Source organism: Pseudomonas sp. FSL W5-0203 (assembly GCF_001896155.1).
GTDB classification, from domain to species: domain Bacteria; phylum Pseudomonadota; class Gammaproteobacteria; order Pseudomonadales; family Pseudomonadaceae; genus Aquipseudomonas; species Aquipseudomonas paracarnis.
The window spans coordinates 55,617-170,959 of record NZ_MPOR01000008.1 but is presented as its reverse complement, the minus strand read 5'-3'; the positions used below and the strand labels follow the sequence as shown (position 1 = coordinate 170,959).

The following is a 115,343-nucleotide window of genomic DNA, read 5'->3' as shown; positions in this document are numbered from 1 at the left end:
TGCCGCCGACGTTGAACACGACCCTGCCGCCCTTAAGAATGCTCGCTGTTCTGAGCTCGGCCTTGAGTGCTTGCGGTGTTGGATAATTGGCCTTTTCCATGTGCCGATACCACTCGACCAGCGGTGTTCTGGCGTCGCTATAAGCTGAATGGCTTTCCCAGAATATTCGTAGGGTAGAGAGAGCGATTATCCGCATCGCTTCAACCTCCCGTTTTGGGAGATCATAGGTGCGATTGCGCGGTTAGGCAATCTCGGAAATATTTCCAGACGAGGAGGCAGTCGCTTCATGTGATCCTTCACAGGTGGCGGTGGACGGTCGATCCGGACGCTATCTGCAAGCGTCTATTCCGTCCACAGCGGTTCTGATTCAGGCTTTTTCTATCGCATGGCGTTCTACTCGAACGCTAGGCAGGGGCTGTGCCCTACAGGTTTTCCAACGTTTGTAACAACACCCGCACCTTCGTCAGCGACTCCTGATACTCCGCCTGCCACTCTGAATCCGCCACAATCCCGCCGCCACCCCAGCAACACACCTGCCCATCCTTGACCAGCAAGCTGCGAATCGCGATGGAACTGTCCATCTCGCCGCGCACGTCCAGGTACATCAGCGAGCCGCAATAGAACCCGCGACGGTTGGGTTCAAGCTCGTCGATGATCTGCATGGCGCGAATCTTCGGCGCGCCGGTGATGGAGCCGCCGGGGAAGCTGCCGGCGATCAGGTCGAGGGCGTCTTTGTCGTCGGCCAATATGCCAGTGACGCTGCTTACCAGGTGGTGCACGTTGGGGTAGCTTTCCAGGCTGAACAATTCCGGCACGTTCACCGAGCCGATGCGGCAGCTGCGGCCAAGGTCGTTGCGCAGCAGGTCGACGATCATCAGGTTTTCTGCGCGGTCCTTGGGGCTGGCCAGCAGTTCGGCGGCGTTGGCGGCATCCTCTTCTGGCGTCAGGCCGCGAGGGCGGGTGCCCTTGATCGGGCGAGTCTCGACCTGGCGTTCGCTGATGCGCACAAAGCGTTCCGGCGACAGGCTCAGCACCGCGCCGTCATCCGGCAGGCTCTGGAACCCGGAAAACGGTGTCGGGCAGGCCTCGCGCAGGGCGCAGTAGGCCGCCCACGGGTCGCCGCTACAAGGTGCGCGAAAGCGTTGGGTAAAGTTGACCTGGTAGCAGTCGCCGGCCTGAATGTAATCCTGAATACGCAGGATGGCCTGCTGATATGCCTCCAGGCTGAGGTCCGGCGCCATGGGGCCCTGAAGCTTGAAGGCGGTGGGCGCGCTGCCCGTTGCATGACTGAACAGAGCGACGAGCCGTTGCCGCTCGCTATCGGCCAGCACCGGGTGAAACACCAGCTGGCTGGTGCGCGCCTGGTGATCGCTGACCAGCGCCCAGGCATACAACCCCAGGCGCGCATCCGGCAGGTGCAGGTCGTCCACGGCCAGGCGTGCAACCTGTTCCAGGTGCCGGCCGAAGTCATAGCTCAAGTAACCGATCAAACCGCCGGCAAAGGGCAATTCAACCCCAGCAGGCAGGGCGGCCTCACCCAACTGCGCCAGGTTTTCTCGCAAGCGTTGCAGGAAATCGCCGCCGCTTTCATCCGGCCCAACCGTCAAGGTTGCTTCAGGCCAGGCGCTGAGCAGGTCATAGCGCCCCCGCTCGGCAGCCGGGCGGCCGCTGTCGAGCAGCACCGCGCCAGGCGCATGGCGAATAGCCGCAAAGTACTCGGCGGGGTTGGCCCGGTAGGGTAAGGGGTAAACGGAACAGGTCGACATGCGAGGGTGAATCAGCCAGTGGCGTGGGGGAGGGGATTGTAGTCCTCTGTAGGACTTGCTCCTAGGGGGGATGTCGGTGATAGCTCGATAGAGGGCATAGCCTGGGGGATGGATGGCTTGTCAGAAAGCTATCGCAGGCAAGCCAGCTCCCACCTAGCGAGCCCGGGCTTGCCTGCGATGCGCTGCTAACCTTCAACCGGCGGAATATGCCCGAACATCTCCTGCACGAACTTCACCCGTTCTTCTGGGGTTTCTGTCACCCCGGCCGCCTTGAGTTCTTCCAGCCGCGCCTCCACCGCATGGGTGCGCAAGGTCAAGCCGCAGTCGTTGGCAATCTGGATGTTCAGCCCTGGCCTTGCGTTCAGCTCAAGGATCAGCGGGCCTTTTTCCTGGTCCAGCACCATGTCCACGCCGATATAACCCAGCCCGCACAGCTCATAGCAGCCGGCTGCGAGTTTCATGAAACCGTCCCAGTTGGGCAGTTGCACGCCATCCACCGCGTTGGTGGTGTCGGGGTGCTTGGTGATGATGTTGTTCAGCCAGGTGCCGCGCAGGGTCAGGCCGGTGGCCAGGTCTACACCCACGCCGATCGCGCCCTGGTGCAGGTTGGCCTTGCCGCCGGACTGGCGGGTGGGCAAGCGCAGCATCGCCATCACCGGGTAGCCCATCAGCACGATGATGCGGATGTCCGGCACGCCTTCATAGCTGATGCTCTTGAAGATCTGGTCGGGCACCACGCGGTACTCGATCAACGCGCGGTCGCGGTGGCCGCCGAGGGAGTACAGGCCGGTGAGGATGCTGGAAATCTGGTGCTCGATCTCTTCATGGCTGATGATCTTGCCGGACACCGTGCGATAGCGCCCTTCAAAACGGTCTGCAACCACCAGGATGCCGTCGCCACCGGCGCCCTGGGCGGGCTTGATCACGAAGTCGCTGCGCCCACCGATAATCTCGTCGAGCTTGTCGATTTCCTTTTCGGTGGAGATCACCCCGTACATTTCCGGTACATGGATACCGGCGGCCAGCGCCCGTTCCTTGGTAATGATCTTGTCATCCACTATCGGGTACAGGCTGCGCTTGTTGTACTTGAGCACGTAGTCGGCATTACGCCGGTTAATGCCCATGATCCCCCGCGCTTCCAGGGCCTTCCAGGTCTTCCAGAAGCCGAACATCAAGAGTCAGCCTTCAGGAACGCCTTGAAACGCACCAGCTCGGTGAGGCGATAGCCGCGGTAGCGACCCATGGCCAGCATGAAGCCCACCAGGATCAACAGGATCGCCGGGAAGGTGAACACGAAGTAGACCAACTCCGGCACGCTCATGATCAGGTGCGCCAGGGACGCAGCGAACAGCGTGCCAATCGCCACTTTCAGCGCATGGTTGGCGCCACGCTCCTCCCAGGTGATCGACAGGCGTTCGATGGTCATGGTCAGGATCACCATCGGGAACAGCGCCACCGACAAGCCGCGTTCCAGCCCCAGCTTGTGGCTGAACAGGCTGATGGCGGCAATCAGCACCACCACGAAGGTCAGCACCACCGACAGCCTCGGCAGCATCTGCAGTTTAAGGTGTTCAAGGTACGACCGGAGCGACAGGCCCAGTGCCGTGATGATCGTGAACAGCACAATCCCGAAGCCCAACTGGGTCTCGCGGAATGCCAGGGCGATCAGTACGGGGGTGAAGGTGCCCAGGGTCTGCAGGCCGATGAGGTTGCGCAGGATCAAGATCACCAGCACGCCTATCGGGATCATCACCATGATCATGAAGGTCTGCTGGGTTTGCAGCGGCAGGCCGTACAGCGAGTATTCGAGGAAGTTGGCGTCGGTGTTTTCGTCCGTCAGCTTGGCCAGGCGGATGGCGTTCATCTCGCTGTTGTTCAGGCTGAAGGTCACCATGGCTTTCTTGCCGCCATCGACGGTGATCAGGTTTTCATCGCCGGTCCACCACAGCAGGCGGTCGGCGGGCAGGCCCTGTTCGCCAGTCTCCGGGTTGAAGTACAGCCAGTCGTTGCCGTTGAAACTGCGCAGCCACAGTTCCGGGGTTTGCGGCTGGTCGGCCACCAGGCGGATGGTGTGGACTTTTTCTACCGGCACGTGGGCGATGGACAGCAGCAGTTCGACGATCTTGGCTTTGTGCGGCGTCGAGGGGTCGCCGGCCAGCAGCAACTTCACATTGTCGTCGTTGAGGTTGTTGGTGCGCTTGATGGCTTCACTGATAAAGGTTTCGACGTCGGCCGAGTGCTGGCGGATCGGGGCCAGCAAGGCTTCGGCGGCGATCTTCTCGGGGCCTTCCACGGCGATGCTGTCGCGGAAGGTCGGGCCTTTGATCTTGATCTTTTCGCCGCTGTAGCGCTTGGTCAGCACCAGGCGGTAATAGAGGGTCTGGTTGCCCTTGGCCCGGCGCGCCGACCAGGTGACCTTGCGGTTGCCGTCGATGCGGTTGACGCTCACCCCGTAGTTGTTCGAGATAAAGCTCTCATTGAGGCTGACGAAGTCGCGGCTCAAGGGCGGCACGAACATCTGGATCTTGACCGGGTCTTTCGGGTTGGCGACGAACTCGACCTTGGCGTCGATGTTCCACAAGTCGTCGGTGGCATCTTCGGTGACGGGAATTCCCAGCACGAAGATCTGATAGGCGGTGACCGAAATGCCCAGCACCACCAGCAAGGTGATCAGGATTTTCAGGTGCAGGGTCAGAGAGCGCATTCGGTTTACTCGGCGGTATTAAGCGTCGGCGGCGCAGGCGGGTTTGCCTGCTGCATATTTAAGACTGGGGTCGACCAGCGCATCAAAGCGTTTCAAGGCTTCGGAGCCAATCAGCAGCGGGTATTGGAATGCGCTGCGGTCAGTCAAGTTCACTTCGATGCTGCGTAAAGCACTGCCCATGCAGATATCCAGCGCAATCACTGGGCGGGCGGTGTAGTTCTTGTCCTCATCGGGGTCGTAGTCGCCGGCGCGGCGCTTGATCTTGCTGACACGCGCCAGGGGCAGTTCGATGGGGTGGGAATGGGCGGTGTCGATGGCCAGGTAGAAGCGTACCCAGGATTCGCCATTGCGCTTGAAGCGCTTGATATCGCGGGCACTCAACGAGGCGGTCTTGGCGCCGGTGTCGAGTTTGGCCGCCACTTCCAGGTCGATACCCGCAAGCTTGGCGTATTCATTCAGGCCGTACACGGTCTTCTCGGCGCCAGCGCCAAGGCTCGGTATGCACAGCAGGCACATCACTAGTAGGTAAGGCTTGAGTCTCATAAATCCTGAGGCAGGGCAGTGCACTGTTCATTTCATGGGGACTGGCATTGCTGCGCAATCTCGGGTGCGCCCTTTCATCATTTGATGTCAGGCAAAAGCGGCGGGCATTCTAACATGATGCTTTTTTGGCGCCAGCGCTGGCAGGCGGCCATGCCTGGGCGGGCGATTGATGGGGTTATTAGACGATTGTCGACAATGTGTATTTATTCTTTGACTATGAGAGGCTTATTGGCTAATTTTTGCGGCATTGATTTTAAAGGTGTCGACAATATGCTGGAGCAACTGGAAAAACCATCGGTGGCACCAGACGATTCCCAGACCATGTCAGAGAACGTCTTCCGGCGTATCCAGGCCGCCATCGTCAAAGGCGAAATCGCCCCCGGTAGCAAGATTTCCGAGCCGGAGCTGGCGCGCACCTACGGCATCAGTCGCGGCCCGCTGCGCGAAGCGATCCATCGCCTGGAAGGCCAGCGCCTGCTGGTGCGGGTGCCTCATGTCGGCGCACGCGTGGTGTCTTTGAGTCACGCCGAGCTGGTCGAACTGTATGAGATTCGCGAGTCCTTAGAGGGCATGGCCTGTCGCCTGGCCGCCGAGCGTATGACTGACGCAGAGATCGAGGAGCTGCGCCAGGTGTTGCACACCCACGAACGGGATGCGGCGTTCCAGGCCGGTGTCGGCTATTACCAGCAGGAAGGCGACTTCGATTTTCACTACCGCATCATTCAAGGTGCCGGTAACCGCACCCTCACCCAAATGCTCTGCGGCGAGCTGTATCAACTGGTGCGCATGTACCGCATCCAGTTCTCCGCCACCCCCAATCGTCCACGCCAGGCCTTTGCCGAGCATCACCGCATTCTGGACGCGATTGCCGATCGCGACGGTGAACTGGCCGAACTGTTGATGCGCCGGCATATCGGCGCCTCCAAACGCAACATTGCCCGTCACTTCCCGGACGGTGCGCCTTCATCACGAGGTGAGTCATGAGTTCCAACAACAACAGCACTCCCGGCCAGCGTTTCCGTGACGCCGTCGCCAGCGAACAGCCCTTGCAAGTGGTGGGCGCCATCAATGCCAACCATGCGCTCTTGGCCAAGCGCGCCGGCTTCAAGGCGATTTATCTGTCAGGTGGCGGTGTAGCCGCCGGCTCTCTCGGCGTGCCGGACCTGGGTATCACCGGCCTGGATGACGTGCTCACCGACGTGCGTCGCATTACCGACGTGTGCGACCTGCCGCTGCTGGTGGACGTGGACACCGGTTTCGGCTCCTCGGCGTTCAACGTGGCACGTACCGTCAAGTCGATGATCAAGTTCGGCGCCGCCGCCATCCATATCGAAGACCAGGTGGGCGCCAAGCGCTGCGGTCATCGCCCCAACAAAGAAATCGTGTCCCAGCAAGAAATGGTCGACCGCATCAAGGCCGCCGTGGATGCGCGCACCGATGACAGCTTCGTGATCATGGCGCGCACCGACGCCCTGGCGGTCGAGGGCCTGGAGTCCGCGCTGGAGCGTGCCGCCGCGTGCATCGAGGCCGGTGCCGACATGGTGTTCCCGGAAGCCATCACTGAACTGGAGATGTACAAGCTGTTCGCCTCCCGCGTGAAGGCGCCGATCCTGGCGAACATCACCGAGTTCGGCGCCACACCGCTGTACACCACCGAACAGTTGAAATCTGCGGATGTTTCCATTGTGCTGTACCCGCTCTCGGCTTTCCGTGCCATGAACAAGGCGGCCGAGAATGTCTACACCGCGATTCGTCGCGACGGTACCCAGCAGAATGTGATCGACACCATGCAAACGCGCATGGAGCTTTACGATCGCATCGACTACCACACCTTCGAGCAGAAGCTCGACGCGCTGTTCGCCGCGAAAAAATAAACCCTGTGGTTCCCTGAACAACTACAAAATTGGAGAACGAACATGGCTGAAGCAAAAGTATTGAGTGGTGCTGGCCTGCGTGGCCAGGTCGCCGGGCAGACTGCACTGTCCACCGTGGGCCAGGCCGGCGCCGGCCTGACCTACCGTGGCTACGACGTACGCGAACTGGCCGCCGACGCCCAGTTTGAAGAAGTCGCCTACCTGCTGCTGTACGGTGAACTGCCAACCCAGGCCGAACTGGCCGCTTACAGCAACAAGCTGAGCAAACTGCGTGACCTGCCCCAGGCCCTGAAAGAAGTGCTCGAACGCATCCCCGCCGACGCCCATCCGATGGACGTGATGCGCACCGGGTGCTCGTTCCTGGGCAATATCGAGCCGGAGAAAGATTTCAGCGTGCAGCGCGATGTCACCGACCGCCTGCTCGCCGCGTTCCCGGCGATCATGTGCTACTGGTATCGCTTCAGCCACGACGGCCAGCGCATCGACTGCGTGACCGACGAGCCGAGCATCGGTGGCCACTTCCTGCACCTGCTGCATGGCAAGAAACCGAGCGAGCTGCACGTCAAAGTGATGAACGTGTCGCTGATCCTCTACGCTGAACACGAATTCAACGCTTCGACCTTCACCGCACGGGTGTGTGCATCGACATTGTCCGACCTGTATTCCTGCGTCACCGCTGCCATCGGCTCCCTGCGCGGCCCGCTGCACGGCGGTGCCAACGAAGCGGCGATGGAAATGATCGAACGTTTCTCCTCGGCCCAGGAAGCGGTTGAAGGCACCCTTGGCATGTTGGCGCGCAAAGACAAGATCATGGGCTTTGGCCACGCGATCTATAAAGACAGCGATCCGCGCAATGAAGTGATCAAGGGCTGGTCGAAAAAGCTCGCTGACGAAGTGGGCGACACCGTGTTGTTCCCGGTCTCCGAAGCCATCGACAAGACCATGTGGGAACAGAAGAAGCTGTTTCCTAACGCCGATTTCTACCATGCCTCGGCGTACCACTTCATGGGCATCCCGACCAAGCTGTTCACGCCGATTTTCGTATGCTCGCGCCTGACTGGCTGGGCTGCGCACGTGTTCGAGCAGCGCGCCAACAACCGCATCATCCGTCCAAGCGCCGAGTACACCGGCGTTGAGCAGCGCAAGTTCGTGCCAATCGAACGTCGCTGAATGGGATGGGCTGTGCCCGCTGGCTCATGTGCTTGTGTGTGGGAGCTGGCTTGCCTGCGATGGCATCACCTCGGTGTACCTGTCACACCACAGTGATGCCATCGCAGGCAAGCCAGCTCCCACAGGAAACAAAGCCAGTGTCGACAGTTCACCTTTCGAACTTACCGTGACCGAGTCCTGACGATGAACACTGAATTTCGCAAACCGCTCCCCGGCAGCCGCCTGGATTTCTTCGACGCCCGTGCGGCTGTCGAGGCAATCACCCCCGGCGCCTACGCCACGCTGCCCTACACTTCGCGCGTGCTCGCCGAGAACCTGGTGCGCCGTTGCGACCCGGCCACCCTCGACGCGTCCCTGAGCCAACTGATCGAGCGCAAGCGCGACCTCGACTTCCCGTGGTTCCCGGCCCGCGTGGTGTGCCATGACATCCTCGGCCAGACCGCTCTTGTCGACCTCGCCGGCCTGCGCGATGCCATCGCCCAGCAAGGCGGCGACCCGGCGCAGGTCAACCCGGTAGTGCCCACCCAATTGATCGTCGACCACTCCCTGGCCGTCGAGGCCGGTGGTTTTGATCCGCAAGCCTTCGAAAAAAACCGCGCCATTGAAGACCGTCGCAACGAAGACCGTTTCCACTTCATCGAGTGGACCAAAAAGGCCTTCAAGAACGTCGATGTGATCCCGCCGGGCAACGGCATCATGCACCAGATCAATCTGGAGAAAATGTCCCCGGTGATTCAAGTGCGTGACGGCGTGGCCTTCCCGGATACCTGTGTCGGCACCGACAGCCATACGCCTCACGTAGACGCCCTGGGTGTGATCGCCATCGGCGTCGGTGGCCTGGAAGCCGAGAGCGTGATGCTCGGCCGCGCGTCGTGGATGCGCCTGCCGGAAAGCGTGGGCGTGGAATTGACCGGCAAGCTGCAACCGGGCATCACCGCCACCGATATGGTGCTGGCGCTCACCGAGTTCCTGCGCCAGCAAAAGGTGGTCGGCGCCTGGCTGGAGTTCTTCGGCGAAGGGGCGTCGGCACTCACTTTGGGTGACCGTGCCACCATCTCCAACATGGCCCCGGAGTACGGCGCCACCGCCGCGATGTTCTACATCGACGCGCAAACCATCGCTTACCTCAAACTCACCGGCCGCGAAGACGAACAAGTCGCCTTGGTCGAGCAATACGCACGTCACACCGGCCTGTGGGCGGACGACTTGAAAGGCGCGCAGTACGAGCGCAGCCTGAGCTTCGACCTCTCCAGCGTCGTGCGCAACATGGCCGGCCCGAGCAACCCCCATGCCCGCCTGGCCACCCGCGACCTGGCGTCAAAAGGCATTGCCGGCCAATGGGATGACGTGCCGGGGCAAATGCCCGACGGCGCGGTGATCATCGCTGCCATCACCAGTTGCACCAACACCAGCAACCCGCGCAACGTGATTGCCGCCGGCCTGTTGGCACGCAACGCCAACAAGCTGGGGCTGACCCGCAAGCCGTGGGTCAAGTCGTCTTTGGCGCCGGGCTCGAAAACCGTGGCCATGTACCTGGAAGAAGCCGGCCTGGGCCATGAGCTGGAAAAACTCGGTTTTGGCGTGGTGGCCTTTGCCTGCACCACCTGCAACGGCATGTCCGGCGCACTCGACCCGGTGATCCAGCAAGAGATCATCGACCGCGACCTGTACGCCACCGCGGTGTTGTCGGGTAACCGCAACTTTGACGGGCGCATTCACCCTTACGCCAAGCAAGCCTTCCTGGCGTCGCCGCCGCTGGTGGTGGCCTATGCGATTGCCGGTACCATCCGTTTCGACATCGAGAAGGACGTGCTCGGCCTGGATGCCGACGGCAACGAAATCCGCCTGCAAGACATCTGGCCGAGCGATGAAGAGATCGACGCGGTGGTCAAGGCTTCGGTAAAACCCGAGCAATTCCGTGCGGTGTATATCCCGATGTTCGCCATCCACGAAGACACCGGGCCCAAGGTCACGCCGCTGTACGACTGGCGTCCACAAAGCACCTATATCCGCCGCCCGCCGTACTGGGAAGGCGCGCTGGCCGGTGCACGACCGCTCAAGGGCATGCGCCCGCTGGCGGTGCTGCCGGACAACATCACCACCGACCACTTGTCGCCGTCCAACGCGATCATGCTGGACAGCGCCGCCGGTGAATACCTGGCGAAAATGGGCTTGCCCGAGGTCGACTTCAACTCCTACGCGACACACAGGGGTGACCATTTGACGGCGCAGCGCGCCACCTTCGCCAACCCGAAACTGTTCAACGAAATGGTGCAGGAAAACGGCAAGGTCAAGCAGGGCTCTCTTGCGCGCATCGAGCCGGAAGGCAAGGTCACGCGGATGTGGGAAGCCATCGAGACTTACATGGAGCGCAAGCAACCGCTGATCATCATCGCCGGCGCCGACTATGGCCAAGGTTCGTCCCGCGACTGGGCGGCCAAGGGCGTACGCCTGGCCGGTGTGGAAGCGATTGCCGCCGAAGGCTTCGAGCGCATCCACCGCACCAACCTGGTGGGCATGGGCGTGTTGCCCCTGGAGTTCCTGCCAGGCACCGACCGCCACACCCTGCAAATCGACGGCAGTGAAACCTATGACGTGGTCGGCGAGCGCACCCCGCGTGCGCAACTGACCCTGGTGATCAACCGCAAGAATGGCGAACGTGTCGAGGTGCCAGTGACCTGCCGCCTGGACACCGCCGAAGAAGTGTCGATCTACGAAGCCGGTGGCGTGTTGCAACGTTTCGCCCAGGACTTCCTGGAATCAAAGGCGACCGCCTGAAGAGGATAACCATGGCACACGTAGCGCAAATCAAAATCCCCGCCACCTACATGCGTGGCGGCACCAGCAAGGGCGTGTTCTTCAGCCTCCAGGACCTGCCCGCCGCGGCGCAGGTGCCGGGCCCTGCACGCGACGCCTTGTTGCTGCGGGTGATTGGCAGCCCCGACCCCTATGACAAGCAGATCGACGGCATGGGGGGTGCCACCTCGAGCACCAGCAAGACCGTGATCCTGGCCAAAAGCAGCCGCGCCGATCACGACGTGGATTACCTGTTCGGCCAGGTCTCCATCGACAAGCCATTTGTCGATTGGAGCGGCAACTGCGGCAACCTGTCGGCGGCGGTGGGTTCGTTCGCCATCAGTGCCGGCCTGGTCGATGCGGCCCGCGTACCCCATAACGGCGTGGCCGTGGTGCGGGTGTGGCAGGCCAATATCGGCAAGACCATCATCGCCCACGTGCCAATCACTGACGGCGCGGTGCAGGAAACCGGCGACTTTGAACTGGACGGCGTGACCTTCCCGGCTGCCGAAGTGCAGTTGGAATTCATGGACCCCGCGGCGGAAGAAGAGGGCGGTGGTGGTTCGATGTTCCCCACTGGCAACCTCGTCGACGACCTGGAGGTACCCGGCGTCGGTACCTTCAAGGCCACGTTGATCAACGCCGGTATCCCGACGATTTTCATCAATGCCCAGGACTTGGGCTACACCGGAACCGAGCTGCAAGGCGCGATCAACAGCGACCCCAAGGCCCTGGCGATGTTCGAGACCGTGCGGGCGTATGGCGCGTTGCGCATGGGCCTGATCAAACACCTGGACGAAGCCGCCCAGCGCCAGCACACGCCCAAGGTGGCGTTCGTCGCCAAACCTGCCGATTACGTGGCCTCCAGCGGCAAGGCGATCCAGGCCGGCGATGTGGACCTGCTGGTGCGCGCCTTGTCGATGGGCAAACTGCACCACGCGATGATGGGCACCGCGGCGGTGGCGATTGGCACCGCCGCGGCGATTTCCGGCACCTTGGTCAACCTGGCGGCGGGCGGCGTAGAGCGCAATGCCGTGCGCTTCGGGCACCCGTCCGGCACTTTGCGCGTAGGCGCCGAGGCCAGCCAGGTGGACGGTGAATGGGTGGTGAAAAAAGCCATTATGAGCCGCAGTGCACGGGTGTTGATGGAAGGCTACGTACGCATCCCCGGCGACGCCTTTTAGCTTGATCGTTCCCACGCTCCGCGTGGGAACGTCGCCTGGGACGCTCTGCGTCCTGCTGTGACGCAGAGCGTCACGGGATGCGTTCCCACGCGGAGCGTGGGAACGATCAACATCAACCTTGAGCTTGAGGAACAACCCCAACTTTTAGGAGAACCGCCATGAGCGCCAACGTCGACCAGAACAACCGTCCCGACTACGACCCGGTGTTGCAGGACATCGCCGACTACGTCCTCAACTACCGCATCGACTCCCAGGACGCCCTGGATACCGCCCGCAACTGCCTGATGGACACCCTCGGCTGTGGCCTGCTGGCCCTGCGCTTCCCCGAGTGCACCAAGCACCTGGGGCCGATGGTAGAGGGTACCGTGGTGCCGTTTGGCGCACGGGTGCCGGGCACTTCGTTTCGCCTGGACCCGGTCAAGGCCGCCTGGGATATCGGTTGCATCGTGCGCTGGCTCGACTACAACGACACCTGGCTCGCCGCTGAATGGGGCCACCCTTCGGACAACCTTGGCGGCATCCTCGCCGTGGCCGATCACCTGTCGCAAAAGCGCCTGGCCAATGGCGACGCGCCGCTGACCGTGCGTGCAGTGTTGGAAGCGATGATCATGGCCCACGAAATCCAAGGGGTGATTGCCTTGGAGAACTCCTTCAACCGGGTAGGTCTCGACCATGTGTTGCTGGTGAAAGTCGCCTCCACGGCGGTCACCGCCAAGCTGATGGGGGCCAACCGCGAGCAACTGCTATCGGCGTTGTCACACGCTTTTGTCGATGGCCAGGCGCTGCGCACCTATCGCCATGCACCGAATGCCGGCTCGCGCAAATCCTGGGCCGCAGGCGATGCATCGAGCCGCGGCGTACGCCTGGCAGACATCGCCTTGCGTGGCGAAATGGGCATCCCCGGTGTATTGAGTGCGCCGCAGTGGGGCTTCTACGACGTGCTGTTCAGCCACACCAACAAGGACTTGGCGCTCAAGCCCGAGGATAAGCGCGCGTTCAGCCTGCCCCAACCCTACGGCACCTACGTGATGGAGAACGTGCTGTTCAAGATCAGCTTCCCGGCCGAGTTTCACGCGCAAACTGCCTGTGAAGCGGCAGTCGCCCTGCACCCGCTGGTCGAGCATCGCCTGCATGAAATCGACCGCATCGTGATCACGACTCACGAGTCGGCGATTCGCGTTATTTCCAAGGTCGGCCCATTGGCCAACGCCGCTGATCGCGACCACTGCCTGCAATACATGACCGCCGTGCCCTTGGCGTTCGGCAACCTGGTGGCCGAGCAGTATGAAGATGATTTCCACGCGGCCCACCCGATCATCGATGAGCTGCGCGACAAGATGGTCGTCATCGAAGACCCGCGCTACAGCCGCGAATACCTGGAGGCCGACAAGCGCTCCATTGCCAATGCGGTGCAGGTGTTTTTCACGGATGGCACCTGCACCGAGCAGGTGGCGGTGGAGTATCCGATTGGCCATCGTCGCCGTCGGGTGGACGGCATTCAATTGCTGGAAGACAAGTTCAAGGCCAACCTGGCCACGCGGTTCACTGCGCAACGCAGCGCCGAAATCTTTGCGTTGTGCAACGATCAGGCACGGCTTGAGGCGACGCCAGTCAACCGTTTCATGGACCTGCTCACGATCTGAAAAACAACGCGGTTAATGTGGGAGCTGGCTTGCCTGCGATAGCGGTGTGTCAGCCCCACATGAATTGACTGGATGTCAGCTATCGCAGGCAAGCCAGCTCCCACAGTTGATTGAAGTTCTGCTTCAGAATCTATTCAAACCGCAGTATCACCCGGCGGTTGTGCTTGCTCTTCTTCTCGATCTTTTCGCAGAACACCCGGCCGATTTCCTCGGTATTGAGCACATGGGTGCCGCCGCAGGGCTGGATATCGATGCCGGGGATTTCAATCACCCGGACCGAACCGGAGACCACCGGCGGCGCAACCGCCTGGGTGCGGGTGATCTGCAGCAGGGTCGCGTACTCGGTGGCGGGCATCGACAGAGTTTGGACCGCGTGGGCTTGTTCGATAAGGGCGTTGAGGTCTTGGGTGAGGCGATCTTTGTCCAAGGTCATTTCTGGCAGGTCGAAATCCAGGCGGCCTTTATCTGCGCTGATGCTGCAACCGGTCACGGGCGCGTCGATGAGCGAACACAGCAAGTGCAGGCAAGTGTGCATCTTCATGTGCTGGTAGCGCCGCTCCCAATCCAGCCCAGCGTCGACCTGGACGCCAGCGGCCAACTGTTCGGGGTAGTGGTCCACCTGGTGCCAGATGATCGAGCGCAACACCGGGTCGCGCACGGTGCCGGTCACTTGCACCCGTGTGCCATCGGCCAGAGTGAGGTGACCGGTATCGCCTGGTTGCCCGCCGCCGGTGGGGTAGAACAGGGTGTGCTCCAGGGCGATACCCTGTTCGCTGATGGCAATCACCCGGGCGCTGAAGGCGTTCTGGTAGGGCGCGCTGTCAAACAGCGCCAGGGTTTCCATGGTATGCACGGACATGTTCAACCTCCGACGATCAATGGGGTGGCTTGCAAGAGGTGGCGCACCAGTGCGCTCAAGCCAGGGGGAGAGAGCAGGGTGATTTCAAATTCCGGCCCGCATACCTTCAGGTTCAGCGGCAGGCGTGGCAGTTGTTCGCCGGTGTCGAGGCGACGCAGACGAAACTGCAGGTGATGCCGCTCTTTCACCGTGGGTTCAAGCATCAGCCCTTGCAGGGGATGAAAGTCGGCGTCCAGCACGGTGACCTTGTGGCCGGCACTCACTTCGCCCACCACGTGCAAGCGCTCATCCAGGGCAAAGGCGCCGAGGTAGTTGCTGTGGTCCGATTCATCGTTTTTTTGCAGTTGGATCTGGTTGACCACCTTGACCTTGGTGCCTGCCGGCACGTCTTGGGTAATCACGCAGGAGGGGCTGATAAACACGTTATCGCCGATCGAAACATAGCCCAGCACCCGGGCGCCGGCGCCGACTTCGACGTTGTTGCCCAGGCGCGGGTGGCGTTTGCCGTCCGGGTTGTTGGCAATACCGCGCGCACCCAGGGTCACGCCGCAGAGGATGTAGCAGTCGTTGCCGATCACGCAGGTTTCGCCGATGACGGTGCCGTAGCCATGGTCCAGCACAAAGCGACGGCCGATGCGCGCTGCCGGGTGAATCTCGGCACCGGAGAGGATCTTGCCCTGGTTACTCAGCTTGAGGGCCATGCGCGAAAAATCGCCGTTGTCTGCGCCCTGGAAATGCCACACCAGGTGCGCAAGGCGGTAGAACAGCACGGCCTTGAACGAGGCGTAGGATTCCAGGATCAACTCACCGCGCCCACGGGACGCGGGGTCGCGATAGGCATAGGCAATCAGGTCCTCGGCCACCGCCTGCGCGGCGTTCTGAATCAACGGCGCCAGGTGCGGCTCCAGCTGCTTCATCTGTCTGGGCGTGAGGGTGGTGATGAGGTGGGTGAGCAACTCATCGTGCAGCTGTTGCATGTCGATAAAGCCCCCCATGGAGACACCCCCGTATGTTGAATGGTTAAAAGCCCGGTTACTCGAAACTGGGCAGGTAGCTGTCGGCATTGTCGTAGACCATGGTCAACACCACCGTTTCAGGCGGCAGTTCGGGGGCGAGTTGGGCGATGGCGACCATGTTGGCGGCCGAAGACAGCCCCAGGCTGATGGCATCGGTGCGCATGATGCGTTTGATCATGTCCAGGCAATCGGCGTGCGACACCTTGAGCATGCCGTCGATCACGTCCAGGTTGAGGATGCTGGGGATCAGGCCGATCGACAGGCCCTGGATCCCGTGCGCCGCGTGCCGGTCTTTGAGCAGGTCGCATTCTTCCGGTTCTACGCCCATCACTCGCAGCGCGGGCCAGGCGGCCTTGAGGGTTTCGCCGATACCGGTGATATGGCCCCCGGTGCCAATGCCGCTGACGAAGTAGTCCACGCGCTGTTCACCGAAGGCGCGAAGGATTTCCGGAGCGGTGGTGTCGCGGTGGGTTTGGGGGTTGGCGCCATTACGTTGCTGGTTGAGCATCACGTAGTTGGGGTTCTCCAACTGCAGCTCCATGCACTTTTCGCCGTGGGAGTTATTGCCCAGGCGACTGTCGGACAGCACTACCCTGGCGCCGTACAGACGCAGCAGCTTCTGTTTTTCCGGGCTGTAGTTGTCAGGGATCACCAGCACCACTTTGTAGCCCAGCACATTGCCGGCCATTACCAAGCCAATGCCGGTGTTGCCGCCACTGGGTTCGATGATGGTCTGCCCGGAATCACGGATCAGCACACCGCGGCGCTCGGCATCCAGAATCATGCCCAGGGCGATGCGCGCCTTGTGGCTGCCACCGGGGTTGAGCGACTCCAGCTTGGCGTAGACCTCGATGCCGAGGTCTTCGGAAAACTGGGCCAGACGCACGATCGGCGTCTGGCCGATCACGTCGAGAATGGAGTTATGCAGCATCAGCACGTCCCCACTCTCAGTACAGCGGCATGTCAGGTTCGACGTCGCGAACCCAATGTTTCATGCCACCCTGCAGGACTTTGGTGTTGGCAAAGCCAGCGGCCAACAGGGTGCTGGCGGCTTGCTCGGCGCGGGTGCCTGCGTAGCAGATCAGGTAGTGGGTGTTGTCGCGGCTCAGACTGGCGAGCTGCCCATCCAGTTCTGCCAGCGGGATATGCACCACGCCCGGTAATTTGCACACTTCCAGTTCGCTGGCGTCGCGCACGTCCAGCAATACATCGGCGCTGCTAGGGTGTTCGAGCACTTGCTTGAGCACCTGGGGCTTGATGTAGCGTTCCGCGGCCAGGGAGGGCTGGCTCGGTAAGGCATCGGCGCAGGTGGCCGGCGCGACGGTTTCGCTGTGGCGCAGGTCCGAGCAGCAGGGGCAGTCAGCGCGGCGCTTGAAGCGGATCTCGCTGAACTTCATCGCCAGCGCGTCGAAGCGCATCAAGCGGCCGGACAAGGGTTCGCCAATGCCGATCAGTAATTTGATCGCCTCGGTGGCCTGGATCATACCGACCACGCCCGGCAACACGCCGATCACACCGCCCGCGCTGCAATTGGGCGCCAGCTCTGCGGGTGGGGCCTTGGGGAACAGGCAGCGATAGCACGGCCCACCTTTATAGTTGAGCACGCTGATCTGCCCGTCGAAACGGTAGATGGCGCCGTACACCAAGGGTTTACCCAGCTGCACACAGGCGTCGTTGACCAGGTAGCGGGTGTCGAAATTGTCGGTGCCGTCGATCACCAGGTCATAGGCGCCCACCAGTGCCAGGGCGTTGTCGCTGTTGAGCGCGGTGTTGTACGCGTTGATCTGGATATGCGGATTGAGGTCCAGCAGGCGCTGCTTGGCGGACTCGACCTTGGGCATGCCCAGGGTGCTGTTGCCATGTACGATCTGGCGTTGCAGGTTGCTGCTTTCCACCACATCAAAGTCCACCAGCCCCAGGGTGCCGATGCCGGCCGCCGCCAGGTACAGGCTGATGGGCGAGCCCAGGCCGCCGGTACCGATGACCAGCACCTTGGCTTTCTTCAGGTTCAATTGGCCTTCGCGGCCGACGCCTGGCAGGGTGATGTGGCGCACATAGCGCTGCACTTCTTCGTTGCTCAGGGCATCGATGTCCATGCCACCTGAAGTGGCGAGCAACACTTCGATCCGGGCTTTTGCTGGCAGGGGTTCATCGGCGTCGATCAACGCCTCCTCGGCGGTAAACAGGAAGTGTTCCTTGAGCTGGTCGTTCTTTTCATGGAACAGGTGCTGACGCAATTGGGGGTGATGGGTGCAGAGATTTTCAATGACTTCGCGCAATGTCGATCCGGCGCCCTCAAGGGTCGATTCCGGCAGCTTGGCCACGCGAACCAGAATGTCGGGGAAAGAGACAGCGTTCATGGACAACTCCGTGTGCAGGTCGTTGAAAGGTTGAAGGGAGAAATGCTTGCCATCCCAGGCAAACAGCTTGGAGCCCAGGGCCTGGCCCTGGCGGACATCCACCACCAAGTAGCTGACGGGGAAGATCGGCTCGCCCAGGAACAGTGCCTTGTCCTGGTCTTCGTCACTGAAATAGGCGCCCACATCCGGGTGTGAGTGGTAAATCACTACCACCGGGTTGTCACTGCGAAACGCCTTGTTCATCAGCAGGGTGTCGGCCACCGAAAAGGTGTAGCCATTGGCCGCGCTGCGTGGGTACATCTCGGGGTTCTTGCGGTGCAGTTCATTCTGGATATTGCTGCCCAGGTACACGCTGCCGTCGGCGAAGACGAAACCACAGCACTCCTCGGGGTAGCTGCGGCTGGCGTGGGCGTAGATCTGTTCCAGGGCGATGGGGCGGAGGACGTCCATGTTTCTCTCGCGTTGGTTGAGGGTCACTTTTTCTTGGCCATGAGTTTTTCAATCGGCAACTTGGTGATCGCAAAGCCGGCCAGCAGGATCGCCGAGTACAGCATCAGGTCGCGGGAAATTTCCACGCCTTCGTACCAGGCACCGATGATGACCGCGAACACCGGGAAGATGATGAACACGAACGACAGGATGATCGGGCTCAGGCGCTTGAGCAGCATGAAATACACAATGAACCCGCCCACCGAGGCCACCAGCCCCAGGTAGAACAGCGCGCTCCAGGAGCGCAGGGTAATGGCGTCGAACGTTGGTGTTTCAAACCACAGGCCGGCCAGGAACAGCATCAGCCCGGCAATGCCGATGGGCAGGGTGTTGTAGGTGATGACGCTGATGGCGCTGCCTTTTTGCTTGGTAATGACATAGCACAAGGCGTGCATGATCGCGGCGCTCAGAATGGCCAGTACCCCGAAGAACTCGGCGTGGTCCAGGTGCAGGCCCTGGCTCTTGATGATCATGTAAAGGCTGCCGAAACCGATGCCTATGCCGACCACCTGGGAAAAATAGATGCGCTCGCGCAGGAACAGCGCCGAGAAGATCAGGATGAATACCGGCATGCAACTGAACAGCAGGGCGGTGAGGCCCGACGACACATGCATTTCGCCGTAGTTGAGCAAATAGTAGGGAACGCTGAAGTAAGACAGGGTCACAAACACGAAGAACCAGCTGCTTTCCCGGGGAAACAGGATCGGCTCACGGCGCACCATGGCAAAACACAGGAACAGCGGAAACGCGATGAGAAAGCGCAGGCCGGCGGATGTCAGCGGCGGCACGCTCTCGACGGCGATCTTGATGCCCAGCCACGTGGTGCCCCAACTCAGGCACACGATCAGGAACATCACGCTGGTCACCAGCCCGGCGAGCCACTGTTTTTGCGTTTTTGTTTTTGCAGTGTTTTCGAGAACGGCGGACATTGGCATCGTTTATTGCTTCCCTGAGCCGGAATTGAACTCTATATTGAACTTGTAATGAGTTATGTTTATCGGCGATTGAACCCGTAAAAGCACACTATTAGGGCGAAAGATGGCTGTCAAAACAAATATTGACATGGTGTCAATTATGCGTGAGGGCTTGTCCAACGGGCAGGGCGTGAAGTACAAGCGCCTGTCCGATGTGATGGAACGGGGCATCCTCGAAGGCTTGATTGAACCGGGACGAAAACTGCCGCCCCATCGGGTGCTTTCCGACAATTTAGGCGTGACCATCGGCACCATCAGCCGGGCTTACGGTGAATTGGAGCGCCTGGGCCTGGTGGTTGCGCGGGTGGGTGACGGCACCTTCGTGCGCAAGCGTGGGATGGAGCGCCAGCGTGATGAGGGCTTTCGTAATTTCAGCGAGGAGCCGCGCCAGTACTTCGACATGAGCCGCAACATGCACATTCCCGGGCAAGAGACGGTGTTTCTCGCCCAAAGCTTTCAAACCCTATCGAATAATGCCAAGTTCCTCCAGGACATCAGCGCCTACACCCCCGACGCCGGCCTGCCGCGTTACCGGGAAGCGGGCGCGCAGTGGCTGGTGCAGCGCGAGTTTCATCCGATTCCCGAGCAGGTCATCTGCGTCAACGGCGGCCAGCACGGCTTGCTGTGCGCCATGATGGCGTTGCTGCGTGCTGGCGATACGGTGGTCACCGAGCAGTTGACTTATCCCGGCCTGATTACCGCTGCGCGTATGCTGGGGGTGCGGCTGATCGGCCTGGAGATGGACGAGGAAGGTGTGCTGCCCACGGCTCTGGATGAGGTCTGTCGCAATCACCGGATTTCGGCGTTGTATTGCACGCCGACTATCCAGAATCCGACCACCGCCGTGTTGTCGGTGGCGCGCCGCGAAGCCTTGGCCAGGGTGTGTCGCGAACATAACCTGCTGATTCTGGAGGACGAAGCCCACGGTGTGCTGGTGGAGGACCGTCCGCCGCCCCTCAGCTATTTCGCGCCTGAGCGTACGATCTTGATCAGCAGCCTGAGCAAGGCGGTGTCGGCTGGTTTGCGGGTGGGCTACGTGCATGCGCCGCCGGCGCTGGTCAGTCGCATTTCTGCGGCGCTGCGTTCGACCTGCTGGATGGCCACACCTGTGACTCTGGAGTTGGCGACCCAGTGGATTGAAAACGGCACGGCGGAATATTTGTTGCGTCAGCAGATCAATGAGATCAGCCGCCGCAAGACGTTAGTCGAAGATTTATTGAACGGCTTGGCCTATCGCACCCACCTCAACAGCCCGCACTTCTGGATCGAAGTACCGGAGCCCTGGCGGGCCTCGGAAATCGAGGCGGAGCTCAAACAGAACAATTACCTGATCGCCACCGCCGAGGCTTTTGCCGTGGGGCAGACGGCGGTGCCGCAGTTTATTCGGGCGAGTATCTGCAACACGTCGGGCGATGATCAGTTATTGCGCGAGGGGTTTGACGCGCTGGCGACGGCGCTGGGGCAGGGGGGCGGGCGGTTTCATCTGTAAATCCGCGTTACCGTTGCTCGTTCCCACGCTCTGCGTGGGAATGCATCTTGCGACGCTCCGCGTCGCTATTGCGGGACGCGGAGCGTCCCAGGCGGCGTTCCCACGCAGAGCGTGGGAACGATCAGATCAGGCGACAGAGATCACTTGAAGCGCCGCTCCACACCCTTCTCCACCAGAATCTTCGCCGAAATCTCTTCCACCGAAAAATGCGTGGAATTGATGTGCGCAATATTTTCGCGACGGAACAGATTTTCTACTTCCCGCACTTCAAATTCGCACTGGGCATAGCTGGAGTAGCGGCTGTTGGGCTTGCGTTCGTTGCGGATGGCGGTCAGCCGGTCCGGGTCGATGGTCAGGCCGAACAGTTTGTGTGAGTGCGCGCGCAAGGCGGCGGGCAGGGTCAGGTGTTCCATGTCATCTTCGGTCAACGGATAGTTGGCCGCACGAATACCGAATTGCATGGCCATGTACAGGCAGGTGGGGGTCTTGCCGCAACGCGACACGCCCACCAGGATCAGGTCGGCCTTGTCGTAGTAGTGGGTGCGGGCGCCGTCGTCGTTGTCGAGGGCGAAGTTCACCGCCTCGATGCGCTCCATATAGTTGGAGTTATGCCCGATGGAATGGGACTTTCCGACGGAATAGGAGGAGTGTTCACTCAGCTCCTGTTCCAACGGCGCCAGGAAGGTAGAGAAAATGTCGATCATGAAACCATTCGACGTTGCGAGAATCTCACGAATGTCTTGATTGACGATGGTGTCGAAAATGATCGGGCGAAAACCGTCTTTTTCAGCCGCCAGATTGATTTGTTGTACCATGGCCCGCGCTTTATCCACGCTGTCTATATAAGGCCGGGTGAATTTGGCGAAGGTAATGTTTTCGAACTGCGCGAGCAGGCTCTGGCCCAATGTTTCGGCTGTGATGCCGGTGCCGTCGGAAATAAAGAAAGCAGATCGTTTCATTTGAGCCCTGGGCCTTAAGCTGATGGCGAATCTTGGATATGATAGGCGCGATTTTGCCGTCCCGCAGTGGGCCGCATTCTCACTTATTTTCCAGGTCCAGGCCACAAGCGCTGGCGTTAGCTCCTACTGAGCAACCCGCGTCCTGAGCTTTTCCAACACAGAAAGTGGAGAGATCACCTTGGTAGAGTACGTAGTTTCCCTCGATAAGCTCGGCGTCCATGATGTAGAGCATGTGGGGGGCAAGAACGCATCCCTCGGCGAGATGATCAGTAATCTTGCAGGCGCTGGTGTCTCGGTGCCCGGTGGTTTCGCCACCACGGCCCAGGCTTACCGCGACTTCCTAGAGCTGAGCGGCCTCAACGCCCAGATCCACGCCGCGCTGGACGCCCTGGACGTCGATGACGTCAACGCCCTGGCCAAGACCGGCGCCCAGATCCGCCAGTGGATCATGGAAGCCGAGTTCCCCGAGAAGCTCAACGAAGAAATTCGCACCGCCTTCGCCACCCTGTCGGCCGGTAACCCGGACATGGCCGTCGCCGTGCGTTCCTCGGCCACCGCCGAAGACTTGCCGGACGCCTCCTTTGCCGGCCAGCAGGAAACCTTCCTCAACATTCGCGGCGTCGAAAACGTGATCCGCGCGGCCAAGGAAGTGTTTGCCTCCCTCTTTAACGACCGTGCGATCTCCTACCGCGTACACCAGGGTTTCGACCACAAGCTGGTGGCCCTGTCTGCCGGCGTGCAGCGCATGGTGCGTTCGGAAACCGGCACTGCCGGTGTGATGTTCACCCTGGATACCGAATCCGGTTTCCGTGACGTGGTGTTTATCACCGGCGCCTACGGCCTGGGCGAAACCGTCGTACAAGGCGCGGTCAACCCGGACGAATTCTACGTACACAAGGGCACCCTCGAAGCGGGCCGCCCGGCCATCCTGCGCCGTAACCTGGGCAGCAAGGCCATCAAGATGATCTACGGCGACGAGGCCAAGGCCGGTCGCTCGGTCAAAACCGTTGAAGTCGACAAGGCCGAGCGTGCGCGTTTCTGCCTGACCGACGCTGAAGTCAGCGAGTTGGCCAAACAAGCGATGATCATCGAAAAGCACTACAAGTGCCCGATGGACATCGAGTGGGCCAAGGACGGTGACGACGGCAAGCTGTACATCGTGCAGGCTCGCCCGGAAACCGTGAAGAGCCGCACTTCGGCCAACGTCATGGAGCGCTACCTGCTCAAGGAAACCGGCACCGTGCTGGTAGAAGGCCGTGCCATTGGCCAGCGCATTGGCGCAGGCAAGGTGCGGATCATCAAGGACGTGTCCGAGATGGACAAGGTCCAGCCGGGTGACGTACTGGTTTCCGACATGACCGACCCGGATTGGGAACCGGTGATGAAGCGCGCCAGTGCCATTGTCACCAACCGTGGCGGGCGTACCTGCCACGCGGCGATCATTGCCCGTGAGCTGGGGATTCCGGCAGTCGTGGGTTGCGGCAACGCCACCCAACTGCTCAAGGATGGCCAGGGTGTGACCGTGTCCTGCGCCGAAGGCGATACCGGCTTTATCTTCGAAGGTGAGCTGGGCTTCGATATCAAGCAAAACTCCATTGACGCCATGCCCGACCTGCCGTTCAAGATCATGATGAACGTCGGCAACCCGGACCGTGCCTTTGATTTCGCCCAGTTGCCGAACGCCGGCGTGGGCCTGGCCCGCCTGGAATTCATCATCAACCGCATGATCGGCGTGCACCCCAAGGCACTCCTGAACTATGACGGCCTGCCGCTGGACATCAAGGAAAGCGTCGACAAGCGCATCGCCGGCTACAACGACCCGGTAGGTTTCTACGTCGAGAAACTGGTCGAAGGCATCAGCACCCTGGCTGCGGCGTTCTACCCGAAAAAGGTCATCGTGCGCCTGTCGGACTTCAAGTCCAATGAATACGCGAACCTGATCGGCGGCAAGCTCTACGAGCCGGAAGAAGAAAACCCGATGCTGGGTTTCCGCGGTGCCTCGCGTTACATCAGCGAAGCCTTCCGTGACTGCTTCGAGCTTGAATGCCGTGCGCTCAAGCGCGTGCGCAACGAGATGGGCCTGACCAACGTCGAGATCATGGTGCCCTTCGTGCGCACCCTGGGCGAAGCGAGCCAGGTGGTGGACCTGCTGGCAGAAAACGGCCTGACCCGTGGCGAGAACGGCCTGCGCGTGATCATGATGTGCGAGTTGCCGTCCAACGCCATCCTGGCTGAAGAGTTCCTGGAGTTCTTCGACGGTTTCTCCATCGGCTCCAACGACCTGACGCAGTTGACCCTGGGCCTGGACCGCGACTCGGGGATCATCGCCCACCTGTTCGACGAGCGTAACCCAGCGGTCAAGAAGCTGCTGGCCAACGCCATCCAGGCCTGTAACAAGGCTGGCAAGTACATCGGTATCTGCGGCCAAGGCCCTTCGGACCACCCGGACCTGGCCAAATGGCTGATGGAGCAGGGGATCGAGAGCGTCTCGCTGAACCCCGATTCCGTGCTGGAAACCTGGTTCTTCCTGGCTGAAGGCCAAGCGTCCGCCTAAGATCGCGTGGTCAAAAGTGCCGGTCACTCGTTGCGGGTGACCGGCATTCTTATCTGTACAGGGCGGGAATCCTTGCGGACGCCGCCCTTTTTTGTGCAAGAGCATTATGCAAAGCAGCAGCCATCTGTTTCCTGTCGCCCTGATCAGCGCTGAACGTCGGGGCGACCTGAGTGAAGACGTCTACCGACTCAAACCCGGTAACAGCCCGGACGGCACCGTCGAGCTGGCGGTTACCCGTTTGGGCCTGGCCGATGTCCCGGAAAACCGGGGCACGCCGATTATTTTGTTGCATGGCAGTTTTTCCAATCGACGTTTCTGGTATTCGCCAAAAGGAATTGGCCTGGGGGCTTACCTCGCACGTCGCGGATTTGATGTGTGGATCCCGGAAATGCGCGGCCATGGTTTGTCCAAGCGCAATCACGACTACGCCAGTAACCGCGTCGCCGATTATGCGCGCTACGATTTGCCGGCCGTGGGGGCGTTTGTGTGTGAGCAAAGCGGGCAGATTCCGCACTGGATCGGGCATTCCCTCGGTGCCACCACCCTGGCTGCGGCCTTGGGTGGGCAGCACTTGGATGCATCAGCGGTGGCGTCGGTGGCGTTGTTCGGCTGCCAGGTCAGTCGCACCCACTGGCCGTTGAAAATTCCACCGGTGGAGTGGGGCGCTCGCTTTATCCTCAAGCGCCTTGCCCATCTGTCGGGCCCGCGCTTCAAGCGTGGGCCCGAGGACGAGCCGGCCGGCGTGATGATCGAAGCGATGCGTTGGAACGGCCTGTTCGGCCGGTTTGGCGATGCCGAGCATGACTGGTGGAAAGGCTTGGCGCAGGTCGATGTGCCGCTGTTGGCGGTGAGCGCAGCGGGCGACCGGCAAGACCCGGACTGGGCCTGCCGCAAGCTCTTCGAGCAAGTGGGCAGCGAGCATCGCCAGTACCTGTGCCTGGGACGTCAGCAAGGTTTCAGCGAGGATTTCGGCCATGTGCAGATGCTGGTCAGTAAAGCGGCCCAGGCCCAAGTGTGGCCTTTGGTCGAGCGCTGGTTGAACGACCCGCTGACACCCTTATTCGGTACGCAATCCGAAGTGTCCGCAGCGGTTTGACGAAACGCTCTACCAAGGGCGTTTCACTCTTGAATGGTTGCGGCTAAGATATGACGCGCCACGCGGTTCTGGTCATATTCAGTCGCGCAACGTGTATTGCGTTACGCTGAACCGGGTTTGATCATGGCCGCCGCCAACGCCCAGGCACTTAAAGAATGCCTGTCGCGGGGCGTTTTCTTGATGTACACCGTGGATGTTCGACCTCTTCTTTGATGACAGGAGTTTCTCGATGAACCATTACGTGACCCCCGACCTGTGTGACGCCTACCCGGAGCTGGTGCAGGTAGTGGAGCCGATGTTCAGCAACTTCGGTGGCCGAGACTCCTTTGGTGGCGAGATTGTCACCCTCAAATGCTTCGAGGATAACTCCCTGGTCAAGGCGCAGGCTGACCTGCCGGGCGTTGGCAAAGTGCTGGTGGTCGATGGTGGTGGTTCCCTGCGCTGCGCGTTGCTGGGTGACATGATTGCCGAGAAAGCCGCGAAAAATGGTTGGGAAGGGCTGGTGATCTACGGGTGTATCCGTGACGTCGACGTCATCGCCCAGACCGACCTGGGTGTACAGGCCCTGGCCTCTCATCCGAAAAAAACCGACAAGCGCGGCCTTGGCGACCTGAACGTCCCGGTGACATTCGCAGGCGTGACGTTCCGCCCCGGTGAGTACATTTATGCCGATAACAACGGGGTGATCGTGTCACCCAGCCCGCTGAAAATGCCTGAATAAACTGCCGCAACCGATCGGGGTGAGGATGTTCGAAGAAGAAAACGCGCAATGGGGGCTGGTGCATGCCCTGGTGCTGGACGGTAAAGGCGGTGCGCGTTCGATTGCCCGGACTGAGCTCGACGATTTGCAGTTGCAGCCCCAGGAAAGCCTGTGGCTGCACTGGGATCGCAGCCATCCTCAAACCCAGACCTGGCTGCGCAAATCCAGCGGCCTGAGCGAGTTTGCCTGTGACCTGCTGCTGGAGGAAAACACCCGTCCACGGCTGTTGCCGCTGCCGGACGCCGAATTGCTGCTGTTTCTGCGCGGAATCAATCTCAACCCAGGCGCGGAGCCGGAAGACATGGTGTCGGTGCGCATTTTCGCCGCCGCCAACCGAGTGATTTCCCTGCGTTTGCGCCCCTTGCGCGCTACCGATGAGTTGCTGGTGCAACTGGCAGACGGCAAAGGCCCCAAGACGGCGTCTGAACTCATCCTTTATATGGCTCAGTACCTGACCAACAAAGTGCAGGATCTGGTCGCCGGCTTGTCTGAAATCGTCGATTCCGAGGAAGAAAAACTCGATGCCGACGAACGGTATACTCCGGAGCACGGCAGCGTTCTGCAGATCCGTCGAAGAGCCGCCGGACTCAAGCGCTTCCTGGCCCCCCAGCGGGATATTTTCGCCCAGCTGACACGAATCAAATTGGCGTGGTTCTGCGACGACGATGCGGACTATTGGAACGAACTGCACAACAGCCTGACCCGTTACCTGGAAGAGCTGGAATTGGCCAGAGAGCGCGTGGGGCTTGTGCTGGAGGCTGAAGACCGGCGCTTGAGCCTGCGCATGAACCGCACCATGTACCGCTTCGGGATCATCACCGGGATCTTCTTGCCGATGAGTTTTCTCACCGGTTTGCTCGGTATCAATGTGGGCGGCATTCCATTCTCTGCCAGCCCTTATGGATTCATGATTGCGTGCCTGTTGATGGTGTCTGTGGCACTGGGGCAATGGTGGTTATTTCGACGATTGCGCTGGGTTTGACCTGAATATGACCTGAACGTAAGAAAGGGCCGATGTGACCCGATGAATTTTACCCTCGTCTTTTAAATCACTTGCGAGAGGTCTCTATGCACGATCCGTTCGAACAGTCTTTGCGTGACATGCTCAATGCTTCGCCATCCAACCGTGATGACGATGCCTGCCTGGGCCGCGTACTGAAAACCGCCAACCGTCAGGTAGGGGCGGGTGACCTGTTCGGTCTGCTCGGGCGTTGGTTGCCGGCGTTGATGATGGCCCTGAACAACGGTTCGGCCCATGTGTCACCGGTTTCCCGTCGTAAACCTCTTGCTAGCACTGCTGATAAGGCTGATTGAATATGGAACTTGATCTCTGGACCCAGAGCCTGGTCACCGCGATGACCGCATTGTGGACCAAGGTGGCGAATTTCATTCCCAACCTGTTTGGTGCCCTGGTCCTGGTATTGCTGGGTTTTGTCGTGGCCAAGCTGCTCGATACCCTGCTGTCCAAATTGCTCGCCAAACTGGGGCTCGATCGCCTGATGGCTGGCACTGGCCTGACCAAACTGCTCGGTCGCGCGGGGTTGCAAGTACCGATTTCGACCCTGATCGGCAAGATCGTCTATTGGTTCGTTCTACTTATTTTTCTGGTTTCTGCAGCGCAGTCCCTTGGACTTGAGCGAGTTTCAGCTACGCTCGACATGCTGGCACTGTATTTGCCGAAAGTTTTCGGCGGCGCGCTGGTGCTGCTGGTGGGGGTTCTACTCGCGCAACTGGCCAACGGGCTGGTGCGCGGGGCCGCCGAAGGCGTGGGGTTGGACTACGCAGCGGGCCTGGGACGAATTGCCCAGGGGCTGGTGATCATCATCAGTATTTCCGTCGCGATCAGCCAGCTGGAGGTCAAAACTGACCTGCTCAACCACGTGATTGTGATTGTTTTGATTACCGTTGGTCTGGCAGTTGCGCTGGCCATGGGGTTGGGAAGCCGGGAAATTGCCGGTCAGATTCTTGCGGGAATCTATGTGCGTGAGCTGTATCAAGTTGGGCAACAGGTGCGTGTGGGCGAGGTCGAAGGGCAAATCGAGGAGATCGGCACAGTCAAGACGACCGTGCTGACCGATGACGGGGAACTGGTGTCGCTGTCCAACCGGATTCTCCTGGAGCAGCAGGTCAGTAGCCGCTAATCCGGCAAATCCTGCTAATGTACGCCGCCGCAAACCCGGGTGACCGGGTTGCAGCGGACATTGACCTGACTGTCGGCACGACTTGTTTTGAATAAAGCCCAAACGCTGTCCACGCGCTATGACCCCCGTGAGCTCTCTGATGAGGAGTTGGTCGCGCGCTCGCACACGGAGCTGTTTCACGTAACACGCGCGTACGAAGAATTGATGCGCAGGTATCAACGCACTCTGTTCAACGTTTGTTCAAGGTATTTGGGGAACGATAGAGACGCGGATGATGTCTGTCAGGAAGTGATGCTCAAGGTGCTATACGGCCTGAAGAACTTCGAGGGCAAATCGAAGTTCAAGACCTGGCTGTACAGCATCACGTACAACGAGTGCATCACGCAGTATCGGAAGGAACGGCGAAAGCGTCGCTTGATGGACGCTTTGAGTCTGGACCCCCTTGAGGAGGCGTCTGAAGAGAAGGCGCCGGCACCCGAGGAAAAGGGCGGACTTGATCGCTGGTTGGTGCATGTGAACCCGATTGACCGCGAAATTCTGGTGCTTCGATTTGTCGCAGAGCTGGAATTTCAGGAAATCGCTGACATCATGCATATGGGTTTGAGTGCTACAAAAATGCGGTACAAGCGTGCTCTTGATAAATTACGTGAGAAATTTGCGGGCGAGACTGAAACTTAGTGCGTAGCAAATATCTCTTACGTGTAGGCAAGTTCTGTTAGACTTGTCGCCGAGTTGTCCCCCGGTTTGTGGGACTGCTTTACAATCACCAGATGGGGATTTAACGGATGAAACTGAAAAACACCTTGGGCTTGGCCATTGGTTCTCTTATTGCCGCTACTTCTTTCGGCGTTCTGGCACAAGGCCAAGGCGCAGTTGAAGGCGAGCTGTTCTACAAGAAGCAGTACAACGATAGCGTTAAGCACATCGAAGACGGCTTCAACCCAGGCGCTCGCATTGGTTACTTCCTGACCGACGATCTGTCGTTGAATCTGTCGTACGACAAGACCAACCACACCCGTTCGAACGACGGCACTGGCAACCAGAAGATCAAAGGTGACACTGGCAGCCTCGTTGCTCAGTACCACTTCGGTCAGGCTGGCGTTGATAGCCTGCGTCCATACGTTGAAGGCGGTTTCGGCCACCAGAGCCGTGGCAACGTGCGCGCTGACGGCCACACCGGTCGCGATCAGACCACTTTCGCTACCATCGGTACCGGCGTGAAGTACTACTTCACCAACAACCTGTACGCTCGTGCTGGTGTTGAAGCTGACTACGGTCTGGACAACGGCAAGTGGGACTACTCCGCACTGGTTGGCCTGGGCGTGAACTTCGGCGGTAACGCTGGCGCAGCTGCTCCAGCTCCTACCCCAGCACCAGCTCCAGAGCCAGTTCCAGAGCCAGAAGCTCCGGTTGCTCAGGTTGTTCGTGTTGAGCTGGACGTTAAGTTCGACTTCGACAAGGCCGTTGTTAAGCCTAACAGCTACGGCGACGTTAAAAACCTGGCCGACTTCATGGCTCAGTACCCAGCTACCAACGTAGAAGTTGCTGGTCACACTGACTCCGTAGGTCCAGACGCTTACAACCAGAAGCTGTCCCAGCGTCGTGCTGACGCTGTTAAGCAAGTCCTGGTTAAAGACGGCGTTGCTCCTAGCCGTGTAACTGCTGTTGGTTACGGCGAATCCCGCCCAGTTGCTGACAACGCAACTGAAGCTGGTCGCGCTGTTAACCGTCGCGTAGAAGCGTCGGTTGAAGCTACCGCTCAGTAATTACTGAGTAGTAAAGAAAAGCCCGGCTCAGGCCGGGCTTTTTTTCGCCTGCGATTTGCCTCAGGCGCTTGCCGCAGCGGCGATGCTAGCCATCTGTGCGGCGCCGGCAACCTGGCCAATCACCAGGATGGCCGGGCTCTTCAGCGCAAAGGTTTTTGCCGCTTCATGCATGGCCGCCAGGGAGCTGCGGCATTCGCGTTGCTGGGGCAATGAAGCGTTTTCGATCATTGCCACCGGCATATCCGCAGCCATGCCGCCGTTGAGCAGCTGTTCGCGGATTTCTTCCAGCTTCGCCACACCCATATACACCACCAGCGTGGTTCCACCCTCCGCCAGCGCACGCCAGTTCAAGCTACTGTCATCCTGGGTATGCGCGGTGACCAAGGTCACTCCGCGGCTCACCCCGCGCAAGGTCAACGGGATATCGCACTGGGTTGCTCCGGCCAGCCCTGAGGTGATGCCATTGACCAATTCCACCTCGACACCACGCTCGCGCAGCCAGGTTGCCTCCTCGCCACCGCGGCCAAAAATACACGGGTCACCGCCTTTAAGGCGTACTACGCACTTGCCCTGGCGTGCATAACGCAACATCAGGCGGTGAATGAAATCCTGCGGGGTAGAACGACATCCCCCGCGCTTGCCGACGGTAATCACCCGGGCGCTGGTGCAGTGTTCCAGTACTGCCGGGTTGACCAGATCATCAATCAGCACGACGTCCGCTGCCTGCAGAGCCCGGACCGCTTTCAGGGTCAGCAACTCCGGGTCACCCGGACCTGCGCCTACCAGCCACACTTTTGCGCTCATGTTGTTCCCCTTACACACTGATGGCGATTGGCTGCGGGTTGCTGGCCAAAAGACGTTTGATTTCCGGCACGCAGGAGCCGCATTGGGTGCCGCAGCCCAAGGCCTGTTTGAGGCCATCCAGGTCCAGGCCGCTGCCGATACCGGCACACACGGCGTTTTCGCTGACGTTCTTGCAGTTGCACACAATCTTGTTGCTGGCCGTGGTACCGCCCGGTGGCGCGCTCAAGGGCGCCAGCAACCAGCGCCGCAGTTGCTCGTCGGCCCGGCCTTCCAGCCACAGGCTTTGCAGCCAGTGACGGGCCAGGGTTTCGCCGGCCAGGCGCAGGGCGGTGATGCGGCCTTTCTCGATCTTCACGCGCTTGCCGATTGAGCGGCGCGGGTCGTCATAGGCCATTACCGGGCCGTCGTTGAGGCCCAGCAGGTGGTCGATACGGGTCAAGAGTTGCAGGTCGGGCGCCTCGGTATGCGCGGCGCGCACCAGCAGCGCGGGGCGTTCACGGCCAGCCAGGCTCAGGCTGACGTAGGCAAAGGTTTCACACAGTGGGCGCAAGGCTTCGAAGTGCTGCTGTACATCGCCTTCGATCAGCGCAAACAGCTGCCACGGCAGTTGCACGGCTTCCAGGCGCACGCCGCTGTGCTTGAGCTCCGGCTGCTTGGACAAAGGGTCGAACGCCGGTTGAGTGAGGGTATTGACGCCGCCCTTGAGAAAGCGGTCGCCCCAGTGCATGGGCAGGAACGCTTGGCCGGGACGCACACTGTCATCGCTGCCGACGGCGACGATCACGCTGCCGCGACGGCTTTTCAGGCTGACCAGGTCACCCTCTTTGAAGCGGTGGCGGCGTAGCTCATCCGGATGCAGGCTCAACAATGCTTCACTGACGTGCCCGAACAACTGCGCTGCCGTGCCGGTGCGGCTCATCCCATGCCATTGATCACGCAGGCGACCGGTGATCAGGGTCAGGGGAAATCGCGCATCGCGCTGTTCCTTGGCGGCGCGATAAGGCTCGGCGACAAACTGCGCCCGCCCAGTGTCAGTGGGGAAAATACCGTCGGTGTACAAGCGCGACGTACCCGCTTGCGCACCCTCGGGAAACGGCCATTGCTGCGGGCCGAGCTGGTCGAGCAGGGCGTGGCTGATGCCGGACATATCCAGGTCACGGCCTTGAGTCAGTGGCTTGAATTCATCAAACAGCTGCGCCGCGTGCTCAAAGGCGAACAGGCTCGGCAACCCCGGCCGCAGACGGCGCTCCAGGCGTTGTGCGAAATCCACGGTGATCGCCCAATCCGCGCGTGCTTCAGCCGGTGGGTTGATGGCGCGGCGCACGTGGGAAATACGTCGCTCGGAGTTGGTCACCGTGCCGTCTTTTTCACCCCAACTGGCGGCGGGCAGTAGCAGGTCGGCATAGGCGGCGGTTTCGGTGGTACGAAAGGCTTCCTGCAACACCACGAACGGGCACGCTGCCAAAGCGGCGCGCACCGCGTTCTGGTCGGGCAGCGATTGGGCCGGGTTGGTACAGGCGATCCACAACGCCTTGATCTTCCCCGCCTGCACCTGTTCAAACAGTTCGATGGCGGTAAGGCCGGTGGTCGCGGGCAGTTGTTCCACGCCCCAATAGGCCGCCACTTCAGCGCGGTGTTCAGGGTTGGCCGCTTCGCGGTGGCCCGGCAGCAAATTGGACAGGCTGCCGGTTTCGCGCCCACCCATGGCGTTCGGTTGGCCGGTCAGGGAAAACGGCCCGCAGCCCGGCCGGCCAATGGTCCCCGTGGCTAAATGCAGGTTGATCAACGCGCTGTTTTTGGCGCTGCCGGTCGTGGATTGGTTAAGCCCCATGCACCACAGCGACAGAAAGCTGCTGGAGGTGCCCACCCACTGCGCGCACAGGCGCAACTGTTCGACGCTGATGCCGCATAGCTGCGTGACCATCTGCGGCGTGTAGTCATGCACCAGGCGCTTGAGTTCGGCCAAGCCGTCGGTGTGGGCCTGGATAAACGCGCGGTCGACCCAGTCTTCCCACAGCAACAGATGCAAAATGCCGTGGAACAACGCCACATCCGTGCCCGGCAAGATCGCTAGGTGCAGGTCGGCCAAGTCGCAGGTGTCGGTACGCCGAGGGTCAATCACCAGCACTTTCATCTGCGGGCGTTGCGCCTTGGCTTGCTCCAGGCGCCGGAACAATACCGGATGGGCGTAGGCCATATTGCTGCCGACGATCATCACGCAGTCGCTGTTTTCCAGGTCTTCATAGCTGCACGGCGGCGCATCGGCGCCCAGGCTGCGCTTGTAGCCGACCACTGCCGAAGACATGCACAGCCGGGAGTTACTGTCGATATTATTAGTGCCCACCAACGCCCGCGCCAACTTGTTGAAGCTGTAGTAGTCCTCGGTCAACAGTTGCCCGGAGATATAGAACGCCACGCTGTCGGGCCCGTGTTCGGCAATCGTCTCGGCAAACACGTTGGCCGCGTGTTCCAGGGCGGTGTCCCAGTCGGTGCGAGTGCGTGCCAGTGCTTTGCCCAAGCGTAATTGCGGGTACAGGGCGCGGGCGCTCACGTCGCCGGTCAAGTGCAGGCTGGCACCTTTGCTGCACAACTTGCCGAAGTTGGCCGGATGGCTGGGGTCGCCTTGCACCCCCAGGATCTGTTCGCCGTCATGCTCGATCAGCACGCCGCAGCCCACCCCGCAATAACAGCAGGTGGACGCGGTGGTCTGGCGGTTCATCAACCCGCGTCCCGCAGGGCCAGCATCACCCGGCCGTTTTCGACCCGGGCCTGATGATGGTGGGCGCAGCCGATATCCGGGGCCTGGGCTTGGCCAGTCGCCAGGTCAATCTGCCAGTTGTGCAGCGGGCAGGCCACGCGCTTGCCGTAGATCAAGCCTTGGGACAGCGGCCCGCCCTTGTGAGGACAGCGGTCGTCGAGGGCAAAGACTTCATCGTCACTGGTGCGAAAAATCGCGATGTCACCTTTGGGCCCGCTGATGATGCGCGAGCCCAGGGCGTTGATTTCATCGAGGGCGCAGATATCCAGCCAGTTCATAGCGAGACCTCCAGTTGTTTGACGGGGATCACGTCGAATTCCTTTTTCAGCAGCGGCTGCTCCAGGCGTTCCTTCCACGGGTCCTGCTCGAATGACAACGAGAACTGCAAACGCTCATTGAGGGCTTGGCGGCGCGCCGGGTCTTCCAATACGGCCTTCTTGATATGCTCCATGCCCACTCGCTGCAGGTAGTGCACGGTGCGCTCCAGGTAGAAGGCTTCTTCGCGGTACAACTGCAGGAACGCGCCGTTGTATTCACGCACTTCCTCGGCGGTTTTCACCTTGACGAAGAACTCCGCGACTTCGGTCTTGATCCCGCCGTTGCCGCCGATGTACATCTCCCAGCCCGAGTCGACACCGATAATGCCTACGTCCTTGATGCCCGCTTCCGAGCAATTGCGTGGGCAACCGGACACCGCCAACTTGACCTTGTGGGGCGACCACATGTTGAACAGGTCATGCTCCAGCTCGATGCCCAGTTGTGTGGAGTTCTGCGTACCAAACCGGCAGAACTCGCTGCCCACACAGGTTTTGACGGTACGGATGGATTTGCCATAGGCATGCCCGGACGGCATATCCAGGTCCTTCCATACCCCAGGCAAGTCCTGCTTCTTGATACCGAGCAAGTCGATACGCTGGCCGCCGGTGACCTTGACCATCGGCACGTTGTACTTGTCGGCCACATCGGCGATGCGGCGCAGCTCCGAAGGGTTGGTCACGCCGCCCCACATCCGTGGCACCACAGAATAGGTGCCGTCTTTTTGAATATTGGCGTGGGCCCGTTCGTTGATCAGCCGCGATTGCGGGTCGTCCTTGGCTTCGCCGGGCCAGGTGGAGATCAGGTAATAGTTGAGCGCCGGGCGGCAGGTGGCGCAGCCATTGGGGGTGCGCCAGTTCAGGTAACGCATGGTGCTGTCGATGGTCAGCAGGTGCTGCTCGCGGATGGCCTGGCGGATCTGCCCGTGGTTGAGGTCGCTGCAGCCACAGATGGCTTTTTCACTTTTGGGTTTGACGTCGGCGGCGCCGCCCACGGTGTTGATCAGGATCTGCTCGACCAGGCCGGCACAGGAGCCGCAGGAGCTGGCGGCCTTGGTGTGTTTTTTCACCTCGTCGACACTGAACAACCCTTGTTCCTGGATCGCCTTGACGATGGTGCCCTTGCACACGCCGTTGCAGCCGCAGACTTCGGCGCTGTCGGCCATGCTCATGGCTTTGTCCTGGCCTTGGTGGCCGACATCGCCGAGTGCATTTTCACCGAACATCAGGTGATCGCGGATTTCACCGATGGCGTGGTTCTCACGGATCTGGCGGAAATACCAGCCGCCATCGGCGGTATCGCCGTACAGGCAGGCGCCGACCAGGATATCGTCCTTGATCACCAGCTTCTTGTACACGCCGCCAATCGGGTCGGAGAGCGTGATGGTCTCGGTGCCTTCGCCGCCCATGAAGTCGCCAGCGGAGAACAGGTCGATGCCGGTGACTTTCAGCTTGGTGGAGGTCACCGAGCCCTTGTAAGTGGCAAAGCCCAATTGGGCCAGGTGGTTGGCGCAGACCTTGGCCTGTTCGAACAAGGGTGCCACCAGGCCATAGGCGATGCCGCGATGGCTGGCGCATTCACCGATCGCATAGATACGCGGGTCGTAGGTTTGCATCGTGTCGTTGACCAGGATCCCACGGTTGCAAGGGATGCCGGACTTTTCCGCGAGTTCGGTATTGGGGCGGATGCCGGCAGCCATCACCACCAGGTCGGCCGGGATGATGTCGCCATTTTTGAACTGCACCGAGCCGACGCGGCCATTGCCGGCATCGTGCAGGGCCTGGGTCTGCTCGCACAGGCGAAACACCAGGCCGCGACTTTCCAGTTCGGTTTGCAGTAGCTGGCCGCTGGTCTTGTCCAGTTGCCGCTCCAGCAGCCATTCACCGATGTGCACCACCGTCACGTGCATGCCGCGCAGCATCAAGCCGTTGGCCGCTTCCAGGCCGAGCAGGCCGCCGCCGATCACCACCGCATGCTTGTGGGTCTTGGCGGTGTCGATCATCGCCTGTGTATCGGCAATGTCACGGTAGCCAATCACACCCTGCAACGTGTTGCCGGGAATCGGCAGGATAAACGGCGTGGACCCGGTGGCGATCAGCAGGCGGTCATATTCGGCCTCGGTGCCGTCTTCGGCGATGACTTTGCGCTTGACCCGGTCGATCTGCACCACTTTGCGGTTGAGCAGCAGTTTGACGTTATTGTTCAGGTACCAATCCAGGTCGTTGAGCACGATCTCTTCGAAGGTTTGCTCACCGGCCAGTACCGGCGACAGCAGGATGCGGTTGTAGTTGGTGTGAGGCTCGGCGCCGAACACGGTGATGTCGTACAGCTCGTTGCTCAGCTTGAGCAGTTCTTCCAGGGTGCGAACCCCGGCCATACCGTTGCCGATCATCACCAGTTTGAGTTTTTTCATGTCGTTCTCCGCAATGGCTCGACAAATCGTGCGCAAACAAAAAAGGCATCCCCGCTAGTCAGCTAGCGAGGACGCCTTTGTCCTGGTCCCGTTCTCTCGGGAAGCTCGGCCCTTCGTCGTTGAAGGAGCGGCTATATGTGGGGTGTTGGCAAAGCTAATGCAGCAGCTGTGCCAAGTCCCTATAGCCCCAGTTTTACTGGGCGTTTACACAGAGAGTCGGCGGATTCTGCCCGTTAGTGGTGCATCAACCAGTACAACAGCACCAGATTGAGCAAAAGCGAGGCCATCGCCAGGGTCTGCCAGACTTTCAAGGGTTCGCGTTCGAGCAAAGGCCGTGGGCGTAGGCTCAATTCGCGGCGGTCGGCCTGCTCCAGCACCAACAGCCATTCTTCGGCGGTTTCATAGCGTTGGCCCGGGACAGCGAACAGCGCTCGTTCCAGACTGTGCGGCAACCACTCCGGCAAGTCGGGGCGATAACGGCTGGCGCTGACGGGTTGGGAAAACCTGGGCCGTTGGAAGGCCTCGATTTCACCGTAGGGGTAATGCCCAGTCAGCAGGTAATACAAGGTCACGCCGACGCTATATAAGTCCTGTTGTGCCGTAGGCTGCTCGCCAGCGAACGCCTCGGGCGCGATGAAACTCGGGGTGCCGGGTAGCAGGTGCGCACGGTCCTCGGAGAGCCCGGGGCAATAGGCCAGGCCGAAGTCCAGCACTCGCAGTTCGCCATCTTCTCCCAGCAGCAGGTTTTCCGGCTTGATGTCGCGGTGCAGGATCTGCCGGCGATGCAGCAGGCCCACGGCGCGCAGCAAGCGTTCTGCAATCGACTGCCATTGTGCCAACGGAAGAGGGCCCTGTTGTTGGAACAGTTGGGCCAGGGTTTGCCCGGCGTATTCGCGCATCACGTAGTACAAATGCTGACGGCCACTGGCGGCATGCACTTCGGGAAAGGCACGGCCGGCGACCCGGCGCAGAAACCATTCCTCCGATAACAAGGCCTGGGCCGCATCGGTATCGTCGCAACGCAACGGCAAGGTCTTGAGCAGCCAGGGGTGCCCCTGGGCGTCGTGCACGCGGTACAGCAACGACTGCCGACTCTGCGCCAGCACGCTTTGCACCTGCCAGCCTTCAAAGGTTTGCCCGACTTTCAGCGGTGGCGGCAGTGGCCATTGCTGCAACTGCACCAGGGCGTCGCCGAGGGTGGCCGCGCCGAGTTGATCGATGCGCACCAGCAAGGCGCTGGCATTGTCTTGGCTACCCGCCAGGTGGGCGGCGCTGACCAGAGTGTTGACGGCCAGGTCGAGGTCGCTTTGCTCGCGCAGGATCGCGCCGATGCTGTGATCGCCCAGCGTGGCCCACACCCCGTCGCTGAGCAGCAGGAAACACTCGCCCTCGCGCAATGGACCATCGAGGAAGTCCAGCACCAGGTGCTGATCCAGGCCGAGGGCGCGCTTGAGCACATGCTGCATCCCCGGTTGTTCCCACACATGGTCTTCGCTGATGCGTTGCAACTCGCCGTCAAGCCAACGATACGCCCGGCAATCACCGACATGGGCCAGGGTGAAGCGTTGGCCGCGAAACACCAGGGCGCTGAGGGTGGTGAGCAACGGTTGGCCGCCGCCGTTGGCTTGCAACCAGCGATTCTGCGCGACCAACAGACGTTCGAGCGACTGGGCCACGCCCCAAGTCTGCGGCGTGGCGTAGTAGTCCACGGCCAGCGCCTGCAAGGTCGAGCGTGCGGCCAGGCCGCCGTCGGCGCACTGGCTGACGCCGTCGGCCAGCGCGCACAGGTAGCCTTTGCTCGCGGCCAGTTCCGCCATGGGCGTGACCACCCGCAGCGCATCCTGGTTCTCGCTACGCGGGCCGATGGCACTGGCCTGGGCGATGCTCAGTTGTAAGCTCATCAGACGCGGGCGGCGGTCACGGCGGCCGAACCCCAGGTGGTTCTCCAGCGCCGTTTCACCCCATGCAGGCCGAACCAGGCCAGCACACCGAGGCTGGCGAACAACCACAGGGCCAGTTGATAGCTGCCAGTACTCTGCTTGATGGCGCCCATGCCCGCCGCAAGGGCGAAGCCACCGATGCCGCCGGCCATGCCGATCAGGCCGGTCATGACGCCGATCTCACTGCGAAAACGCTGTGGCACCAGTTGGAATACCGCCCCATTGCCAGCGCCCAGGCCGAGCATGGTGCAGACGAAAAGTGCCAGCGCGGCGTAGGAACTGGGCAAGTTGAACCCCACTGCCGCAATGCAGATCACCGCCACGCTGTACATGCCGAGCAGGGTCTTGATCCCGCCGAACCGGTCTGCCAGGGCGCCACCCAATGGGCGCATCAGGCTGCCACCGAACACACAGGCGGCGGTGTAATAGCCGGCGGTCACCGGGCTCAGGCCGTACTGGTCGTTGAAGTAGCCGGGCAGGGCGCTGGCCAGGCCGATAAAGCCGCCGAAGGTCACGCTGTAAAAGAACATGAACCACCAGCTGTCGCGGTCGCCCAGGGCCTTGAAGTAGTCGGCCATGGCTTTGGCTTTTGGCCGCTGAGGGGCATTGCGCGCCAGCCAGGCGAACACGATCAGGGTCAGCACCAGTGGGATCAGCGCAAAGCCGAACACGTTGCTCCAACCAAAGGCGGCCGCCAGCACGGGCGCCAGCAGCGCGGCAAACACGGTGCCGGAGTTACCGGCGCCGGCGATGCCCATGGCTTTGCCCTGGTGCTCCGCCGGATACCACTGTGATGCCAAGGGCAGGGCGACCGCGAAGGACGCACCGGCCATGCCCAGGAACATGCCCAGCAGCAGCGCTTGTTCGTAGCTGTGGATCCCCAGTTTCCAGGCGCAGAACAGCGCCACGATCACAATCACCTGGCCAATCAGCCCGGCGGTCTTGGGCGACAGCTTGTCGGCCAGCATCCCCATCAAAAAGCGCAGCACCGCGCCCGCCAGGATCGGGGTGGCCACCACCAGGCCGCGCTGTTGGGTGGTCAGGTGCAAGTCAGCGGCAATCTGCACCGCCAGGGGGCCCAGCAGGTACCAGACCATGAAGCTCAGGTCGAAATACAGGAACGCGGCAAACAGGGTCGGGGTGTGCCCGGATTTCCAGAAGCTTGATTTCATCACGCACCTCAACGGTTGGGGGTCTAGAAACGAAAAAACGCCGCCACCGGGTTCGCAAGGGCAAACCGGGTGGGCGACGTCTTTGTCGTGAGGGGGCAACCGCCGTTGGCTACCTGTGATAATTCTTTAGCAAGAGCTGAGCCAGATCAGCCGAGCAACTCGCTCATGGCAATAATCTGCTCCGCCACCTGGATCAGTTTCTGTTGACGGCTCATGGCCTGGCGGCGCATCAGGGTGTAGGCCTCTTCCTCGTTACAGCTTTTCATTTTCATCAGCAGGCCCTTGGCCAACTCGATGCGCTTGCGTTCGGCCAGTTGCTGGTCGCGGGCATGCAGCTGGGCGCGCAGGGCCTGGTCACTCTCGAAGCGCGCCATGGCCACATCGAGGATCGGTTGCAGGCGCTGGGCCTGGATACCTTCGACGATATAGGCACTGACGCCGGACTTGATGGCCTGGCGCATCACATTCGGGTCGTGTTCATCGGTGAACATCACGATCGGCCTGGGCTGATCGCGGCTGACCAGCACCACTTGCTCCATCACATCGCGCCCGGGTGACTCGGTATCGATCAGGATCACATCCGGACGCACTGTTTCGACGCGTGCGGGCAGGTCGATGGTCAAGCCGGACTCATCGATCACCTCAAAGCCGGCCTCGGTCAATGCGGCCTTGAGGCGCCCTACCTTGCGCGGGGTGTCGTTGATCAACAGGATTCGCAGCATCGTCCGGCTCCTGTCAGCGCAGCGCTTGGCGATTGGCGTCATCGGCCAAGGCGTGAAGGTGGAAGCTGCGGGCATAGCCGGCGGGATCGCTGCCGTCCCAGGTCTTGCCGTCGAGCAACTGGCTGCGGCGCATGTCCGAGTTGCCCGGGGTAATGCCCAGCGTCTCGGCCGCCTGGCGGTACAGCGCCAGTTGCTGCACCTGCCGGGCGACGCCCAGGTAGTCCGGGTCTTCACGCAGCAAGCCCCAGCGCCGAAACTGGGTCATGAACCACATGCCATCGCTGAGGTAGGGCAGGTTCACCTCGCCGTCGGCGAAAAAGCGCAGTGCATGGGGATCTTGCCACTGGTTGCCCAGGCCATCGTCATAGTCCCCCAGCAAGCGTGGTTCGATGCAAGCCACAGGCGCATCGAGGTATTCAGGGGCACTGAGCAACTGGGCGGTAGAGCGGCGGTTTTCACGGCTCTGCTCGATAAACCGGCTGGCCTCCAGGATCGCCATGACCAGCACGCGTGCGGTATTGGGGTAGGCGTCAACGAAGGCTTGGGTGCAGCCTAGGACTTTTTCCGGGTGGTCCGGCCAGATCGCCTGGCTGGTCGCCAGGGTAAAGCCCTGGTTCTGTTGCACTGCGCTGGCGCACCAAGGTTCACCCACGCAAAGGCCGTCGATGCGGCCGGCTTGCAGGTGCGCCACCATTTGTGGCGGCGGCACTACTACGCTGTTCACATCCTGCAAGGGATGAATGCCTTGGCTCGCCAGCCAGTAATACAACCACATGGCGTGGGTGCCGGTGGGAAACGTCTGGGCGAAGGTGAGTTTTGTCCGGCTTTGGTGCACATGGCGCTTCAACGCCTCAGGAGTGATCATCCCTTGCTGTTGCAGGCCATGGGACAGGTTGATGCCCTGGCCATTCTGGTTCAGCCCCATCAGCACCGCCATGGGGCTGGGGGCGACGCCGCCGATGCCCAGGTGTACGGCATAGATCAGCCCGTAGAGACTGTGGGCGGCGTCCAATTCACCGCTGACCAGCTTGTCGCGCAGGTTGGCCCAGGACGCCTGGCGCTTGAGGTTGAGTGTGAGGCCGTAGGGTTGGGCGAAGCCCTGGGTGGCGGCGACCACCAGCGAGGCGCAATCTGTCAGGGCCATGAACCCCAGGTCCAGGCTGCTCTTTTCTGGGGCATCGCTGCCGTTTACCCAAGCCAGCGGATCGTTCATCAATACCTGCCTTTTTCTAAAAAAAAGCGCCGTTTCCCTGGTTGGCGTATAGGCCATTGCAGGGGAACGACGCCTTTGTCCGTAGGCCCGTGCCGCCTTTGGTGCGAGCCTGATACAGAGTGCAAAGCAAGGCACATGCCATGGGTGGGGCGGTTGCAACAGGCCGTCAGCTTTCGATCATGATTGAACCTCGTGCGCCTCGCAGTATGGCCGCTTCTTCAGGCCAGACCGCCAGGCATACCCACGGTGCACGCTGATTACCTCGCAACCCTCAATTGCCGCTGGCTGTACAGCGCGCTGCTGTGCGCCGTGCTGGTACTGGGCAGTGCCACGGCCCGTGGCGAGGAGTTGCCGCTCTACGGCGCCGAAGACGAGAGAAGCTCGGCGGTGGTGCTGCGGCATATTTCCGTCAATAGGCTGCGCGGCATCATGCGGCGTGCGGGGCTGGATGAGCCGCGCTACCCCCTGCGTGAAAACGGCGCGCGTACGTTCTATGTAACCGGGCCTTCCCGTTATGTCGACCAGGTATTGCGCCTCGCTCAACTGATGGACCGCCCCCCACGCAAGGTGCCAGAGCATGCGTCGTTATTCGGCGTGGTGAAAGTGATCAACGTCCTCGTGGACGATCACCTGCAGGGCGCAGGTGCCAACAGGGTCCTTGTACCGGGCATGGCTTCAATGATCAAAGCTCGGTTATCCCAGGCGCAGAAGGACCAACTGGCCGATGGCCGCCTTGTGTTAATGGCTTATCCGGATACCAACAGTCTGTTGATCAAGGGTTCACCTGCCCAAGTGAAGGTTATCGAAAAACGGGTGGCCGAGTTGGATGTCGCCCAGCCGCTGGATGAAGCCTCGCCGGGGCCGGCGCAGGCTGTCGGTGGAGACGTGCAACTGGTCGGCGCACCTCAGTTGACCGCCGCGCAATATGAGTACGTGCGACGTGCGTTCCTGCGAGCGGACCCTGAGTCTTCCCCCTGAAAAAGGCGTTTGTCCATGCACCTGGAAATATTGCTGCAGGAGCAACTGATCAGCCGCAAGCGTTTGGCCGCATTCGCACCGGGGAAGGTGCTGCCCTTGGACCCAGGCGTCACCCGCTGTGTGGAGGTGCGGGTCAATGGGCAACTGATGGCAGTGGGAGAGTTGGTGCAGTTGGAGGATCGGCTAGGAGTTGAATTACAGGAAACCTTTCAGGAGTGGCTGCCGCGATAAGGGTGCGAGCGAATTATCTGACCGGCTTCGGCCCAAAAAAGGCAAATGAATGGGTTTTTTCCTAACGCAGGTACGGGGCGCGGTTTTTATAGTCATGCCAATGGCAGATGAATTGGTTCACACAGTATGGATTTGAATGTCAGTAGTCGACTACAGAGGTGCGTATGGCCGTCGTAATGGATGAAACGACGACGTCCCTGGTCTTCGCTCGTTGGACCTTGCATGGCGATGGCCGGTTGACGGGTGTGGAGGCGGATATTCAGTTGGCTCCCAAGGAGGGGCATGTGCTGCGGTTGCTGCTGGCTTCCGGCGGCGCGCTGATGACCAAGGACCGCTTGCTGGAACTGGCCTGGCCTCGGGGGGAAGTGGCCGATGAGTCACTCACGCGGTGTATCTATTCCCTGCGCAAGCACTTGAGGGCCGACAAAGGCTTTATCAAGACGATTTATGGCAAGGGCTATCGCTTTACCTGCCCGGTGCGCACAGGTGATCAACCCAGGGCAGTGGCACACGTGTGCGCCGTCTGTGGTCAGGCCAGCAATGTCCAGAGTTAAGGCATGGGGCAAAGGCCTGGTGCTCGGGGTATTGATGGGCAGCAGCCAGGCCTGGGCTTTTTGCTGGGAAGAGGCGGCCAGCCGCCACGACCTTGAGCCGGAGTTGCTGCAAGCTATCGCCTCGGTCGAATCGGGTTACCGGGCGCAAGCGATGAACTACACCAACCGCAATGGCACGCGGGATATCGGCTTGATGCAAATCAACAGCATCCATTTGCCGCGCTTGCTCAAGCAGGGCATTACCGAAGAACGGCTGTTGAGCGAGCCCTGCCTGTCGGTAGAAGTAGGCGCCTCGATTCTTGCCGAGTTCATCCAGCGTTTTGGCTATAACTGGACGGCGGTGGGGGCTTACAACGTGGGGCCGGGGCCCGGGCCACAGCGTGAGGCATTACGCCTGCGCTACGCCGAAAGGATCTGGGTGCGTTATGAGGCGTTGACGGCGCAACGTCAATGAGATCAGGTGGCACGCCTCGCATGCAGGCCGCCACCCCGGCTATAATCAGCGTCACCTTTTGCCGCCATCCGAGTCTAGCCCGCCCATGTATACCCTGGCCCGCCAGCTGTTGTTCAAACTCTCCCCGGAAACCTCCCACGATCTGTCCCTGGACCTGATCGGTGCCGGTGGCCGTCTGGGGCTCAATGGCCTGGTATGCAAGGCACCGGCGAAAGTGCCGGTGTCGGTGATGGGGCTCGACTTCCCCAACCCGGTCGGTCTGGCTGCCGGCCTGGACAAGAACGGCGCGGCCATCGACGGGTTTGCGCAACTGGGGTTCGGCTTTGTCGAAATCGGCACCGTGACCCCACGGCCGCAACCGGGCAACCCCAAGCCTCGCATCTTCCGGCTGCCGGAAGCGGAGGCGATCATCAATCGTATGGGCTTCAACAACCTCGGCGTCGACCATCTGCTGTCGCGGGTTCAGGCGGCAAAGTACACCGGCATTCTGGGTATCAACATTGGCAAGAACTTTGACACGCCCGTGGAACGTGCGGTGGATGACTACCTGATATGCCTGGACAAGGTCTACGCCCACGCCAGCTATGTCACCGTCAACGTCAGCTCGCCCAACACCCCGGGGCTGCGCAGCCTGCAATTTGGCGATTCCCTCAAGCAACTGCTCGAAGCCTTGCGCCAGCGCCAGGAAGACCTGGCCGTGCGGCATGGCAAGCGTGTGCCGCTGGCCATCAAGATCGCGCCGGACATGAGCGATGAAGAAACCGTCCTGGTGGCCCAGGCCCTGGTGGATTCTGGGATGGACGCGGTGATTGCGACCAACACCACCCTCAGCCGCGTGGGCGTCGAAGGCCTGGCCCATGGTGACGAGGCCGGCGGCCTGTCGGGCGCGCCGGTGCGGGACAAGAGCACCCATATCGTCAAGGTGCTGGCGGCCGAGTTGGCTGGGCGTTTGCCGATCATCGCGGTGGGCGGTATCACCGAAGGCAAACACGCGGCTGAGAAGATCGCGGCCGGCGCCAGCCTGGTGCAGTTGTACTCCGGCTTCATCTACAAAGGCCCGGCATTGATTCGCCAGTCGGTGGATGCCATCGCTGCCTTGCGCTGATCAGGCAATAAAAAGGGCTCCATAAAGGAGCCCCTGGGCCGAAGCCCGCCGCCCGGATGGGGCGCGCGTGGTTAAGTCGCTACAAGTTCAAAGATGTGTGTGTCGCAATTAAATCCCCTGATTAGCCGACGGCGTGAAGTTCGTTGAGTCTGTGGATGCCCGCAGTGCCAGTCATACCGTCCCAGTTGTCGCCGCGTCCTTCTCGCCAGCCGTTGATCCAGGCTTGGCGTACCGACGGTAGAGTAAATGGGCAAAGCTCACGGGATTTTCCATGAACGCCATATTGATATCCGCGTAAAAATGCTCTTTCCAACGGATCACGCTTAAGTCTTCTCATAGGGTGTTTCCCTCACTTGTTGACTGTCTAGATATCCTTCGGCCTTGTCCAAGGCCGGGCAGAGTTTTTCTGCCGTTGGTGGGCTCGCTGCCGGCGTGGCGAGCCAATGTGTTGGCACCGTTACGGCGCCAACCTGTGTTGAGTTCTAACCAATAGGTCACATGTATTCAATGATCGTTTTGTCATAAGCACGTAACGATAACGATGCTATAGCCATAAGCTGGGCTGGTTATTCGCCCCTTTTATAGGGCAAAGCCAGCTATGATGTGCCCTGTAAAGAGGAAAGGTTTAATTCCTTAGTGAGAATGCCCGCCTATTGCAGTCGGTTATTATTCGACGAAGGGTCGGAATATTTCTTTTTGTTGCGCAACATTCTTCTTCTGCCTCGCCAATAAAGGCTCAAGAGCCCGCCAGACGGGGTGGAACGGCACATTCGTGCCACGCGAGCACTCTTCGAGAAAAGTGCTTGATTGAAAACCGAACCGGCGATGCGTCGCCGGTTCACTTATTGCTGAAAAGCCTGGAATGCCCCATGTCGGACCGTTTTGAACTCTTCCTCACCTGCCCCAAGGGCCTCGAAGGCCTGCTGATCGAGGAAGCCGTCGGGCTTGGCCTTGAGGAAGCCCGCGAGCACACCTCGGCCGTGCGCGGCATGGCCGACATGGAAACCGCCTACCGCTTGTGCCTCTGGTCGCGCTTGGCCAACCGCGTGTTGCTGGTGCTCAAGCGTTTCCCGATGAAAGACGCCGAGGATCTTTACCACGGCGTGCTGGACATCGAGTGGGCTGACCACATGGTCCCCGACGGTACCCTCGCGGTAGAGTTCAGCGGCCACGGCTCGGGGATCGACAACACCCACTTCGGGGCGCTGAAGGTCAAGGATGCGATCGTCGACAAACTGCGCACCCCGACCGGCGAGCGTCCGTCCATCGACAAGATCAACCCTGACCTGCGCATTCACCTGCGCCTGGACCGTGGCGAAGCGATCCTGTCCCTGGACCTTTCCGGCCACAGCCTGCATCAGCGTGGCTACCGCCTGCAGCAGGGCGCGGCACCCCTGAAGGAAAACCTGGCAGCGGCGATCCTGATTCGCGCCGGCTGGCCACGTATTGCCGCCGAAGGCGGCGCGCTGACCGACCCGATGTGCGGTGTCGGCACCTTCCTGGTTGAAGGCGCAATGATCGCCGCCGACATGGCCCCCAACCTTAACCGCGAGCTGTGGGGTTTCACCACGTGGCTGGGTCACGTCCCGGCGTTGTGGAAAAAGCTGCATACCGAGGCGACTGAGCGGGCGGCCATCGGCATGAACAAGCCGCCGCTGTGGGTACGTGGCTACGAAGCCGACCCGCGCCTGATCCAGCCCGCACGCAACAACATCGAACGCGCCGGCCTGAGCCACTGGATCAAGGTGTACCAGGGCGAAGTGGGCACGTTCGAGCCGCGCCCGGATCAGAATCAGAAAGGTTTGGTGATCTGCAACCCACCCTACGGTGAGCGCCTGGGTGACGAAGCCAGCCTGTTGTATCTCTATCAGAACCTCGGCGAACGCTTGCGCCAAGCCTGTATGGGCTGGGAAGCCGCAGTGTTCACCGGCGCGCCGGACCTGGGCAAGCGCATGGGTATCCGCAGCCACAAACAGTATTCGTTCTGGAACGGCGCATTGCCGTGCAAGTTGCTGCTGATCAAGGTCAATCCGGACCAGTTCGTCACCGGCGAGCGCCGCACCCCGGAACAGCGCCAGGCCGAACGTGAGCAGGCGGCTTACGACCAGGCCCCGAGCGAGCCGGCAGAGCGTCAGTACAACAAGAACGGCAACCCGATCAAACCCGCCCCGGCCCCCGTGGTGGAGCAGGCGCGCCTGAGCGAAGGCGGGCAGATGTTTGCCAACCGCCTGCAGAAGAACCTCAAGCTGCTGGGCAAATGGGCCAAGCGCGAAGGGGTGGATTGCTACCGTGTGTATGACGCCGACATGCCTGAGTACTCCATGGCGATCGACCTGTACCACGATTGGGTGCACGTGCAGGAATACGCCGCGCCAAAATCCATCGACCCGGAAAAAGCCTCGGCCCGCATGTTCGATGCCTTGGCGGCAATTCCCCAGGCACTGAACGTCGACAAGAGCCGTGTGGTGGTCAAGCGTCGTGAGCGCCAGAGCGGCACCAAGCAATACGAGCGTCAGAGTGCCCAAGGCAAATTCACCGAGGTCAGTGAAGGCGGCGTTAAGTTGCTGGTCAACCTCACCGATTACCTGGACACCGGCCTGTTCCTCGACCATCGCCCGATGCGCATGCGCATCCAGAAGGAAGCGGCGGGCAAGCGCTTCCTCAATCTGTATTGCTACACCGCCACAGCCAGTGTGCATGCTGCCAAGGGCGGCGCGCGCAGCACCACCAGCGTCGACCTGTCCAAGACCTATCTGGACTGGGCGCGTCGCAATTTCTCCCTCAACGGCTTCTCCGACAAGAACCGCCTGGAACAGGGTGACGTGATGGCGTGGCTGGAAGCGAGCCGCGATGAATTCGACATGATTTTCATCGACCCGCCGACCTTCTCCAACTCCAAGCGCATGGAAGGCATCTTCGACGTGCAGCGTGACCATGTGCAGTTGCTCGACCTGGCCATGGCACGCCTGGCGCCGGGTGGAGTGCTGTACTTCTCCAACAACTTCCGCAAGTTCCAGCTGGAAGACAACCTCAGCGAACGCTATGCGGTCGAGGAAATCAGCGACAAGACCATCGACCCTGATTTTGCGCGCAATGCCAAGATCCACCGCGCCTGGAAAATCACCGCACGCTGATTTTTCTCTGTAGGAGCGAGCTTGCTCGCGAAGATCGTCAACGATAGCGCTGCGTATCCGGTTTAACGCAGCGCTCTCAGGTTCTTCGCGAGCAAGCTCGCTCCTATTGTTTTTGCACTGGTCAAACCCATGACCGATGGCTATAACTTAAGCCCTAGCCAAAGTGACACCCCCGCACACTGGCGCTGTGAGTGTTGCCTATGCCGATGCAAGTCGTTCGCCCGAAAATCCTTGGTTTTATCAGTGAGCAGGCATCGGCTTGGCTGGTGGCATTGGTGGTGTTACTGGTCGGTAGCGCGCTGACGGTGGTCGTCGCGTGGGCGGCTTCGGACCTGTATCAGCAGCAGGTGCGCCAGCGGTTCCAGTTGCTGGTCAACGAACGCTACAGCCGCATCCAGGAACGTTTTGAAGATCAGGAACAACGCCTGGGCAGCCTGCAGCGTTTCTTCGTCAATTCCGCAGAGGTATCCCGCGCCGAGTTCGACGGTTTCGCCAAACCGCTGTTGTTGCATGCCCGTGCCTATGCCTGGGCACCACGGATATTTCGTACGCAGCGCAGCTTGTTTGAGCAGGACATTTCTCGCCAGCGTGGCATTCCCTTCAGTATCCGCGAACTGAATACTGCAGGTGAGTTGGCGCCCGCGGCCGAGCGCGATGAATACGTACCGGTGCTGTACAGCCAGACCCAAAGTTTGCTGGGCTCGCCGCTGGGCTTTGATCTGCTGGCCCAGCCCCTGCGCCGGTCAGCGCTGGCGCGTGCGCAAGAAAGCGGCCAGTTGGCGGTGTCACAGCCCATGCAATTGGTGGGTGTGGAGCCCGCTTATGCGGCAGGCGTGTTGTTGGTGGCGCCCGTGAGCAAAGTCGCAGATGCCGAGCCTTACGGCTTTGTGATGGCGGTGATCAGCATGCGCCAGCTGGTGGCCGAGGGGTTGCCCAGGCCCAACCGGGACAACCTGGTGATGCAGATCGTAGACACCTCCGACACCCAGCAACGGGTGTTGTACGCGTCCAGTAACGCCTTGGGCAGCAGTGGCTTGACGGCTGCACGTCGCCTCACCCTGGGCGATCATGTCTACGCCCTGAGCCTGAGCGCCAGCGAAGTGTTCGACAAGGCCAACCATTCTTCGATGCACGCCATTCTGGCGATGGGCGTGTTGCTCAGCGCCTTGCTCAGTGCGCTGCTTTACATGCTGGTCAGCCAGCGCCAGCGCGCACTGAAACTGGTGGAGCAACGCACCGTTCAATTGCGTGCCCGTGAGCAGGAGTTGCGCGGTGCCCATGGGCAACTGCGCAGCGTGCTGAATGCGGCGACTCAAGTGGCGATCATTGCCACTGACCTGCGCGGTGTGATCAACACCTTCAATGCCGGTGCCGAACAGATGTTGGGCTTTACGGCCGAGGAGGTGCTGGGGCATATGACCTTGGGCCGCCTGCACGTGGCCGCGGAACTCGACGCCCGCGCTGAGCCGTTGAGCAGGGCGCTGGGCAAGCGCATTCCAGCGAGCCAGGCGATGCTGGTGGAGAGCCCGGACAGTCAACATGAAGGGCGTGAGTGGACGCTGGTGCGCAAGGATGGCAGCCAACTGACGGTCAACATGTTGCCGACCGTGCTCTTGGATGACCATGGCCTGTGGGTCGGGCACTTGGCGATTTACCTGGATGTCACCGAGCAAAAGCGCGCCTATGAGGCCCTTGCGGTACGCGACCGCCTGCTGAAAAAACTCAGTGCCCATGTACCGGGTGGAATCTTCCAGTTCACTTTGGAACCACAGGACAATTGGCGTTTCATCTATGCCAGCGAAGGCATGCGCGATATCTATGAAATCGAACTGGGCGTGCTGCAGCAGGATGCGGGCAAGGTGCTGGAGCGCATTCACCCTTTGGACCTGGAGCGAGTGCGTGCCTCGATACGCCTTTCTGCGTTGCAACTGAGCCATTGGCGCGAAGAGTACCGCGTGCAATTACCTCAGCGAGGCCTGCGCTGGATTCGCGGCGAAGCGACGCCGGAAGAATTGCCGGGAGGCGGTACGCTTTGGCACGGTTATGTATCGGATATTTCTGATCTCAAACGGGTCGAGGATGAACTGCGCGCACTGTCCATTACCGACTCCCTGACAGGGATCTATAACCGGCGCTATTTCCAGGATCGTCTCAAGGGCGAAATGCTCCGGCTCAACCGTACCTCTGGCGCGCTGTCGTTGATCATGCTCGATATCGACCACTTCAAGCGCATCAACGATCAGCACGGCCATGCCGTGGGCGACGGCGTGTTGCAGGAGTTGTGCAAGCGTATCGGCCAACGCTTGCGCCGTACCGATGTATTTTGCCGGCTGGGTGGGGAAGAGTTTGTGGTGCTGTGCCCCAACACTGATGGCGCACAGGCTTACAGCCTGGCGATGCAGTTGTGGCAGTCGTTGCGTGATGCGGCGATGGAGCCGGTGGGGGTGGTTACCGCCAGCTTCGGCGTAGCCAGTTGGCGGATCGACGAAGGTATCGATGGCTTGCTGCTGCGCGCTGATTCGGCGGTGTACGTGGCCAAGCAGGCGGGCAGGGATCGCGTCGAGGAAGCCCTGACGCTTGAATGATCGTTCCCACGCTCTGCGTGGGAATGCATCCTAAGACGCTCCGCGTCACGCCTTGAGCGCGGACGCAGAGCGTCCAAAACAGCATTCCCACGCAGAGCGTGGGAACGATCAGACAGGGTGATGTGGTGCTTTAGAGAACCGGTGCGGCTGCAACGGCCTTCGGCTGGCGATACAGGTCCAGCAGCACCTGATCCAACACCGACGAGGCTCCCCAAGGCTTGGAGTCGTTGAGAATCGCCACCACCGCCCAGGTATTGCCATTGTTGTCGCGGCTGTAACCGGCAATGGCGCGCACGGTGTTCAAGGTGCCGGTCTTCACATGGGCTTCGCCGCGCAGGGCGGTGGTTTTCAGGCGTTTACGCATGGTGCCGTCGGTGCCGGCGATCGGCATCGAGCTGATGTACTCCGCCGCATAAGGGCTTTTCCACGCGGCTTGCAGCATGGCCGCCATCTCGCGGGCGCTGACCCGTTCGGCGCGGGACAGGCCGGAGCCGTTTTCCATCACCAGGTGCGGCGCGGTGATGCCTTTCTTGGCCAGCCACTGGCGCACGACGCGTTGCGCGGCCTTGGCATCGTCGCCATCGGCATCGTTGCGAAACTGCGCACCCAGGCTCAGGAATAACTGCTGAGCCATGGTGTTGTTACTGTACTTGTTGATGTCGCGGATGATCTCCGCCAGGTCCGGCGAGAAGGCGCGGGCAAGTACCTTGGCATCCTTGGGCACCGGTGCCTGGATGTCACGGCCCTGGATGGTACCGCCCAATTCCTTCCAGATCGCCCGTACAGCACCTGCGGTGTAGGTGGCGTGGTCGAGCAGCGACAGGTAAGTCTGCGAGCTGCAGCCATCACCCAGTTGGCCGCTGACGGTCACGGTCACGCTGCCGTCGGCAGCGGTCACCGGGCTGTAGCGCACGTCACCGGTGCACTGCTTGGCGTTGGTGACTTTCACCTGGTTGTCGATGCGAATGCTGGCAATCGGCGGCTCGACCGATACGATCACCCGCCCCGAATCATTGCGGGTCACGAAGCGCAGGGCCTTGAGGTTGACCAGCAAGGCGTCGGGCTTGACCAGGAACGGCTTGTTCTCATCGTTGCCGTCGTCGTTGAACTCGGGCAATTGCGGCTGGTTGAAGAAATTGCGGTCTAGCACCAGGTCGCCAGTGACTTGCTGCACGCCATTGGCACGCAGGTCGCGCATCAGCAACCAGAGTTTTTCCATATTCAGTTTGGGATCGCCGCCGCCCTTGAGGTACAGGTTGCCACGCAGCACGCCGCCGCTGAGGGTGCCATCGGTGTAGAACTCGGTCTTCCACTGATGGTTGGGGCCGAGCATTTCCAGGGCCGCATAAGTGGTGACCAGCTTCATGGTGGAAGCCGGGTTCACCGAGACGTCGGCGTTGAAGACCGTAGGGGTACCAGGGCCGTTCAGGGGCAGCATCACCAGGGACAGCGCGGTATTTTGCAGCTTGGCCTTCTGCAAGGCCTGCGCAACGCTGGGTGGCAGGGTGTTATTGACGGGAGCGGCGCAAACGGAAAAGGCCAGGGGCAAGACAACACTGGCAAGTAACACTGAGCGCAAAGATTTGATCATAAGAAATAAAACCCTACTGCTGAGGAGGGTGAAAAAGGCGAGGGGTATGGAAGAAAATCCCTCATTGGTCACGAAAGTGTCGGCATTATGCCCCAAGCTGGCGCCACGTGTAGCTGAACGATAGCTGCTAATCATGGTTTTTTTGCGCGCATTTGCCCGTCGGTCCCAGAGAGTCGGGCAATTGCCGCCTTAAACTGCTAAAGTGCCGCCCGTTAATACTTATGAGGATTGTTCCAATGGCGACTAACCGTTCCCAGCGTCTGCGCAAAAAACTGTGCGTTGATGAATTTCAAGAGCTGGGTTTCGAACTGAACCTGGACTTCAACGAAGGCCTGAGTGAAGAAGCTATCGACGCTTTCCTCGAAGCATTCATCAAAGAAGCCATGGAAGCCAATGGCCTGGGCTATGTCGGCGGCGATGACTACGGTCTGGTTTGCCTGCAAAAGCGTGGCTCGGTCTCCGAAGAGCAGCGTGCTGCCGTGGAAGCCTGGCTGAAAACCCGTTCCGAGCTGACCAAGGCTGAAGTCAGCCCGTTGCTGGACGTGTGGTATCCGGAAAAGCCGATCAACGCGGCTAAGTGATACTGAAAAAAACGGCGACCTGAGGGTCGCCGTTTTTTTATGCCTTGCGCCAATTCAGAATCAGCAGCGTCAACACCCCCGCCACAATCCCCCAGAACGCCGAACCGATGGAAAACAACGTCAAGCCTGACGCCGTGACCATAAAGGTGATCAGCGCCGCTTCCCGTTCCTTCGGCTCATTCATGGCGATGCTCAAGCCATTGATGATCGAGCCAAACAACGCCAACGCCGCAATCGACAGCACCAGTTCCTTGGGCAGGGCTGCGAACAATGCTGCCAGCGTGGCGCCGAATACCCCGGCAATCCCATAGAACACCCCACACCACACCGCAGCGGTGTAGCGCTTGTTGCGGTCTTCATGGGCGTGCGGCCCGGTGCAGATCGCGGCGCTGATCGCCGCCAGGTTGATGCCGTGGGAGCCGAACGGTGCCAGCACCAATGACGCCAGGCCAGTGGTAGTGATCAACGGCGACGCCGGCACGGTGTAGCCGTCGGCTCGCAGCACCGCTACGCCGGGCATGTTCTGCGAGGTCATGGCCACCACGAACAGCGGAATGCCGATGCTGATGGTCGCCGCCAACGAGAAGTGCGGCGTCGTCCAAACAGGCGTCGCCACCTCCAGATGAAAACCGCTGAAATCCAGCAGCCCCATCAGCCCTGACAAGGCGGTACCGATGAGCAAGGCGGCCAGCACGGCATAACGCGGCGACAGGCGCTTGATGATCAGGTAGGTGAAGAACATCCCCAGCACCAGCCCGGTACGATGCTGGGCGGCGACGAAAATCTCGCTGCCGATCTTGAACAGGATCCCCGCCAGCAACGCCGCCGCCAGTGACGCCGGAATCCGCTTGACCAGTTTCTCAAAGCTGCCGGTCAACCCGCAGAGCGTCACCAGTACCGCGCAGGTGATGTAGGCACCGATGGCCTCGCCATAGCTCACGCCGCCCAGGCTGGTGATCAGCAGCGCCGCGCCAGGGGTGGACCAGGCGATGGTGATCGGTGTGCGATAGCGCAGGGACAGGCCGATGCTGCACACCGCCATGCCGATGGAAATCGCCCAGATCCACGAAGAAATCTGCGCCGTGGTCAAGCCGGCGGCCTGGCCGGCCTGGAACATCAGCACCAGGGAGCTGGTGTAGCCGGTCATCATGGCGATAAAGCCGGCGACGACGGCCGACGCAGAAGTGTCGGCCAGTGGGCGCAAGGGCGCTTGGGTGGCGTCGGTCATGGAGAGGTGTTCCTTATTGCCGGGAATTTGCCGCTGGCGGCTCTGATTCAAGCCTAAACTCAAACGTAACGAGTCATTGCAATACAGCCGAGCCCGCAAACAGCCGTACAGTGTGTTGGCGCAGTGGGTTGTGTACAATGTGCGCTGTTTTTAGGTGATACTTGCCAGCGACACGCTGTTGCCGTATTACCGTTAATTCGCCGTTCTCAAACCCGAGTGCCCATGAACGAACAGTTGCAACCTCTCAAGAAACAACCGCGAGCCGGCAAGGCCGGTCGCAGCGGAACCCAGGACGATATCGTCTATGCGCATATCTTCGAGGCGATCCTTGAACAACGCCTGGCGCCCGGAACCAAATTGAGTGAAGAGGCACTGGGCGAGATCTTCGGCGTGAGCCGCACCATCATTCGCCGCGCGCTGTCGCGCCTGGCCCATGAAAGCGTGGTACTGCTGCGGCCCAATCGCGGTGCGGTGGTTGCCAGCCCAAGCGTCGAAGAAGCACGCCAGGTGTTCATGGCCCGGCGCCTAGTGGAGCGGGCGATCACAGAATTGGCGGTGCAGCACGCCACGGCCGAGCAGTTGGCCGAGTTGCGCCAGATGGTCAACGACGAGCGCGACAGCTTCTCGCGCGGTGACCGTGGCGCCGGTATCCGTCTCTCTGGCGAGTTCCACTTGAAGCTGGCCGAAGCCGCGAAGAACGCGCCGCTGATCAGCTTCCAGCGCAGCCTGGTGTCTCAGACGTCATTGATCATCGCTCAGTACGAAAGCGGCAACCGCTCGCACTGTTCCTACGATGAGCACACCCAGTTGATCGACGCGATCGAAGCCCGGGATGCGACGTTGGCGGTGAACTTGATGATGCATCACATGGATCACATCGACAGCAAGCTCAACCTCGATGAAGAGAGTGCGTCGGATGATTTGCATGCGGTGTTTTCGCATCTTTTACAGACTAAAAAACCTGGGCGCTCGTCTGTAAAGTTGTAAACCCAATCAAATGTGGGAGCAGGCTTGTGTGGGAGCTGGCTTGCCTGCGATAGCATCACCGCGGTGTAACTGACATACCGCGGTGCCTGCATCGCGGGCAAGCCCGGCGCCCACATAAGCCCCTCCCACATTGGTTTTGTGGGGGGCTCTGAGATCAGCGCTGGTGAACGAGCTGCCCGGCTGCATAGGTTTGCAGCACCGTCCGGTCATCCCCCAACGTCATCAGTACAAACAACGTCTCGGCAATGTTATTGGCCTGTTTCAGGCGATAGCTCAGCAGCGGCGTGGCGTTGTAATCCAACACCAGGAAGTCTGCATCGGTGCCTGGTTGCAACGTGCCGATCTTGTCTTCCAGGCGCAGCGCTCGAGCGCCGCCCAGGGTGGCCAGGTACAGCGACTTGAACGGGCTCAGCCGCGCACCTTGCAGTTGCATGACCTTGTAGGCTTCGTTCAGGGTTTGCAGCAGCGAGAAGCTGGTGCCGCCGCCCACGTCGGTGCCCAGGCCCACGTTCAAGTTGTGTTTTTCGGCCATCGGCAGGTTGAACAGACCACTGCCGAGGAAGAAGTTCGACGTCGGGCAGAACGCGACTGCCGAGCCGGTCTCTGCCAGCCGTGCGCATTCGTCATCGCACAGGTGTACGCCGTGGGCAAACACCGAGCGCTCGCCGAGCAGCTTGTAGTGGTCGTAGACATCCAGGTAGCCGTTGCGCTCCGGGAACAGCTCATTGACCCACTCGATTTCCTGCTTGTTTTCGCTGATGTGGGTCTGCATGTACAAATCCGGGTATTCGCCCAGCAACTGACCAGCCAGCGTCAATTGCTCCGGCGTACTCGTAGGGGCGAAGCGTGGCGTCACCGCGTAATGCAGGCGCCCCTTGCCGTGCCAGCGTTCGATCAGCGCCTTGCTTTCCTGGTAGCCGGATTCGGCGGTGTCGGTCAGGTAATCAGGCGCGTTGCGGTCCATCATCACCTTGCCGGCAATCATGCGCAGGTCGAGTTTCTCGGCCGCTTCAAAGAATGCATTCACCGATTGCGGGTGCACGCTGCCGAACACCAGCGCTGTGGTGGTGCCGTTGCGCAGCAACTCCTTGATGAAAATATCCGCGACTTCTTCGGCGTGAGCCTTGTCGGCAAACTGGCTTTCACAAGGGAAGGTGTAGGTGTTGAGCCAGTCCAGCAGTTGCTCGCCATAGGCGCCGACCATCCCGGTCTGTGGCAGGTGGATATGGGTGTCGATCAAGCCAGGGGTAATCAGCGCGTCCTGGTAATGGGTGATGTCGATATCGGCGGGCAGGCTCGGCAGCAGGTCGCTGGCGTGACCAAGGGCGCTGATCTGGCCGTTGTCGATCACCAGCAGGCCGTCCTCGAAATATTCATAGGAGGCTTCGATCCCGACCACGGCAGGGTCGGCGATGCTGTGCAGGATGGCGGCACGGTAGGCTTTGCGAGTCAAAGGCATGATCGTCTCGATTTAGATAGCTTGGCTGCGGCGTGAAGCCGGCAGCAGTTTGGCAATAGGTTCGGCGCCGGCAAGGTGCTGGCCGAAATTGGCGTTATAGGTGGCAATGATTTCGCCGGCGATGGAGATGGCGATCTCCACCGGGAGCTTGCCCTTGACCTCGGGGAGGCCCATGGGGCAGCGCATGCGTTGCAATTGCGCGGCGTCAAAGCCGCGATCACGCAGGCGGTGTTCGAATTTGACCCGCTTGGTTTTCGAGCCAATCAGGCCGAAGTAGGCGAAGTCGTTGCGCTTGAGCAGGGCGGCAGTCAGTTCCAGGTCCAGCGCGTGGTTGTGGGTCATGACGATGCAGTAACTGCCTGCTGGCAAGTCGGCAATTTCGTCGGCCGGCTCTTCGCTGACGATTTTACGCACGCCTTGGGGGATGTGCTGCGGGAATTCCTGCTCGCGGGAATCGATCCAGCGCACCCGGCAGGGCAGGCTTGCCAGCAATGGCACCAACGCACGGCCGACATGGCCGGCGCCAAACACGGCGATGTGCGCCTGCGCCTGGCCCATGGGCTCGAACAACAGCACGGTGACGCCACCGCAGCACTGGCCCAGGCTGGCGCCGAGGCTGAAGCGCTCCAGATGAGTGTCCTGCTGGCCGCGCACCAACATGTCTCGGGCGATCTGCATCGCCTTGTATTCCAGGTGCCCGCCGCCGATGGTGTCGAAGGTGTGCGCGGCGCTGATGACCATCTTGGAACCGGCGTTGCGCGGGGTTGAGCCGAGTTCCTCGATGATGGTGACGAGCACGCAGGGTTCGCCCTGGTTGTGCAGGGTGGCGAGGGCGCTGATCCAGTTGTCCATGTCTACCTCAACATTTCTGCTGTTAGTTCGGCCGCTATCGCAGGCAAGCCAGCTCCCACATTTGATCGGGTTAGCACCTCAAAATGTGGGAGCCGGGCTTGCCCGCGATGGCAGCGCCTGGGTCTAGAGCGAAGCCAATTCAGTGTCAGCCTCGACAGCCTTCGCCGCCCGCAACTGCCGCATCTGCTCACACCCCCACAACACCCGCTCGGGCGTGGCCGGCGCATCGATCTTGGGCTGCTGGCGATAGTCAGCCAAACTCGCCACCGCGTCCTTGATCGCACACCACGACGCAATCCCCAGCATGAACGGCGGCTCGCCCACGGCCTTGGAATGGAACACCGTGTCTTCCGGGTTCTTGCGGTTCTCTACCAGCTTCACCCGCAGGTCCAGCGGCATGTCGGCCACTGCCGGGATCTTGTAGCTGGCCGGGCCGTTGGTCATCAGCTTGCCTTTGTTGTTCCACACCAGCTCTTCCATGGTCAGCCAGCCCATGCCCTGGATGAAGCCGCCTTCCACCTGGCCGATGTCGATGGCCGGGTTCAGCGAGGCGCCCACGTCATGCAGGATGTCGGTGCGCAGCATTTTGTATTCGCCGGTCAGGGTGTCGACGATCACTTCGCAGCAGGCCGCGCCGAACGCGTAGTAGTAGAACGGCCGCCCGCGTGACTGGCTGCGGTCGTAGAAGATTTTCGGGGTTTTGTAGAAACCTGTGCTGGAGAGCGATACCTGGGCGAAATACGCCTGCTGGATCAACGCCTCGAAGCTCAGGATCTGCTCGCGCACGCGCACATGGCCGTTGCGAAACTCCACGTCCGCCTCGCTTACGTCGTACTTGCGCGCCGCAAATTCCACCAGGCGCTGCTTGATGGTTTCGGCCGCATTCTGCGCGGCCTTGCCGTTCAGGTCGGCGCCGCTGGAGGCAGCGGTGGGCGAGGTGTTGGGTACCTTGTCGGTGTTGGTGGCGGTGATCTGGACGCGGTCGATTTCTACCTGGAATACCTCGGCCACGACTTGCGCGACCTTGGTATTCAAGCCCTGGCCCATCTCGGTGCCGCCGTGGTTCAGGTGGATGCTGCCATCGGTGTAGATATGGATCAGCGCGCCGGCCTGGTTGAGGAAACTGGCGGTGAACGAAATACCGAATTTCACCGGGGTCAGCGCCAGGCCTTTTTTCAGGATCGGGCTGTGGGCGTTGTACAGGCGGATCGCTTCGCGGCGCTCTGCGTATTGGCTGCTGGCCTCAAGCTCGGCGGTCATTTCTTCGAGCATGTTGTGCTCGACGGTCTGGTAGTAGTGGGTAACGTTGCGCTCGGTCTTGCCGTAGTAGTTGGCCTTGCGCACCGCCAGCGGGTCTTGGCCTAGATGGCGGGCGATGGCGTCCATCACCTCTTCGATGGCGACCATGCCCTGCGGGCCGCCGAAGCCGCGATAGGCCGTGTTGGAGGCGGTATTGGTCTTGCAGCGATGGCCGTTGACCGTGGCGTCGCCCAGGTAATACGAGTTGTCGGCGTGGAACATGGCGCGGTCGACAATCGAGTTGGACAGGTCCGGCGAACAACCGCAGTTACCCGCCAGTTCCAGGTTGATGCCGTGCAGTCGGCCGTTGTCGTCAAACCCTACGTCGTATTCGATATAGAAGGGGTGGCGCTTGCCGGTCATCAGCATGTCTTCGACCCGTGGCAGGCGCATCTTGGTCGGCTGGCCAGTGAGGCGCGCCACCACGGCGCACAGGCACGCCGGGCTGGCGGCCTGGGTTTCCTTGCCGCCAAAACCACCGCCCATGCGGCGCATGTCGACCACGATCTTGTTCATCGACACATCCAGCACTTCGGCCACCAGCTTCTGCACTTCGGTGGGGTTTTGCGTGGAGCAGTAGACGATCATGCCGCCGTCTTCGGTGGGCATCACCGAAGAGATCTGGGTTTCCAGATAAAAGTGTTCCTGGCCGCCGATATGCAAGGTGCCCTGTATGCGATGCTTGGCGCTTGCCAGCGCAGTGGCCGAGTCGCCGCGTTGGTGGGTGTGGCTGTCGAGCACGAAGTGCTTGTTGCGAAACGCCTCGACCACATCCAGCACTGGCTCCAGGTCTTCATATTCGATCACTGCCGCCATTGCCGCCTTGCGTGCGGTCTCCAGGTCGCGGGCGGCCACGGCCAGCACCACCTGGCCGACGAACTGAACGGTGTCGATGGCCAGCAGTGGGTCGCCGGGCGTCAACGGGCCGATGTCTTTCAGGCCCGGTACGTCTTCATGGGTGATCGCAATGCGCACGCCGTCGAAGGCGTAGCAGGGCGCGGTGTCGATGCTGATGATCCGGGCGTGGGCGCGGTCCGACATGCGCGCATACAGGTGCAACTGGTTGGGAAATTCCAGGCGGTCGTCGATGTACTGTGCTTCACCGCTGACGTGTTTGGCGGCGCTGTCATGCTTGACGCTGCGCCCGACTCCGGTGGTGAGGTCCTGGGCAAACAGTGCGGCAAGTTCGGCCTGGGTTTTTACCACGGCGTGATGGTTAGACATAAGCGGTCACCCGAGTCTCGATGTGCGGCGTTTGCAGTTCGATGAAGTATTTGCGCAGCAGGTTCTGCGCGCTGAGCAGGCGGTATTCCTTGCTGGCGCGGAAGTCCGACAGTGGGGTGAAGTCGCCGGCCAGGGCGGTGCAGGCTTTTTCTACCGTGGCCGCATTCCAAGTGGCGCCTACCAGCGCAGCCTCGCAGCGGGTTGCGCGTTTTGGCGTGGCGGCCATGCCGCCGAACGCAACGTGCGCTTCGCTGACCACGCCGTTGTCGATCTTCAGGTTGAACGCTGCGCATACGGCGGAAATATCGTCGTCCAGGCGCTTGGACACCTTGTAGGCCCGGAACAGCGTGTGGCCCTTGGGCACGATGATGGTCTCGATGAACTCGCTGTCCTGGCGCGCGGTGACGCGGTAGTCGATGAAATAGTCTTCCAGCGCCAGGGTGCGGCGGGTGTTGCCCTTGCACAGTACTATCTGCGCGCCCAAGGCAATCAGCAGCGGCGGCGAATCACCAATCGGCGAAGCGTTGCCGATATTGCCGCCCAGGGTGCCTTGGTTGCGAATTTGCAGGGAGGCGAAGCGTTGCAGCAGTTCGCCGAAGTCCGGGTATTCATGGTGCAGCGCGGCGTAGCAGTCGGAGAGGGCGGTGGCCGCGCCGATTTCCAGGCGGTCGTCGAACTGCTCGATGCGCTTCATGGCTTCAATGTTGCCGACGTAGATCATCACCGGCAGGGTGCGGTGGAACTGGGTGACTTCCAGCGCCAGGTCAGTGCCGCCGGCCAGCAGCCGGGCTTGTGGGTAGGCGTCATAGAGGTCGGCCAGGTCGGCAACGGTCAGTGGCACCAGGCAGCGCTTGTCACCACTGTTGAGTTCGCCGGTCTGGGTCGGCGCGATAGCCTTGAGGCGGGCGATGGTTTCAGCCTGGCGGCTGTCGAATTGATCCTGGGGCTTGTTGCAGCAGGCCTGTTCGGCGGCGGCGAGAATCGGGCGATAACCGGTGCAGCGGCACAGGTTGCCGGCCAGGGCTTCATGGGCTTTGTGGCTGTCGGGGGCGTCGCTGTTCTTTTGCAGGGCAAACAGCGACATCACGAAGCCCGGGGTGCAAAAGCCGCACTGTGAGCCATGGCACTCGACCATGGCCTGTTGCACGCTGTGCAGTTGACCCTTGTGCTTGAGGTCTTCAACGCTGATCAGTTGTTTGCCGTGCAGCGACGACACGAACGTCAGGCAGGAATTGAGGCTGCGGTAACGAATCTGCTCGGCGCCTTGCTCGTCGGTGTGCAGCTCGCCGACCACCACGGTGCACGCGCCACAGTCGCCGCTGGCGCAGCCTTCCTTGGTACCGGGTTTGCCCACATGCTCGCGCAGATAGTTGAGCACGGTCAGGTTGGGGTCCAGGGCGTGCTCGCTACGGAGTTCCTGGTTAAGTAAAAACTGGATCACGGAAGGCCTCGCAGACTCATTATTGTTGTTAACCGCTTTGCGCCGAATCTAGTCATGTCTGACTTTTCGGTCAATGGTTTTCTGACCTAAGGGTCAAGAAAATGCGGTCGCAACACTTTCAATTATGGTCCAGTCTTCTGGAACCGGCGTTTTTGGCGGCTTACAGGCTTCAACGTTGCTTATTTCATGCCAAATTCGCCACGGTGGGCGTAGCGCCATCAGCGGGCCAATGCGCTACACTGCCGCGCTTGTACTGATAGAAGATTTTGAAGGGAAAACATGACGTTCAAGGCGCCGGACAGTCTCGCCGAGCAAATTGCTCACCACCTCGCCGAACGTATCATTCGCGGCGATCTCAAGCCTGGGGAGCGGATCCAGGAACAGAAGGTCACGCTGGCGCTCAACGTCAGCCGTGGTTCCGTGCGCGAAGCTTTGCTGATCCTTGAGCGCCGCCATTTGATTGCGATCCTGCCGCGCCGTGGCGCTCACGTCACCGAACTTACCGCGCACAAGGTGCAGAGCCTGTGTACGTTGATGGGCGAGATGTACATCCTGCTCGGCAATGCGGTTGCCGAAGGCTGGCAGACCCAGGCCGACATGGCGCCGTTTCTGCAGATCCAGCAACGCCTTCAATTGAGCCTGGAGCGTGAGGACATCCGCGCTTTCGTCGAAGAAAGCTTCAGCGTGATGCGCGCCGCGTACCCCTTCGCCAACAACCCTTATTTGCAGGAAACCGTCGAAAACCTGCAGCCGGCGATGAACCGCGCTTATTACCTGGCCCTGGATCAGCGCAAGGCGTCCATGAGCGAGTTCCTGGCGCTGTTCGAGCAATTGCTCGCCGCAGTACTGGCCCGTGACCTGGTGCAGATTCGCCTGGTGCTCACAGCCTATTGCCAGCGCAGCAGTTCGCTGGTCATCGCAGCCTTGGCGGACGCCTAAGCGTGCGGCTCAAGTGCATCAAGTTGGCGGGGTTCAAATCCTTCGTCGACCCCACCACCGTCAACTTCCCCAGCAACATGGCGGCGGTGGTGGGGCCCAATGGCTGCGGCAAGTCGAACATCATCGACGCCGTGCGATGGGTGATGGGCGAGAGCTCGGCGAAAAACCTGCGCGGCGAGTCGATGACCGACGTCATTTTCAACGGCTCCACCAGCCGCAAGCCGGTGAGCCAGGCCAGTATCGAACTGGTATTCGATAACTCCGACGGCACCCTGATCGGCGAATACGCCGCCTACGCGGAAATTTCCATCCGTCGTAAAGTCACCCGCGACAGCCAGAACAGCTACTTCCTCAACGGCACCAAGTGTCGCCGTCGCGATATCACCGATATTTTCCTCGGCACCGGCCTGGGCCCGCGCAGCTATTCGATCATCGAGCAGGGCATGATCTCCAAGCTGATCGAAGCCAAGCCCGAAGACCTGCGTAACTTTATCGAAGAAGCGGCCGGCATCTCCAAGTACAAGGAGCGCCGTCGCGAGACTGAAAACCGTATCCGTCGCACCCACGAAAACCTCGCCCGCCTGACCGACCTGCGCGAAGAGCTGGAGCGCCAGCTCGAACGCCTGCACCGCCAGGCGCAGGCCGCCGAGAAGTATCAGGAATACAAGGGCGAAGAGCGCCAGCTCAAGGCGCAACTGTCGGCCCTGCGCTGGCAGGCCTTGAATGACCAGGTGGGCCAGCGCGAAGCGATTATTGGCACCCAGGAAGTCAGCTTTGAAGCGCTGGTGGCCGAGCAGCGCAATGCCGACGCCAGCATCGAGCGCCTGCGTGACGGCCACCATGAGTTGTCCGAACGCTTCAATCTGGTGCAAGGCCGCTTCTATTCGGTGGGCGGTGACATTGCCCGGGTCGAGCAGAGTATCCAGCACGGCCAGCAGCGTTTGCGCCAGTTGCAGGATGACTTGAAGGAAGCCGAACGCGCACGCCTGGAAACCGAATCGCACCTGGGCCATGACCGTACCTTGCTGCTGACCTTGGGCGAAGAGCTGGACATGCTCACCCCCGAGCAGGAAATCACCAGCGCCGCCGCCGAAGAGGCCGCCGCCGCCCTGGAAGAATCCGAAGCCACCATGCACGGCTGGCAGGAGCAGTGGGACGCCTTCAACCTGCGATCCGCCGAGCCACGCCGCCAGGCCGAGGTGCAGCAGTCGCGCATCCAGCAGCTGGAAACCAGCATGGAACGCCTGGCCGAGCGCCAGCGCCGGCTGCAGGAAGAGCGCGTACTGCTCGCCGCCGACCCGGAAGACGCGGCGATCATGGCGCTGAGCGAACAACTGGCCGAAAGCGAAATGACCCTGGAAGAGCTGGAGGCCAGCGAAGAGCAGCAAGTGGAGCGCCTGGAGCAACTGCGTCAGCAATTGCACACCGCGACCCAGGCGCAGCAGCAAGCCCAGGGCGACTTGCAGCGGCTCAATGGTCGGTTGGCTTCGCTGGAGGCCTTGCAGCAAGCCGCGCTCGACCCCGGTACCGGCACCGCCGAATGGCTGCGCGACCAGCATTTGGCCGAACGCCCACGCCTGGCCGAAGGCTTGAAAGTCGAAGCCGGCTGGGAATTGGCGGTGGAAACCGTGCTGGGCGCCGATCTGCAAGCGGTGCTGGTGGATGATTTCGGCGGCTTCGACCTGGCCGGGTTTGCCCAGGGCGATTTGCGCCTGCTCAGCCCGGCGCCCGAGGGTGCGCGGGTGCCGGGTAGTTTGCTGGACAAGGTCGAGGCGGCGATGGATCTGTCGCCTTGGCTGGGCCAGGTCAGGCCGGTGGAGTCTCTGGAGCAAGCCTTGGCCCAACGCGGCCAATTGGCGGCCGGCGAAAGCTTGATCAGCCGCGATGGTTATTGGGTCGGCCGCCACTTCCTGCGCGTGCGCCGCGCCAGTGAGGCGGAAAGTGGCGTATTGGCCCGTGGCCAGGAAATCGTCAACCTGAGCGCTGAGCGTGAAGAACGCGAAGCCACACTGGAAAGCCTGGAAACCGAACTGCAAACCCTGCGTGCTACCCAGCGTCAGCAGGAAACCGGCCGCGAACACCTGCGTCGGCTGTTGCAGGACGAAGCGCGCCAGCAAGGCGAATTGAAAGCCCAGTTGTCTGCGAGCAGGGCCAAGGTGGAGCAATTGACCCTGCGCCGCACCCGTCTTGACGAAGAAGTGGCCGAGATGGGCGAACAGCGCGCCCTGGAACACGAACAGATCGGTGAAGCGCGCCTGCACTTGCAGGAAGCCCTCGACAGCATGGCCCTGGACACCGAACAGCGCGAGTTGCTGCTGGCCCAGCGCGACAGCCTGCGTGAGCGCCTTGACCGCGTGCGCCAGGAAGCCCGGCAGCACAAGGACCACGCCCATCAGTTGGCCGTACGCTTGGGCTCGTTGCGCGCCCAGCATGATTCCACGCGCCAGGCCCTTGAGCGCCTGGAGATGCAGTCCGAACGCCTGACCGAAAAGCGCGAGCAACTGAGCCTCAACCTGGAGGAGGGCGAGGCGCCGCTGGAAGAGCTGCGTCTCAAGCTTGAGGAATTGCTCGATAAGCGCATGACCGTCGACGTCGAACTCAAGACCGCACAGATCGCCCTGGAAGACGCAGACCGCGAACTGCGCGACGCCGAAAAGCGTCGCACCATGGCCGAGCAGCAATCCCAGTTGATCCGCGGCCAGCTCGAACAACAGCGTATGGAATGGCAAGCCCTCACCGTGCGCCGCAAGACCTTGCAAGACCAATTGCTGGAAGACGGCTATGACCTGCACGGCGTGCTCAACACCCTGACCGCCCAGGCCAACGAGAAAGACGCCGAAGAAGAACTTGAACGGATTGCCGCACGTATTCAACGCCTGGGCGCGATCAACCTCGCCGCTATCGATGAGTACCAGCAGCAGTCCGAGCGTAAACGTTATCTGGATGCCCAGGACGCTGATCTGGTTGAAGCCCTGGACACCCTGGAAAACGTGATCCGCAAGATCGACAAGGAAACCCGCAACCGCTTTAAAGATACCTTTGATCAGATTAATGGCGGTTTACAGGCGTTATTCCCAAAAGTTTTCGGTGGTGGCAGCGCCTACTTGGAACTGACGGGCGAAGATCTACTCGATACAGGGGTAACGATCATGGCGCGGCCTCCGGGCAAGAAGAACAGCACCATCCATTTGTTGTCCGGCGGCGAGAAAGCCCTGACCGCATTGGCCCTGGTATTTGCCATCTTCAAGTTGAACCCGGCCCCGTTCTGCATGCTCGACGAGGTTGACGCACCGCTGGATGACGCTAACGTTGGACGCTACGCTCGGTTGGTCAAAGAGATGTCCCAGACGGTGCAGTTCATCTATATCACCCACAACAAGATCGCCATGGAAATGGCCGACCAGTTGATGGGGGTGACGATGCATGAGCCCGGCTGTTCGCGATTGGTAGCGGTGGATGTGGAAGAGGCGATGGCGATGGTGGAATCCTGAGCCACGCCGGGAGAGAGAATTTACAGCACGCTGTAGGGCGATTTACCGGCCTGGGGAAAGTGGCAAATGGACATATTTGTTCAAGGCATTTTGACAGACGGTGTAAAGTTATCTTTGGTCGTGCTAGTTTAATGTCAATTTTTCGTGTGCGTGGGCAAAACGTCAGTCAGAACATAGAGTTGGCGCCACGTTTTAAAGCGGTTTGCACGGTGCTAAACCCCTTATTTTTCAGCATTTTTTATTAGAGGCACGGGATTACATGGAAATCGGTCTGCGCGAGTGGCTGATCGTCATCGGCATCATTGTCATTGCCGGTATTCTTTTCGATGGCTGGCGCCGTATGCGCGGTGGCAAGGGCAAGCTCAAGTTCCGTCTGGACCGAAACCTGTCCAACTTGCCTGACGACGACGGCGCCGCCGAGCTGCTTGGGCCGCCCCGTGTGCTGGATACCCATAAAGAGCCGCAACTGGACGAGCACGACCTGCCGTCGATGAGCGCCCCGCTGCGTGAAGCCCGCGAACCGTCCTCCAAGCGCGGCAAGCGTGGTGGCGCGGCGGTTGCCGAGCCACACCAGGGCGACCTGAACCTCGACGTTGACGACGGCCCGAGCTTCAGCAGCCGTGATGATGATTTCCCGGACGAGACCGCGACCAAAAGCGCGTCGCGCCAATCGGTGAACGATCAGCCGGCTGCCGAAGAAGTGCTGGTCATCAGCGTGATCTGCCGCGACGCCGGCGGTTTCAAAGGCCCGGCACTCTTGCAGAACATCCTCGAAAGCGGCCTGCGTTTTGGCGAGATGGATATCTTCCATCGTCACGAAAGCATGGCCGGTAACGGCGAAGTGCTGTTCTCCATGGCCAACGCGGTCAAGCCGGGCACGTTCGATCTGGACGATATCGACCTGTTCAGCACCCCGGCGGTGAGTTTCTTCCTTGGTCTGCCAGGCCCGCGTCACCCCAAACAAGCGTTCGACGTGATGGTGGCCGCCGCCCGCAAGCTGTCCCAGGAACTCAACGGCGAGCTCAAGGACGACCAACGCAGCGTGCTCACCGCCCAGACCATCGAACACTACCGTCAGCGCATCGTCGAGTTCGAGCGTCGCGCCCTGACACAGAAACGCTGAGGAACGATCTTAAGCGTTGTCTGTAGAATCCGTGCACTAACATATTGAGCAGCTTCGGCTGCTCTTTTGCTTTATGAGAGAACACCCATGACCGCCGCCCATACCCGCATCCTCGAACTGCGCGCTGAACTGGATCAGCATAACTACCGCTACCACGTCCTCGACGAGCCGAGCATCCCGGACGCCGAATACGACCGCCTGTTCCACGAGCTCAAAGCCCTGGAGGCCGAGCACCCGGAACTGGTGACGCGTGATTCGCCGACGCAGCGGGTCGGCAGTGCGGCATTGTCGGCGTTCACCCAGGTCAAGCACGAGATCCCGATGCTCAGCCTGGGCAACGCCTTCGATGAAACCACCATGCTGGAGTTTGATCGCCGGGTCACCGAGGGCCTTGACCTGCCGGTGGGCGATCTGTTTGGCGCTGGCGCGGCGGTGGAATACAGCTGCGAGCCGAAGCTGGATGGCCTGGCGGTCAGCCTGTTGTACCAGGATGGCGAGCTGGTGCGCGGTGCCACCCGGGGCGACGGCACCACGGGCGAGGACATCAGCGTCAACGTGCGCACCGTGCGCAATATCCCTCTGAAACTGCACGGCGCGGGCTGGCCAGCCACCCTGGAAGTGCGCGGTGAAGTGTTCATGTCCAAGGCCGGTTTCGAGCGGTTGAACGCCTCGCAACTGGAAGTGGGCGGCAAGACCTTCGCCAACCCGCGCAACGCTGCGGCGGGCAGCTTGCGCCAACTGGATTCGAAGATCACCGCCAGTCGCCCGCTGGAGTTCTGCTGCTATGGCATCGGCCAGGTGACCGCGGATATCAGCGACACCCATATCGGCAACCTCAAGCAGTTGCAGAAGTGGGGCATGCCGATCAGCCACGAGTTGAAGCTGGCCAAGGGCATCCAGGAATGCCTGGACTACTACCGCGACATCGGCGAGCGCCGCAATGCGCTGGGCTATGAAATCGACGGCGTGGTGTTCAAGGTCAACAGCATTGCCTACCAGCGTGAACTGGGCTTCCGTGCCCGCGAGCCGCGCTGGGCGATCGCGCACAAATTCCCGGCCATGGAAGAACTCACCGAGCTGCTCGACGTGGAATTCCAGGTCGGCCGTACCGGTGCGGTCACGCCGGTGGCGCGCCTCAAGCCGGTCAAGGTGGCCGGTGTGACCGTGTCCAATGCCACCCTGCACAACATGGACGAAGTGGCACGCTTGGGGCTGATGATCGGTGACACCGTGATCATCCGCCGCGCCGGTGATGTGATTCCGCAGGTGGTCTCGGTGGTCACCGAACGCCGCCCGGAAAACGCCCGCGCTGTGCAGATCCCGCAAAATTGCCCGGTGTGCGGTTCCCATGTGGAGCGCACGCAGTTGGTCAAGCGCAGTAAGGGCAAGGAAACCGTCAGCGAAGGCGCGGTGTACCGTTGCGTCGGGCGTCTGGCCTGCGGTGCGCAACTCAAGCAGGCCATCATTCATTTCGTCTCGCGCCGGGCCATGGACATCGACGGCCTGGGCGAGAAGACCATCGAGCAACTGGTGGATGAACAGCTCATCGGCTCGCCGGCCGATCTCTACAAGCTCAAATACGAACAGATCATCGACCTGGAAGGCTTTGCCGATACCTCCAGCAAGAAGCTGATCAGCGCCATCGAAAACAGCAAGACCCCGACCCTGGCACGCTTTATCTACGCCTTGGGCATTCCCGATGTGGGCGAGGAGACGGCCAAGGTGCTGGCGCGCTCGCTGGCGTCCCTGGAGCGTGTTCAAAAGGCGTTGCCAGAGGTGCTGACGTACTTGCCGGATGTAGGGCTGGAAGTGGCCCATGAGATCCATAGCTTCTTTGAAGACGGGCACAACCAGCAGGTGATTGGCGCACTGTTGTCGCCAGACGAATGCGGCCTGCAATTGCAGGAGCAGGGCGAACTCAGCGCGGAATTCGCCGCCAGCACCACCTTGGGCGGTTTGCTCGACAAGCTGCACGTGCCTTCGGTCGGACCGGGCGCGGCGCAGAAGCTCGCGGACAAGTTCGGTTCGCTGGAGGGCATCATCAAGGCTGACTGGCTCGACATGCGCCAGGCGCTGCCCGAGAAGCAAGCCAAGGCTGTACGGGAGTTTTTCGACAATGCCGACAACGCCAACCATGCCCTGGCCATCGAGCAGCAGCTCAAGGACTTCGGCATGCACTGGCAGAGCGAGAAAAAGGTCGTTGAAGGCTTGCCCGAAGCCGGGCACACCTGGGTACTCACCGGCTCCCTGGAGCTGATGAGCCGCGATGTGGCCAAGGACAAGCTTGAAAGCCTGGGGGCCAAGGTGGCCGGTTCCGTTTCGGCGAAAACCCACTGCGTGGTGGCGGGACCGGGCGCCGGCTCGAAATTGGCCAAGGCCAATGAGCTGGGCCTGAAAGTACTGGACGAAGAGGCCTTCGTCGCCTTCCTGGCCAAGCACAACATCACCGTCTGATTGATCGTCCCCACGCTCCGCGTGGGAACGCATCCTGTGACGCTCCGCGTCACGGCCTTCGCGCAGACGCAGAGCGTCCAAGGCGGCATTCCCACGCGGAGCGTGGGAACGTTCTCTCCCGAGAAATGATCTAGTCTCTGTCACCCCAGGGAGAGATCGCCATGTTCCGCTACTTCGAGCAACTCAGCACGCGCATCGCCGCTCCGTTCATGGCCGAAACCTCGCGCAACAGCAAGGTGTGGCGATGCCGGTGTGGCCAGTCGCTGTTCTTTCGCAACAGCCAATGCCTGGCCTGCCAGGCGGCGTTGGGTTACCAGCCGCAGCAAAGCCGCCTGTCGTCCCTGCAACCTGGGCCGGTGGTCGGTACTTGGCTGGCCGACGACAATCTTGATGCTGGCGCTTTTCGGCGCTGCGCCAACCTCGACTCGCCGGCTGCGTGCAACTGGCTGATTCCTGCCCACAGCACCGCGCCGTTGTGCGTGGCCTGTAGCCTGAACCGCACCATTCCTGACCTATCAATTGCGGAAAACCCCGAACGCTGGCGCAAGGTCGAAACCGCCAAGCGCCGCTTGGTCGCGCAACTGATCAGCCTGGGTCTGCAAGTGGTGCCCAAGAGCGTTGACGAAGAGACTGGCCTGGCCTTCGACTTTATCGGTATCGACCTGGAAGGCAACGCGCCCACCACCGGCCACGCCAATGGGCTGATCACCCTGGACATCAAGGAAGCCGATGACGCCCACCGCGAAAAAGTCCGCGTACAGATGCGCGAGCCGTACCGCACCTTGCTCGGCCATTTTCGCCATGAAGTCGGTCATTACTACTGGGACCGCCTGATCGCCAACAGCCACTGGCTCCCTCATTTTCGCAACCTGTTCGGCGACGAACGCGCCAGTTATGCCGAGGCCCTCGACCAGCACTACCAGAACGGCCCGCGCCCCGACTGGCAACTCACCTGCGTGAGCGCCTACGCCACCATGCACCCCTGGGAAGATTGGGCTGAAACCTGGGCCCACTACCTGCACATGATGGACGCCGTGGACACAGCCCTGGGCTTTGGCATGAGCGCCCGCGAGATGGACCTGGATTACCAGCCATTCCCGCTGACCACGCTCTACGACCCGCAACACCCTGGCGGCCCGGCATTCCTTTCCTTCGTCAATGCCTGGATCGAACTGGCCGGCATGCTCAACGAACTGTCCCGCGCCATGGGCCAGCCGGATTTCTATCCCTTCGTGCTGCCGCCCGCGGTGATTGCCAAGCTGCACTTTATTCACCTGGTCATCCAGGAAGAGGGCGGCAGGGCTGATGGGGTTATGGCAAGTGCTTGAGCCTTCTCATTTTTTAATCCGGAACCAACGGTTGTAACTTCCGATGAGATGGGTACAATGGCGCGGCTTGCCGAGAGGCAGCGTCGTTATGGTGACCCCATCGGTCCCCCCGCAACGATTACCCGTGAACCTGGTCAGAGCCGGAAGGCAGCAGCCACAGCGGGAACATTGTGTGCCGGGGTGTGGCTGGTGGGGTTGCCTCCATAACGCTCCCTTCTGCAGTCCCTTCTAAATCTCAAGTTATTTTCAGCCCGTCATCTGTGATGCTTCCTGCACAGTGCATGACGGTCATTTCCCGTCTAGTGGCATACTCCCAAGCGTCTCTTCCCCTGGCTACGAGGCTCTATGCACTCGGAACATTTCAATTTATCCAGCCCTGTTTTCTTGCCGATCACCGAGCACACCTGTGCGGGGTTGTTGGGCAGTGAGGGTTTCGATGCGCTTGTAGCCCTGAGTGAGCCCCAATTGGCGGCGGTGTTGGTGATCCAGAACCTGGCGCAGGTGCCGGAAAGCGACCTTAGCGCCAACGGTGCTGAAAAAGTGTTGGCCAAGCTGATTGACTGGGCAGTCGATGCCCGCCATTCGGCCAGTGTGTCCCTGCTCTCTGAAGCGCAGCGGCTGTTCGATCAGAGGAAGCTGTACTTCGGCCTCAATGTGGTCAAAAGCCTGAAGCTGCGCTTTCTGCTGGAGGAGGAAGTCCAGGCGCAGGACTACCTGTTACCCAGTGGCAAATGGGACGTCGAGTATAAAGTCCGCCATCTCAAGGCCAATGATCCGTTCAGCCAGCAGGTGATCACGCCCAGGCATCGCGAGCGCTGGTTGAGCGCCGAGCAGGACAAGCTGCTCAGAACCTTCCGTGCCAACCTGAACGAAGACCTGCATGTGCAAGGCTACGCAGGCATTGGCAAGAGTCACCTGCTGGTGGCCTTGCTGGAGCACCTGCGCCCGGAAAAGACCTTGCTGCTGGCACGCACCCCGGCAAAACTCGAAACCCTGCGTGCTCGCATAGTGGGAGCGCGGGAGCGTAAGGCCGGGCATACCTTTCAGGACTTCGCCCATGCTCTATTGCATGGCCCCAGGCCAAAGCCGCTGAATGCGCCGGTGAGGGTGCCGACCAAGCAGGCGCTCGCCCAAGAACTGAATATCTTTGGTTTTCGTCGCCTGGAAGGGCAAGCGGTAGTGGAGGTGTGCCTCAAGGTGCTTGAAGCCTACTGCCGCTCTTGGGAGTACAGCTTGTCGGCCCAGCATTTGCCGCATTTCAAGCAACCGCTCGCCGGCGTCGATGCCAGGGTGCTGCTCGAATATGCCAGCCGGTTGTGGGGCTACCTTGAGGCGAACCCGGCCTGGGGCCGGCATACCGGGTTTGAAGCCTTGTTGATGATCAAGCGCGCCAGCCTTGCAGGCTGCGTCGTCCCCGAGCGCTATACCCACGTGCTCATCGATGAGAGCCAGGACATCCCCGCGCCGTTGCTGCAAATCATCGAGCGCGGCCGCCAGGTGCTGATCACTTTGGGGGATGAGTATCAGCAGGCCAGTGGCGGCGTGGTCAAACGCGCCCGTGAGGTTCGCCATACCGACGTGTGCTACTCCGTGCGTTCCGGGCGCAATGTCGAGCGCCTGGTCAACCCGTTGATCAGCTTGCACTCGGAAAAAAGCAAATCGCTTTTCGAGGGCGCACGCGATGCCGATGTCGGCATTGAGTTTTATCCGCAGGGTTTTGTACCCCCGCAAGGTTGCGTGGTGTTGACCGCTTCCCATTGGGACACCATGCAGTGGGCGATCCAACTGAGCCACGCCCGTTGTGCGTTCGGCCTGGCGAGCAAAGAGGCCCAGCAGTCGCTCAAGCATTTCATGGACACGGTCATCGCGTTGTTCAAACCCGATTTCTATAGCAATGAGTTCAATGACCTCGGCCCCCATGCGTTTTTCAGTGACATGGCCGATTGGCAGCAGGTGCGCGAAGCCTGCCAGTTCGATGAGGCGTTTCTGTGGGTCGAGGCCGAACTGGAAAAAGGCTTTAACGTGGCGGATGTCACGCGTTTGAACAGGTTGATCGGCCATCCGGACGAGCGCGTCCTGTTGATGCTGGCGCAGGATGCGGGCGGCATGGAGTTCGACCGGGTATTGCTTACGCCGGAACTGTTGACCAACGTGAAGTTCCAGGACGCCTACGCGTTCGATCAACGACTCTGTGCGGTGTATATCGCGATTTCACGAGCCCGGGTGCAGTTGTACCTGCCCTACGATGTGGTCGAGTGGCTCGACTACCACAAGTATCAAAAGACCCGTGAATCCCACGGTTACTGACGGATTTAATCCGGCTGTTTCACAACTTTCATAAAGCCCTCTGGACAACCCGCAGACCGCCTTGTTAGCTTGCGCCGGCCACTTGTTTCAGAGTATGACAAGGGCATGGATTTGATATTGAAGTGCTATCGCTTCTTTCACTCACAAGGATGTCTGTCATGAAAAGCCTGCAAGGGTTGCCTCGTCTTATCAGTGCTTCGGTAGGGACGCCCGGCAAAGCCCGCAACTTGCCCGCCGATGTTCAGTGCATCCAGTATCTATTCAATTTGATCATTCCCAAGATGGGGTTTGCCTTGCTGGAAAACGGCAAGTGCGACGGCCAGTTGGTGCAGTGCATCAGCCAGTATCAGTTTCGCCATCTCAAGTACGCCCATCCCGATGGCGTGATCGACCCCACCGGGCGAACGTTCAACAGTCTGATCGAAGAGGCGCTGAAGGTGCCGGTGCGGGCTTTTCCTAACACGCGCATTCCGACGTTTCTCAACATTTTCGGCAATAACAACATCGATGCGGTACAGGCCACGGTCAATGTGTACCTGGACCGTGTGCGTGCGGTGATCGAGGCCGAGCGGCGTAACCGGCAGTTGATGATGCAGTCCACCTGCGACGGCGGGACGACCTTGAGCGATACGGATTTCCAGAACGCCGCCAAGCAATTGGGCAACGGTATTTCGGTGAATGTGGTCAAGGCGTTCGCCACGGTGGAGTCGGGCGGGAAGGTGGGGTTCGGGCCTGCCAAGTTGCCGATCATCGCCTTTGAAGGGCACCACTTTCGCAAGTACACCAAGCACATCTACGACCAGTCGCAGCCGCTGCTGTCGTATGTCTACAAGAAAAAAGCCGGCCCGCAATGGCAGACGAACAACAAGGATCAGGTCAAGGCCTGGGAGACCATGGCCACTGCCTTTGCGCTGGACCAGGAAGCGGCCTTGATGTCGGCCTCCTGGGGCATGTTTCAAATCATGGGGTTCAATTTTGCGGCGTGCGGGTTCAAGACGGTGTTTGAGTTCGTGGCGTCATTGAAGGTCAATGCCGGTAATCAACTCAAGGCCTATCTCAGCCTTTGCAGCCACAACTCGGCGTTGTTGAGCGCGATGAAAAACAAGGATTTTACCGCCATGGCCCGAAACTATAATGGCGACGATTACGGCAACTATGACGTCCTGATGAAACAAGCCTACGAAGCCTTTGAAGGGAAGAAATAAGATGATTCGTTATCTGGCGATGGGAGTGTTGTCGTGGTGCGCCGTGGCGCCCGCGTTGGCCGGCTCGGCGGCGTTGCATTCAGGTAAATATGAAGGGCTGATGCTGGCGGTGACGCCTGGGCATCAGGTCGAGGGGTTCTATCAGGAATCGATGGGCGAGGGGGTGGCCCGTGGTTGCACGTTCTACCTGCAAGGCAAGCCCGAAGCGCTCACCACCTGGCGGGACGCTGCCTACCCAGGCAGTGTGGCCGCGGCGCCCGACGGGGTGACCCTGACCGTGGCGCAGGGCCGCCAACACCCTGGCTGCATCAATGTGCTGATGCCGGAAATCGCCACGGGCCTGGAGCTGAGCCAGACCGCCAGCAAACAATGGATCGGCTTGGTGACGGTGTCTGCCGACAAGGCTTACCTGCTTAAAACGCCGGGCGCCAAAGCGGCAAAGCGGCCCTACATCGTCAAGCATGACGTGGTGGGCGTACTGGCGTTCAAGGACGGTTGGGCGCAGGTGGAATTCATCAACGCTGACGACCGCTCGTTCACGGGCTGGATCAGCCAGGGCCAGTACGCACGGTTGGCTGCCCCGAAGCCCTAAATTGTAGGAGCGAGCAAGTCAGCCAAAGGTCTCGCGCAGTAGCCCGGCGAACGCATCTCGCGCCAGGTGCCGCTGGGTGTCCGTATGCCAGAACAACAGGTTGTCCACGGGCGTCAGCGCTTCAAAGCGATAAGACGCCAACTGATTGGCCTGTTCATAGCGCGCCAGGATCCCCTCGGGTGCCAACGCCACGCCAATCCCCGCGCTGACGCAACCGATGATCGTGCCCCAGCTTGCATAGCTGGCAATCGCTGGCTTGACGTTATGGGGCTTGAGCCAGTTTTCCAGGGCGGCGCGATAAGGGCAGCCCGGCGGCCATACCAGCAATGTACGGCCGGCCAAGTCCTCGGCGCTATTGATAGGCGCGCTGCACGCGCTGGCGATCAGCACCAGGCGTTCGCTGTAGACCACGCTCTGTTCCAGCTTCGTGCGTTTGCCGCCGGCGGCCACCAGTGCCACGTCCAGGCGGTGGTGCTGCAGGTCGTCCAGCAGTTGCGCCCAGGCACCGGTGACCAGTTCCAGGCTGACATTGGGATAACGCCGGTGGTATTCCGCCAGCAGCGGCGGCAAGCGCCCGCTGGCACTGGATTCCACCGCACCGATGCGCAAGGTGCCACGGGGAATGGCGCTGGCATCCACCGCGCGTTTGGATTCATCCACCAAGGCCAGGATACGTTCGCAGTAATCCAGGAAGATTTCTCCCGCAGCGCTGATCGCCAACCCTCGGCCAGCACGGATAAACAGCGGCGTGCCCAACTCGCTTTCCAGCTGCTTGATGCGCGTGGTGATGTTGGACGGCACACAGTGCAATTGCAGTGCCGCCTGGGCCACGCTGCCGGTTTGCGCCACGGCTCGCACCATTTTCAGTTGGGCCAGTTCCATTGCTCAGTTCCAATGATTTCAGAAGTCAGAAACGCTTAATTGTTCTATGCCTGGCCTGGGCCAAGACTGGCAGCATTCCTTTTGCGTGGATGCTGTCGATGAATACTCCGTCACCTCTGAAGCTTACGCTAGTCAGTGCCAGCGTCATCCTCTGCTGGGCGTATTCGCCCATCGGCGTACACATGGGGTTGCACAGTTATAGCCCCGGCCAATTGGCGCTGCTGCGGTTTTTGATCGCGTCGGTATTCATGGGCGGCGTGGCCTGGGGGGTGGGAATTGGACGGCCACCATTGCGCGACCTGCCGTGGTTGTTGGTGCTGGGCTTTTTCGGGGTGTTCCTGCACCACACCAGTCTCAATCATGGGCAGCAATGGGTGACGGCGGCAGCGTCGAGTGTGTTGGCACAGTCGGCGCCGTTGTTCAGTGTGTTGATCGCGTTTTTCTGCCTGAAAGAGCAGGTCAGCGCCTGGCGCTGGGGTTGCGTGCTGTTGGGGTTGGCTGGCGTACTGGTGGTGATCTGGGGCGACCAGGGCATGGGCGATCTCAACCCACGGGGTTTGCTGATCTTGTTGGCGGCCTGCTCATGGAGTGTGTACTTCGCCATCCAGCGACATTACGCCCATCGCTACAGCCCGTTGACGATGGCGTGCTACATGGTGTGGTCCGGCACGCTGATGCTGTGCGTGAACCTGCCGGGACTGCCCGCCGCCATCGTGCAGGCACCGATGGGGGAGAATCTCGCCGTGCTGGTGCTGGGTATTTTTCCCAGTGCCTTGGCCTATCTGGCCTGGGGTTACGTGTTGAAGCACGTCGAGGTCAGTCGTGCGTCGGTGGCGATGTACCTGATTCCACCGGTTGCCATGCTGATGGCCGCCACGCTGCTTGGCGAACACGTCACCCTGCAGGTGATGCTGGGCGCAGTGGTCGTGCTGGCCAGCGTCGCCGCTATCAGTCTGGAAGGGCGTTGGCGCTCCAAGGTGCCAGCAAAACGTCCTCAGGTGCCCTCTGGGAGGCCAATCGAACAAGCTTCGTCAGATTAGACGAGCGTGCCGGATGCAATTTCCCCCTTGCTCCGCTAGCATTACCGGCTTCTGCTTCCCAGTTGCGACGGTTTTCGATGAGTTATCAGGTTCTTGCACGTAAATGGCGCCCGCGCTCGTTCCGCGAAATGGTCGGCCAGACCCATGTGCTCAAGGCTCTGATCAATGCCTTGGACAGCCAACGGCTGCACCATGCCTACCTGTTCACCGGTACGCGCGGGGTGGGCAAGACCACGATTGCGCGCATCATCGCCAAATGCCTGAATTGTGAAACCGGTATTACCTCGACGCCTTGTGGCACCTGTTCGGTGTGCCGTGAGATCGACGAAGGGCGTTTCGTCGACCTGATCGAGATCGACGCTGCGAGTCGTACCAAGGTCGAAGACACCCGCGAACTGCTGGACAACGTGCAGTACGCGCCGAGCCGTGGCCGCTTCAAGGTCTACCTGATCGACGAAGTGCACATGCTGTCCAGCCACTCCTTCAACGCCTTGTTGAAAACCCTGGAAGAGCCGCCGCCCTACGTCAAATTCATCCTGGCCACCACCGACCCGCAGAAACTTCCGGCAACGATTTTGTCGCGGTGCCTGCAGTTCTCCCTGAAAAACATGACCCCCGAGCGTGTGGTCGAGCATTTGACCCACGTGCTGGGCGTCGAGAACGTACCGTTCGAAGACGACGCGCTGTGGTTGCTGGGCCGTGCCGCCGATGGTTCGATGCGCGATGCAATGAGCCTCACCGACCAGGCCATCGCGTTTGGTGAAGGCAAGGTCATGGCCGCCGACGTGCGCGCCATGCTCGGTACCCTGGACCACGGCCAGGTGTTCGACGTGCTGCACGCGCTGATCGAGGGTGACGCCAAGGCGTTGCTCGAAGCGGTGCGCCACCTGTCGGAGCAAGGCCCGGATTGGAATGGCGTGCTTTCGGAAATCCTCAACGTATTGCACCGCGTCGCCATCGCCCAGGCCCTGCCGGAAGGCGTGGACAACGGTCATGGCGACCGTGATCGCGTATTGGCCCTGGCCCAGGCCTTGCCGGCCGAAGACGTGCAGTTCTACTACCAGATGGGCCTGATCGGTCGCCGCGACTTGCCCCTGGCACCCGACCCGCGGGGTGGCTTTGAAATGGTGCTGCTGCGCATGCTGGCGTTCCGGCCGGCAGATTCGGCAGACGCACCGAGACAGCCGCTAAAGCCAGTGGGGATCAGCCAGGCCACAGTTGATTCCGCCAAACCCGTGGCTGGGGCGGCCGTTGTCGCGCCAGTAGTTGCAGCGCCTGCGATTGCTGTGCCTGAGCCGGTTGCGCCGGCACCTGAGCCTGAACCTGCGCCGGTTGCCGTCGCACCGGTGGTCCAGCCCGAGCCGGTCATTGAGCCCGAGCCCGAACCCGTGGTCGACTTGCCCTGGAATGACCCGGTCGAAGCGCAAGTAGAGCCCGAGCAACAGCCCGCCGTGGAGCCCGTGCTGGAAACCACCGGCGAGCAACCCGAGCTGACGCCGATGCCTACGCCGACTCCGGACAGCGTGGTGCCGGATGCCCCTGAGTGGGTATCGGCGCCCGTTCCTGAACCGACGGTCGCCCAGGTCGACGCGGCCACGCCGGGCATTGACCTGGATGACGAACCGCCGCTGGACGAAGACTACATCGAGCCGGACATGGATTCGGCCTACAGCTACCTGGACGAACTGGCCAGCGAGCACACCGCGGAACCGGCGCCCGAGCCCGAGGCAGAACCTGCCGCGGCCCCGGCTACCGGTCTGGCCCTGCAATGGCTGGAATTGTTTCCGAAATTGCCGATCTCCGGCATGACCGGCAGTATCGCCGCCAACTGCACCCTGATTTCCATCGAAGGCGACCACTGGCTGCTGCACCTGGACCCGGCCCATAGCGCCTTGTTCAACGCCACCCAGCAGCGCCGGCTCAACGATGCGCTCAACCAGTACCATGGGCGCACGCTGACCATTGCCATCGAGCTGATCAAGCCCGAGCAGGAAACGCCGGCCCAGGCCGCGACCCGTCGGCGCCTTAACCGCCAGCGCGAGGCTGAGGATTCGATCCACGCAGATCCGCTTATCCAACAAATGATGCAACAGTTCGGTGCGGTCGTCCGCCACGATACTATTGAACCTGTCGAAGCCCCGGTGCCCCAAGCGTCATGACACCGGGCTATTCATTGATCCACGTACTTTTGAGGTGATTCCCATGATGAAAGGTGGCATGGCCGGCCTGATGAAGCAGGCGCAGCAGATGCAGGAAAAAATGGCCAAGATGCAGGAAGAGCTGGCCAACGCCGAAGTCACCGGTAAAGCCGGTGGCGATATGGTCAGCGTGGTGATGACCGGTCGTCACGACATCAAGCGTGTCAGCATCGACCCAAGCGTATTGCCGGGCGTGGGTGAAGATGACCTGGAAATGCTCGAAGCGCTGTTCGCCGCAGCCGTCAACGACGCTGTGCGCAAGATCGAAGCCAACAGCCAGGACAAAATGTCCGGCGTGACCGCTGGCATGCAACTGCCACCGGGCATGAAACTGCCGTTCTGATACACGCTTTAGCTAGACTCAAATGCCAGGCATCGTGCCTGGCATTTTTTTCGCCGGTCGAAACATCGAACCCCAAGCCTTCACCGATGGTCTGCACCCTATACCGTTGAAACCACTCACCGATAAAGGAGCCCCGCTGATGCCTCAAGAAATGACGCTCAACCAACGCATCGTTCTGGTCTCACGCCCTCAAGGCGCACCCACGCCGGAAAACTTTCGCCTGGAACGTGTCAGCCTGCCGGACCTGGCAGACGGCCAGGTGCTGCTCAAGACCCTGTACCTGTCTTTGGACCCCTACATGCGTGGACGCATGAGTGACGCGCCGTCCTACGCCGCACCCGTGGAAATCGGTGAAGTGATGACCGGTGGGGCTGTCAGCCGTGTCGAGCAATCGCGCAACCCGAAATTCGAAGTGGGCGACCTGGTGGTCGGCGCCACTGGCTGGCAAAGCCACTGCATTTGCGAAGGCCATAACCTGATCCCGCTGCCCAAGGGTCTGCCGAGTCCGTCGATGGCCCTGGGCGTACTGGGTATGCCGGGCATGACGGCCTATATGGGCCTGATGGATATCGGCCAGCCCAAGGCCGGGGAAACCCTGGTGGTGGCGGCTGCGTCGGGCGCGGTGGGGTCGGTGGTGGGCCAGGTGGCCAAGCTCAAGGGCTTGCGCGTGGTGGGCATCGCCGGTGGCGCGGACAAATGCCGCTATGTGGTGGATGAGTTGGGCTTTGACGCCTGTATCGACCACAAGAGCGAAGACTTTGCCCATGAACTGGCCCTGGCCTGCTTCAAAGGCGTGGACATCTACTTTGAAAACGTCGGCGGTAAAGTCTTCGATGCTGTGCTGCCTTTGCTCAACCCCAAGGCGCGCGTGCCGCTGTGCGGGTTGATCGCCGGCTATAACGCCCATGAAGCGCCCAGCGGCCCTGACCGTTTGCCGGCGCTGCAACGCACCTTGCTGACCAAGCGGGTGCGGATCCAGGGCTTTATTGTGTTCGACGACTATGGCGACCGCCAGCCGGAGTTCCTCAGCGCTATGGCGCCTTGGGTGCGCGAGGGCAAGATCAAGTTCCGCGAGGACGTGGTCGATGGCCTGGAGCAGGCGCCCGAAGCCTTTATCGGCCTGCTCGAAGGGCGCAACTTCGGCAAGTTGGTGGTGCGCGTCGCGCAGGATTGAGTATTTGACGCTAATCCGGGGCGCGGGTATAAACCGCGTCTCGTTGTTTTGTCGGACCCTTCGCCCATGAGCTTCAGCCCCCTGATTCGCCAACTGATCGACGCCTTGCGCACTTTGCCCGGCGTCGGCCAGAAAACTGCCCAGCGCATGGCGCTGCAACTGCTGGAGCGTGATCGCAGCGGCGGCACTCGCCTGGCCCAGGCCCTGAGCCAGGCCATGGAAGGTGTGGGCCATTGCCGCCAGTGCCGCACCCTTACCGAAGAAGAACTCTGCCCGCAATGCGCCGACCCGCGTCGCGACGACACGTTGCTGTGCGTGGTGGAAGGGCCGATGGATGTGTACGCCGTGGAGCAGACCGGTTACCGCGGGCGTTACTTCGTGCTCAAGGGCCACCTGTCGCCGCTCGATGGCCTGGGGCCGGAAGCCATCGGTATTCCACAACTGGTGGCGCGAATCGAAGAGCAGGGCACCTTTACTGAAGTGATCCTGGCGACCAACCCGACGGTGGAAGGTGAAGCCACGGCGCACTACATCGCTCAGTTGCTGACCAATAAAGGTTTGATTACTTCACGGATCGCCCATGGCGTACCGTTGGGTGGCGAGTTGGAATTGGTGGACGGCGGCACCCTGGCGCACTCGTTCGCAGGCCGCAAACCCATCGCGCTTTAAAACCTACTGCAGTCCCAATGTGGGAGCTGGCTTGTCGGGTCGCCGCATCGCTGCGATAGCATCACCACGGTGTACCTGAAAAACCGAGGCGTCTGCATCGCGGGCAAGCCCGGCTCCCACATTGGTTTTGTGTGACGGTAAAAAATGTATTCGGCTTGATAACCAAGCAAGCGCTTGGTAAGTTCGCTCCATCCCGCCATGGAGCTTGCCGATGTCTGCCTTTCAGGAATACTTCGATCCCAGCCACCAATTGGTCCGCGACAGCGTGCGCCGCTTCGTCGAACGCGAGATGTTGCCCGGCATCGAGCAATGGGAGGAAGCGGAAAGTTTTCCCCGCGAGCTTTACCTCAAGGCCGGTGCGGCGGGCGTTCTGGGCATCGGCTACCCCGAGGCGCTGGGTGGCAGCCACGAAGGCGATCTGTTCGCCAAGGTCGCCGCCAGCGAAGAGCTGATGCGCTGCGGCTCCGGTGGCGTGGTGGCCGGGCTCGGCTCCCTGGATATTGGCCTGCCGCCCATCGTCAAATGGGCCCGGCCCGACGTGCGTGAGCGCATAGCGCCTCTGGTGCTCGCCGGCGAGAAGATCATCGCCCTGGCGGTCACCGAGCCCAGCGGCGGCTCGGATGTAGCCAACCTGCAAACCCGCGCCGTACGTGAAGGCGAGCATTACCGCGTGAGCGGCGCCAAGACCTTTATCACCAGCGGCATTCGCGCTGATTTCTACACCGTGGCCGTGCGCACAGGTGGGCCGGGCTTTGGCGGTATCAGCCTGCTGCTGATCGAAAAAGGCATCCCGGGTTTCACCGTCGGCCAGCCGCTGAAGAAGATGGGCTGGTGGGCGTCGGACACCGCCGAGTTGTTCTTCGACGATTGCCGCGTGCCTGTGGGCAATCTCATCGGTGTCGAGAACATGGGCTTTGCCTGCATCATGGGCAACTTCCAGAGCGAGCGCCTGGCCTTGGCCCTCATGGCCAACATGACCGCGCAACTGGCCTTGGAGGAAAGCCTCCAGTGGGCCGCCCAGCGCGAAGCATTCGGCAAACCCATCGGCAAATTCCAGGTGCTCAAGCATCGCCTGGCGGAAATGGCTACCGCCGTGGAGGTTTCCCGCGAGTTCACCTATCGTCAGGCCGCGAAGATGGCCGCTGGCAAGAGTGTGATCAAAGAGATTTCCATGGCCAAGAACCTGGCCACCGATACCGCTGATCGGGTGACGTATGACGCGGTGCAAATATTGGGGGGGCAGGGGTATATGCGTGGCAGCCTGGTGGAACGGCTTTATCGCGATAACCGGATTCTGTCGATTGGTGGCGGGACGCGTGAAGTGATGAATGAAATCATCAGTAAACAGATGGGGTTGTAAACCAGGGTGTTCTTTCGGGCCTCATCGCGGGCAAGCCCAGCTCCCACAGGGGAATGCATTCCAAGGTGGGAGCCGGGCTTGCCCGCGATGACGGCAGTACTGACGACCCTTATCTCTCAGTCAGCCCAAATTGCGTCAGGCAAAACGTCGGAATCCCCATGTCTGCCAAGCGCTGCGAGCCACCCAGCTCTGGCAAATCAATAATCGCCGCAGCCTCAAAAATCTTTGCCCCCATGCGCCGCACCAGGTTCGCTGCAGCAATCAGGGTACCGCCGGTGGCGATCAGGTCATCGAACATCAGCACCGAATCGCCTTCGCACAGGCTGTCGGCGTGCACTTCCAGGAAGGCTTCGCCGTACTCGGTCTGGTAACCCTCGGCCAGCACGTCCGCCGGCAGCTTGCCTTGCTTGCGAAACAGGATGAGCGGCTTGTTGAGCTGGTAGGCGATGATCGAGCCGATCAGGAAGCCACGGGCATCCATCGCACCGATATGGGTGAAGTCGGCTTCGACATAGCGTTGGGCAAAGCTGTCGGCCACCAGGCGCAGGGCGCGGGGCGATTGGAACAGCGGCGTGATGTCACGGAAGATCACCCCAGGCTTGGGGAAGTCGATGACGGGGCGAATCAGGGATTTGATGTCGAACGAATCAAAAGTCATCGTCGAGGAGTCCAGAGCGGAAAACGGACTCGAAGTATACCTGCGGCCTCGCCGATTGGCGCGGCCGCAGCCTGGATCAGACCTCCAGGGAACCGCCAGCCAATGCACACAGCTGGATCGGGTCGAGGATATGCACCTCTTTGCCCTCGGCGGCGATCAACTGGTTCTGCTGGAAACGAGTAAACACGCGGGACACGGTCTCAACCGCCAGGCCCAGGTAATTACCGATCTCATTGCGCGACATGCTCAGGCGGAACTGGTTGGCCGAGAACCCACGGGCGCGAAAGCGCGCCGACAGGTTGACCAGGAAGGTGGCAATGCGCTCATCGGCGGTTTTCTTCGACAGCAGCAGCATCATTTGCTGGTCGTCACGAATCTCGCGGCTCATCACGCGCATCAATTGGCGGCGCAATTGCGGCAGTTGCAGGGCCAGTTCATCCAGGCGCTCGAATGGGATTTCGCACACCGAGGTGGTTTCCAGGGCCTGGGCCGACACCGGGTGAATCTCGGTGTCCATCCCCGACAGCCCGACCAACTCGCTTGGCAGGTGGAAACCGGTGATTTGCTCTTCGCCGCCGTCGCTGAGGCTGAAGGTCTTCAACGCGCCAGAGCGTACTGCATAGACGGAATCAAACTTGTCGCCCTGGCGAAACAGAAACTCGCCTTTTTTCAGCGGGCGGCCGCGTTTGACGATGTCGTCCAGCGCATCCATGTCTTCCAGATTCAATGAAAGTGGCAGGCAGAGGGGAGCCAGGCTGCAATCCTTGCAATGGGCCTGGCTGTGAGCGCGCAGTTTGACTGGCTCGGACATTTCTTAAATCCTTGTGGGAAAACACACATAAGACGTAAGGGTAACGCACTGGGGGGCACGGAGGCCAGCGTGTACAAAAAACCGACCGGTATATAAAGATTTGGCTAAAACCGCCGATAGTCCTGCTATCGACTACAAATACGGCGGCTCAGACCATGTTAGCCCTCACTGCTCAACTCGCTTCGCGCACTCAGATCCAGGCACTGCCCGAACCCAAGAAAGCTGCCGAACCGGATGTTGCCGCGATCCCGACGACCGACGAAGCCAAGCCTGCCGTTTCGGTGACCATCTCCGGCGCCGCGATGAAAGCTGCTGCGGCGGAAAAAGCCACAAACAGTGACATCGACGACAGCGGCCTGGCGGACAACGTCAAGAATCTGCTCAAGATGATTCGTGAGATCAAAAAGCAGATTGCCGAGAAACAAGCCGAGATGGCTGCGGTAATGGCCGACAGAAATCTCAGCCCAGAACAGGCCCGTGCCCGACTCTCCGGGCTGCAGTCAGCGTTGAGCGCACTGCAAGCCAGCTTGACCAGCGCCCAGGCGTCCCTGACCAAGGCGATGAAAGACATGAGTGCCGGTGATGCAGTCAAGGCCGCCAGCCTGGCCATGAAGTAAGTACGTCTAGATGACCCGCGAAAATCGTTGCCTGTTCTGGTGCTCCAGGTAGGCATCGAACACCATGCACACTGAACGCACCAGCAAGCGCCCGGCCGGGAGCACACGAATGCCGTGGGCGTCCAACGCGATCAGGCCGTCGGCGGCCATCGTTTCCAGCTGCGGCCATAACTCGGCAAAATAGCCGCGAAAATCGATGTTGTACGCCTGTTCGATCCCCTCGAATGCCAGGCTGAAATTGCAGATCAACTGCTGGATTACAGCCCGTCGCAACCGGTCGTCCGTAGTGCAGACCAGGCCGCGGCTGGTCGCCAATTGCGCACCCGCCAAGGCATTCTGGTACTGGTTCAGATCACTGCTGTTCTGGCAATACAGGTCGCCGATCTGACTGATCGCTGACACCCCCAGCCCAATCAAGTCGCAGTGCCCGTGGGTGGTGTAACCCTGGAAGTTGCGCTGCAGTTTGCCTTCTTCCTGGGCGACGGCCAATTCGTCGTCTGGCAGGGCAAAGTGGTCCATGCCGATGTAGCGGTAACCGGCCTGGGTCAGTTGTTCGATGGTGGTTTGCAGCATCAGCAGTTTTTCCGCTGGTGAGGGCAGCTCGTCAGTGTTGATCCGCCGTTGGGGCATGAAGCGTTCCGGCAGGTGCGCGTAGTTGAACACGGACAGGCGGTCAGGCTGTAAGCGGATGACTTCTTCCACGGTGCGCGCAAAGTTCAACGGTGACTGCTTGGGCAGGCCGTAGATCAGGTCGATATTGATCGAGCGAAATTGCAAGGTGCGCGCTGCATCGATCACGGCGCGGGTTTCTTCCAGGCTTTGCAGGCGGTTGACCGCCCGTTGCACCTCGGGGTCGAGGTCTTGCAGGCCGATGCTCACGCGGTTAAAGCCCAGTTCGCGTAGCAGGCCCATGGTGGCCCAGTCGGCTTCGCGCGGGTCGATTTCGATGCCGTAGTCGCCCGAATCGTCATCCAGCAAATTGAAATGCTGGCGCAGGCATTTCATCACCTGGCGCAGTTCATCGTGGCTGAGAAACGTGGGCGTACCGCCGCCCAAATGCAGTTGCTCCACGGGCTGCTGCGGGTCGAGGTGGCAGGCCACCAGTTGGATTTCCTGCTCCAGGCGCTGCAGGTAGGCCTGGGCGCGGCCACGGTCCTTGGTGATCACCTTGTTGCAGGCGCAGTAGTAACAAATGTTGGCGCAGAACGGCACATGCACATAAAGCGACAGTGGCCTTACGGCCTTGCGGCTGTCACGCAGGGCGTGGAGCAGGTCGAAAGTACCGACCTGGCTGTCAAATTGTACGGCGGTAGGGTAGGACGTGTAGCGCGGCCCCGCCAAGTCGTAGCGGTGAATCAGATCTGTGTCCCAACGAATGGCGTCGAGCATGCGGGCGGTCCCCCGGATTGGCTAGTGGGCCGAGTCTAGGGGGAGGGCGGTGCAGGCATCTTGATTTGCATCAACGGGGAGCGGCGCTATGCCACAGGGCCTGTTAATGCCCCATTAGCCAGTGCTGATGGGGGCCGGGCAAGGTCCAGAGGCCGAAGATCATCACCAGCACCCCACCGGTCACCCGCACGCTGCGCTTGCGCAATAACGCCGTCACCCGTTCGGCGGCCAGCCCGGTGGCCAGTAGCACCGGCCAGGTGCCCAGCCCGAACGCCAGCATCAGCAAGGCGCTGTCCAGTGCATTGCCCTGGCTCGCCGCCCATAGCAGGGTGCTGTAGACGAGCCCGCACGGCAACCAGCCCCACAGCGCGCCTAGCAGCAAGGCACGGGGCAGGCTGGACACCGGCAGCAAACGGTTGGCCACCGGCTGCAGATGCCGCCACAGGCCGCGTCCCAGGCTTTCGATACGGGTGAGGCCGCTCCACCAGCCGGCCAGGTACAGGCCCATGCAGATCAGCAGCAGCCCGGCAAGCACTCGCATGAACATCGCCGCCGGGCTGTTGGCCACCGCCCAACCGGCCAGGCCGATCAATAAACCGGCGGTGGCATAGCTGAGGATGCGCCCCAGGTTGTATGCCAGCAGCAGGCGAAAACGGCGGCTGCGCTGTTCCTTGGGGATCGCCAGGGTCAGCGCGCCCATCAGTCCGCCGCACATGCCCAGGCAATGGCCGCCGCCAAGCAGGCCTAGGATCAGCGCCGAGACCAGCAAGGGCGCCAGCTCAAGCATGGGGCGGCTCTTTGGGCGCTTGCTCAGGGTTGTTGGCTTCATCGATGGCGGCCAGGTGGTTCGGGTCCTGGTCGTCGAACAGCACGCTGTGGGCCGGGCCATCGAGGTCTTCGTACTGGCCGCTGTCCACGGCCCAGAAGAAGATGTAGATGGCCACGCCCACTAACAGCAGTGCCGCCGGAATCATTACATAGAGAGCTGGCATCTGTACTCCATGCCCACGCGGCTCAGGCCGGCAGCGAGCGGGTTACTGGGGCGGTGCCCGAGGCTTGCGCGCTCGGCAGGCGAGTGAGGCGCAACGCGTTGAGCACCACGGTCAACGAACTGAGGGACATGCCGATCGCCGCCCAGATCGGAGTGATCCAACCCAGGGCCGCAAACGGCAGCATAAGCCCATTGTACAACCCGGCCCACAACAGGTTCTCGATGATCACTCGGCGAGTGCGCCGCGCCAGGCTGAAGGCCTGCACCAGCGCATCCAGGCGGTTGGACAACAGCACCGCATCGGCGCTGGTTTTCGCCAGGTCCGTGGCCGAGCCCATCGCCACGCTGATATCAGCGGCGGCCAGCACCGGCACATCATTGACTCCATCGCCCAGCATCAGCACTTTGCGACCTTCTTTGTGCAGGTTTTGCAGTACCTTCAGCTTGTCGTCAGGGCGCAGGCTGCCGTGGGCTTCGTCGATACCCAGCTCAGAGGCGACACTGGCCACCATCGGCGAACTGTCGCCGGAGAGCAACAGCGTGCGCCAGCCCCGCGCCTTGCATGCGGCCAGCAAGGCGGGTGCGTCGCTGCGCAGGCGGTCATCCAGTACGAACCAGGCCAGCGCCCCGCTGCGGTCGCCCAGCAGCAGCCATTGCCCGGCTTCGTCCGGTGAGGCGGGAATCGCACAGCCACTGAGTTCACAGACAAAACCCGGCTGGCCGATGCGCAACAAACGTTCGCCCACACGACCTTCCAGGCCCAGGCCTGGGGTGCTCAGCACTTCATCGGCGGCCAGCGGCGCACGGCCGAAGGCACGGGCAATCGGGTGTTCGGAACGGTTCTCCAGGGCGGCGGCCAGGCCCAGGCATTGGTCGCCGTCCAGCGCACTCAAGGGCCGAATGGCGCGCAACGCCAGGCGCCCTTCGGTGAGGGTGCCGGTCTTGTCGAAAATCACCGTATCAACCTGGTTCAGGCCCTCAAGCACATGGCCGCGGGTCAGCAGCAACCCGAGACTGTGCAAGGTGCCGGTGGCGGCGGTGAGCGCGGTGGGCGTGGCCAGGGACAGAGCGCACGGACAGGTCGCCACCAGCATCGCCAGCACAATCCAGAACGCCCGCGACGGGTCCAGCTCCCACCACAGCAGGCCGATCAGCGCGGCGGCGATCAGCGAGCACAACAAGAACCACTGCGCAGCGCGGTCGGCAATCTGTGCCAGGCGCGGCTTCTCGGCCTGGGCGCGCTCCAGTAGGCGCACGATGGCGGACAAGCGCGTGTCATGCCCCAGGGCGCGCACCTGAACGGTCAGCGCGCCTTCGACATTCAGCGTGCCGGCCGTGACGTTGTCGCCCGTGCGCCGAGGTTGCGGCAGGTACTCGCCGGTCAGCAGGGATTCATCGATGCTGGATTGGCCGTCGAGAATCACGCCATCCGCCGGCAGTACGGAGCCGGGGTGTACCAGCACGCGATCACCCAGCGCCAATTCGCTAAGCAGGATGCGCTCGCTCTGGCCATCGTCCTTGAGGCGCAGGCAGGAGGCGGGCAACAGGTTGACCAGTTGGGCGGTGGCTGCGGCGGTGCGTTCCCGGGCGCGGCGCTCAAGGTAGCGCCCGGCCAGCAGGAACAGAGCAAACATGCCCACGGCATCGAAATACAATTCGCCTACGCCAGTGACCGCGGTCCAGATGCCGGCCAGGTACGCGCCGCCAATCGCCAGGGACACCGAGACGTCCATGGTCAGGTGGCGGGTGCGCAAGTCACGCAGGGCGCCTTTGAAGAACGGTGCGCAGCTGTAGAACACGATGGGCGTTGTCAGAAACATCGCAACCCAGCGCAGGATGACGTGCAATTCCGGGCTCAGGTCGATATTGAATTCCGGCCAAGTGGCCATGGTTGCCATCATGGCCTGGAACCACAGCAAGCCGGCGACTCCCAGTTGTCGCAGGGCCAGTCGATTCTCGCTGGCCAATTGTTCGGCTGCGCGGTCGGCCTGGTAAGGGTGGGCGGCGTAACCGATATGGCGCAGCTCGCTGAGCAGTTGGCTCAACGGCAATTGCCCATCGGCCCAGCGCACGTGCAGGCGGTGGTTGGACAGGTTCAGTCGCGCTTCGGCCACGGCAGGCAGGCTGCGCAGGTGTTTCTCGATCAACCAGCCGCAGGCGGCGCAACTGATGCCTTCCATCAGCAGGGTGGTTTCGGCCAGGTCGCCCTGATGGCGTACAAAGGGTTTTTGCACATCGGCGCGGTCGTACAGCGCCAGCTCGTCCACCAACTGCACGGGCAGCGCCTCGGGGTTGGCCGAGGCTTCGCTGCGGTGTTGGTAATAGCTTTCCAGCCCGCCGGCCACTATCGCCTCGGCCACGGCCTGGCAGCCCGGGCAGCAGAGTTCACGGCGTTCGCCGAGGATCTGGGCGGTGAACCGACTGCCGGAGGGGACGGGTAGGGCGCAGTGGTAGCAGGGGGTGGGTTGGGTCATTGCTCAGTTCCGTAGATCGTTCCCACGCTTTGCGTGGGAATGTTGCCTGTGACGTTCTGCGTCACAAAGCAGACGCAGAGCGTCCAGCAAGGCGTTACCACGCAGAGCGTGGGAACGATCATCGTCTACTTCCTCAGGTCCTCGGCGCCCTGCAACGGTTCGTCACCCAGCAGCAAGTCCTTGTCGTGGCTGACCTCTTCTTCTTCGAACAGGCGCCAGGTGTTGCCGCCCTCCACGCCAAGCAGTTCCACGAAACGGCGACCTTCGACCTTGTCGGTGACCTGGCCGATGTAGCGACCGGGCTCGCTGTCGCTGCGGGTGAGGTTGATCTTGCGATCCTTCTCTGGCTGGGTCGGGGAGATCAGGTTCAGCTCCAGAGTATTTGGATTGCTGTAGCCAGTCAGTTGCAGCTCGACCTCGCCGGTCAGTTCGTCCAGGTGCAGCTTGCCGCGCAGTTGCAGGGTCTGGGCCAGGCGCTCGCGGTCCAGGGAACGGTTGATGCCTTTGCCGGCCTCGTAGTAGTTGTCGTTGACCAGGTTGTCCGGGTTGTTCACTGCGATGGTCACCATGGACAAGGTCAGGGTCACTGAGCAGGCCAGAATCGCGATGATGATCCAGGGCCAGAGGTGTTTGTACCAAGGGCTGGCGGCAGTAGTTGCAGGCATGCGTGTGTTCCCTGTTAACGAACTTGTGGGCCGATGAATCGGCTCTTGGCTTCAATATGGACGCTGGTGTCATCGGCGTCCTTGAGGATGAAGGTCACCTCGTTGGTGCTCGACGGCAACTGCTCCGGCGCACTCGACAACTCCACCGGCATGCTGACGATATCGCCGGCGGCCACTTTGATCTCACGTCGGCCTTGCAGCTTGAGGTCTGGCAGGCCAGCGGCGTCGAGCACGTAGGTGTGGTCGCGCTGGTCTTTGTTCATGATCTTCAGGCTGTAGACGTTTTCGATGCGTCCTTCGGCGTTTTCACGGTACAGCACGCGGTCCTTGCTGACGTCGAAACCCACCAGCGAGCGCATGAAGAAGGCCGCCACCAACAGGCTGATCATCGCCAGCAACACCAGGGCGTAACCGATCAGGCGCGGGCGCAGCTTATGGGTTTTCTGCCCCGACAGGTTGTGTTCGGTGGTGTAGCTGATCAGGCCGCGTGGGTACTCCATCTTGTCCATGATGTTGTCGCAGGCATCAATACAGGCGGCGCAACCGATGCACTCGATTTGCAGCCCGTCGCGGATATCGATACCGGTAGGGCACACCTGCACGCACATCGTGCAGTCGATGCAGTCGCCCAGGCCCTGGGCCTTGTAGTCGGTACCCTTTTTACGTGGGCCACGCACTTCGCCACGGCGGGGGTCATAGGACACGATCAAGGTGTCTTTGTCGAACATCACGCTCTGGAAGCGCGCATAGGGGCACATGTAGATGCACACCTGCTCACGCAGCCAGCCGGCGTTGCCGTAGGTGGCGAGGGTGAAGAAACCCACCCAGAAATACGACCAGCCATCGGCCTGGCCGGTGAAGAAATCGAATACCAGTTCACGGATCGGTGAAAAGTAGCCGACAAAAGTGAGGCCGGTGGCAAAGCCGATCAGCAGCCACAGGCTGTGCTTGCTGAATTTGCGCAGGAATTTGTTGGCGCTCATGGGCGCCTTGTCGAGCTTGATGCGCTGGTTGCGGTCGCCTTCGGTGACCTTTTCGCACCACATGAAGATCCATGTCCACACGCTTTGCGGGCAGGTATAGCCGCACCACACGCGCCCGGCGTATACGGTGATAAAGAACAGGCCAAAGGCCGCGACAATGAGAATGCCCGACAGCAGGATGAAATCCTGAGGCCAGAACGTTGCACCAAAAATAAAGAATTTACGCTCCGGCAGGTTCCACCATACCGCCTGGTGACCGCCCCAGTTCAGCCACACGGTGCCGAAGTACAGCAGAAACAGAGCGGCACCGCCGACCATGCGCAGATTGCGGAACAAGCCAGTGAAGGCGCGGGTGTAAATCTTCTCACGCGAAGCGTAGAGGTCGACGGTTTTGGCAGGCGGGGTAACGTCATGTACCGGTATCTGGTCGCTCATCATTGCATCCCACGGCGGTGGAGATTTGCCTCGGCCAGTACGTGCCAGCCGGGGTCAAATTAAGGGTGTTGCAGTGGCCTAATGATACGCCCCCGATGGTGCGCAAAGGGTGCGACCTTTGGTCGCGTTGGGGGAAATCAATTGATGGTGTACGTGACCTGGATCAATTGACTTGGCAAGTATGGACGGTTTTTGTGGTTGTGGTGACGCGGCAGGTCTCAAGGCCATCCCGTCAACAGGCCCGGTCTTGAATGTGCAGGAGGACAAATGTGGGAGCTGGCTTGCCTGCGAAAGCGATGGGCCGGTCAGCCTATTTGTGACGGACAGAGCGCTTTCGCAGGCACGCCAGCTCCCACCCCGGATCTAAGCTTTTCAAGAAATGACCCCGCCGCTCTCTCAGTGGCGAGGCCATGGCGTGCTCAGCTAACTTTACTGCTCCTCAGCCTTCTTATCCCCATGAGACAAGCTATACACATACGCCGCAAGCAAGTGCACTTTGTCATTGCCCTGCAACTGCTCCTGCGCCGGCATCTGGCCCTGGCGGCCATAACGGATGGTCTGCTGCAGTTGCGCGAAGCTTGAACCGTAGATGAACGCACCCGGATGCGTCAGGTCGGGCGCGCCCATGGCTGGGGTGCCTTTACCAGCCGGGCCGTGGCAGGCCACGCAGTTGGCGGCGAAGAGTTTCTCACCGTTGGCCACATCGGCCTTGGCGCCTTCCGGCAGTTTGCGGCCATCGAGTTGGGTCACCACAAAGCCTGCTACGTCAGCCACGCCTTGCTCACCGATGACTTCGGCCCAGCCCGGCATCACCGCGTGGCGGCCCTTCATGATGGTTTCCTTGATGGTGTTGGGTTCACCGCCCCAGCGCCAGTCGGCGTCGGTCAGGTTGGGGAAGCCGTAGGCGCCTTTGGCGTCGGAGCCGTGGCACACCGAGCAGTTGGAGGCGAACAGGCGGCCGCCCATCTTCAAGGCTTGCGGGTCCTTGGCGACTTCTTCAATCGGCATCGACGCGAATTTGGCGAAGATCGGCCCGAACTTGGCCTCCGACCTGGTCATTTCCTTTTCCCACTCGTGCACGCCGGTCCAGCCGGTCTGGCCGTTGGCGAACGGGGTTTGCTTGTCGTTGTCGAGGTAGTTGTAGCCTGGCAGCAGGCCCTTCCAGTTGCCGAGGCCAGGGTAGAGCACCAGGTAACCAAGGGCGAAGACGATGGTGCCGACAAACAGCATGAACCACCACTTGGGCAGCGGGTTGTCGTACTCCTCGATGCCGTCGAACGAGTGGCCGACGGTCTCGTCCGTCTGCTCGGTGCGCTGGCCCTTGCGGGTCGACAGCAGCAGCCAGGTCAGGGCGAAGATGGTACCCAGACTGAGGACTGTGACGTACAGACTCCAGAACGTAGTCATTCTTTGTTACTCCTAGAAGCTTGCTCGACGTGCTTGATGGCTTCGGGGTCATCTGCGAAGGGCAGCATGGTCGCGTCGTCAAACTCCGACTTGCGCCGTGGGCTGAACACCCACAACGCCAGGCCGATAAAGGCCACCATCACCACAACGGTGCCCAGGCCACGAATCATCCCGATATCCATGTAGGTCACCGTTTGCTTTTGATGATGGTGCCAAGGCCTTGCAGGTAGGCCACCAATGCGTCCATTTCGGTCTTGCCCTTCACGGCGGCGGCCGCACCGGCGATGTCTTCGTCGGTGTAGGGCACGCCCAGGGTGCGCAAGACTTCCATCTTCTTCGCGGTGTCCTTGCCGTCGAGCTTGTTTTCCACGAGGAACGGGTACGCCGGCATTTTCGACTCAGGCACGACGTTGCGCGGGTTGTACAGGTGCGCACGCTGCCAGTCATCGGAGTAACGCCCGCCCACACGGGCCAGGTCCGGGCCGGTGCGCTTGGAACCCCACAGGAACGGGTGGTCCCACACGCTTTCACCGGCGACCGAGTAGTGGCCGTATCGTTCGGTTTCGGCGCGGAAGGGGCGTATCATCTGCGAGTGGCAGCCCACGCAACCGTTGGCGATGTAGACGTCGCGGCCTTCCAGTTCAAGGGCGGTGCGCGGCTTCATACCTTCGACCGGCTTGTTGGTCACGTCCTGGAAAAACAGTGGGACGATTTGGGTCAGGCCGCCAATGCTCACGGCGATGACCATGAAGAAGGCCAGCAGGCCGATGTTCTTCTCGACGACTTCATGCTTCATCAGTGAGCTCCCACAACGGCGATCTTGGCGGCGGCTTCGGCTTCTACAGGGTCGCTGGCACGCACGGTGCGCCAGACGTTGTAGGCCATCAACAACATGCCACTGGCAAAGAACGCACCGCCCAGGGCACGTACGATAAAGCCCGGGTGGCTGGCTTGCAGCGCTTCGACGAAGGAATAGGTGAGGGTGCCGTCATCGTTGATCGCACGCCACATCAGGCCCTGGGTGATGCCGTTGACCCACATCGAGGCGATGTAGAGCACGGTGCCAATAGTGGCCAGCCAGAAGTGCGCGTTGATCAGCCCGACGCTGTGCATCTGCACGCGGCCGAACAGTTTGGGGATCATGTGGTACAGCGCGCCGATGGAGATCATCGCTACCCAGCCCAGAGCGCCGGCATGTACGTGGCCAATGGTCCAGTCGGTGTAGTGGGACAGCGAGTTGACGGTCTTGATTGCCATCATCGGCCCTTCGAAGGTCGACATGCCGTAGAACGCCAGGGACACCACCAAAAACCGCAGGATCGGGTCGGTGCGCAGCTTATGCCAGGCGCCCGAGAGGGTCATCATGCCGTTGATCATGCCGCCCCAGCTTGGCGCCAGCAGGATGATCGACATCGCCATGCCCAGGGACTGTGCCCAATCCGGCAAGGCGGTGTAGTGCAAGTGGTGAGGGCCGGCCCAGATGTACAGGGTGATCAGCGCCCAGAAGTGCACGATGGACAGGCGATAAGAGTAGATCGGACGCTCGGCCTGCTTGGGCACGAAGTAGTACATCATCCCCAGGAAACCGGTGGTGAGGAAGAAGCCTACGGCGTTGTGGCCGTACCACCACTGGATCATCGCGTCCGTTGCGCCGGAATAGGCCGAATAGGACTTGAACAGGTTCACCGGCAGGGAGGCGTGGTTGACGATGTGCAGCATCGCAGTGACCACGATAAAGGCCCCGTAGAACCAGTTGCCTACGTAGATGTGCTTGGTCTTGCGCTTGACGATGGTGCCAAAGAACACCAGGCCGTAGGTCACCCACACAATGGCAAGCAAAATGGCGATCGGCCATTCCAGCTCAGCGTATTCCTTGGTGGTGGTGTAGCCCAGGGGCAGGCTGATGATGGCGCCGACGATGACCGCCTGCCAGCCCCAGAAGGTGAAGGCGGCAAGACCATCGGAAATCAGTCGCGTCTGGCAGGTGCGCTGCACGACATAGTAGGAGGTGGCAAACAGTGCACATCCGCCGAAGGCGAAGATCACCAGGTTGGTGTGCAGCGGGCGCAGGCGGCCGAAGGTCGTCCAGGGCAGGTCGAAATTCAATTGCGGCCAAACCAGTTGCGAGGCGATGAACACCCCGAGCCCCATGCCAAGGATCCCCCAGACCACCGTCATGATGGCGAACTGGCGGACTACCTTATAGTTATAAGCAGTCGGACTGATTGCTGTGCTCATTCTAAGGTTCCACGGTTTAGGTTTTTTTATAGGTAAAATCGGCCGCAAGTATGTAGAAACCGAGGGGCCATTGCAACGCAATGGCTGACCTGTATCAATGCGTTCCACGCCAGATTCTGCGCCCTTTCCATGTTTGGTGTAAGGATAAAGACCGAAATAGAAAGCTGATCAAGTGGACAGGAATTTTAGGGGGCGCAACGAATACCGTCGCCTACGCCAGAATTGCTCCACTGTGGGAACAAGCGTAGACCCGAATAGGAGGAGGGGAAAGTTGGGTTTGGAAGGGGTGCGACACTTGGTCGCGACTTGTGCCTGTGGCGAGGGAGCAAGCTCCCTCGCCACAGATAAGGCTTTTACTGCGGCTGGCTATCTGGCGTTGCACCATCAGCGTTATGGGACAGGCTGTACACGTAAGCCGCCAGCAGGTGCACCTTGTCATTGCCTTGCAGCACGTCCTGGGCCGGCATCTGGCCCTGGCGACCATGGCGGATGGTCTGCTGCAACTGTGCCAGGCTGGTGCCGTAGATAAACCCGGCAGGCTCGGTCAGGTTGGGCGCGCCCATGGCTTCCACGCCGTGACCTTGCGGACCATGACACGCCACGCAGGTGGTGCTGAAGGCGGCTTGGCCGGCTGCCAGGTCGGCGGTGTTGTCGGCGGGCAACGGCAACTTGGCCAGGTCGTGGCGCACGTAAGCGGCGACGTTTTTCACCCCGTCCTCGCCCAGCACTTCACCCCAGGCCGGCATCGCCGCGTGGCGACCGTTCAGGATGGTGGCCTTGATGGCCTCGGCCGAACCGCCCCAGCGCCAGTTGCTGTCCGCCAGGTTGGGGAAGCCATAGGCGCCCTTGGCGTCCGAGCCGTGGCATACCGCGCAGTTGGAGGCGAACAGGCGACCGCCCATCTTCAATGCTTGCGGGTCCTTGGCCACTTCTTCTACCGGCATGGCCGCGAACTTGGCGAAGATCGGCCCGAACCTGGCGTCGGCCTTGGCCATTTCCTTGTCCCATTCCTTGGTCTGGGTCCAGCCGTCCTCATAGCCCGGCAGTACACCTTTCCAGTTGCCCAGGCCCGGGTAGAGGATCAGGTAGCCGACGGCAAACACCAGGGTGCCGGCGAACAACATGAACCACCACTGGGGCAGCGGGTTATCGTATTCCTCGATACCGTCGAAGGCGTGGCCCATGGTCTGGTCGACGCTGCCCTTGGTCTCGCCCTTGCGAGTGCCGACCAACAGCCAGGTCAGGCCGATGAGGCTGCCCAGGGTCAATACGCAGATCCATGTACTCCAGAACGTAGTCATGGCCGAGTGCTCCTTGTGGCTGGCTCTGCTTGAGCGTCGGGTGGGGAAGGTTCATCGGCAAACGGCAGCAGGCGCGCCTGCTCGAATTCCGCGTTGCGGCGGTTGTTGAACACCCACAGCGACAGGCCGATAAAGGCGATGGCGACCACCAGCGTGCCAAGGCCGCGGATGGTGCCCGCATCGAATTCAAATCCCATGGCTCACCTCTTGCTCTTGATAGCAGTGCCGAGCACTTGCAGGTAGGAAACCAGCGCGTCCATCTCGGTCTTGCCCTTGAGGCTGGCGACGGCGCCGTTGATGTCGTCGTCGGTGTACGGCACGCCGAGGGTGCGCATCACTTTCAACTTGGTCTCGGTGTGGCTGCTGTCGACGGCGGCGGTGACCAGCCATGGGTAGGCCGGCATTTTCGACTCCGGCACCACGTTGCGCGGGTTGTACAAGTGCGCGCGGTGCCAGTCGTCCGAGTAGCGCGCGCCAACGCGGGCTAGGTCCGGGCCGGTACGCTTGGAGCCCCACAAGAACGGGTGGTCCCACACGCTTTCGCCAGCCACCGAGTAGTGGCCGTAGCGCTCGGTCTCGGCGCGGAACGGGCGGATCATCTGCGAGTGGCACTGCACGCAGCCTTCGCGGATGTAGATGTCGCGGCCTTCCAGTTGCAGCGCGGTGTAGGGCTTCATGCCTTCGACCGGCTTGTTGGTCACGTCCTGGAAGAACAGCGGGACGATCTGGGTCAGGCCGCCGATGCTCACGGCGAGCACCATCAGCAGCATCAACAGGCCGACGTTCTTTTCAATCGTTTCGTGTTTCATCATCGACTCCTCAGGCCATCTGCGCGGCAGCGGTGACTTCGGCAGGTTGCGCCGAACGCACGGTGCGCCATGTGTTGTAAGCCATCAGGAACATGCCGCTGAGGAAGATCGCACCGCCCACCAAACGCACGATGAAGCCAGGGTGGCTGGCCACCAGAGTTTCGACGAAGGAGTAGGTGAGGGTGCCGTCTTCGTTGACCGCACGCCACATCAGGCCCTGGGCGATGCCGTTGACCCACATCGACGCGATGTAGAGCACGGTGCCGATGGTGGCCAGCCAGAAATGCGCGTTGATCAGGCCGAGGCTGTACATCTGCTCGCGACCGAAGATTTTCGGGATCATGTGGTACAGCGCGCCGATGGAGATCATCGCCACCCAGCCCAGCGCCCCGGCGTGTACGTGGCCGATGGTCCAGTCGGTGTAGTGGGAGAGGGCGTTGACGGTCTTGATCGCCATCATCGGGCCTTCGAAGGTCGACATGCCGTAGAAGGCCAGGGAGACGACGAGGAAGCGCAGGATCGGGTCGCTGCGCAGCTTATGCCAGGCGCCCGAGAGGGTCATCATGCCGTTGATCATGCCGCCCCAGCTTGGCGCCAGCAGCACCAGTGACATCACCATGCCCAGGGACTGCGCCCAGTCCGGCAAGGCGGTGTAGTGCAAGTGGTGAGGGCCGGCCCAGATGTACAGGGTGATCAGCGCCCAGAAGTGCACGATCGACAAGCGATAGGAATACACCGGGCGCTCGGCCTGTTTGGGCACGAAGTAGTACATCATCCCCAGAAAGCCCGCAGTCAGGAAAAAGCCTACCGCGTTGTGCCCATACCACCACTGCACCATGGCATCCGTCGCACCGCCGTACAGCGAGTAGGACTTGGTCAGGCTGACCGGGATTTCCAGGTTATTGACGATATGCAAGATGGCCACGGTGATGATGAACGCGCCGAAGAACCAGTTGCCCACATAGATATGCTTGGTCTTGCGCTTCATGATCGTGCCGAAGAACACGATGGCGTAGGCGACCCAGACGATGGTGATCAGGATGTCGATCGGCCATTCCAGCTCGGCGTATTCTTTGGAGCTGGTGTAGCCCAGTGGCAGGCTGATCGCGGCCAGCAGGATCACAAGCTGCCAGCCCCAGAAGCAGAACGCGGCGACTCTCGGCGCGAACAGCTGCGTCTGGCAGGTGCGTTGCACCGAGTAAAAGGAGCTGGCGAACAGCGCACAGCCACCGAACGCGAAGATCACCGCGTTGGTGTGCAAAGGGCGCAGGCGGCCGAAGCTGGTCCAGGGCAAATCGAAGTTGAGCGCAGGCCAAACCAATTGGGCAGCGAGAAAAACCCCGAGCCCCATGCCGACGATGCCCCACACCACCGTCATAATGGCGAATTGGCGGACCACCTTGTAGTTATAGGCGGTACTTAAAGTAGTGTTCATGGTTCCCCATCCACGGTTCAACCCAAGCAAGTGCGGCACTTGGGCTGGAGTTATAGGCAGACTAAAAAGCGAGGCAAGCATGGGCAAAGAGCACAAGGCCAGTATTGACGGGGATCAATGGGCGCAGTGTGTACGGGAACATGGCTGGTTGTGGGATGTCGCCACCGGCGCGACGTCGGGTGAGCCGGTCACGCTGATCCTGGCCCACGGCGCCGGCGCACCGATGGACTCGGCGTTCATGAACGATATGGCCGCACGCCTTGCCGGGCATGGCGTGAGCGTGTTGCGCTTCGAGTTCCCGTACATGGCCCAGCGTCGCGTGGACGGCGGCAAACGCCCCCCGAATCCGGCGCCGAAACTGCTGGAGTGCTGGCGCGAGGTGTATGCCGAGGTGCGACGTCATGTCGCTGGGAAACTGGCGATGGGTGGCAAGTCCATGGGCGGGCGGATGGCCAGTTTACTGGCCGATGAACTGGGCGCCGATGGGTTGGTGTGCCTGGGCTATCCGTTCTATGCGGTGGGCAAGCCAGAGAAACCCCGGGTGGAGCACTTGGCTGCGCTTACGACGCCCACCTTGATTGCGCAGGGCGAGCGCGATGCCTTGGGCAATCGTGCGGCGGTGCAGAGTTATGACTTGTCAGAGAGCATTGAGGTGATGTGGTTGGCGGCGGGGGACCATGACTTGAAGCCGCTGAAGGCTTCGGGGTTTAGCCATGAGCAGCACTTGGAGGCGGCGGCGGTGCAGGTGGCTGAGTTTCTCCGGACCTGTTAGCGCCCTATCGGAGGCAAGCCCCCTCCCACATTGGGCTGGGTTCACCTATTTCTATCGGTGAATACCGTCCAGTGTGGGAGCTGGCTTGCCTGCGATAGCAGTTTATCGGTTAAAACGCTCTACCAGCGAATACTGGGTATTGGCGGTATGCGTCAACTCTTCACTCAGTTGCGCCGAGTTCATCGCCTGCTCCGAGGTCTGGTCCGCCAACAGCGCAATGGTGCTGATGTTGCGGCTGATCTCCTCGGCCACCGCACTTTGCTCCTCGGTTGCGGCTGCGATCTGGGTGGTCATGTCGGTGATATTGGCCACCGCCTCACTGATACCCACCAAGGCCTGGTCTGCTTCCATCACCCGTGCCACACCTTCTTCGGCCTGGCGGTGCCCGGCGTCCATGGTTTGCACGGCCGCAGCCGCCGTGTGTTGCAGCTTGGCAATCAGGGTATGGATCTGCCCGGTGGATTCGGCCGTACGCTGCGCCAGTTGGCGTACTTCATCGGCGACCACCGCAAAACCACGGCCCATCTCACCGGCACGCGCGGCTTCGATAGCGGCGTTGAGTGCCAGCAGGTTGGTCTGGTCGGCAATGCCTTTGATCACATCAACCACGCCGCCGATTTCATCGCTGTCTTTGGCCAGTTGCGTGACGGTCACACCGGTCTCTCCAACGGCTGCCGAAAGACGCTGAATCGCCTCGCGGGTTTCCCCGGCGATATCGCGGCCGCGGCCGGTCAGGCGGTTGGCTTCCTGGGTGGCGTCGGCGGTGCGCTGCACGTGGCTGGCCACTTCTTGGGTGGTCGCCGCCATCTGGTTTACCGCAGTGGCCACCTGTTCGGTTTCCACGCGCTGGCGTTCCAGGCCGCTGGAGCTGTTGTGCGCCAGGGTGTTGGATTGCGCGGCCTGGTCGTTGAGGTGCTCGGCGGTGTCCTGCAGGCGGGTAAGACAGGTCTTCAGACGCGCTTCCTGGCTGAGGATCGACATTTCCAGGCGCGCTTGTGCGCCACGGCTGTCGGTGTACATCTGCGCGATCAACGGGTCGGACGTGGTCTGTTCGGCCAGGCGCAGCAAACGCTTGAGACCGCGCTGTTGCCAGCTCAAGCCCAGCAGGCCCAACGGCACCGACAGCGCCGCTGCCAGGGCAAAGCCCCATTGGGAGGTGAGGGTGGCGCCGATCATGAAGCTTAACTGGCTGACCAGGATAAACGGCAGCCAGTCCTGCAACACCGGCAGCCACTTGTCCCGTTGGGGGACGGCCGACTTGCCTTGGTTGATGCGTTGATAGAGCGCTTCGGCCCGGCGGATCTGCTCGGCGGTGGGCTTGATGCGCACCGATTCGTAGCCGATCACCTGGTTACCGTCGAAGACCGGCGTCACATAGGCGTTAACCCAATAGTGGTCACCGGTCTTGCAGCGATTCTTGACAATGCCCATCCATGGCAAGCCTTGTTTGAGCGTGGACCACATATGCGCGAACACGGCCGGCGGCACATCCGGGTGACGCACCAGGTTGTGTGGCGCGCGCACCAGTTCTTCGCGGGTGAACCCACTGATTTCGACAAAGGCGTCGTTGCAGTAGGTAATTACACCCTTGGCATCTGTGGTGGAGATCAACCGTTGCTGAGCGGGGAAGGTACGTTCGCGCTGGGTAACGGGTTGGTTATTACGCATGATTGTTCAATCCGCAAGGCTTTCAGGGGGTATCGGCCATGCGGGGCATTTATTTAACTTATTTTTGCAACAATCCTGCGAACAGCGTTGCCTCTGTAGAAGGCAGGCTTAGCCGGCGAGCATCGGGTAGGTAAACAACCCGAAGTGCAGCAGATTCAAGCCAAAATGCGTGGCAATCGCCGCGCCTAGCCCGCCGAACCGATACGCCAGGCCGTAGCCCACGCCCGCAATACCCGCCAGCAGCATCCACTGCCAACCCGCAGCAAAATGCACCAGGCCGAATAACAGCGAGGCCAGCAGAAGCGCGAGGTTCTCGCCATAGGGCAGGTGTTTGAAGCGTTGGCTCAGGCCGCCCTGGATATACCCGCGAAACAGCGCTTCTTCGACCAACGTCACCAGCAGCAGGTTGTTCAACACCCACAGCCACGCCTCGTCCGGCCACTTGGGCGCCCAACTGATCATCCCCAGCAGGGCCGCGCCACCCAAGGCGGCGATAGCGGCCAGAGTCAGGGCCATGGCTGTGACGCAGATCGACAGGCGCAATGAGCGCCGCGCCACAATCCACGGGCAGGCCAGCAACAGCCAGAAGCCGATCAGGGGTTTGTCCTGGTTCAGGTACATCGAGAAGGGCACTGAGTCCGGAGTAAATCGCTGGGGCGCAATACCGCGGCCGTTATAGAAGCCCGGTAGCCAGTGCATCGCCAGGCCCAGGGCCAGGACGATAAACAAGCCGTGGCCCAAGTAGCGTGCCCAAGGGTTGCGTTGCTGGCGCACGGCGTACCCGGCCACCAGCAACAGTGCGATGGAGACCGCCGCCAGTACGCCCAGTTGGCCGTAGATCAAAGCCACGACATAGCCAATGGAAAGTAGGGTGAGGTACAGCCAGGGCAAAGCAATCATGTGAAATCCTTGGAAAAAAACTGGGCGGCATTATAGCGAGCGGTCTGCCTGGACGGCATGAAAACTCCTCCACCCACAGGGTGAGGGGAAAGGATTGCAAAATGTATTTGCGGCTGGTTATAGTCGTCGCGTCTTCATCCCTTCAAAAAGATCAGCACATGCCAGCTTCCCAGCGCATAGCGGTAGTCGATTCAGCGGTCAACGCTGTGGTCGTGCCGTGCCGTGGCAAGCAGCCTGCGCAGATCAGTCACTACCCCCCACCTGTCAGTAGCACGCCGGTGTACGCAGTCGTATCACCGCCGGGTGTTGGCATTTCGGGCTGATCAGCGATTCGCTGTTGCCCCGTGCCTGCCTGAAAAAAACCTACTGAAATTCAGTTTTTTACTGAGTCGGCTTTTTTGCCTGATAACAGGTGGTAACCATGTCTGTGCTTTCGAAACAATCCGTGGCCGCGGCGGCCTCGACGAGCGTGTTTGTCTTGCTGTGGAGCAGCGGGGCGATCTTCTCCAAGTTGGGCTTGGCCCATGCTTCGCCCTTTGCCTTTCTGCTGATCCGCTTTGCCATCGCCCTGATGGGGTTGGTGGTGTTGGTACCCATCCTCAAGTTGAAGCTGCCTCGTCCCGGCAAACCCTTGCTGTATGCGGCGGCGACGGGCCTGGTTTTGCTGGGGGCCTACCAGATTTTCTATCTGCTGGCCCTGGACCTCAACGTCACCCCCGGGGTGATGGCGACCATCATGGGTGTGCAGCCGATCCTCACCGTGGTGCTGATGGAGCGCCAACGCTCCTGGCGCCGGCTGTTCGGCCTGGGGTTGGGGTTGGCGGGCTTGATCATGGTGGTGTACCAGGGCATCGGGTTGGCGGGCATGTCCCTGGCCGGGATGGTGTTCGGGCTGCTGGCGCTGGCGAGCATGACGTTTGGCTCTATCATGCAAAAGCGCATCACCGACAACCCCTTGGGCACGCTGCCACTGCAATACCTGGCCGCGTTGCTACTGTGCGCGGTGTTCGTGCCGTTCCAGCCGTTCCACTTTGAACACAGTGCGCGTTTTTACCTGCCGGTCCTGTGGATGGGGCTGGTGGTGTCCGTGCTGGCGACGTTATTGCTGTACCGCCTGATCGCCCGGGGCAACCTGGTGAATGTCACCAGCCTGTTCTACCTGGTGCCAGCAGTGACGGCGGTGATGGACTACCTGATCTTCGGTAATCGCCTGGCCTTGTTGAGCGTGCTGGGAATGGCGTTGATCATCGTCGGCTTGGTGTTTGTATTCCGTAAGCAATAAACCCACCCCTGTAGGAGCGAGATTGGTCGCTCCTACAGTTTTTGCGGGCGCAGCACCAACCACAACGCCCCGGCAATCAGCACACCGCCATACAGGTGGGCCATGGACAGCGGCTCATCCAACAGCAACGCACCCCACAACACGCCGAACGGCGGAATCATGAAGGTCACGGTCATCGACTTGACCGGGCCGATGGACGACAGCAGGCGGAAGTACAGAATGTAGGCGAACGCCGTACATACCAGCCCCAATCCCAGCAGCGACGACCACACCTGCCAGCCGCCCCAGCTCGCCGGTGGATGGCTGATGGCGCTGTAGGCAAAGAACGGCAACAGAAACAACGTCGCCCCCAACATGCTGCCCAAGGCCGAGAGACGGCTGTCCAACCCGCCGCGCTGGTCCAGCCAACGCCGCGCCAGGAAACCGGCAAAGCCATAGCACGTGGTTGCCAGCAGGCACGCCAGTGCGCCCATCAATAATTCCAGATCAAAGGCCACCGGCCCCGCACGCGTGAGCACGGCAACGCCAAACAGCCCCAGGGCGACCCCTGCGATTTTCGATGGCGTCAGGCGCTCACTGAAGAACAGCCCGCCAATCAGCACGCCCATCAGCGGCGTGGTGGCGTTGAAAATCGCCGAATAACCTGCCGGCAGTACCTGTGCCGCCACCGAGTACATCGTCGCGGGAATCCCCGAGTTGATCACGCCCAGCAACAGGACCGTCTTGAACTTGCCCTTGAAATCCCAGCTCACGCGCATCATCGCCAGGATCACTAATAAGCCCGCGGCGGCAATCGACACGCGGAAAAACGCGGTGGGCACTGTGCCGATTTCCGGGGCGATGATGCGCATAAACAGGAAACTCGCGCCCCAAATGGCGGCCAGCCCCAGCAGATACAGGGTGTCAACAGGTCTCACGGAAAACTCCTACGCCAAATGGGGCGCAGAAGTGTTGCCCAGCGGGCAGGTCGGCACAATGGCTAATTGCAGTCAGTTCACCCCTGCGCAAAATCATTCTTCTCCTGCCTCGGTTCACTGGCTAAGCTCTGGGCTTCCAGATACCCGTTCGAGGTTTCCCGCATGTCGCAGTCCGCCCTCGCTATCGCCCGGATGATCCTCGACGGTTTCGACGATTACCGTGAACACTTCCGCCAGATCACCGATGGCGCCCGTGAGCGTTTCGAGAAGGCCCAGTGGCAGCAGGGGCAGGCCGCGTCGGCCGCGCGCATCAACCTCTATGAAGAGAAAGTCGCTGAGGTCACGACCCGCCTGCGCGCCAGTTTTGACCCTGCGCCGTTGCATGACATCGGCCAGTGGCCCCTGGTAAAAAGCGCCTATATCGGCCTGATCGACCTTCGCTTTGACGATGAACTGTCCGAGACCTGGTACAACTCGATCTTCTGCGGCCTGTTCAGCCATGACCTGATCAGCGACGGCTGCATGTTCATCCACACTACCCGGCCGAGCCTGCGCCGGGCGCGGGCGGCGCAAACCCGTATCTACACGCCGGCCGGTAAAATAGCGGACATGCTCGCGCAGGTTTTCTCTGACTACCGCTTCAGCGAGCCCTACGCCGACCTGCCCGCCGACCTGCGCCGCCTCGAAGCCCAGTTGCGGGAAAACCTGCCGGATTGGGTGTGCAAGGACCCGGACCTCAAGGTCGAGTTGTTTTCCTCGGTGCTGTATCGCAACAAAGGCGCCTACCTCGTGGGGCGCATCTACACCCGCGACGAACAATGGCCGTTGGTGATTCCGCTGCTGCACCGCGAAGGGCGTGGCATTCAGATCGATGCGTTGATCACCGACGAAGCCGACGTGTCGATCATCTTCTCGTTCACCCGTTCCTATTTCATGGTCGACGTGCCCGTGCCAGCGGAATTCATTGGCTTTCTCAAGCGCATTCTGCCGGGCAAGCACATTGCCGAGCTGTACACCTCCATCGGTTTCTACAAGCACGGCAAATCCGAGTTCTACCGCGCGCTGATCAACCACCTGGCCACCACCGATGACCAGTTCATCATGGCCCCCGGCGTGCGCGGCATGGTCATGAGCGTGTTTACGCTGCCGGGTTTCAATACGGTGTTCAAGATCATCAAGGACCGCTTCTCGCCGTCGAAAAACGTCAACCGCGCCACGGTGATCGAAAAGTACCGCCTGGTGAAAAGCGTCGACCGGGTAGGGCGCATGGCCGACACCCAGGAGTTCGCCGACTTCCGCTTCCCCTTGAGCAAGTTCGAGCCCGAGTGCCTGGCCGAGCTGCTGGAAGTCGCCGCCGGTACTGTCGAAGTGGAGGGCGATACCGTGCTTATCCGCCACTGCTGGACCGAGCGACGCATGACCCCGCTCAACCTCTACCTCGACAACGCCAACCCCGCCCAGGTGCGCGAAGCATTGGAGGATTACGGCCTGGCGATCAAGCAACTGGCGGCAGCGAATATCTTCCCCGGCGACATGCTGCTGAAAAACTTTGGCGTCACCCGCCACGGCCGCGTGGTGTTCTACGACTACGACGAAATCTGCTTTCTCACCGAAGCCAACTTCCGCCATATCCCCGCGCCGCGCACCCCCGAGGATGAAATGGCCTCCGAGCCCTGGTACTCCATCGGCCCGCTGGATGTGTTCCCCGAGGAATTCCCGCCGTTCCTGTTTGCCGACGCCGGCCAGCGCAAGTTGTTCGACGAGTTGCATGGCGAGTTGTACAACGCCGATTACTGGAAGGGCCTGCAGGACGCGATTCGTGCCGGTAAGGTGATCGACGTATTCCCCTACCGCCGCAAAGACCCGCTATAACCTATTGCCCCTGTGGGAGCGGGCGTGCTCGCGAATACGGTGGTTCAGTTGATACATCTGTGACTGACACACCGCTTTCGCGAGCAAGCCCGCTCCCACATTTTGGTTCGGTTTACACCCGTTGAAGCTCAACTGCCTGCCAGATGGGCTGCTTTTCTGCCACACTTGCCGGCCGTGCATAAATAGATGACCGTCGAAATAGCTGATGACAGACCAAGCACCCACCCTCGACCAACTGCTCAAAGCCCTCGATCACGCCATGCTCGCCGACCGCCACCGCTTGCGCCGGCAGTTGCTTGAGCTGCGCAAGAAGCCCGATGAGGACAAGCTGGCGCAGTGGGTGGCGCGCATGCAGGCATCGTGCGCCCAGGTCACGGCGCGGCGCGCCAGCCTGCCGGTGATCCGCTACGACGACAGCCTGCCGATTGCCGCCAAGCGCGATGAGATCAAGGACGCGCTGCTCAAGCACCAGGTGCTGATCATTGCCGGTGAGACCGGTTCGGGCAAGACCACCCAGTTGCCGAAAATCTGCCTGGAAATCGGTCGCGGCCAGTACGGTCTGATCGGCCACACCCAGCCACGCCGGATCGCAGCGCGCAGTGTCGCCAGCCGTGTCGCTGAAGAGCTGGCCACGCCATTGGGTGCGCTGGTCGGTTACCAAGTGCGCTTCGAAGACCAGAGTGACTCCAACACCCTGATCAAGCTGATGACCGACGGCATCCTGCTGGCCGAAACCCAGAACGCCCGTTACCTCGAGCGCTACGACACGATCATCGTCGACGAAGCCCACGAACGCAGCCTGAACATCGACTTCCTGCTCGGCTACCTCAAGACCCTGTTGCCGCGCCGCCCCGACCTGAAGGTTATCATCACCTCGGCGACCATCGACCTGGAGCGCTTTTCCAAGCACTTCGACGATGCGCCAATAGTCGAGGTGTCGGGCCGTACCTTCCCGGTGGACACCTGGTATCGCCCCCTCACCCTGGAACAGGACGAGGAGGGCAACCGCGTCGAGGACGACCTGACCGTCGACCAGGCGATCCTCGCCACCCTCGATGAAATCGCCGCCTATGAGCGCAGCGAACGGCGCAGCCCTGGCGACGTGTTGGTGTTCCTGCCCGGCGAGCGCGAGATTCGTGATGCGGCCGACATGCTGCGCAAGGCCCAGCTCAAGCACACCGAGATTTTGCCGTTGTACGCACGGCTGTCACCGGCCGAGCAACAGCGCATTTTCCAGTCCCACCCAGGCCGGCGCGTGGTACTGGCGACCAACGTTGCGGAAACCTCGCTGACGGTGCCGGGCATTCGCTATGTGATCGACAGCGGCACGGCACGCATCAGCCGCTACAGCTACCGCGCCAAGGTGCAGCGCCTGCCCATCGAGGCGATTTCCCAGGCCAGCGCCAACCAGCGTAAAGGCCGTTGCGGCCGGGTTGAACCGGGTATTTGCGTGCGCTTGTACAGCGAAGAAGATTTTATCGGGCGCCCGGAATTTACCGACCCGGAAATTCTGCGCACCAACCTCGCGGCCGTGATCCTGCAGATGCTGCACCTGCGCCTGGGCGAGATCACCGATTTCCCGTTTATCGAACCGCCGGATGGCAAGGCCATCAGCGACGGTTTCAACCTGCTGCAAGAACTCTCGGCGGTCGACCGCAACAGCCAGCTCACGCCGTTGGGCCGCCAGCTCGCCCGCTTGCCGGTGGACCCGCGCATGGGCCGCATGTTGCTGGAAGCGGCCAAGCTCGGCAGTTTGCAGGAAGTGTTGATCGTCGCCAGCGCCATGTCGATCCAGGACCCGCGCGAGCGCCCACCAGAGCGTCAACAAGCGGCCGACCAAGCCCACGCACAGTGGAAAGACCCGGATTCGGACTTCGCCGGGTTGGTCAACCTGTGGCGCGGTTTCGAGGAGCAGCGCCAGGAACTGACCGCCAGCCCGTTGCGCAACTGGTGCCGCAAAAACTTCCTCAATTACTTGCGCCTGCGCGAGTGGCGCGACTCCCATCGTCAATTGAGCCTGATCTGCCGCGACATGCAGCTGAGCCTCAACAAAGAGCCCGCCGACTATCCGAAGCTGCATAAAGCGGTACTGTCCGGCCTGCTCAGCCAGATCGGCCAGAAGACCGAAGACGGCGATTACCTCGGGGCGCGCCAGCGTCGCTTCTGGATTCACCCGTCGTCGGGCATCGGCAAGAAGCGCCCGCAATGGCTGATGACCGCCGAACTGGTGGAAACCACCAAGCTCTATGCACGCATGGTGGCGAAGATCGATGCCGACTGGATCGAGCCGCTGGCGGGGCATCTGATCAAGAAAAACCACTTCGAACCCCATTGGGAGAAGAAGCGCGGCCAGGTGGTGGCCTTTGAGCAGATCACCCTGTTCGGGCTGATCGTGGTAGGGCGTCGGCCGGTGCATTACGGGCCGATTGACCCGGTGGTGTCCCGTGAGTTGTTTATCCGTGAAGGCCTGGTGCGCGGCGAGATTCAGTCCCGGGCCAAGTGCCTGACGGCCAACCAGAAACTGCTGGAGCAACTCGACGAGCTGGAAGCCAAGGCCCGCCGTCGCGACATCCTGGCCGACGAAGAAACCCTGTACGCCTTCTACGATGCGCGCCTGCCCGCAGAGATTCACCAGACCGCCACCTTTGACAGTTGGTACAAGGTCAACAGCCAGAAAGACCCGCAACTGCTGATCATGCGTGAAGAAGACGTACTGGCCCGCGAGGCCAGTGAAGTCACCGCCGCGCATTACCCGGACACCTTGCACCTGGGCGACCTGGCCCTGGCCTTGAGTTACCACTTCGAACCCAACCACCCCCGTGACGGCGTGACCCTGCGGGTGCCGGCGCCGTTGTTGCCGGCGTTGCCAGCCGAGCGCCTGGAGTGGCTGGTGCCGGGGTTGATCGAAGCCAAGTGCATCGCTCTGGTGCGCAACTTGCCCAAGGCGCTGCGCAAAAACTTCGTGCCGGTGCCGGACTTCGTCAAGGCCGCGCTGCAACGCATCGAATTCGGCCAGGGCTCGCTGCCCCAGGCGCTGGGGCGTGAATTGCTGCGCATGACCGGTGCGCGGGTCAGCGATGAGGCGTGGGCCGAGGCGGCGCAACAGGTGGAAAACCACCTGAAGATGAACCTGGAAGTGGTCGACGGCCAGGGCAAGTTCCTCGGCGAAGGCCGTGACCTGGCCGAGCTGACCGCACGGTTCGCCGAAGCCAGCCAGGCCGCCTTGGCGGTGCCGCAAACCGCGAAAAGCCAGCAGCCGGTAGAGGCCAAGGTGTTTGCGGCGGTGGCGGAAAAAACCCAGCAGAACATCGCCGGCCTGTCGATGACGGTGTATCCGGCACTGGTGGAAGAGAACGGCACGGTCAAGGAGGGGCGCTTCTCCACCGCTGCCGAAGCCGAGTTCCAGCACCGTCGCGCCTTGCAGCGCCTGCTGATGCAGCAATTGGCGGAGCCGGCGAAATTCCTGCGCGGCAAATTGCCGGGCCTGACCGAACTGGGGTTGATGTACCGTGAACTGGGGCGAATCGACGCGCTGGTGGAAGACATCCTGCTGGCCAGCCTCGATACCTGTGTACTTGAAGGCGAAGCCAGCCTGCCACGCGATGGCGCTGGCCTGGCGGCCTTGGCTGAACGCAAGCGCGGCAGTTGGACTGAGCACGCCGAACGCCTGGCGCGCCTGACCCTGGAAGTGCTGAAACTTTGGCACGGCCTGCAAAAACGCTTCAAGGGCAAGATCGACCTGGCCCAGGCCGTGGCCTTGAACGATATCAAGCAGCAACTGAGCAACCTGGTGTATCCAGGTTTTGTGCGGGAAACCCCGGCCCAGTGGTTCAAGGAACTGCCGCGTTTCCTCAAGGCTATCGAACTGCGCCTGGAAAAACTGCCGAGCCAGGTGCAAAAGGACCGCGTGTGGAGCAGCGAATTGGGCGGCCTGTGGGCGCAGTACCAGAACCGCGTGAACAAACATACCCAGGAAGGCAAGCGCGACCCGCAGTTGGAGCTGTACCGCTGGTGGCTGGAGGAGTACCGGGTGTCGCTGTTTGCCCAGCAGTTGGGTACCAAAGTGCCGATTTCCGATAAACGCCTGAGCAAGCAGTGGAGCCAGGTAGAGCCCTGAAGCCCTTGCCGCAAGGTGTTTGTTTGGCCTATAGCGCCAAATCCCCGGTGTTGTGGCAAACTTCGCGGTCACAAGATTGAATAAAAGCATTGCCAGTTTGATGCCCGCTGGATGACATCAAACGACTTTAATTTTGGTACGACGGTACCAATATCTTCTGCCTGACAGATTTAGAGGAACGACCGTGCATAACGTCGTCATCAGCGGCACTGGCCTGTACACCCCGGCCAACAGCATTTCCAACGAAGAGCTGGTGCAGTCTTTCAATGCCTACGTACAACAGTTCAACGCCGACAACGCCGCCGCTATCGAACGTGGCGATGTGCAGGCGCTGACCGAGTCGAGCGCGGCATTCATTGAAAAGGCATCCGGCATCAAGAGCCGTTTTGTGATGGACAAGGACGGCATCCTCGATCCACAGCGCATGGCTCCGCGCCTGCCCGAGCGCAGCAACGACGAATGGTCGGTGCTTTGCCAGATGGCCATCGGTGCCGCCGAACAAGCCCTGCAGCGCGCCGGCAAGACCGCCGCCGACATCGACGGCGTGATTGTCGCCTGCTCCAACCTGCAACGCGCCTACCCGGCGATCGCCATTGAAGTCCAGGAAGCCTTGGGTATCCAGGGTTTCGGTTTCGACATGAACGTGGCGTGTTCCTCGGCCACCTTCGGCATCCAGAACGCGGCCAACAGCATCCAGTTGGGCCAGGCCCGGGCGATCCTGATGGTCAACCCGGAAGTCTGCACCGGCCACCTGAACTTTCGTGACCGTGACAGCCACTTCATCTTCGGTGATGCTGCCACGGCGGTGATCCTGGAGCGTGCTGACCTGGCGACGTCCGAACATCAGTTCGACGTGGTGAGTACCAAGCTGCTGACCAAGTTCTCCAACAACATCCGCAACAACTTTGGCTTCCTCAATCGCACGGCGGAAGAGGGCATCGGCGCCCCCGACAAGCTGTTCGTGCAGGAAGGCCGCAAGGTGTTCCGTGATGTCTGCCCGATGGTGGCCGAATTGATCGGCGAGCACCTGGCAGAAAACCAGCTGAGTGTTACTGATGTGAAGCGTTTCTGGCTGCACCAGGCCAACCTGAGCATGAACCATCTGATCGTGAAGAAACTGCTGGGGCGCGACGCGTCAGTAGAAGAAGCACCGGTGATCCTCGATACTTACGCCAATACGAGCTCGGCCGGCTCGGTGATTGCGTTCCACACTTATCAGGATGACCTGCCCAAGGGCGCGGTTGCCGTACTCAGCTCCTTTGGCGCCGGGTATTCGATTGGCAGTGTGATCCTGCGCAAACGCTGAGTATGTGGCCGGACGCGGTCAACTGTGGGAGCTGGCTTGCCTGTGAAGGCATCGGCTCGGTGTGCCTGAATCACCGAGTTGTCTGGATCGCAGGCAAGCCAGCTCCCACATTGAGCGTATTTCCACGGCAAGATTGAGGTAAACGATGGCCGCAGCGGACGATGCGCACCTGCTTGAACGCCTGCTCAAGGGTGAGCAGCGGGCTTATAAGGATTTGGTCAACACGTACCAGAGTGCGATGCGGGCAGTGGCGTATGCCATCGTCGGCCAGCGCCATGCCGATGAGGTGGTGCAAGATGCCTGGCTCTCGGTGGTGCGCAACCTGGCCAAGTTCGAAGGGCGATCTAGCCTCAAGACATGGTTATTGACGATCACTGCCAATTCCGCAAAGAGCCGTTACAAACAAAATCGTCGGGAAGTCCTTCTCGACGATTTACCCTCGCCTCACGGCACTATCGGCGATGACCGCTTCAGCCCGGATGATGGCCATTGGGCTGTCGCCCCTTACGCTTGGCACCAGGACACCCCGGAAGCGCTGCTGACCGAAGATGAATTGCGCAAGTGCCTGGAGCATACGATTCTGAGTTTGTCCGAATTGCAAAGCAGTGTGCTGGTACTGCGTGAACGCCAGGGCCTGGAATTGGAAGAAATCTGTAATCTTCTGACCCTTTCACTCTCCAATGTCCGTGTGCTGTTGCATCGAGCGCGGCTTAAAGTCTTCGCCACGGTAGAGCATTTTGAGGAAACGGGCGAATGTTGACCTGTAAAGAACAAGTAGCGCGTTCCAGTGACTACCTCGATGGGCAATTGACCTTTCGGGAGCGTCTGCTGGTGCGTCATCACTTGATGTTCTGCCCGAACTGCCGGCGCTTTATCCGTCAGATGCGCCTGATGCAGGCAACGCTCAAGCGTATGCCGCAGGAGCCGGTGGAGGGGGTTGATGCGCTGGCCGAACAACTGGCCGCCGAGCGGCTTAAAGACACCATGTAGGAGCGAGCTTGCTCGCTCCTACATGTTAAGCGTTAGAACTTGGCTTCAGCATCCAACTGCAAGGTGTTGGTGTCGGCATCGCGCTGGGTCCGGCTGGCAAAGTCAGCCTTGGTCAGGAAGTAGGTGGCGCCGATGGCGAAGTTCTTGTCGATGTCGTAGCTGACTTTCATCTTGTGACCGCGCGAGCCGGTGGTGCCGTTGGCGAAGTCCGAATCGGTGAAGGCGCCGACGACGGCATTACGTTGAACGTCGCGGTAGTTGTAGTCCAGGTTCAAACCGAACACCTTGGACTTGGCACCCAGCAACCAGGCGGTGTCCTGGTCGGTCACCGCATCGTTGTTTTTCACGTACTGGCCGTAGAACGACAGCGGCACGGCCAGGCCACCGATGTCTGCTTGCGCAAAGCCTTCGTACAAGCGGAATTCATTGTTGGCCGAGTTGCCGTTGACCGCCAATGCGCAAGGCGTGGTGGTGGTTGTGCAGCGGCTGTCTTCGTCGTTCTTGTAGGCGTAGATGCTGCCGCCCAAGGTCATTTTCAGGTTGTCGGTGACCGAGAAACGCGTACCCAACTGGCCGGACGTCAGGCGCAGGTCATGGCGAAATTGCACGCCGTCACCGTCGACGTTGTCCTTGAGGTTGTAGTTACCCAGGCTACCGAACAGCTCCGCGCTGCTACCCAGTGGGTATTTGTAGGTGACGGCCAGGCCTTCAGGGTTGATGTCGCTATCCCAGATCACATCGCCCATGTTCACCCACGGCTGCAGCATCTTGCCGCCGATCACGTGCAGGTTCTTGATCTGGTCCGGGTGGTAGTCGATGTAGCCGAGGTCCAGCCAGATCGACTTCTTATCGAAGTAGCCATCCTGGTCCTGGTTGGTGGAGCGTGCATCATCGCCGCCGCCGGTGGCGATACGGATACCGGTGTCCACCTGCGGGTTGATTTCGGTGTAGGCACCCAGGCGGGCACGAATGCGTTGACGGTCCTTGTCACGCCCACCGTTGTTGGGTTCGCCGTCGATCTTTATGGTTTCCTGGCGGAAGCGCACGTCACCCTTGAACTGGGTCTTGGCTGCCCAAGCCAATTTCTGGTCGAAGCTGCTCAGCTCGTTGGTTTTTTTCGCGGTGGCCGCGATCTGCTCGTTGGTCTCTTGTTGAGCCTGGCGTGCGATCTGCTGCTCTTTCTGATCTCTGGCCAGTTCCATTTGCAGTTCGGTGTACTGCGCCGCGGTGATCTGGCCGTTGGCCTTGAGCATGTCGAGCAATTTAGCGTCGACTGCAGCGCTGGCCGGAACGCTCAGTGCCAGCAACAGGCCGCCACACAGGACCGCCGCAGTTTTAGTGGAAGCAAGACGCATATCAATCTCCGAAAGTGAGGAGGGAGGGCAACACCCTCCAGGACACAACCGACCCATGACGGACGGAAAAAATGTCGCCCGGTAGACCCGGACGCTCTAAAAACTGGCGTCAGTATCGCGACCGTTTATGACGGAGTAGTGGCTAAGTGATTTCATCTAGATGACAAATCGTTACGCTACGGAACTAAGGGTTTTGAGCCCTGTCCGCGTGTTTTGAGGATGTGCGCGCGGCTGTGATCAGCGATACTCGCCAGGTTTTCATGCCAAGAAACAATGAGGATGCCGATGCCGCTGCAACGCCTGGACAGCTTGTCCGATATCGCTGCGCACACGTGGGATGCCCTGATGCCACAGGCCCAGCCGTTTATGCAGCATGGGTTTCTGAGTGCGCTGGAAGACAGCGCCAGCATCGGCCCGCATTCGGGCTGGCAGACGGAGCACTTGCTGCACTGGGAAGGCGACCGGTTGATGGCGGCATTGCCGGGTTATCGCAAATGGCATTCTTATGGCGAGTACGTGTTCGATCACGGTTGGGCCGACGCCTGCGAGCGCGCCGGCATCGACTATTACCCCAAGTTGCTGACGGCCGTGCCGTTCAGCCCGGTCGGTGGGCCGCGGGTATTGGCTGCCAGTGCCGCCGACGCTTTTGAGTTGCTCAATAGCCTGCCGGGTTATCTGCAGATCGAAGGCCTGTCGAGCGCCCATATCAACTTTACCGATGCCCTCGCCGATCAAGCCATGGCCCAACACCCCGGCTGGTTGCAACGCTTGGGTTGCCAGTTTCATTGGCAGAACCGAGGCTACCGCGACTTCCAGGATTTCCTCGACGCGCTGAGTTCACGCAAGCGCAAACAGATGCGCAAAGAACGTGAACAAGTGGCAGGGCAGGGTATCGAGTTCGAGTGGTTGCAAGGCCATGAGCTGAGCGAAGCCCAGTGGGATTTTGTCTACGCCTGCTACGCCAACACCTACGCGGTGCGTCGGCAATCGCCCTACCTGACCCGCGCATTTTTCAGCCTGCTGGCTGAGCGCATGCCCGCAGCCATCCGCGTAGTCTTGGCCAAACAAGGCACGCGCCCGGTGGCCATGGCCTTCAGCCTGCTTGGCGGCGACAGCTTCTATGGCCGCTACTGGGGCTGCCTGGCGGAATTCGACCGCCTGCATTTCGAGACCTGTTTCTACCAAGGCATGGACTACGCCATCGCCCACGGCCTGCAACGCTTCGATGCGGGTGCCCAGGGGGAGCACAAATTGATTCGCGGGTTTGAGCCGGTGATTACGCGGTCATGGCACTACTTGCGCCACCCGGGGTTGAAGAGTGCCGTGGAGGATTTTCTTGAGCGAGAGCGGGTGGGGGTTCTGGCGTATGCCGAAGAGGCGAGGGCGGCCCTGCCTTATCGGCACTCTGACGGCACGTGAAACACCCTGTAGGAGCGAGCAAGCTCGCTCCTACAGGGATTGGGTCAAGCTGTTTTTTCTGCACCCAACCATCGGTACGTAATGCCGCCGATCACCGCGCCGAGGATCGGCGCGAGCCAGAACAGCCACAATTGTTGCAGCGCCCAGCCGCCGACAATCAACGCAGGCCCTGTGCTGCGGGCCGGGTTGACCGAGGTGTTGGTCACCGGGATGGAGATCAGGTGGATCAGCGTCAGCCCCAGGC

The 115,343-nt window shown here is 61.0% G+C and carries 95 protein-coding genes and 1 other RNA gene (2 of these 96 cut by a window edge); 48 read left to right on the top strand and 48 right to left on the bottom strand.

All coding sequences use genetic code 11. The features are described from left to right. From BOP96_RS10265 to rloA, 5 genes are all read right to left on the bottom strand, one after another. Nucleotides 1-196, bottom strand: partial view of a type II toxin-antitoxin system HigB family toxin gene (locus tag BOP96_RS10265; RefSeq protein WP_032903090.1) — the 5' portion only. Its footprint begins 107 nt before the window's first position; only the first 196 of its 303 coding nucleotides appear in the window; its start codon is at nt 194-196; its stop codon lies off the left edge, out of view. Between the two features lie 226 nt (nt 197-422). After that, a complete protein-coding gene (pabB, locus tag BOP96_RS10260) occupies nt 423-1,766 on the bottom strand; it encodes an aminodeoxychorismate synthase component I (RefSeq protein WP_019820564.1) in 1,344 nt (447 codons plus the stop codon). Nucleotides 1,767-1,951: 185 nt separating this feature from the next. After that, on the bottom strand, nt 1,952-2,938 hold the full coding sequence (locus BOP96_RS10255) for an alpha-L-glutamate ligase-like protein (protein WP_003193326.1): 987 nt from the start codon (nt 2,936-2,938) through the stop codon (nt 1,952-1,954). Next, entirely contained in the window at nt 2,938-4,470 is a 1,533-nt protein-coding gene (gene rloB, locus BOP96_RS10250; RefSeq protein WP_014719502.1) for an osmotic stress tolerance membrane protein RloB, read from the bottom strand. Before rloB ends, BOP96_RS10255 begins: the two co-directional genes overlap by 1 nt. 18 nt (nt 4,471-4,488) lie before the next feature. Then, on the bottom strand, nt 4,489-5,013 hold the full coding sequence (gene rloA / locus BOP96_RS10245) for a retropepsin-like aspartic peptidase RloA (RefSeq protein ID WP_014719501.1): 525 nt from the start codon (nt 5,011-5,013) through the stop codon (nt 4,489-4,491). Nucleotides 5,014-5,283: 270 nt separating this feature from the next. On the opposite strand from rloA, the gene BOP96_RS10240 reads away from it, so the two are divergent. The 6 genes from BOP96_RS10240 (at nt 5,284) to prpD (ending at nt 13,680) form a co-directional block, all read left to right on the top strand. Next, complete coding sequence (locus BOP96_RS10240) at nt 5,284-5,997, top strand: GntR family transcriptional regulator (RefSeq protein ID WP_014719500.1); 714 nt, start codon at nt 5,284-5,286, stop codon at nt 5,995-5,997. Then, a complete protein-coding gene (prpB, locus tag BOP96_RS10235; RefSeq protein WP_003193320.1) occupies nt 5,994-6,887 on the top strand; it encodes a methylisocitrate lyase in 894 nt (297 codons plus the stop codon). The genes BOP96_RS10240 and prpB overlap by 4 nt, the downstream gene beginning before the upstream one ends. 42 nt (nt 6,888-6,929) lie before the next feature. Further along, nucleotides 6,930-8,057, top strand: coding sequence for a bifunctional 2-methylcitrate synthase/citrate synthase (gene prpC, locus BOP96_RS10230; RefSeq protein WP_014719499.1), 1,128 nt, complete (start codon nt 6,930-6,932; stop codon nt 8,055-8,057). 183 nt (nt 8,058-8,240) lie between these two features. Continuing rightward, nucleotides 8,241-10,835 carry a Fe/S-dependent 2-methylisocitrate dehydratase AcnD gene (gene acnD / locus BOP96_RS10225; protein WP_020302623.1) on the top strand — a complete coding sequence of 865 codons (2,595 nt, stop codon included), beginning with the start codon at nt 8,241-8,243 and terminating at the stop codon, nt 10,833-10,835. Nucleotides 10,836-10,846: 11 nt separating this feature from the next. Then, nucleotides 10,847-12,037: a 2-methylaconitate cis-trans isomerase PrpF gene (gene prpF / locus BOP96_RS10220; protein WP_058410716.1), complete on the top strand. Its 1,191-nt coding sequence runs from the start codon at nt 10,847-10,849 to the stop codon at nt 12,035-12,037. A gap of 158 nt (nt 12,038-12,195) precedes the next feature. Next, entirely contained in the window at nt 12,196-13,680 is a 1,485-nt protein-coding gene (gene prpD, locus BOP96_RS10215; RefSeq protein WP_073452605.1) for a 2-methylcitrate dehydratase, read from the top strand. A 130-nt stretch (nt 13,681-13,810) separates the two neighbouring features. Here prpD and BOP96_RS10210 read toward each other — a convergent pair whose 3' ends face one another. The 5 genes from BOP96_RS10210 to BOP96_RS10190 are packed head-to-tail and all read right to left on the bottom strand — an operon-like array spanning nt 13,811 to nt 19,333. After that, nucleotides 13,811-14,539: an alanyl-tRNA editing protein gene (locus BOP96_RS10210; protein WP_073452603.1), complete on the bottom strand. Its 729-nt coding sequence runs from the start codon at nt 14,537-14,539 to the stop codon at nt 13,811-13,813. Between the two features lie 2 nt (nt 14,540-14,541). Continuing rightward, the gene (locus BOP96_RS10205; protein WP_020302626.1) at nt 14,542-15,534 is read right to left on the bottom strand and encodes a serine O-acetyltransferase; all 993 of its coding nucleotides are present in this window, start codon (nt 15,532-15,534) and stop codon (nt 14,542-14,544) included. Nucleotides 15,535-15,571: 37 nt separating this feature from the next. Beyond that, entirely contained in the window at nt 15,572-16,486 is a 915-nt protein-coding gene (locus BOP96_RS10200; RefSeq protein ID WP_003193306.1) for a PLP-dependent cysteine synthase family protein, read from the bottom strand. A 16-nt stretch (nt 16,487-16,502) separates the two neighbouring features. Continuing rightward, the gene (gene moeB / locus BOP96_RS10195) at nt 16,503-18,365 is read right to left on the bottom strand and encodes a molybdopterin-synthase adenylyltransferase MoeB (RefSeq protein WP_019820550.1); all 1,863 of its coding nucleotides are present in this window, start codon (nt 18,363-18,365) and stop codon (nt 16,503-16,505) included. A gap of 23 nt (nt 18,366-18,388) precedes the next feature. Then, nucleotides 18,389-19,333, bottom strand: coding sequence for a DMT family transporter (locus tag BOP96_RS10190; RefSeq protein ID WP_073452600.1), 945 nt, complete (start codon nt 19,331-19,333; stop codon nt 18,389-18,391). A gap of 109 nt (nt 19,334-19,442) precedes the next feature. Here BOP96_RS10190 and BOP96_RS10185 point away from each other — a divergent pair, with 109 nt between their 5' ends. Beyond that, the gene (locus BOP96_RS10185; protein ID WP_014719490.1) at nt 19,443-20,867 is read left to right on the top strand and encodes an aminotransferase-like domain-containing protein; all 1,425 of its coding nucleotides are present in this window, start codon (nt 19,443-19,445) and stop codon (nt 20,865-20,867) included. Between the two features lie 140 nt (nt 20,868-21,007). On the opposite strand, the gene ppsR is transcribed toward BOP96_RS10185, so the two are convergent. Next, nucleotides 21,008-21,826, bottom strand: coding sequence for a posphoenolpyruvate synthetase regulatory kinase/phosphorylase PpsR (gene ppsR, locus BOP96_RS10180; RefSeq protein WP_003193298.1), 819 nt, complete (start codon nt 21,824-21,826; stop codon nt 21,008-21,010). Nucleotides 21,827-22,004: 178 nt separating this feature from the next. Between ppsR and ppsA the strand changes: the two genes are divergently transcribed. The 8 genes from ppsA (at nt 22,005) to BOP96_RS10140 (ending at nt 30,143) form a co-directional block, all read left to right on the top strand. Beyond that, the gene (gene ppsA, locus BOP96_RS10175) at nt 22,005-24,380 is read left to right on the top strand and encodes a phosphoenolpyruvate synthase (RefSeq protein WP_003193296.1); all 2,376 of its coding nucleotides are present in this window, start codon (nt 22,005-22,007) and stop codon (nt 24,378-24,380) included. A gap of 106 nt (nt 24,381-24,486) precedes the next feature. Then, nucleotides 24,487-25,476, top strand: coding sequence for an alpha/beta fold hydrolase (locus BOP96_RS10170; RefSeq protein WP_019820545.1), 990 nt, complete (start codon nt 24,487-24,489; stop codon nt 25,474-25,476). Between the two features lie 229 nt (nt 25,477-25,705). After that, complete coding sequence (gene rraA, locus BOP96_RS10165) at nt 25,706-26,197, top strand: ribonuclease E activity regulator RraA (protein ID WP_019820544.1); 492 nt, start codon at nt 25,706-25,708, stop codon at nt 26,195-26,197. Nucleotides 26,198-26,222: 25 nt separating this feature from the next. Continuing rightward, on the top strand, nt 26,223-27,218 hold the full coding sequence (locus BOP96_RS10160; RefSeq protein WP_014719487.1) for a zinc transporter ZntB: 996 nt from the start codon (nt 26,223-26,225) through the stop codon (nt 27,216-27,218). A gap of 86 nt (nt 27,219-27,304) precedes the next feature. Beyond that, complete coding sequence (locus BOP96_RS10155) at nt 27,305-27,550, top strand: hypothetical protein (RefSeq protein WP_014719486.1); 246 nt, start codon at nt 27,305-27,307, stop codon at nt 27,548-27,550. Nucleotides 27,551-27,552: 2 nt separating this feature from the next. After that, entirely contained in the window at nt 27,553-28,377 is an 825-nt protein-coding gene (locus tag BOP96_RS10150; protein ID WP_003193288.1) for a mechanosensitive ion channel family protein, read from the top strand. Between the two features lie 87 nt (nt 28,378-28,464). Beyond that, entirely contained in the window at nt 28,465-29,055 is a 591-nt protein-coding gene (sigX, locus tag BOP96_RS10145) for an RNA polymerase sigma factor SigX (protein ID WP_003193286.1), read from the top strand. A gap of 107 nt (nt 29,056-29,162) precedes the next feature. Beyond that, nucleotides 29,163-30,143, top strand: a complete 981-nt coding sequence (locus tag BOP96_RS10140) for an OmpA family protein (protein WP_003193285.1) — start codon at nt 29,163-29,165, stop codon at nt 30,141-30,143. Between the two features lie 60 nt (nt 30,144-30,203). Here the strand turns inward: BOP96_RS10140 and cobA are convergent, their stop codons facing one another. The 8 genes from cobA to BOP96_RS10100 form a co-directional block, all read right to left on the bottom strand. Then, entirely contained in the window at nt 30,204-30,947 is a 744-nt protein-coding gene (gene cobA / locus BOP96_RS10135) for a uroporphyrinogen-III C-methyltransferase (RefSeq protein WP_019820539.1), read from the bottom strand. Nucleotides 30,948-30,957: 10 nt separating this feature from the next. Beyond that, nucleotides 30,958-33,666: a nitrate reductase gene (locus tag BOP96_RS10130; RefSeq protein WP_073452597.1), complete on the bottom strand. Its 2,709-nt coding sequence runs from the start codon at nt 33,664-33,666 to the stop codon at nt 30,958-30,960. Beyond that, entirely contained in the window at nt 33,666-33,983 is a 318-nt protein-coding gene (gene nirD, locus BOP96_RS10125) for a nitrite reductase small subunit NirD (RefSeq protein ID WP_014719483.1), read from the bottom strand. Before nirD ends, BOP96_RS10130 begins: the two co-directional genes overlap by 1 nt. Further along, nucleotides 33,980-36,433, bottom strand: coding sequence for a nitrite reductase large subunit NirB (nirB, locus tag BOP96_RS10120; RefSeq protein ID WP_020302634.1), 2,454 nt, complete (start codon nt 36,431-36,433; stop codon nt 33,980-33,982). The genes nirD and nirB overlap by 4 nt, the downstream gene beginning before the upstream one ends. 233 nt (nt 36,434-36,666) lie before the next feature. Then, nucleotides 36,667-38,334, bottom strand: coding sequence for a bifunctional protein-serine/threonine kinase/phosphatase (locus tag BOP96_RS10115; RefSeq protein WP_073452595.1), 1,668 nt, complete (start codon nt 38,332-38,334; stop codon nt 36,667-36,669). Next, nucleotides 38,334-39,545: a nitrate/nitrite transporter gene (locus BOP96_RS10110; RefSeq protein WP_003193275.1), complete on the bottom strand. Its 1,212-nt coding sequence runs from the start codon at nt 39,543-39,545 to the stop codon at nt 38,334-38,336. The genes BOP96_RS10115 and BOP96_RS10110 overlap by 1 nt, the downstream gene beginning before the upstream one ends. A 146-nt stretch (nt 39,546-39,691) precedes the next feature. Continuing rightward, a complete protein-coding gene (locus BOP96_RS10105; protein WP_003193274.1) occupies nt 39,692-40,267 on the bottom strand; it encodes an ANTAR domain-containing response regulator in 576 nt (191 codons plus the stop codon). 13 nt (nt 40,268-40,280) lie between these two features. Further along, complete coding sequence (locus BOP96_RS10100; RefSeq protein ID WP_014719479.1) at nt 40,281-41,480, bottom strand: CmpA/NrtA family ABC transporter substrate-binding protein; 1,200 nt, start codon at nt 41,478-41,480, stop codon at nt 40,281-40,283. Between the two features lie 246 nt (nt 41,481-41,726). On the opposite strand from BOP96_RS10100, the gene BOP96_RS10095 reads away from it, so the two are divergent. The 5 genes from BOP96_RS10095 (at nt 41,727) to BOP96_RS10075 (ending at nt 44,802) form a co-directional block, all read left to right on the top strand. After that, a complete protein-coding gene (locus tag BOP96_RS10095; protein WP_014719478.1) occupies nt 41,727-42,458 on the top strand; it encodes a secretin N-terminal domain-containing protein in 732 nt (243 codons plus the stop codon). A 15-nt stretch (nt 42,459-42,473) separates the two neighbouring features. Further along, nucleotides 42,474-42,689 (top strand): FliM/FliN family flagellar motor switch protein, encoded by a 216-nt coding sequence (locus BOP96_RS10090; protein WP_003193267.1) that lies wholly within the window; start codon nt 42,474-42,476, stop codon nt 42,687-42,689. 164 nt (nt 42,690-42,853) lie between these two features. Then, on the top strand, nt 42,854-43,243 hold the full coding sequence (locus BOP96_RS10085; RefSeq protein WP_014719476.1) for a winged helix-turn-helix domain-containing protein: 390 nt from the start codon (nt 42,854-42,856) through the stop codon (nt 43,241-43,243). Beyond that, the gene (locus BOP96_RS10080) at nt 43,230-43,697 is read left to right on the top strand and encodes a transglycosylase SLT domain-containing protein (protein ID WP_014719475.1); all 468 of its coding nucleotides are present in this window, start codon (nt 43,230-43,232) and stop codon (nt 43,695-43,697) included. Before BOP96_RS10085 ends, BOP96_RS10080 begins: the two co-directional genes overlap by 14 nt. A gap of 85 nt (nt 43,698-43,782) precedes the next feature. Continuing rightward, nucleotides 43,783-44,802, top strand: coding sequence for a quinone-dependent dihydroorotate dehydrogenase (locus BOP96_RS10075; RefSeq protein WP_014719474.1), 1,020 nt, complete (start codon nt 43,783-43,785; stop codon nt 44,800-44,802). 121 nt (nt 44,803-44,923) lie between these two features. Here the strand turns inward: BOP96_RS10075 and rmf are convergent, their stop codons facing one another. After that, nucleotides 44,924-45,139, bottom strand: coding sequence for a ribosome modulation factor (gene rmf, locus BOP96_RS10070; RefSeq protein ID WP_002553055.1), 216 nt, complete (start codon nt 45,137-45,139; stop codon nt 44,924-44,926). A gap of 532 nt (nt 45,140-45,671) precedes the next feature. On the opposite strand from rmf, the gene rlmKL reads away from it, so the two are divergent. Then, complete coding sequence (gene rlmKL / locus BOP96_RS10065) at nt 45,672-47,936, top strand: bifunctional 23S rRNA (guanine(2069)-N(7))-methyltransferase RlmK/23S rRNA (guanine(2445)-N(2))-methyltransferase RlmL (protein WP_014719473.1); 2,265 nt, start codon at nt 45,672-45,674, stop codon at nt 47,934-47,936. Between the two features lie 200 nt (nt 47,937-48,136). Further along, the gene (locus BOP96_RS10060) at nt 48,137-50,521 is read left to right on the top strand and encodes a sensor domain-containing diguanylate cyclase (protein ID WP_073452592.1); all 2,385 of its coding nucleotides are present in this window, start codon (nt 48,137-48,139) and stop codon (nt 50,519-50,521) included. A 130-nt stretch (nt 50,522-50,651) separates the two neighbouring features. Here BOP96_RS10060 and dacB read toward each other — a convergent pair whose 3' ends face one another. After that, the gene (dacB, locus tag BOP96_RS10055) at nt 50,652-52,112 is read right to left on the bottom strand and encodes a D-alanyl-D-alanine carboxypeptidase/D-alanyl-D-alanine endopeptidase (RefSeq protein WP_014719471.1); all 1,461 of its coding nucleotides are present in this window, start codon (nt 52,110-52,112) and stop codon (nt 50,652-50,654) included. A gap of 236 nt (nt 52,113-52,348) precedes the next feature. Here dacB and BOP96_RS10050 point away from each other — a divergent pair, with 236 nt between their 5' ends. Beyond that, a complete protein-coding gene (locus BOP96_RS10050; RefSeq protein ID WP_003193255.1) occupies nt 52,349-52,693 on the top strand; it encodes a YggL family protein in 345 nt (114 codons plus the stop codon). A gap of 37 nt (nt 52,694-52,730) precedes the next feature. Here the strand turns inward: BOP96_RS10050 and BOP96_RS10045 are convergent, their stop codons facing one another. Then, nucleotides 52,731-53,921, bottom strand: coding sequence for a benzoate/H(+) symporter BenE family transporter (locus BOP96_RS10045; protein WP_019820510.1), 1,191 nt, complete (start codon nt 53,919-53,921; stop codon nt 52,731-52,733). A 222-nt stretch (nt 53,922-54,143) separates the two neighbouring features. On the opposite strand from BOP96_RS10045, the gene BOP96_RS10040 reads away from it, so the two are divergent. Further along, nucleotides 54,144-54,908 (top strand): GntR family transcriptional regulator, encoded by a 765-nt coding sequence (locus BOP96_RS10040; RefSeq protein ID WP_014719469.1) that lies wholly within the window; start codon nt 54,144-54,146, stop codon nt 54,906-54,908. 154 nt (nt 54,909-55,062) lie between these two features. On the opposite strand, the gene guaD is transcribed toward BOP96_RS10040, so the two are convergent. From guaD to xdhA, 4 genes are all read right to left on the bottom strand, one after another. Next, nucleotides 55,063-56,367: a guanine deaminase gene (gene guaD, locus BOP96_RS10035; RefSeq protein WP_014719468.1), complete on the bottom strand. Its 1,305-nt coding sequence runs from the start codon at nt 56,365-56,367 to the stop codon at nt 55,063-55,065. Between the two features lie 12 nt (nt 56,368-56,379). Then, nucleotides 56,380-57,219, bottom strand: a complete 840-nt coding sequence (gene xdhC, locus BOP96_RS10030) for a xanthine dehydrogenase accessory protein XdhC (RefSeq protein ID WP_073452590.1) — start codon at nt 57,217-57,219, stop codon at nt 56,380-56,382. Nucleotides 57,220-57,342: 123 nt separating this feature from the next. After that, nucleotides 57,343-59,742, bottom strand: a complete 2,400-nt coding sequence (gene xdhB, locus BOP96_RS10025; protein WP_073452588.1) for a xanthine dehydrogenase molybdopterin binding subunit — start codon at nt 59,740-59,742, stop codon at nt 57,343-57,345. Beyond that, entirely contained in the window at nt 59,735-61,183 is a 1,449-nt protein-coding gene (gene xdhA / locus BOP96_RS10020) for a xanthine dehydrogenase small subunit (RefSeq protein WP_073452586.1), read from the bottom strand. The genes xdhB and xdhA overlap by 8 nt, the downstream gene beginning before the upstream one ends. A 279-nt stretch (nt 61,184-61,462) precedes the next feature. Here xdhA and BOP96_RS10015 point away from each other — a divergent pair, with 279 nt between their 5' ends. The 9 genes from BOP96_RS10015 (at nt 61,463) to BOP96_RS09975 (ending at nt 74,622) form a co-directional block, all read left to right on the top strand. Continuing rightward, nucleotides 61,463-62,122 carry a GntR family transcriptional regulator gene (locus BOP96_RS10015; RefSeq protein ID WP_014719464.1) on the top strand — a complete coding sequence of 220 codons (660 nt, stop codon included), beginning with the start codon at nt 61,463-61,465 and terminating at the stop codon, nt 62,120-62,122. Nucleotides 62,123-62,124: 2 nt separating this feature from the next. After that, complete coding sequence (gene smc / locus BOP96_RS10010; RefSeq protein ID WP_032903102.1) at nt 62,125-65,613, top strand: chromosome segregation protein SMC; 3,489 nt, start codon at nt 62,125-62,127, stop codon at nt 65,611-65,613. A 259-nt stretch (nt 65,614-65,872) separates the two neighbouring features. Continuing rightward, nucleotides 65,873-66,736, top strand: coding sequence for a cell division protein ZipA (gene zipA / locus BOP96_RS10005; protein WP_014719462.1), 864 nt, complete (start codon nt 65,873-65,875; stop codon nt 66,734-66,736). An 87-nt stretch (nt 66,737-66,823) separates the two neighbouring features. After that, nucleotides 66,824-69,190, top strand: a complete 2,367-nt coding sequence (gene ligA / locus BOP96_RS10000; protein WP_073452584.1) for an NAD-dependent DNA ligase LigA — start codon at nt 66,824-66,826, stop codon at nt 69,188-69,190. 161 nt (nt 69,191-69,351) lie between these two features. After that, complete coding sequence (locus tag BOP96_RS09995) at nt 69,352-70,518, top strand: zinc-binding metallopeptidase family protein (protein WP_014719460.1); 1,167 nt, start codon at nt 69,352-69,354, stop codon at nt 70,516-70,518. Nucleotides 70,519-70,616: 98 nt separating this feature from the next. Next, an RNA gene (gene ffs, locus BOP96_RS09990) (signal recognition particle sRNA small type) lies at nt 70,617-70,713 on the top strand. Nucleotides 70,714-70,863: 150 nt separating this feature from the next. Beyond that, nucleotides 70,864-72,825, top strand: coding sequence for a hypothetical protein (locus BOP96_RS09985; protein WP_073452582.1), 1,962 nt, complete (start codon nt 70,864-70,866; stop codon nt 72,823-72,825). Between the two features lie 158 nt (nt 72,826-72,983). After that, on the top strand, nt 72,984-74,030 hold the full coding sequence (locus BOP96_RS09980; protein WP_014719458.1) for an N-acetylmuramidase family protein: 1,047 nt from the start codon (nt 72,984-72,986) through the stop codon (nt 74,028-74,030). 1 nt (nt 74,031) lies between these two features. Continuing rightward, entirely contained in the window at nt 74,032-74,622 is a 591-nt protein-coding gene (locus tag BOP96_RS09975) for a hypothetical protein (protein ID WP_014719457.1), read from the top strand. An 18-nt stretch (nt 74,623-74,640) separates the two neighbouring features. Here the strand turns inward: BOP96_RS09975 and BOP96_RS09970 are convergent, their stop codons facing one another. After that, the gene (locus tag BOP96_RS09970) at nt 74,641-75,504 is read right to left on the bottom strand and encodes a LysR family transcriptional regulator (RefSeq protein WP_014719456.1); all 864 of its coding nucleotides are present in this window, start codon (nt 75,502-75,504) and stop codon (nt 74,641-74,643) included. A gap of 98 nt (nt 75,505-75,602) precedes the next feature. Here BOP96_RS09970 and BOP96_RS09965 point away from each other — a divergent pair, with 98 nt between their 5' ends. The 6 genes from BOP96_RS09965 to BOP96_RS09940 all read left to right on the top strand — a co-directional run bounded on the left by BOP96_RS09965 (nt 75,603) and on the right by BOP96_RS09940 (nt 82,288). Then, nucleotides 75,603-76,544 carry a DMT family transporter gene (locus BOP96_RS09965; RefSeq protein WP_014719455.1) on the top strand — a complete coding sequence of 314 codons (942 nt, stop codon included), beginning with the start codon at nt 75,603-75,605 and terminating at the stop codon, nt 76,542-76,544. 77 nt (nt 76,545-76,621) lie between these two features. After that, nucleotides 76,622-78,703 (top strand): DNA polymerase III subunit gamma/tau, encoded by a 2,082-nt coding sequence (gene dnaX / locus BOP96_RS09960; protein ID WP_058410732.1) that lies wholly within the window; start codon nt 76,622-76,624, stop codon nt 78,701-78,703. 43 nt (nt 78,704-78,746) lie between these two features. Further along, nucleotides 78,747-79,085: a YbaB/EbfC family nucleoid-associated protein gene (locus BOP96_RS09955; protein WP_003193199.1), complete on the top strand. Its 339-nt coding sequence runs from the start codon at nt 78,747-78,749 to the stop codon at nt 79,083-79,085. A gap of 139 nt (nt 79,086-79,224) precedes the next feature. After that, nucleotides 79,225-80,259, top strand: coding sequence for an NADP-dependent oxidoreductase (locus BOP96_RS09950; RefSeq protein ID WP_003193196.1), 1,035 nt, complete (start codon nt 79,225-79,227; stop codon nt 80,257-80,259). A 66-nt stretch (nt 80,260-80,325) separates the two neighbouring features. Further along, a complete protein-coding gene (recR, locus tag BOP96_RS09945; RefSeq protein ID WP_014719453.1) occupies nt 80,326-80,928 on the top strand; it encodes a recombination mediator RecR in 603 nt (200 codons plus the stop codon). A 211-nt stretch (nt 80,929-81,139) separates the two neighbouring features. After that, nucleotides 81,140-82,288, top strand: a complete 1,149-nt coding sequence (locus BOP96_RS09940; RefSeq protein ID WP_014719452.1) for an acyl-CoA dehydrogenase family protein — start codon at nt 81,140-81,142, stop codon at nt 82,286-82,288. Between the two features lie 109 nt (nt 82,289-82,397). Here the strand turns inward: BOP96_RS09940 and BOP96_RS09935 are convergent, their stop codons facing one another. After that, entirely contained in the window at nt 82,398-82,946 is a 549-nt protein-coding gene (locus BOP96_RS09935) for an adenine phosphoribosyltransferase (protein WP_003193191.1), read from the bottom strand. A gap of 76 nt (nt 82,947-83,022) precedes the next feature. After that, on the bottom strand, nt 83,023-83,757 hold the full coding sequence (gene fnr, locus BOP96_RS09930) for a fumarate/nitrate reduction transcriptional regulator Fnr (RefSeq protein ID WP_005790290.1): 735 nt from the start codon (nt 83,755-83,757) through the stop codon (nt 83,023-83,025). A gap of 155 nt (nt 83,758-83,912) precedes the next feature. On the opposite strand from fnr, the gene BOP96_RS09925 reads away from it, so the two are divergent. Beyond that, nucleotides 83,913-84,374, top strand: coding sequence for a hypothetical protein (locus BOP96_RS09925; protein ID WP_014719451.1), 462 nt, complete (start codon nt 83,913-83,915; stop codon nt 84,372-84,374). A gap of 6 nt (nt 84,375-84,380) precedes the next feature. Here the strand turns inward: BOP96_RS09925 and hemN are convergent, their stop codons facing one another. The 14 genes from hemN to ccoN (BOP96_RS09855) form a co-directional block, all read right to left on the bottom strand. Then, nucleotides 84,381-85,763, bottom strand: coding sequence for an oxygen-independent coproporphyrinogen III oxidase (gene hemN / locus BOP96_RS09920; RefSeq protein WP_073452579.1), 1,383 nt, complete (start codon nt 85,761-85,763; stop codon nt 84,381-84,383). A 103-nt stretch (nt 85,764-85,866) separates the two neighbouring features. After that, nucleotides 85,867-86,550 (bottom strand): sulfite exporter TauE/SafE family protein, encoded by a 684-nt coding sequence (locus BOP96_RS09915; RefSeq protein ID WP_014719449.1) that lies wholly within the window; start codon nt 86,548-86,550, stop codon nt 85,867-85,869. After that, entirely contained in the window at nt 86,543-86,755 is a 213-nt protein-coding gene (gene ccoS / locus BOP96_RS09910) for a cbb3-type cytochrome oxidase assembly protein CcoS (RefSeq protein ID WP_014719448.1), read from the bottom strand. Before ccoS ends, BOP96_RS09915 begins: the two co-directional genes overlap by 8 nt. Nucleotides 86,756-86,777: 22 nt before the next feature. Then, on the bottom strand, nt 86,778-89,228 hold the full coding sequence (locus tag BOP96_RS09905; protein WP_073452577.1) for a heavy metal translocating P-type ATPase: 2,451 nt from the start codon (nt 89,226-89,228) through the stop codon (nt 86,778-86,780). 125 nt (nt 89,229-89,353) lie between these two features. Beyond that, entirely contained in the window at nt 89,354-89,893 is a 540-nt protein-coding gene (locus tag BOP96_RS09900; protein ID WP_073452575.1) for a FixH family protein, read from the bottom strand. Nucleotides 89,894-89,907: 14 nt separating this feature from the next. Further along, the gene (gene ccoG, locus BOP96_RS09895; protein ID WP_019820489.1) at nt 89,908-91,311 is read right to left on the bottom strand and encodes a cytochrome c oxidase accessory protein CcoG; all 1,404 of its coding nucleotides are present in this window, start codon (nt 91,309-91,311) and stop codon (nt 89,908-89,910) included. Nucleotides 91,312-91,740: 429 nt separating this feature from the next. Next, a complete protein-coding gene (gene ccoP, locus BOP96_RS09890) occupies nt 91,741-92,718 on the bottom strand; it encodes a cytochrome-c oxidase, cbb3-type subunit III (RefSeq protein ID WP_073452573.1) in 978 nt (325 codons plus the stop codon). Next, nucleotides 92,715-92,900, bottom strand: coding sequence for a CcoQ/FixQ family Cbb3-type cytochrome c oxidase assembly chaperone (locus BOP96_RS09885; protein WP_003193169.1), 186 nt, complete (start codon nt 92,898-92,900; stop codon nt 92,715-92,717). Before BOP96_RS09885 ends, ccoP (BOP96_RS09890) begins: the two co-directional genes overlap by 4 nt. Before the next feature lie 5 nt (nt 92,901-92,905). Beyond that, nucleotides 92,906-93,514: a cytochrome-c oxidase, cbb3-type subunit II gene (gene ccoO / locus BOP96_RS09880; RefSeq protein WP_003193167.1), complete on the bottom strand. Its 609-nt coding sequence runs from the start codon at nt 93,512-93,514 to the stop codon at nt 92,906-92,908. Further along, nucleotides 93,514-94,956 (bottom strand): cytochrome-c oxidase, cbb3-type subunit I, encoded by a 1,443-nt coding sequence (ccoN, locus tag BOP96_RS09875; RefSeq protein WP_014719443.1) that lies wholly within the window; start codon nt 94,954-94,956, stop codon nt 93,514-93,516. The genes ccoO (BOP96_RS09880) and ccoN (BOP96_RS09875) overlap by 1 nt, the downstream gene beginning before the upstream one ends. A 353-nt stretch (nt 94,957-95,309) precedes the next feature. Then, nucleotides 95,310-96,257: a cytochrome-c oxidase, cbb3-type subunit III gene (gene ccoP, locus BOP96_RS09870; RefSeq protein WP_014719442.1), complete on the bottom strand. Its 948-nt coding sequence runs from the start codon at nt 96,255-96,257 to the stop codon at nt 95,310-95,312. Then, nucleotides 96,254-96,454, bottom strand: a complete 201-nt coding sequence (locus BOP96_RS09865; RefSeq protein WP_003193161.1) for a cbb3-type cytochrome oxidase subunit 3 — start codon at nt 96,452-96,454, stop codon at nt 96,254-96,256. Before BOP96_RS09865 ends, ccoP (BOP96_RS09870) begins: the two co-directional genes overlap by 4 nt. Nucleotides 96,455-96,457: 3 nt before the next feature. Next, entirely contained in the window at nt 96,458-97,066 is a 609-nt protein-coding gene (gene ccoO / locus BOP96_RS09860) for a cytochrome-c oxidase, cbb3-type subunit II (RefSeq protein WP_003193159.1), read from the bottom strand. Nucleotides 97,067-97,076: 10 nt separating this feature from the next. Beyond that, on the bottom strand, nt 97,077-98,501 hold the full coding sequence (gene ccoN, locus BOP96_RS09855; RefSeq protein WP_019820482.1) for a cytochrome-c oxidase, cbb3-type subunit I: 1,425 nt from the start codon (nt 98,499-98,501) through the stop codon (nt 97,077-97,079). A 79-nt stretch (nt 98,502-98,580) separates the two neighbouring features. On the opposite strand from ccoN (BOP96_RS09855), the gene BOP96_RS09850 reads away from it, so the two are divergent. Next, entirely contained in the window at nt 98,581-99,273 is a 693-nt protein-coding gene (locus BOP96_RS09850; protein ID WP_014719441.1) for an alpha/beta family hydrolase, read from the top strand. Between the two features lie 102 nt (nt 99,274-99,375). Here BOP96_RS09850 and BOP96_RS09845 read toward each other — a convergent pair whose 3' ends face one another. Both BOP96_RS09845 and BOP96_RS09840 read right to left on the bottom strand, forming a co-directional pair. Continuing rightward, nucleotides 99,376-100,941, bottom strand: coding sequence for a methyl-accepting chemotaxis protein (locus BOP96_RS09845; RefSeq protein WP_014719440.1), 1,566 nt, complete (start codon nt 100,939-100,941; stop codon nt 99,376-99,378). 108 nt (nt 100,942-101,049) lie between these two features. Beyond that, nucleotides 101,050-101,841: a CPBP family intramembrane glutamic endopeptidase gene (locus tag BOP96_RS09840; RefSeq protein ID WP_019820478.1), complete on the bottom strand. Its 792-nt coding sequence runs from the start codon at nt 101,839-101,841 to the stop codon at nt 101,050-101,052. A 421-nt stretch (nt 101,842-102,262) separates the two neighbouring features. On the opposite strand from BOP96_RS09840, the gene BOP96_RS09835 reads away from it, so the two are divergent. Continuing rightward, nucleotides 102,263-103,123, top strand: coding sequence for a DMT family transporter (locus BOP96_RS09835; protein WP_073452570.1), 861 nt, complete (start codon nt 102,263-102,265; stop codon nt 103,121-103,123). Between the two features lie 32 nt (nt 103,124-103,155). Here the strand turns inward: BOP96_RS09835 and BOP96_RS09830 are convergent, their stop codons facing one another. Then, on the bottom strand, nt 103,156-104,040 hold the full coding sequence (locus BOP96_RS09830; protein ID WP_014719437.1) for a DMT family transporter: 885 nt from the start codon (nt 104,038-104,040) through the stop codon (nt 103,156-103,158). Between the two features lie 162 nt (nt 104,041-104,202). On the opposite strand from BOP96_RS09830, the gene aceK reads away from it, so the two are divergent. From aceK to BOP96_RS09800, 5 genes are all read left to right on the top strand, one after another. Further along, the gene (aceK, locus tag BOP96_RS09825) at nt 104,203-105,912 is read left to right on the top strand and encodes a bifunctional isocitrate dehydrogenase kinase/phosphatase (protein WP_014719436.1); all 1,710 of its coding nucleotides are present in this window, start codon (nt 104,203-104,205) and stop codon (nt 105,910-105,912) included. Nucleotides 105,913-106,117: 205 nt separating this feature from the next. Further along, on the top strand, nt 106,118-110,029 hold the full coding sequence (hrpA, locus tag BOP96_RS09820) for an ATP-dependent RNA helicase HrpA (RefSeq protein WP_073452568.1): 3,912 nt from the start codon (nt 106,118-106,120) through the stop codon (nt 110,027-110,029). A gap of 184 nt (nt 110,030-110,213) precedes the next feature. Further along, entirely contained in the window at nt 110,214-111,335 is a 1,122-nt protein-coding gene (locus tag BOP96_RS09815; RefSeq protein ID WP_003193141.1) for a beta-ketoacyl-ACP synthase III, read from the top strand. 145 nt (nt 111,336-111,480) lie between these two features. Continuing rightward, nucleotides 111,481-112,095, top strand: coding sequence for an RNA polymerase sigma factor (locus tag BOP96_RS09805; protein ID WP_014719433.1), 615 nt, complete (start codon nt 111,481-111,483; stop codon nt 112,093-112,095). Further along, on the top strand, nt 112,089-112,325 hold the full coding sequence (locus BOP96_RS09800) for an anti-sigma factor family protein (RefSeq protein ID WP_073452563.1): 237 nt from the start codon (nt 112,089-112,091) through the stop codon (nt 112,323-112,325). Before BOP96_RS09805 ends, BOP96_RS09800 begins: the two co-directional genes overlap by 7 nt. A 32-nt stretch (nt 112,326-112,357) precedes the next feature. Here BOP96_RS09800 and BOP96_RS09795 read toward each other — a convergent pair whose 3' ends face one another. After that, on the bottom strand, nt 112,358-113,680 hold the full coding sequence (locus BOP96_RS09795; RefSeq protein ID WP_003193136.1) for a putative porin: 1,323 nt from the start codon (nt 113,678-113,680) through the stop codon (nt 112,358-112,360). A gap of 285 nt (nt 113,681-113,965) precedes the next feature. On the opposite strand from BOP96_RS09795, the gene BOP96_RS09790 reads away from it, so the two are divergent. Then, nucleotides 113,966-115,099: a GNAT family N-acetyltransferase gene (locus BOP96_RS09790; RefSeq protein WP_014719431.1), complete on the top strand. Its 1,134-nt coding sequence runs from the start codon at nt 113,966-113,968 to the stop codon at nt 115,097-115,099. Nucleotides 115,100-115,143: 44 nt separating this feature from the next. Here the strand turns inward: BOP96_RS09790 and aqpZ are convergent, their stop codons facing one another. After that, on the bottom strand, nt 115,144-115,343 hold the 3' end of the coding sequence (gene aqpZ / locus BOP96_RS09785) for an aquaporin Z (protein ID WP_019820470.1). The gene runs 502 nt beyond the window's last position; 200 of the gene's 702 nt are visible here — the last part of the coding sequence; the start codon falls outside the window, past its right edge — the gene reads right to left on this strand; its stop codon occupies nt 115,144-115,146.

Bases quoted from the DNA above. Each gene is read 5' to 3' on its own strand.
- prpF (WP_058410716.1), top strand. From the start codon at position 10,847: ATGGCACACGTAGCGCAAATCAAAATCCCCGCCACCTACATGCGTGGC.
- BOP96_RS10105 (WP_003193274.1), bottom strand. From the start codon at position 40,267: ATGCTGCGAATCCTGTTGATCAACGACACCCCGCGCAAGGTAGGGCGC.
- ccoG (WP_019820489.1), bottom strand. From the start codon at position 91,311: ATGAGCGACCAGATACCGGTACATGACGTTACCCCGCCTGCCAAAACC.
- BOP96_RS10210 (WP_073452603.1), bottom strand. From the start codon at position 14,539: ATGTCCGTGCATACCATGGAAACCCTGGCGCTGTTTGACAGCGCGCCC.
- BOP96_RS09800 (WP_073452563.1), top strand. From the start codon at position 112,089: ATGTTGACCTGTAAAGAACAAGTAGCGCGTTCCAGTGACTACCTCGAT.
- xdhC (WP_073452590.1), bottom strand. From the start codon at position 57,219: ATGGACAACTGGATCAGCGCCCTCGCCACCCTGCACAACCAGGGCGAA.
- BOP96_RS10170 (WP_019820545.1), top strand. From the start codon at position 24,487: ATGCAAAGCAGCAGCCATCTGTTTCCTGTCGCCCTGATCAGCGCTGAA.
- rloA (WP_014719501.1), bottom strand. From the start codon at position 5,013: ATGAGACTCAAGCCTTACCTACTAGTGATGTGCCTGCTGTGCATACCG.
- prpD (WP_073452605.1), top strand. From the start codon at position 12,196: ATGAGCGCCAACGTCGACCAGAACAACCGTCCCGACTACGACCCGGTG.
- BOP96_RS09850 (WP_014719441.1), top strand. From the start codon at position 98,581: ATGGGCAAAGAGCACAAGGCCAGTATTGACGGGGATCAATGGGCGCAG.
- ccoS (WP_014719448.1), bottom strand. From the start codon at position 86,755: ATGCCAGCTCTCTATGTAATGATTCCGGCGGCACTGCTGTTAGTGGGC.
- nirD (WP_014719483.1), bottom strand. From the start codon at position 33,983: ATGAACTGGCTGGATATCTGCGCCCTCGATGAAATCAACGCCCTGGGC.
- acnD (WP_020302623.1), top strand. From the start codon at position 8,241: ATGAACACTGAATTTCGCAAACCGCTCCCCGGCAGCCGCCTGGATTTC.
- BOP96_RS09840 (WP_019820478.1), bottom strand. From the start codon at position 101,841: ATGATTGCTTTGCCCTGGCTGTACCTCACCCTACTTTCCATTGGCTAT.
- BOP96_RS09975 (WP_014719457.1), top strand. From the start codon at position 74,032: ATGATTCGTTATCTGGCGATGGGAGTGTTGTCGTGGTGCGCCGTGGCG.
- BOP96_RS09885 (WP_003193169.1), bottom strand. From the start codon at position 92,900: ATGGATATCGGGATGATTCGTGGCCTGGGCACCGTTGTGGTGATGGTG.
- BOP96_RS10115 (WP_073452595.1), bottom strand. From the start codon at position 38,334: ATGAGCTTACAACTGAGCATCGCCCAGGCCAGTGCCATCGGCCCGCGT.
- BOP96_RS10140 (WP_003193285.1), top strand. From the start codon at position 29,163: ATGAAACTGAAAAACACCTTGGGCTTGGCCATTGGTTCTCTTATTGCC.
- xdhB (WP_073452588.1), bottom strand. From the start codon at position 59,742: ATGTCTAACCATCACGCCGTGGTAAAAACCCAGGCCGAACTTGCCGCA.
- moeB (WP_019820550.1), bottom strand. From the start codon at position 18,365: ATGGACGTCCTCCGCCCCATCGCCCTGGAACAGATCTACGCCCACGCC.
- ligA (WP_073452584.1), top strand. From the start codon at position 66,824: ATGACCGCCGCCCATACCCGCATCCTCGAACTGCGCGCTGAACTGGAT.
- BOP96_RS09900 (WP_073452575.1), bottom strand. From the start codon at position 89,893: ATGCCTGCAACTACTGCCGCCAGCCCTTGGTACAAACACCTCTGGCCC.
- dacB (WP_014719471.1), bottom strand. From the start codon at position 52,112: ATGATCAAATCTTTGCGCTCAGTGTTACTTGCCAGTGTTGTCTTGCCC.
- rloB (WP_014719502.1), bottom strand. From the start codon at position 4,470: ATGCGCTCTCTGACCCTGCACCTGAAAATCCTGATCACCTTGCTGGTG.
- rlmKL (WP_014719473.1), top strand. From the start codon at position 45,672: ATGTCGGACCGTTTTGAACTCTTCCTCACCTGCCCCAAGGGCCTCGAA.
- BOP96_RS10110 (WP_003193275.1), bottom strand. From the start codon at position 39,545: ATGAAATCAAGCTTCTGGAAATCCGGGCACACCCCGACCCTGTTTGCC.
- BOP96_RS10205 (WP_020302626.1), bottom strand. From the start codon at position 15,534: ATGGGGGGCTTTATCGACATGCAACAGCTGCACGATGAGTTGCTCACC.
- hemN (WP_073452579.1), bottom strand. From the start codon at position 85,763: ATGCTCGACGCCATTCGTTGGGACACAGATCTGATTCACCGCTACGAC.
- BOP96_RS09980 (WP_014719458.1), top strand. From the start codon at position 72,984: ATGAAAAGCCTGCAAGGGTTGCCTCGTCTTATCAGTGCTTCGGTAGGG.
- guaD (WP_014719468.1), bottom strand. From the start codon at position 56,367: ATGCCTTTGACTCGCAAAGCCTACCGTGCCGCCATCCTGCACAGCATC.
- BOP96_RS09845 (WP_014719440.1), bottom strand. From the start codon at position 100,941: ATGCGTAATAACCAACCCGTTACCCAGCGCGAACGTACCTTCCCCGCT.
- BOP96_RS09965 (WP_014719455.1), top strand. From the start codon at position 75,603: ATGAATACTCCGTCACCTCTGAAGCTTACGCTAGTCAGTGCCAGCGTC.
- BOP96_RS09935 (WP_003193191.1), bottom strand. From the start codon at position 82,946: ATGACTTTTGATTCGTTCGACATCAAATCCCTGATTCGCCCCGTCATC.
- ccoN (WP_019820482.1), bottom strand. From the start codon at position 98,501: ATGAACACTACTTTAAGTACCGCCTATAACTACAAGGTGGTCCGCCAA.
- ccoO (WP_003193167.1), bottom strand. From the start codon at position 93,514: ATGAAGCATGAAGTCGTCGAGAAGAACATCGGCCTGCTGGCCTTCTTC.
- BOP96_RS10045 (WP_019820510.1), bottom strand. From the start codon at position 53,921: ATGACCGACGCCACCCAAGCGCCCTTGCGCCCACTGGCCGACACTTCT.
- ccoO (WP_003193159.1), bottom strand. From the start codon at position 97,066: ATGAAACACGAAACGATTGAAAAGAACGTCGGCCTGTTGATGCTGCTG.
- rmf (WP_002553055.1), bottom strand. From the start codon at position 45,139: ATGAGAAGACTTAAGCGTGATCCGTTGGAAAGAGCATTTTTACGCGGA.
- BOP96_RS09995 (WP_014719460.1), top strand. From the start codon at position 69,352: ATGTTCCGCTACTTCGAGCAACTCAGCACGCGCATCGCCGCTCCGTTC.
- BOP96_RS10060 (WP_073452592.1), top strand. From the start codon at position 48,137: ATGCCGATGCAAGTCGTTCGCCCGAAAATCCTTGGTTTTATCAGTGAG.
- BOP96_RS10160 (WP_014719487.1), top strand. From the start codon at position 26,223: ATGTTCGAAGAAGAAAACGCGCAATGGGGGCTGGTGCATGCCCTGGTG.
- ccoP (WP_014719442.1), bottom strand. From the start codon at position 96,257: ATGACTACGTTCTGGAGTACATGGATCTGCGTATTGACCCTGGGCAGC.
- cobA (WP_019820539.1), bottom strand. From the start codon at position 30,947: ATGAGCGCAAAAGTGTGGCTGGTAGGCGCAGGTCCGGGTGACCCGGAG.
- BOP96_RS09865 (WP_003193161.1), bottom strand. From the start codon at position 96,454: ATGGGATTTGAATTCGATGCGGGCACCATCCGCGGCCTTGGCACGCTG.
- BOP96_RS09790 (WP_014719431.1), top strand. From the start codon at position 113,966: ATGCCGCTGCAACGCCTGGACAGCTTGTCCGATATCGCTGCGCACACG.
- BOP96_RS10090 (WP_003193267.1), top strand. From the start codon at position 42,474: ATGCACCTGGAAATATTGCTGCAGGAGCAACTGATCAGCCGCAAGCGT.
- recR (WP_014719453.1), top strand. From the start codon at position 80,326: ATGAGCTTCAGCCCCCTGATTCGCCAACTGATCGACGCCTTGCGCACT.
- pabB (WP_019820564.1), bottom strand. From the start codon at position 1,766: ATGTCGACCTGTTCCGTTTACCCCTTACCCTACCGGGCCAACCCCGCC.
- ccoN (WP_014719443.1), bottom strand. From the start codon at position 94,956: ATGAGCACAGCAATCAGTCCGACTGCTTATAACTATAAGGTAGTCCGC.
- BOP96_RS09795 (WP_003193136.1), bottom strand. From the start codon at position 113,680: ATGCGTCTTGCTTCCACTAAAACTGCGGCGGTCCTGTGTGGCGGCCTG.
- BOP96_RS10100 (WP_014719479.1), bottom strand. From the start codon at position 41,480: ATGAACGATCCGCTGGCTTGGGTAAACGGCAGCGATGCCCCAGAAAAG.
- BOP96_RS10130 (WP_073452597.1), bottom strand. From the start codon at position 33,666: ATGAACCGCCAGACCACCGCGTCCACCTGCTGTTATTGCGGGGTGGGC.
- BOP96_RS09915 (WP_014719449.1), bottom strand. From the start codon at position 86,550: ATGCTTGAGCTGGCGCCCTTGCTGGTCTCGGCGCTGATCCTAGGCCTG.
- BOP96_RS10255 (WP_003193326.1), bottom strand. From the start codon at position 2,938: ATGTTCGGCTTCTGGAAGACCTGGAAGGCCCTGGAAGCGCGGGGGATC.
- BOP96_RS09940 (WP_014719452.1), top strand. From the start codon at position 81,140: ATGTCTGCCTTTCAGGAATACTTCGATCCCAGCCACCAATTGGTCCGC.
- BOP96_RS09925 (WP_014719451.1), top strand. From the start codon at position 83,913: ATGTTAGCCCTCACTGCTCAACTCGCTTCGCGCACTCAGATCCAGGCA.
- BOP96_RS09835 (WP_073452570.1), top strand. From the start codon at position 102,263: ATGTCTGTGCTTTCGAAACAATCCGTGGCCGCGGCGGCCTCGACGAGC.
- BOP96_RS10190 (WP_073452600.1), bottom strand. From the start codon at position 19,333: ATGTCCGCCGTTCTCGAAAACACTGCAAAAACAAAAACGCAAAAACAG.
- BOP96_RS10200 (WP_003193306.1), bottom strand. From the start codon at position 16,486: ATGCTGCATAACTCCATTCTCGACGTGATCGGCCAGACGCCGATCGTG.
- nirB (WP_020302634.1), bottom strand. From the start codon at position 36,433: ATGAAAAAACTCAAACTGGTGATGATCGGCAACGGTATGGCCGGGGTT.
- BOP96_RS09970 (WP_014719456.1), bottom strand. From the start codon at position 75,504: ATGGAACTGGCCCAACTGAAAATGGTGCGAGCCGTGGCGCAAACCGGC.
- BOP96_RS10150 (WP_003193288.1), top strand. From the start codon at position 27,553: ATGGAACTTGATCTCTGGACCCAGAGCCTGGTCACCGCGATGACCGCA.
- BOP96_RS10050 (WP_003193255.1), top strand. From the start codon at position 52,349: ATGGCGACTAACCGTTCCCAGCGTCTGCGCAAAAAACTGTGCGTTGAT.
- BOP96_RS10040 (WP_014719469.1), top strand. From the start codon at position 54,144: ATGAACGAACAGTTGCAACCTCTCAAGAAACAACCGCGAGCCGGCAAG.
- BOP96_RS09805 (WP_014719433.1), top strand. From the start codon at position 111,481: ATGGCCGCAGCGGACGATGCGCACCTGCTTGAACGCCTGCTCAAGGGT.
- fnr (WP_005790290.1), bottom strand. From the start codon at position 83,757: ATGTCCGAGCCAGTCAAACTGCGCGCTCACAGCCAGGCCCATTGCAAG.
- BOP96_RS10075 (WP_014719474.1), top strand. From the start codon at position 43,783: ATGTATACCCTGGCCCGCCAGCTGTTGTTCAAACTCTCCCCGGAAACC.
- BOP96_RS10240 (WP_014719500.1), top strand. From the start codon at position 5,284: ATGCTGGAGCAACTGGAAAAACCATCGGTGGCACCAGACGATTCCCAG.
- BOP96_RS10015 (WP_014719464.1), top strand. From the start codon at position 61,463: ATGACGTTCAAGGCGCCGGACAGTCTCGCCGAGCAAATTGCTCACCAC.
- BOP96_RS10155 (WP_014719486.1), top strand. From the start codon at position 27,305: ATGCACGATCCGTTCGAACAGTCTTTGCGTGACATGCTCAATGCTTCG.
- ccoP (WP_073452573.1), bottom strand. From the start codon at position 92,718: ATGACTACGTTCTGGAGTCTGTACGTCACAGTCCTCAGTCTGGGTACC.
- ppsR (WP_003193298.1), bottom strand. From the start codon at position 21,826: ATGAAACGATCTGCTTTCTTTATTTCCGACGGCACCGGCATCACAGCC.
- rraA (WP_019820544.1), top strand. From the start codon at position 25,706: ATGAACCATTACGTGACCCCCGACCTGTGTGACGCCTACCCGGAGCTG.
- prpC (WP_014719499.1), top strand. From the start codon at position 6,930: ATGGCTGAAGCAAAAGTATTGAGTGGTGCTGGCCTGCGTGGCCAGGTC.
- BOP96_RS09905 (WP_073452577.1), bottom strand. From the start codon at position 89,228: ATGACCCAACCCACCCCCTGCTACCACTGCGCCCTACCCGTCCCCTCC.
- BOP96_RS09955 (WP_003193199.1), top strand. From the start codon at position 78,747: ATGATGAAAGGTGGCATGGCCGGCCTGATGAAGCAGGCGCAGCAGATG.
- BOP96_RS10080 (WP_014719475.1), top strand. From the start codon at position 43,230: ATGTCCAGAGTTAAGGCATGGGGCAAAGGCCTGGTGCTCGGGGTATTG.
- aceK (WP_014719436.1), top strand. From the start codon at position 104,203: ATGTCGCAGTCCGCCCTCGCTATCGCCCGGATGATCCTCGACGGTTTC.
- dnaX (WP_058410732.1), top strand. From the start codon at position 76,622: ATGAGTTATCAGGTTCTTGCACGTAAATGGCGCCCGCGCTCGTTCCGC.
- zipA (WP_014719462.1), top strand. From the start codon at position 65,873: ATGGAAATCGGTCTGCGCGAGTGGCTGATCGTCATCGGCATCATTGTC.
- BOP96_RS10085 (WP_014719476.1), top strand. From the start codon at position 42,854: ATGGCCGTCGTAATGGATGAAACGACGACGTCCCTGGTCTTCGCTCGT.
- hrpA (WP_073452568.1), top strand. From the start codon at position 106,118: ATGACAGACCAAGCACCCACCCTCGACCAACTGCTCAAAGCCCTCGAT.
- BOP96_RS10185 (WP_014719490.1), top strand. From the start codon at position 19,443: ATGGCTGTCAAAACAAATATTGACATGGTGTCAATTATGCGTGAGGGC.
- BOP96_RS09985 (WP_073452582.1), top strand. From the start codon at position 70,864: ATGCACTCGGAACATTTCAATTTATCCAGCCCTGTTTTCTTGCCGATC.
- prpB (WP_003193320.1), top strand. From the start codon at position 5,994: ATGAGTTCCAACAACAACAGCACTCCCGGCCAGCGTTTCCGTGACGCC.
- BOP96_RS09950 (WP_003193196.1), top strand. From the start codon at position 79,225: ATGCCTCAAGAAATGACGCTCAACCAACGCATCGTTCTGGTCTCACGC.